The organism is Sphingomonas sp. MM-1 (assembly GCF_000347675.2).
Classification (GTDB): domain Bacteria; phylum Pseudomonadota; class Alphaproteobacteria; order Sphingomonadales; family Sphingomonadaceae; genus Sphingomonas_E; species Sphingomonas_E fennica.
Genome location: NC_020561.1, coordinates 2998001 through 3112008 on the forward strand (window position 1 = coordinate 2998001; position 114008 = coordinate 3112008).

Genomic DNA, 114008 nt, shown 5'->3' on the forward strand with positions numbered 1-114008 from the left:
CCCGAAGCCGATATCGGCCAGCCGATTCCCGGCGGCTGGAAGATCCAGCCGCAGGTGACCGCGCTGGGCGAGGACGGGCAGTGGCTGCACAACAGCGTGCTGGTGCCGATCATCACCGCCATCTGCGTCTTCGTTCTGGCGCTGATGCTGTGGGTGATCGTGCGTTACCGCGCCAAGGCCAATCCGGTGCCGTCGCGGACGACGCACAACACCTTCATCGAGGTGGTGTGGACGCTGGTGCCGGTGCTCATCCTGCTGGTGATCGCGGTCCCCTCGATCCGCCTGCTCGCCGCGCAATATAACCAGCCCAAGGCCGATCTCACCATCAAGGTGATCGGCAACCAGTGGTATTGGACCTACCAATATCCCGACAATGGCGACTTCGAGCTGGTCTCCAACATGCTGAAGGAGAAGGACGAGGTTAAGCCGGGCGACCGCTTCCGCACCGACGCGGACGGCCCCCGCCTGCTGGCGGTCGACGAGCGCATCGTCGTTCCGGTCGGCGCGGTGGTGAAGCTGATCGTCACGTCGAATGACGTGATCCACAGCTTCGCCGTGCCCGCCTTCTGGACGAAGATGGACGCCGTGCCCGGCCGCCTGAACGAAACCTGGTTCAAGGCCGATCGCCCCGGCGTCTATTTCGGCCAGTGCTCCGAACTGTGCGGCGCGCGCCATGCCTACATGCCGATCGCCGTCGAGGTGGTGGAGCCGGCCCGTTTCGCGGAATGGGTGAAGTCGAAGGGCGGCACCATGCCGGGCGAGGCGGCCGAGGCCCCCGCCGACGAGGCCGCCCCCGCCGCCAACGAAGCTGCCCCCGCCGAAGCGCCGGCGGCAGCTCCCGCCGCCGCCGCGGCGACGACGAACTGAGGCTGACAGCAGATGACCGATACGACAGCCACCGGCGCCCATTTCCAGGCGCATGACGATCATGCGCACCATGATGCCGATCACAAGCCGGGCTTCTTCGCCCGCTGGTTCATGTCCACCAACCACAAGGACATCGGCACCCTCTATCTGATCTTCGCGATCGTCGCCGGCATCATCGGCGGCGGGATCTCCGGCCTGATGCGCGCCGAGCTGGCGGCGCCGGGCATCCAGTATCTGCCGACCTGGCTGGCGATGCTGCACGGACCCGGCACCTTCGACGAGGCGCTGCACCTGTGGAACGTGCTCGTCACCGCGCACGGCCTGATCATGGTGTTCTTCATGGTCATGCCCGCGATGATCGGCGGGTTCGGCAACTGGTTCGTGCCGATCATGATCGGCGCGCCGGACATGGCCTTTCCGCGCATGAACAACGTGTCCTTCTGGCTGCTGATCCCGGCCTTCACGCTGCTGCTCGCCTCGCCCTTCTTCGGCGGCGCCGGCACCGGCTGGACGGTCTATGCTCCGCTTTCCACCTATGGCGAGCCGGGGCCGTCGGTCGACATGGGCATCCTTTCGCTCCACATCGCGGGCGCGAGCTCGATCCTGGGCGCGATCAACTTCATCACCACCATCTTCAACATGCGCGCGCCGGGCATGACGCTGCACAAGATGCCGCTGTTCGTGTGGTCGGTGCTGGTCACCGCCTTCCTGCTGCTGCTGGCGCTGCCGGTGCTCGCCGCCGCGATCACCATGCTGCTGACCGACCGCAACTTCGGCACGACCTTCTACGATCCCGCCGGCGGCGGCGATCCGATCCTCTACCAGCATCTGTTCTGGTTCTTCGGCCACCCCGAAGTCTACATCATGATCCTGCCGGGCTTCGGCATCGTCAGCCACATCATCGCCACCTTCTCCCGGAAGCCGGTGTTCGGCTATCTCGGCATGGCCTACGCCATGGTCGCGATCGGCGTGGTCGGCTTCATCGTGTGGGCGCACCACATGTTCACGACCGGCCTGGACGTGAACACCAAGATGTATTTCACCGCGGCGACGATGGTGATTGCGGTGCCGACCGGCATCAAGATCTTCTCCTGGATCGCGACGATGTGGGGCGGGTCGCTCACCTTCAAAACGCCGATGGTGTGGGCGCTGGGCTTCATCTTCATGTTCACCGTCGGCGGCGTGACGGGCGTCGTGCTCGCCAATGGCGGCGTCGACAACTATATGCACGACACCTATTATGTGGTGGCGCACTTCCACTATGTGCTGTCGCTGGGTGCCGTGTTCGCCCTCTTCGCCGGCTTCTACTACTGGTTCGGCAAGATGTGGGGGAAGCAGTATAACGAGTTCCTCGGCCACCTCCATTTCTGGGTGTTCTTCATCGGCGTGAACCTGCTGTTCTTCCCGATGCACTTCCTGGGCCTGGATGGCATGCCGCGGCGCTACCCCGACTATCCGGATGCCTTCACGCAGTATAATCACCTCGCCACCCTGGGCTACAAGGTGATGGCGGCCGGCATGGTGGTGTTCTTCGTGAACGTCATCTGGTCGCTGATCGCCGGCAAGAAGGCGGAGGACAATCCGTGGGGCGAAGGCGCCACGACGCTGGAATGGACACTCTCCAGCCCGCCGCCGTTCCACCAGTTCGAGACGCTGCCCAAGATCGACTGAGATCGGCGGCGATCGAAAGGGGAATGATGGCCGCCGTTCCGGTTCGCGCCGGGGCGGCGGCCAGCCCATGAGCGGGTATCGACCCGCCGGAATTGGAATGAGATGAACACGACCGCGATGAACACCACAGCGATGGAGCCGGCAGGCGCGGCCACGGCCGAGTGGCGGGACTTCCTCGCGCTCTGCAAGCCGCGCGTGCTGACGCTGGTCGTCTTCACCGGGCTGTGCGGGATGCTGGCGGCGCCGGTGTCGATCCACCCCGTGCTGGGCTTCACCGCGATGCTGTGCATCACGCTGGGCGCGGGCGCGGCCGGCGCGCTCAACCAGTGGTATGAGGCCGATCTGGACGCCAAGATGCGGCGCACCGCCGGCCGGCCGCTGCCAGCCGGGCGGATGGACCGCCAGTCCGCCCTGCATTTCGGCGTGGGGCTGGGCGCTTTCTCCGTGCTGCTGATGGGGCTGGCGGTGAACCTGCTGGCCGCCGCGATCCTCACGGTTTCGATCCTGTTCTATGTGCTCGTCTACACTGTGTGGCTGAAGCGGCGGACGCCGCAGAACATCGTGATCGGCGGCGCGGCCGGCGCCTTCCCGCCGCTGATCGGCTGGGCGGCGGCGACCGGCCGGGTGGAATTGCTGCCGGTGCTGCTGTTCGCGATCGTGTTCCTGTGGACGCCGCCGCATTTCTGGGCGCTGTCGCTGTTCGTGCGCACCGACTACGCCAATGCCGGCGTGCCGATGCTGCCGGTGGTGGCAGGCACGCGGACGACGAGGGCGCAGATCCTGCTCTATACGCTGCCGATGGTGGCCGCCGCCGTCGCGCCGTGGCCGCTGGGGCTGACGGGCGCGATCTACGGCCTTGCCGCCGTGGCGCTTTCCGGCCTGTTCCTGCTGCTTTCCGCCCGCGTCGCCTTCAGCCAGGAGGCGGACCAGGCGAAGATGAAGCCGGAACGGCGGCTGTTCGCTTATTCGATCCTCTATCTCTTCATATTGTTCGGCGCGCTGGTCGCCGATCGGATGGTGCTGGCATGAATCCGCTTCCCGACGACGAGATCCGCCGCCGCCAGCGTTCCCGCGCGCTGGTGATGGCGCTGCTGCTGGGCGCGCTGGTGATCCTGTTCTACGCGATCTCGATCGCGAAGATGGCCTGACCATGGCGACCTTGGTCGAACGCAACCGCCGGGTGGGCCTGATGGCGACCGCGATCGTGGGCGCGATGATCGGCCTCGGCTTCGCCAGCGTGCCGCTCTACCGCATGTTCTGCCAGGTGACCGGCTTCAACGGCACGACGCAGAAGGCCGAAGGCGCGAAGGCGCCGGGCGCGGTGGTCGGCAAGATCGTGAACGTGCGCTTCGACGGCAATGTGAAGCCGGGCATGGCGTGGAGCTTCGCGCCCGAGGAGCATGTGCAGCGCGTGGCCATCGGCGCAAGGGACATGGCCTTCTACAACGCCACGAACAATTCGGACAAACCGGTAACGGGATCGGCGACGTTCAACGTTTCGCCCAGCCAGGCGGGGCAATATTTCACCAAGATCGAATGCTTCTGCTTCAAGGAGCAGACGCTGAAGCCCGGAGAATCGGTGCGGATGCCGGTCGTCTTCTATGTCGACCCGAGGATCCTCGACGATCCGGATGCCAGGGATATCAACGAAATCACGCTTTCCTACACCTTCTTCCCGGTGGATTCCGCCGGGAACGGCGGTTAAGGACGACGCACGGTAGAGCCAAAGGGGACGGAAAGAATGGCCGGCGCCAAGACCCACGATTATCACATTTTGCCACCGAGCATCTGGCCGCTGTCCGGGTCCATGGCCGCGCTGGTCATGGCTTCGGGCGGCATCATGTGGATGCACGAGGCGGCCCATGGCGGGGCGGTGTTCCTGGCGGGCGTCGCGCTGCTGCTGTTCACCTTCTACAGCTGGTGGTCGGACGTGATTCGCGAGGCGCATGCCGGCGATCACACGCCGGTCGTGCAGCTCCACCTGCGCTACGGCATGATCCTGTTCATCGCTTCGGAAGTGATGTTCTTCGTCGGCTGGTTCTGGGCGTGGTTCGATTTCGCGCTGTTCCCGGCGCCGGTGGAAGTGACCGACGGCGCGGTGAGCCTGGTCCAGACGGCGGGCGTGTGGCCGCCCAAGGGGCTGGAGGTGATCGATCCCTTCCACCTGCCGCTGCTCAACACGCTGATCCTGCTCTGCTCGGGCACCACCGTCACCTGGGCGCATCACGCGCTGCTGGAAGGCGACCGCAAGGGCCTGAAGACCGGCCTGTGGCTCACCATCCTGCTGGGCCTGCTGTTCAGCAGCATCCAGGCTTATGAATATGCCCATGCGCCCTTCGCCTTCAAAGGCCTGAACTATGGCGCCGCCTTCTACATGGCGACGGGCTTCCACGGCTTCCACGTGATCGTCGGCACGATCTTCCTGATCGTCTGCCTGATCCGCGCCTATCGCGGCGATTTCACGCCGAAGCAGCATTTCGGCTTCGAGGCGGCCGCCTGGTACTGGCACTTCGTGGACGTGGTGTGGCTGTTCCTGTTCGCCGCCGTCTATGTGTGGGGCGGCTGGGGCGCCCCGGTCCACGGCTGATGACGATCATCGCCGCCCTGGTGGATCGCGCCGGGGCGGCGCTGGCATGACCAGCCCGACACCCCTCGAATCCGGCCTTCGCGGCCTCTGCCCCCGCTGCGGCGCCAAGACGCTGTTCGCGGGGGCAGCCAGTTTTGCGCCTTCCTGCCGGGCATGCGGCCTTTCCTTCGCCAGCTTCAACGTGGGCGACGGGCCGGCGGCCTTCCTGACGCTGGGGGTGGGCGCCGCCGTCACCGCGATGGCGATCCTGTTCGAACTGGCCGTCCATCCGCCATTCTGGCTGCACCTGATCCTGTGGATACCGATCACCGCCGGCGCCGTGCTGGGATCGCTGCGCGTCGCCAAGGGCATGTTGCTGGCGCTGGAATATCGCAACGCCGCGCGCGAGGGCCGCATCGTCGAGGAAGCGGCACGGGACGAGCAGCCGTGAGGCGACTGCCCTTCTGGCCGACCCTGTTCGTGCTGGCGATGGTGGCGCTGATGGTGGGGCTGGGCATCTGGCAGCTCCGCCGCGCCGAATGGAAGGAAGCGCTGCTGGCGCGTTACGCCGCCGCCGACAGCCTGCCGCCGACAGCCTTTCCCGCCGTGCCGGTGCCGGACGAGAACCTCGTCTTCCGCAGGGCATCGGGCCATTGCCTGGAGGTGACGCGCTGGGATGCGCGGGCAGGTCGCAACCGCAAGGGCGAGCAGGGCTGGCGCCACATCGCCTCCTGCCGCACGGGCGGCGGCGAGGGGCCGGGCATGGCGGTCGATTATGGCTGGTCGCGCAGCTCCGAAGCCCCCAAGGCTCCGGCGCTCGGCGGGCCGGTGAGCGGCGTGATCGATTTCGACCGCGACCGCGTGTTCATCCTCGTCGCCGACACGGCCGCGCCGGGGCTGGAGCCGAGCGAGAAGCCTTCACCCCTGAACGTGCCCAACAATCATCGCGCCTATGCCGTGCAATGGTTCCTGTTCGCCCTGGTGGCGCTGGTGATCTACGCCATCGCCGTCTGGCGCCGCCCGCCGGCCGGGCCGGGGGCGAAGCCGGGCGCCTGACTGGGGTTGTAGTGTCGAGGATAGCACGCCACCGTACCGTAATGAGAGGGCTTGTTATCGCGGCGGCATTTGCCTGGGCGGCACTATTGTCCGGATGTGATCGAGTGCCAACGACCTACAGCGCCGCTTGTTCAACTCCGCTCAGCCATTGGGGGACCGAGAAGGACGGAGTGGGGCATCTCGTGCCGATAATGCCCGTATTTTTGGCATCGGACGGTTCGATTCTCTGGAACAAAGTGGCGATTTCCAATGCCCAGCTTCGGGCATACATGGTTCAAGCAAGCAGTCTCAATCCTACTCCGCAGGTTATCCTCGAAGTGTCTCCGTCGGCTTCCTGTCAGAGGGTTAACGAAGTGCGAGCCATCATGGATGCCGCCCCCCCTTGTGCAGGGGACCCCGCGCACGCTGCAGCGAGGGATGGAATTCAGGGGAATGGCCGATGCTCGGCGGACCCTAGATTTCGTTTTTGCGGCGCCATTCCCGGTGGCGCCGGCTCGCCCTAATCCCTCACCCAGCGCGCGAAGATGGCGGTGGGGAGCAGCAGGCCGCGCGCTTCTTCCCGCACGGTCATCTCGCCGGCTTCGATCCGGCCGCCGAGATGGGCGGTGGCCTGGCGGAGCAGCTCCGCGATGGCGATCGCGGACATGCGCACCGCATAGACGGTGAGCACGAGGAATTTGGAGCGTTCGTCCAGCAGGTTCACGCAATGGGCGATCAGGCCGGGCAGATGTTCCTCCAGCCGCCATACCTCGCCATCCGGCCCGCGCCCGAACTTGGGCGGATCGAGCATGATGCCGTCGTAACGGCGGCCGCGGCGCACCTCGCGCGCAGCGAATTTCACGGCATCGTCCACCATCCAGCGGATCGGGCGGTCGACCATGTCGGACAGCAGGGCATTGGCCTTGCCGGCCTCCACCGATTTCTTGGACGCATCGACATGGGTGACGCGCGCGCCCCTGGCCGCGAGCGCCAGCGTGCCGACGCCGGTATAGCCGAACAGGTTGAGCGCCTCGTCCCCCTCGGCGATGCGATCGCGCATCCATGCCCATTGCGGTGCCATGTCCGGGAAGAAGGCGAGGTGGCGGAAGGGGGTGTTCTGCGCGTTGAAGCGCACATCCTCCCATTTCAGGTGCCAGCCGCCGCGCGGCACTTCGCGATCGAGGTGCCACTTGCCGCCGCCATCCTCGTCCGACGCGGCGATGAAATCGCCGTCGGCGCTCCAGTTGGGATCGGCGGGCGCCCACATCGCCTGCGGTTCGGGGCGGATGAAGCGGAAACGGCCATAGCGTTCCAGCTTCCGGCCATGGCCGGAATCGACGAGGCCGTAATCGGCCCAGGGTTCGGTTACGAGGGTGATGAGATCGTTCATGCCGCCTTCGCCAGCTTGCCGCCCACGGTGGCGATCGCCCGTCCGCCGGAAAGCGCCCGTGCCCCGGCTTCGCGCGCCGCCGCCAGATTTACCGCGTCGAGCGCGGCCACGGTTTCCGCGACCGGCACGATGCGGCCGTGGACCTGGATCTGGCGGGCGAGATGATCGCAGCGCGCCGCCGGGCCTTCCAGCCCCATCAGCAGCCCGGCCTTGGCCTGGACGCGGGCGCGCTCCAGCTCCGCCTCGGTCAGCCCTTCGGCGGTGCGGGCCAGCACTTCCTCCGCCAGCGCCAGCGCTTCCGCGCCCTGATCGCGCTGGGCCGCGCAATAGACGCCGAACAGGCCGGTCTCGGCATAGCTCTGCGCCCAGGCATAGACGCTGTAGGCCAGCCCGCGCTGCTCGCGCAGTTCCTGGAACAGGCGGGACGACATGCCGCCGCCCGCCGCCGTGGTGAACAGGCTGAGCGCGTGGACGGCGGGATCGCGATAGCCGACCCCCCGCCAGCCGAGCGCCAGATGGATCTGGTCGAAGCGGCGCCGGTCATGCTTGGCGCCGGCCGCGAAGCTGGCGGCGGGCGGCGTGGCGAGCGCGCCGGGGGCCATGTCGCCGAAATACGCCTCGGCAAGGCGGAGCAGCTCCGCCTCGTCCACCTTGCCGGCGGCGGCGAGGACGAGGCCGTCTGGGCGATATTGCCCCGTCACCCAGGCCCGGAGCGCATCGGCGTCGATCGCGGCGATGCTGGCTTCGTCGCCCAGCACGGGCCGGCCGAGCGGCTGGCGCGGGAAGGCGGCGAGCTGGAGGTGATCGAAGACGATATCGTCCGGCGTATCCCGCGCCTCGCCCAGTTCGGACAGGACGACGCCTTTCTCGCGCTCCAGCTCGTCGGCATCGAAATGGGGCGCGCGGACGAGATCGGCGATCATGCCGACGCCCAGCGCCAGATCGCCCGCCAGCAGGCGGCCGTGGAACACGGTGTGATCGCGCGCCGTCCAGGCGTTCAGCGATCCGCCGACATCCTCGATATCCTCGGCGATGGCGCGGGCGTCGCGATTGCCGGCGCCCTTGAACACCATATGTTCGACCATGTGGGCGAGGCCGCTCAGCCCCTCCGGCTCGGACCGCGCGCCGACATCCGCATAGAGGCCGACCGCCAGCGTCTCCACCCCGTCCATCGGCTCGATGGCGACGGTGATCCCGTTCGCCAGCCGGTGGAGGCTGGCGCTCATGCGGGGACGGCCGCCGTCGCGCGTTCTGCGATATGCGCCTCGATCGCCTCGAGCGTGGCGGGAAGGGTGGCATAGCGCTCCTCCCGCTCGAACAGGCCGCCGACGCGGGCGGGCAGGTTGGGGCGCTGGCCGGTGGCGCGCTCCACCGCATCGCGGAACTTGGCCGGATGCGCGGTGGCGAGCGTGACGATCGGGACCTGCGGATCGAGATCGGCACCATGGGCGGCGGCAAGGCCGATCGCGGTGTGCGGATCGATCACCTGGCCGCTGCGCTCGGCGGCGTGGCGCATGGCCAGCGCCATGCCGTCCGCGTCGATGCGCGCGCTGGTGAACAGGCGGGCGGCCTCGTCCCGCATGGCTGCGGGGACGGCCAGCCGCTTCGTCGCCTCGAATCCCGCCATCGTCTGCGCCAGCGCGGCGCCGTCGCGCCCGTGCAGGTCGAACAGCAGCCGTTCGAAGTTGGAACTGACCTGGATGTCCATCGACGGGGCGGCGGTGGGCGTGACGGTGCCGACCGAATAATCGCCTTCCGCCAGCGCGCGGTGGAGGATGTCGTTCACGTTGGTCGCGACGATCAGCTTCGCCACCGGCAGGCCCATCCGCGCGGCGGCATAGCCGGCGAAGACGTCGCCGAAATTGCCCGTGGGCACCGAGAAGGCGACAGGCCGGTCCGGCGCGCCCAGCCGGACGGCGGCGTAGAAATAATAGACGATCTGGGCCATCAGCCTGGCCCAGTTGATCGAATTCACCGCGCTCAGGCGGAAGCGGCCGGCGAAATCGCGATCGGCGAACATCGCCTTCACCAGGGCCTGCGCATCATCGAAGCTGCCTTCGATGGCGATATTGTGGACGTTGGGGGCGAGCACCGTCGTCATCTGCCGGCGCTGGACGTCCGACACCCGGCCCAGCGGGTGGAGCATGAAGATATCCACCTTGGCGCGGCCGGCCAGCGCGTCGATCGCCGCCGATCCGGTATCGCCCGAGGTGGCGCCCACCACGGTGAGGTGGGTATCGCGCTGCGACAGGAAGCGTTCGAACAGCAGGCCGAGAAGCTGGAGCGCCACATCCTTGAAGGCGAGCGTGGGGCCGTGGAACAGCTCCAGCAGCCAGTTGCGCCCGTCGAGCTGGACCAGCGGCGTCACCGCCTCATGATCGAAGCGGCCATAGGCTTCGGCGCAGAGCGCGCGCAGCTCGTCCCGGCCCAGCGCGTCGCCGACGAAGGGGGCCATCACCTCGACCGCCGTATCCACGTAGGAAAGGCCGGCCAGCGCGCGGATCGCTTCGGGCGTGAAGCGCGGCCAGCTTTCCGGCACATAGAGGCCGCCATCGGCCGCCAGGCCGGTGAGGGTGACGTTTTCGAAGTCGAGCGCGGGCGCCGTGCCCCGGGTGCTGATATAGCGCATAGTGCGCCGCGCTTAGCGGCGTGCGCGGCCCGGAGCAACTTTTGACATGAAAGGGCGTTCCGAAACGGTCAATATGTGCGCGAAAAACATGAGCCCGGGGTGCGCTTGCGAACATCGTGAAGCCCAGCGGCGGCGCCCGGCCGACAGGATGCCTGCATGACGGATGCCGAGGGCGCGGACTGGTGGAACGAAAGCGGGGATCGCCTGCGCGCCTATATCGAACATGCCCCGCGCAAGATGTGGGCGACCGACACGGTCGGCCGGGTGCGCTTCTTCAACCGCGAATGGCGCGATTATGCCGGCCTTGCCCCGATGACGGACATCAGCAACTGGAAGGATATCGTCCATCCCGACGATCAGGCCGATCTGGTGCGCATCCGCAACGAAGGCTTCGCGCGGGGCGCCCGATACGACATGCACGTGCGGCTGCGGCGGGCGTGCGACCTCATGTATCGCTGGCATAGCGTGAGCGTATCGCCGGTGCCGATCGACGGCAGGGTCGTGGGATGGATCGGCGCCGCCGGCGATATTCATGACGAGCGCGAATTGCAGGAACGCCAGCGGCTGATGGCGCAGGAGATCAGCCATCGCGTGAAGAACAGCCTTTCGCTGGTGGCGGCGCTGCTGTCGATGCAGGCGCGCGATGCCGAGGATGAGGCGAGCCGGAAGGTGCTGATGGATGCCTATTCGCGCGTCCAGACCATCGCCGACGTGCACGCCCATCTGTGGCGGCAGAGCGATTCGAGCATCACCAATATCGGGGCCTTCCTGGAGGAATTGTGCCTGCGCCTGGCCGAGACCGCACCGGAACATGAGATCAGCTTCGCCGGCGGGCGGATCATGGTGCCGACCGACCGGGCGATCCCGCTGGGGTTGATGCTGAACGAGCTTGTCACCAACGCGCTGAAATATGCCTATCCGGACGGGAAGGGCGGGCCGATCGCGGTGGTGCTGCATGATCGGACGGAGGGCGGACCGGAGAGTGGCCGGGTGGTGCTGGAGGTGGCCGATCGCGGCGTGGGCCTGCCGGAGGGGTTCGACATCCACGCCCGTGGCCAGAGCCTGGGGATGCGGCTGATCGCCAATATCGCCCGCCAGCTGGATGCGACCGTGACCGTCGCGAGCGCCGATCCGGGCGCCCGCTTTTCCATCTCCATCCCCCGGCGCCCCGCCTGAAAGGGGCGTTTCCCGCGTCCCCGCCGCGCCTTGCCAGCGGACCGGCTTGGCTTATAATGAATCCTGTTCAGCGATGCGTGGCACGACCGGCGCCGACCGCCGGCGGGAAGCGACATCGCCTTTTGGGGGAGGCGAATAATGGCAAGCCACAGGCCGATCGGAACCGCTTTCATCACCGGCGCCAATGTCGGGCAGGGCAATCTGCTGGCCAAGCGGCTGGCCGACAGGGGCGTGCGCGTCTTTGCCGGCGTGCTGCCCGGCGCGCCCACCGATCTGGAAGGCGACAACCGCATCACGCTGGTCGAACAGGATGTTTCGGACGGCGAATCCGTGCGGAAGAGCGCGGAGATCGTCGATGCGGCCCTGAACGGGCAGGGCCTCGATCTGCTGCTGAACGTGGCGGGCGTGGCCAATATCGCCGTGGGCGTGATCGAGGGCGTGAAGATGGAGGAGGTGGAGCGCATCTTCCAGATCAATACCTTCGGCCAGCTCCGCGTCATCCAGGCCTTCCTGCCGATGTTGCGCCGGGCCAAGGCCGCGCGGATCGCCAATTACAGCTCCGGCGCGATCATCGCCAATCCAGTGGGCTCCGGCCCCTACAACATGACCAAGCACGCCATCCACGGCATGACGCTGACCTTGCGGCACGAACTGGCCGCCTTCGGCATCCAGGTGACGTCGATCCTGCCCGGCGGCGTGCTGACCGGCATGTCCGCTAATGCCCATGCCAACACGCTGAAGACCTGGCACGCCCAGCCGGATGCGGTGCTGGCCGTCTATGACAAGCCGCTGGGCAATACGGTGAAGCAGGTGCTGCCCGACATGCTGGAAAAGAGCGGCAGCACGCCCGACGAGGCGGTGGACCAGATGATGGCGATCCTGGACCAGCCGAAGTGGAAGCCGATCTCCTATGTCGGCAAGGACGTGAAGCCGATGGGGCTGATGCGCCGCCTGCTTTCGGACAGCCAGCTCGAAAAGGCGATCCGTTCGACCTTCAAGATCCCGACTGCGAAGATCCCCTCGCCGATCTGATCCCTTATTCCCGGCCGGCGCGCAGGGCCGCGCCGGCGGCGAAGGGGGCCAGCGCCACCAGGATCAGCGAGGCGGCGGCCAGCAGCTTGAGGCCGCCATTGTCCGCCGCGCCCAGCGATCCCGCGCCGAAGATCAGGATCGGCACGGCGAGCGGCAGCATGACGAGGCCGGCCAGCGCACCCGCGCCGCGCAGGCCCAGGGTGAGCGCGCTCGTCATCAGGGCGAGCGCGGCGAGGCCGGGCGTTCCGAGCGCAAGGCCCATTTCCAGCCGGGCGAGCGTGGCGCCGTCCAGCTTGAGGAGCGCGGCGGCGGGCAGGGCCGCGATCAGCAGCGGCGGGCCGAAGGCGAGCCAGTGGGCCGCGAGCTTGGCCAGGGCGACCGCTTCCTCGCTGATCCCGCGCAACGCGAGCTGATCGAGCACGCCGGCCTCCGCATCGGGCGCGAGCAGGCGATCCACCGGCAGCAGCGCCGCCAGCAGGGCGGCCATCCACAGCGCGCCGCCGCCGGTGGCGGCCAGCAGCCGGGCATCCGGCCCGACCGCGAAGGGGAAGAGCGTGGCGACCAGCAGGAAGAAGATCAGCGGCAGCAGCACGCCGCCGCCGGCATAGGCGCGGGCAAGGTCGCGGGCGGCGATGCGGGCGAGCGCGCTCATGGCGCCAGCCCGATCGCCTGCGCATCGGCGAGGCCCAGCGGCTGGTGGCTGGCGGCAAGGATGATGCCCCCGCCAGCGCGGTGCGCGGCCATCGCCCCCGCCAGCCGATCGAGCGAGGCGGCGTCGAGGCCGTTGCCGGGTTCGTCCAGCAGCCAGATCGCCGCGCCGCCCGCGATCAGGCGCGCCAGCCCGGCGCGCCGCGCCTGCCCGGCGGACAGCATCCGCACCGGCACTTCGGCGATGGCGGCAAGGCCGGTGGTATCGAGCGCCGCTGCGACGGCATCGCCTCTCCGCCCGTCGATCGCCGCCCAGAAAGCGAGCGCGCGGCCCAGCGGCAGGCGGGGATCGAGCGCGTGGCGCTCATCGGCCAGCGCGATCGCGCCCTCGCGCCGGATCGCACCGGCCGCGGGCGCGAGCAGGCCGGCGGCAAGCCGCAGCAGGCTGGACTTGCCGGTGCCGTTGGGGCCGGTGACGAGCGCCGCCTCGCCGGGGCCGAGCGCGAAGCTCAACCCCTCGAACAGCAGCCGGTGTCCGCGCAGGCAGGCCACGCGATCGAATTCCAGCCGGGCCGCGCCCCCCGCCGCTATCATCCGACGGCATCCTCCAGCGCGTGCATGTCATCATCCGAAAGGCCGAAATGATGGCCCACCTCGTGCACGACGACATGGGTGACCAGCGCTTCCAGGCTGACGCCGGTTTCGACCCATTCGTCCAGCAGCGGCCGGCGATAGAGGGTGATGCGATCGGGCATGGCGGCGACGTCGCTGATCGATTTCTGGCCGATCGGCGTGCCCTGGTAGAGGCCGGTCAGCTCGAACGGGTCCTCGAAGCCCATGGCATCGAGCGTCTCGTCGTCGGCGAAATCCTCCACGAACAGCGCGATGGTGCCCATATGGTCGCGGAACGGCTGCGGAATGCGCGCCAGCGCGCGGCGGGCGAGGGCCTCGATCTGTTCTGCCGTGGGGGCGAAGGTGCCGGTCATGTTCGTGGCATAGATGGGAAACGTGCGGCTTCCAATCGCCGGGCTGAACTTGTGCCCGCAAAAGCGCGCGCTAGGGTGCATCCCTGACAGTTTCTGGAGTGGACGATGATCGAGGCCCTGAACGAGACCGAGCGCGCCGATGCGCTGGAGGCGCTGGACGAGTGGGATTATGACGAGGGCCGCGACGCCATCACCCGCGCCATCACCTTCGCCGATTTTTCCGAAGCCTTCGCCTTCATGACGCGCGTGGCGTTGCTGGCGGAGAAGATGGATCACCACCCCGAATGGTCCAACGTGTGGAACCGGGTGGAGATATTGCTGACGACCCACGATGCCGGCGGACTTTCCACCCGCGATATCGTGCTGGCCGAGGCGATCGACGCGATGGTGGGCTGAAGCTGGGGCGGGTCGATCCCGGCTGGCTAATCCTTCCTTAACCATATCGGCGGCAGGAAGGCGCATCTGCCAGGGAAGGACCGTCCTTGACCGCGCCATATCTGAGAGGGACCGGATCGATCCGCGCCTCCGCCGACAAGGCGGCGGTGCGCGACGCGATCGGCCGCGCGGCGGAGCGGACGGGCGCGGACTTCACCTATCTGTTCAACCAGGCCAAGAGCGAGAGCGGGCTGGACCCCTATGCCAAGGCAAGCACGTCCTCGGCGGGCGGGCTTTACCAGTTCATCGACCAGAGCTGGCTCGGCGTGCTGAAGCAGCATGGCGGCACGCACGGCTATGGCTGGGCGGCGGATGCGATCTCGTGGAGCGGCGGACGCTGGCGGGTGGCGCCGGCCGCGCGCGAGGCGGTGTTCGCCCTGCGCAACGATCCGCAGGCATCGGCGCTGATGGCCGGCGAGTTCGCGCAGGACAATGCCGATGGCCTGCGCGCCGCGCTGGGCCGGGAACCGAGCGCGGGCGACCTTTATTTCGCGCATTTCCTGGGGCTGGCGGGCGCCCGCAAATTCCTGAAGGCGGCGCAGGACAATCCCGATGCGCCCGCCGCCGCGATGTTCCCGCGCGAGGCGGCGGTGAACCGCACGATCTTCTACACCCGATCCGGCACCGCGCGGAGCCTGGACGAGGTCTATCGGCTGATGGCGCGCAAGGTGGAAACGCCGGGCGGCGGATCTGCGATGGAGCGGCCGGTACGGATGGCGGCGCTGGAAGGGGCGGCGGACGTGGCCATGACGGCGACTCCGCTTACGGCCTCGCTGTCCGATGCGGTGCGGCTGGTGGACGTGCCGGCATCGACCGCGCGGCCCGCCGGAGACATGCCCGATACGATGCTGGCGCTGGCGGGGCGCACCGGCGGCGTCAACGTGCTGAAACCAAGCCCGCAATTCGCCACGCTCGCCTACCTGCTGGTGGCATCCCCCTTCGATCGCGACGAGGGCACGCGCGGCGATATCTGAGGCGCGCCGCGCCCGCCCGGAATACCCGCCCTGGCGATGTCGGGGCAGATACTTTTGCGCCAATTGACCCAAGGCCCCGTCCGGCGGCTTCCTGCGGCGTCGCCACACGGCGATACAGCTGGGGAAACTGTCATGCGTATGTTCAAGAGTTCAGTCGCGCTGCTGGCGCTGTCGCTGGCTTTGCCAGTGACGGCGAATGCGGCGATCGTCACGCTGACCTTCGAGGGGATCGGCAATCTCAACCCCGTCGGTGATTTCTATGCCGCGCAAGGCATCATATTTTCCGACGACACCTTGGCTGTGATCGATGCCGATGCCGGCGGGACCGGCAATATCGCCAACGAGCCATCGGCCAGCACCGTCATGTTCTTCCTCAATTCCAACAATGCGGTCCTGAACGTGGCGGCGGGCTTCGAAACTGGCTTCTCCTTCTTCTACAGCTCCTCGACGGCGGCCACGGTGAACGTGTGGTCCGAAGTCGGCGCCACCGGCACGTTGCTGGGATCGATCGACCTGACCGCCCAATTCTCCAACAATTGCACCGGCGATCCCAATGGCCAGTTCTGCAACTGGACGCCGATCGGCGTGGCCTTTGAAGGGCTGGCGAGATCGATCGATTTCGGCGGAACCGCGAACCAGACCGCCTTCGACAACATCACCTTCGGATCGGAACGGCCGACGCAGGGCGCCATTCCCGAGCCGGGAAGCTGGGCGATGATGATCGCGGGCTTCGGCCTGGTCGGGGCGACCGCGCGGCGGCGGCGCTATCGCGCGAGGATCGCCTTCGCCGATTGAAAAGGGGATGGGGGGGGCTGGCCCGAAAGCCGGCCCCCATAGCCGGGCGCCGCAGCGCCGCTTATCGGATGGTATAGAGGCGTCGTCCCCGATAAGCCGGTTCCATGCATATCAGGGCCACCGCGATCGTCTGCGCCGTCCTCGCCCATGGCGAGCATGGCGCGGTCGCGCGGCTGATGACGCCCGATGACGGCCTGCAGCCGGGCTATGTGCGCGGCGGCCGATCACGCGCGATCCGGCCGGTGCTGCTGCCGGGCAATCTGGTGGCGGCCGAGTTCCGCGCCCGCAGCGAGGAGCAGCTTGCCGGGCTGACCGTGGAGCTGGTGCGCAGCCGGGCGGGGCTGATGGGCGAGCCGCTGGCCGCCGCCGCGATCGGCTGGGCGACGGCGCTGACGGCCGCCGCCCTGCCCGAAGGCCAGCCCTTCCCGCAGCTCCATGCCGCGCTGGACGGCCTGCTGAACGCGATCGAGCTCGCGCCGTCGGCGCGGGGCTGGGGCGCGGCGCTGGCGCGATACGAGCTGCTGCTGCTGGGCGAGCTGGGCTTCGGCCTCGATCTTTCGGCTTGCGCGGCGACCGGCGACGCTGCGGGCCTCGCTTTCGTCAGCCCCCGCAGCGGGCGGGCGGTGAGCCTGGCGGGGGCGACCGGATATGAGGACCGGCTGCTGCCCTTGCCATCCTTCCTGATCGCCGGCGGACAGGGGGAGGGATGGGGTGACATATTGGCCGGGTTGCGCATCACCGGCCATTTCCTGGCCCGTGACGTGATGACCGAGCGCCGGGCGGCGGTGCTGGCCGCGCGCGAGCGGCTGATCGAGCGGATCGGGCGGCTGGGTTGACGGCCCGCTTTGCGAATTTCCGAACGCCCTTTCGAAAGATTGCGCCGGCCCGTGCCTGGCCTATGTTCGCGTCAGATATAGCTGGGAGAATGGCGATGCCGCGTGCCTGGAACCTGATTGCCCGCCCGACCGGCCTGCCCGGCCCCGAATGCTTCAGCCTGGTCGAAACGCCCCCGGCGCCGCTGGCGGACGGCGAGGTGCGGGTGCGCAACACCTGGCTTTCGGTCGATCCCTATATGCGCGGCCGGATGAACGACGTGAAAAGCTACGTCCCGCCCTTCGGCCTCAATGAAGCGATGACCGGCGGTGCGGTGGGCGTGGTGGTGGAATCGCGGGCCGACGACCTCAAGCCCGGCGACCGGGTGATGCACATGCTGGGCTGGCGCGACGAGGCGGTGGGCAAGCCGCCCGAATTCATGCCCCTGCCGGACCTGGGCGTGCCGGACCAGATGTTCCTCGGCCTGCTCGGCATCACCGGGCTGACCGCTTATTTCGGGCTGTTCGATGTGGCGGAAGCCAAGGCCGGCGACACGGTGTTCGTATCGGCGGCGGCGGGCGCCGTGGGATCGGCCGTCGTCCAGTTCGCCAAGCTGAAGGGCATGACGGTGATCGGATCGGCGGGCGGCGCGGAGAAATGCGCGCTGGTCCGCGATCTCGGCGCCGATGCGGTGATCGATTACAAGGCGGACCGACCGCTGGTGAAGCAGCTTGCCGAAGCCGCGCCGGACGGCATCGACGTCTATTTCGACAATGTCGGCGGCGAGCATCTGGATGCCGCGCTGGCGGTGGCGCGCAACCATGGCCGCTTCGCCATGTGCGGGATGATCGAAAGCTACAACACGGGCGCGCCGCTGTCGCTGCAATATGCCATACGGATCGTGGGGTTCCGCCTGCAGCTGCGCGGCTTCATCATCAGTGATTACATGCACCGGATGAGCGAGTTCTTCGCCGAGGTCGGGCCCTGGGCGGCGGCCGGCAAGCTCAAGAATATCGAGACGATCCGCGACGGGCTGGAAGGGGCGCCCGATGCGTTCCGCGAGCTGTTCAGCGGCGGCAACAAGGGCAAGATGGTGGTGCGGCTCTGATCCGCAGGCACGGTGCGATGATCCGGCGGATCGTGACGGGCAATGACGCGCAGGGGCGCTCCTATATCGTGAGCGACGAGAGGGTCGTGGCGGTGGAAGGAGCGCCCGACGGCGTGGTCTGGCGGGAAAGCGGGCGGCTGGAGCGCTGGCTGCCCTCCACCGCGCGGCATCTGGAGCCGGATGGGGGCGGCAGCCGCTGCTCCCGCGTGGTGCTGCCGCCATGGGCGGCGATGAAGGACGATGTGGCGCCGGGCCGTTTTCCCGGCCTGGATGCGGATGGTTTCCACCGCACCGAGACGATCGACTATATCCTGATGCTGGAGGGCGAGGTGGATCTCGTGCTCGATCGCGATCGCACCACGATCCGCGCCGGGGACGTCGTGATCCAGCGTAACGCCAGCCACGCCTGGCAGAACATGACCGACCGGGATGCGGTATTCTGGGGCGTGATGACCGCGCGGGCCGGCTGAGGGGAGGGGCTCAGGCGTCGTGCTTCGCGGGTGCCTCGGCCGCCGTGCGGAGCCGGCCCAGCATGTGCGCGGCATAGGCCGCATAGGGGCCGATCCAGCGTTCGTGGATGCCGTGGATCGGCAGCGCATCCAGATGATTCCAGCGCTCGCGGCCGCGCCGTTCGGCCACGATCAGCCCGGCGGCTTCCAGCACGTCCAGATGCTGCATCACCGTGCAGCGATCGAGATCGGGGAAGCGGGCGCAGAGCGCTCCTGTGGTGAGCGGTCCTTCCTTCAGCGCGTCCAGCATCCGGCGGCGGGTGCGATGGCCGAGCGCCTTGAACAGCGCATCATCCTGATCGTCGATTGACATGTTATAATCCTACAACATATCATGGCCCGCGCAACAGAGATTGGAGGCGCGCGATGGACTTGAGGTTCACGATCGCGGGGCGCATCGCCAAGCCGGTGAGCGAGGTTTTCGAGGCCGTCGTCGATCCCGGCCGGCTATCGGAATATTTCACGACCGGCGGCGCGAAGGGACGGCTGGAGCCGGGGGCGGTGGTATCCTGGGACTTCCACGATTTTCCCGGCGCCTTTCCCGTCCATGTGACGGAGGTGGAAAAGGACAGTCGCATCGTCCTGCGATGGGATGCGGTGGACGGCACCGCCCCGCCCGATGCCACGGGCGCGCGGCTGACCACCGTGACCATGACCTTCGAGCCGCTGGAGGACGGGCGCACGCTGGTGCGGATCACCGAGGAAGGATGGTCCGAAACGCCGGCGGGGCTTGCCGCATCCTACGGCAATTGCGAGGGCTGGACGGGGATGCTCTGCGCGTTGAAGGCGTGGCTGGAAGACGGCGTGAGGCTGCGGCAGGGCTTCTACAAATAGGGTCCCGGGATGGATGGGCGAAGCCGCGCCGATCAGCCGGCTTCGCTGCTCGCCTTGTCCGGCGCGGCATCGCGCAGGCGGCGGCCGCGCAGCGGCGGCACCCGGGTGGTCTGCGCCATTTCCATGATCTTGGCGCGTAGCTCCGCCCTTTTTTCGTGGATGGACGCGATCACCGGCCCCATGGCGACGCCGAGATCGACCAGCACGGCTTCCGACAATTGCAGCGAGGATTCGAGCGTTTCGGGAACCGCGTCGGTGGCGCCGGCGCGATAAAGCTCGGCCGCATGGTTGGGATCGCGCGCGCGGGCGATGATGGCGAGATCGGGAAAAGCCGCGCGCACCCGCGCCACCGTGCGGACGATCTGGACGGGTTCGTCCATGGTGAGCACCAGCGCGCTGGCATTGGCGAGATCGAGCTTGTCGATCATCCCCGGCCGGGTGATATCGCCGAAGACGATATTGTAGCCGCGCCGCCGGGCATGGGCGATCGTATCGATATCGGCATCCAGCGCGACATAGGGCCGCTTGTGCGCATCCAGCATCTGCGCCACCAGCCGCCCGACCCGGCCGAAGCCGATGATGACGGTGCGGCCGGGCTTGGTTTCGATCGTGTCCAGCGCATCCTTGCCTTCGCGCCGCTCGACCCGGCTGGCGATATCGCGGCCGATGCGGGCCAGCAGCGGGGTGATGGTGAGGCCGATCGCGGTGACGATCTGCCAGAAGGCGGCGGTGGACGGCATGATGAGCTTGGCCTGCGCGGCGGCGGCCAGCACGATCAGCGTTGTTTCCGAGGGCGAGGCCATCAGCAGGCCGGTCTGGGTGGCGATGCCGCGATCGGCCCCGCTTAGCCGCAGGAGGCCGGCGGTGACGATCGCCTTGGCGGCGACCACGCCCGCCACCGCCAGCACCAGCGCCTGCCAGTTGGCGAGGATGACGCGGACATCGAGGCTCATGCCGATGGTGATGAGGAACACGCCGAGCGCCAGCCCCTTGAAGGGGGCCATGATCACCTCGACCTCGGTATGATAGTCCGTCTCCGCGATCAGCAGGCCGGCGAGCAGCGCGCCGACGATCGGCGAAAGGCCGGCCGCCGTGGTGGCGATGCTCGACAGGATGACGACGAGCAGGCTGGCCGACAGGAACAGTTCGGGGCTCTTGGTGCGGGCGGCCTGCGCGAACAGCCTGGGCAGCAGGAAGCGGCCGAGCACCATCAGCCCGACGACGGTGAGCCCGCCGAGCATCACCGTGGAAAGCAGGCCTTCCCATCCTTCATCGGTGGCGGTGGGGGCGAGCGCGCCCAGGCCGAAGATGATCGGCACCAGGGCCAGATCCTCGAACAGCAGCATGGCGAAGGCGGCGCGGCCGACCCCCGATGTCGTGCCGACCATCGGCAGCACCAGCGCGGTCGAGGACAGGGCGAGCGCGAGGCCGAGGCCGATCGCGCCGGCCCAGCTCTGCCCGAGCAGGTGGAGCGCCAAACCGATGACGAGGCCCGACAGCACGAGTTCGGCGGCGCCCAGCCCGAACACCGCCCCGCGCATCGACCATAGCCGCTTGAACGACAGTTCGAGCCCGATCGAGAAGAGCAGCAGCACGATGCCGAATTCGGCGAAGGGCTCGATCGAATGCTTGTCGGTTATGGTGAAATGGTAGAGCCAGGGCACCCGATCGACCAGCGAGCCCAGGCCGGACGGGCCGACCAGCAGCCCGACCAGGATGAACCCGATCACCGGATTGACCCGGAAACGGGCGAAAGCCGGGATGATGAGGCCCGCGGCCCCGAGGATGACAAGCGAATCGCTGAAAGCGTCGGATTGGATCGGTAGCGGCATCGCCGCCGACTTTGGGGGCTGGAGTCACGAAATTCCAGCGCCGGCTTGCAATTTTACTTTTTGTTTCCGCCTCGCATAACGCATCATCCTTCCATAGCTTGGGGATCGACCGCCAACAGGGAGATCAGATCGCCGCATGCCCCATGTAACACCGCTCATCGGCACCATCGTCGCCGGCCTCGTGCTTGCCTTCATCCTTGGGCAGATCGCCTTCCGCCTGCGTCTGTCGCCGTTGATCGGTTATCTGCTGGCCGGGATCGCGGTGGGGCCCTTCACCCCCGGCTATGTCGCCGATCAGAGCCTGGCCAACGAACTGGCCGAGCTGGGCGTGATCCTGCTGATGTTCGGCGTCGGCCTGCATTTCTCGGTCAAGGACCTGATGGCCGTCCGCAAGATCGCGGTGCCCGGCGCCCTGGGGCAGATCGGCGTGGCGACGTTGCTGGGCATGGGGCTCGCCTGGCTGCTGGGCTGGAGCGTGGCCGGCGGCTTCGTGTTCGGCCTCGCGCTCTCGGTCGCTTCCACGGTGGTGCTGCTGCGCGCTCTGCAGGAACGCCGCATCCTCGACACCGAACGCGGGCAGATCGCCGTCGGCTGGCTGATCGTCGAGGATCTGGCGATGGTGCTGGCGCTGGTGCTGATCCCGGCGATAGCCGAGGGCGGGGGCGGCAGCGTCGCCACGGCGCTGGCGGTGACGGTGGGCAAGGTGGTGGCGTTCGTCGCCTTCATGCTGATCGTCGGCCGGCGCGCTGTGCCGTGGATGCTCCATTCCGTGGCGCATTCGGGATCGCGCGAGCTGTTCCGGCTGGCGGTGCTGGCGATCGCGCTGGGCGTGGCCTTCGGCGCGGCGCTGCTGTTCGGCGTGTCCTTCGCGCTCGGCGCCTTCTTCGCCGGCATGATCCTGGCGGAATCGCCGCTGAGCCAGCGCGCCGCCGAGGAGACGCTGCCGCTGCGCGACGCGTTCGCCGTGCTGTTCTTCGTATCGGTGGGCATGCTGTTCAACCCGGATATCCTGACGGACGAGCCGCTGGCCCTGCTGGCGACGGTGCTGATCATCATGTTCGGCAAGTCGATCGCCGCCTTCGGCATCGTCCGCGCCTTCGGCAAGTCCAACAAGACGGCGCTGACCATCGCGGCGAGCCTGGCCCAGATCGGCGAATTCTCCTTCATCCTGGCGACGCTGGGCTTTTCGCTGGAGCTGCTGCCGGCGGACGGGCGCGATCTTATCCTGGCGGGCGCTATCATCTCGATCATGCTGAACCCGCTGCTCTTCTCGCTGATCGACCGCTTCGCCGCGCGGGTGGCGGGCGGCGTGGAGCCCGAACATGCGATCGGCGGCCAGCCGCCGGCGCCGGTGCGCGGCCATGTCGTGATCGTGGGCCATGGCCGGGTGGGCAGCATCGTCGCCAAGGGGCTGACCGACGCGGGCGAGCGGGTGACGGTGATCGAGGCCCAGGCCGACAAGTCCGGCCTGCCCGCCCATGAGAAGGCCACCGTGCTGGCCGGCAACCCGGCGAGCGGGGCGCTGCTGCGCGAGGCGGGGATCGACAAGGCGCGCATGCTGTTCGTGGCCATCCCCGAAAGCTTCGAGGCGGGACAGATCGTGGAGCAGGCCCGCGCGCTCAATCCCGCGCTGCGCATCGTCGCCAGGGCGCACAGCGATGCCGAGTCCGCCTATCTGGAAACGCATGGCGCCGACCGCGCGATCATGGGCGAGCGCGAGATCGCGCGCCGGATGATCGACGAGGCGCTGATCGGCCGCTAGGCGAGGGAACGGCTGGAATCCCGGAGCGGCGGTTTCCAGCCGAATGGTTCTTCCGGGCCCGCCGACACAGGGCATTCCCTCCGCCTTTCCGGGGAGGGGAGGAAGAAGCGCCGAAGCGTGGAGGCGGCGCAAAGAATGCGTGGCGATCCGATCTATCCGGCTTGACCGGCGCCCCATAGTGGCGCCTTTTAAGGCAAGGTCAGCAGCGGGCGCAGGAATCACAAGGACATGGGCGGCGCCCATCATCACGATCATTCATCCCAGGACCACGCGTCGCATGACCATGTGTCTCAGGGGCACGCCGCGCATGCGGCCCACTCCCACTCCCACGCCCACGGCCATGGCGGGCACGGGCATTCGCACGCGCCGGCCAGCTTCGGCCGGGCCTTCGCGATCGGCATCGGCCTGAACCTGGCCTATACCGCCGTCGAGGCGTTCTATGGGCTGGCCACCGGATCGATGGCCCTGCTGGCCGATGCGGGCCACAATCTTTCCGACGTGGCGGGGCTGGCGATCGCCTGGGGGGCGTGGTTCGCCTCGCGCACCCGGCCGACGCCGCGCTTCACCTACGGCCTGCGCGGATCATCGATCCTGGCGGCGCTGGTGAATGCGGTGCTGCTGCTGATCGCCTGCGGGGCGATCGCGCTGGAGGCGATCCAGCGGTTCGCGGAGCCGGCGCCGGTGCCGGGCGGCACGATGATGATCGTGGCCGGGGTGGGCATCGTCATCAACCTGGGCACGGCGCTGCTGTTCGCGCGGGGCAGCGGGCACGACATCAATATCCGGGGTGCCTTCCTCCACATGGCGGCGGATGCCGCGGTTTCGGCGGGCGTGGTGATCGCCGGCCTGCTGACGCTGAAGACGGGGGCCGAATGGATCGATCCCGCCACCAGCCTGGTGATCGTGCTGGTGATCGTCGCCGGCACCTGGGGGCTGCTCCGGGAATCGCTCGCCATGGCGATGCAGGCGGTGCCGGGGCGGATCGATCCCGCCGCCGTCCAGCAGGCGCTGGCCGAGGTGAAGGGGGTCACGCGGGTCCACCATCTCCACATCTGGCCGACGAGCACGACGGAGACGGCGCTGACCGCGCATCTGGTGGTGCCGGGCGGGCATCCGGGCGACGCCTTCCTGGAACGGACGGCGGCGATGCTCCACGATCGCTTCGGCATCGGCCACGCCACCCTGCAGATCGAGCAGGGGGAAGGCGTGGGCGAGGGGCGGTGCGACATCGGCGGCTGCGCCTTCCACGGCGGTTAGGCCATCGGGAGGGGGTTCCCCGGCGGCCGGGCTGGACGCGCAATCCTTCCTCCTCCATCATCCGCGAACGCGCCATGAGATGCGCGGGCGGTAGCGGAATGGAGAGAGATGGAGAAGATAATCTACGCATTGTGGCGATCCGACGCCGTGGATGCGGCCGCCTTCAAGCAGCAGCTTCTGGGCGAGGTGGCCGAGGCGCTGGGACCGCATGTGCTGGCGCTGCGTATCAATGTGGCGGACGAGGATGTCGTCGGCGGCACGGTGCCGCGCATCGCCAATATCCGGCCGCAGATGGATGCGGTGATCCAGCTTTGGGTGCATTGCTCGCACGATCCCTATCGCGCTGCGATCGACGAGATCGTCGGCCGCGCGGCGCCGCGCTTCGCCGCCTGGCTGGTGTGCGAATCCGTGCCGCTGCCGAATGAGCTTCACCCGCCGGTGAAGGGAAAGCGCACCGAGGGTTTCTCCCAGCTCGCCTTCATTGGCCAGCCGCCCAAGATGAGCCATGAGGAATTCGCCTATCAGTGGCGGCGGGTGCAGACGGCGGTGGCGATCGAGACGCAGAGCAATTTCGAATATCGCCAGAATCTGGTGGTGCGGCCGCTGACCTACGGCGCCCCGCCCTTCGTTGCGATCGTGGAGGAATGCTTCCCCGCCGCCGCCTTCCATGACGAGGCGGCTTATTATGACGGCCCCGGCGATCCGGCGAAGTGGCAGGAGAATAAGCGGCTGATGTTCGAAGCCTGCGCCCAGTTCATGGATTTCGAGCGGATCGACGTGATCCAGACCAGCCAGTTCGATCTCAGGCCGATAGGCGGATGAGCCAATAAGCTTGCATTGACGGTGCTTGCGTGAAAATATGTGCCGAAATGCGTTGCGATAATGCGTTTTGACCAACGCAATTCGGCAAGATGGCCGGGCGGCCCCGTGGGCGGGAGCGGTTCCAGCGGAACCGCAGGTCCAAATGGACGGGTCGGCCATGGCGCCGCTTATGGTAGTTTCATCCCACGATAAGAGTCGCGGGTGCCCGGCCACGGGCGGAATATGCGGAGAGTGAAGATGGCGACGACGGCTGAATATGGCCTTGGCGAACAGACCTTCCCCAGGGGATGGTTCATGGTTGCCGACGCGGACGAGCTGGAGGGCACCAAGCCGCTGGCGGTGCGCTATTTCGGCCGCGACATGGTGCTGTATCGCGGCGAATCCGGCGCGCTTCACATGGTGGATGCCTATTGCCCGCACATGGGCGCGCATCTGGCCCGCAACACCACATCCTATGTGATCCGCGACGGCAAGCAGGTGGAAGGGGATTCGATCCGCTGTCCCTATCATGGCTGGCGCTTCGGCCCGGACGGCCGCTGCAACCAGATCCCCTATTCGCCCCAGAAGGTGCCGGGCGCGGCCAAGCTGGAAAGCTGGCTGGTCAAGGAACGCGCCGGTTGCATCTGGATGTGGTGGGACCCGGAAGGCGGCGAGCCCGAATATGACCTGCCGGAATTCGCCGAATATGGCGCGCCGCACTGGGTGAACTGGAAGATGGACCGGCTGGGGCTGCTGAACAGCCACCCCGTCGAGATCGTCGACAACATGGCCGACCGCGCCCATTTCGAGCCGATCCACGGCACGCAGGACGTGATCCTGTTCGAAAATGATTTCGAGGATCACAAGGTCGTGCAGCGCATGTCCTCCGGCCACCGCACGCTTTCGGCCGAAGGGGGCGAGCCGCTCTTCACCGACACCTGGTATACCGGGCCGGGCATCCTGATTTCGCAGATGGCGGGGCAGTTCCCGTCGATCATCCTCATCACCCACACGCCGGTGGACGACGGCGTCGTGAAGGTGTGGCACGGTCTGCTCGTGAAGGTGGCGGGCGCGGTGCCGAGCGAGGAGGAGATCGGCATGGCGCGGGCCTATCAGCAGGCCTCGTGCGATGCGTTCAGCCAGGATTTCGAGGTGTGGGCCAACAAGCGCCCCTGCTTCAACCCGATGGCGGTGCTGGGCGACGGCCCGATCGGCAAGCTGCGCATCTGGTATCGCCAATTCTACAACCCCCGCGCCCGCGCCCAGGAATTCCGGGCGCGCGTGAACGGGACGATCATCACGCGGGGCACGCTGAACGCGCCCTGGGACGACCAGCAGGTCGCCTGACGCCGCCGCCTCCCAAAAGAGGCGGATCGACATGGAAGGGGGCGGGGCCGTGGGCTCCGCCCCTTTTGCTTGGCGACGGATTTTCGGCGCCTTTGCCGAAGAAATGACGGGGCCGGATGGCGGTCGGCCGGCGCGGCCCTGTCGTTCGTCGAAGCCTCTTGTCGATTTGTCGAAAGATGGCGCGGCCGCCGGCGGCGCGTTGCATGCACCCGGAGGGTGCGAGATCCAGCGATGAACCGTGCGGATCGCGCGACATATCAATATTGAAATATTCCAGGCGCATGGCCGTGGCATAAGCCACCATGGCCGCCGGCAAGCCCATGAACGGCGGGGCGGCGCGCAAATTGCGTATGGACCCGGGCGACTAGCGGAGCATGTTCTGAAGCTGATGCGACATATTCTTTTGCCAGCCTTGATGATTTCGCTCGCGTCCTGTGGCGCCGGCAAGAAAGAGGGCGACGCCCGCCAGGCCCCGCTGGTGACGGCGGCGACCGTCGCGTCCGCGCGCTTCATCGACCGGATCGAGGCCGTCGGCAGCGCGCGCGCCAATGAGCAGGTGACGCTTTCCGCGCCGGTGACGCAGCGGATCGACCGCATCAATTTCGAGGATGGCGGCTTCGTCGCGCAGGGGCAGGTGATCGCCGTGCTCGCCGCCGGGCAGCAGAACGCCCAGCTGGCCGATGCCCGCGCCCGCGCCCGCGAGGCGGAGCAGCAGCTCGCCCGCCTTTCGGCGCTGAAGGATCGGGGCTTCGCCACCAATGCCAGCGTGGATGCCCAGATCGCCGCCGCCGCCTCGGCCCGCGCGCAGGCGGCCGAGGCGATCGCGTCGATCGGCGACCGGGTGATCCGCGCGCCCTTTGCCGGCTATGCCTCGTTGCGCACGGTTTCGGCGGGCGCGGTGGTTTCGGCGGGAACCGAGATCGCGACGATCAGCGACATTTCCCGCATCAAGCTGGATTTCCCGGTGCCGGAGACGATGCTGTCGGCGGTGAAGCCCGGCCAGACGATCGAGGCGCGCGCCGCCGCTTATCCCGACCAGCCGTTTCGCGGCACGATCGCCACGATCGATCCCGTGGTCGATCCCGCGACGCGATCGGTGATGGTGCGCGCGGTGCTGCCCAATGGCGACCTCCGGCTGAAACCGGGGATGTTGCTGACCGTGGCGATCGAATCCGGCGCGCGCGTGGCGCCGGCCGTGCCCGAGCCCGCGATCATCGGCCAGGGGGCGGATCGCTTCGTCTTTCTGATCGGCGAGGACGACGTGGTCAAGCGGACGCCGGTGAAGGTGGGCGTGCGCCGCGACGGCATGATCGAGATCACCGAAGGGCTGAAGCCGGGGCAGAAGATCGTCGGCGAAGGCGTGGTGAAGGTGGCAGACGGCGCCAAGGTGCGCACCGCCGGCCCCGCCGCCGCCAAGCCCACGCAGCAGGCATCGGCGGAGTAAGGCGATGCTGCTTTCCGACGTTTCGGTGAAGCGCCCGGTCTTCGCGGCGGTGATGTCCATCCTGCTGACGATCATCGGCGCGGTCGCCTTCTTCGCGCTTTCGGTGCGTGAATATCCTGATGTCGATCCGCCGATCGTGTCGGTGGAGACGACCTATACGGGCGCCGCCGCCAACGTCGTCGAAAGCCGCGTCACCCAGTTGATCGAGGAACGGCTGGCCGGCATCGAGGGCATCCAGACGATCACCTCGCGATCGCGCGACGGCACCTCCGACATCTCCGTGGAGTTCAGCCCCGGTCGCAACATCGACGATGCCGCCAACGACGTGCGCGATCGCGTGGGCGGCGTGGCCGAGGATCTGCCCGACGACGCGCTGCCGCCCGAGATCCGCAAGGTGGACGCCGATGCGCAGCCGGTGCTGTGGTTCACCTTCTCCGCGCCGCCGGGATGGTCGCGCGTCCAGCTTTCCGATTATGTCGACCGCACGCTGGTCGATCGCTTTTCCGCCATCGACGGCGTGGCGCGCGTGCAGATCGGCGGCGAGGCGCGGCCGGCGATGCGCGTGTGGTTGCAGCCCGAGCGGCTCGCCGCCTTCAGCCTGACGCCCGGCGATGTCGAGACCGCCCTGCGCACGCAGAATGTGGAGCTGCCGGCCGGCCGCATCGAGGCGCAGCGCCAGAATGTCACGGTGCGGGTGAACCGCCCCTTCGCGACGGCGGCGGAGTTCGCCCAGCTCGTCGTCGGGCGCGGGCAGGGCGGCTATCTGGTGCGGCTGGGCGACGTCGCCCGCGTGGAGGAAGCGCCGGAGAATCTCTATTCCTCCTTCCGCGCCAACGGCCAGACGGGCGTGGGCATCGGCATTGTCCGCCAATCGGGCGCGAATACGCTGGCGGTGGCGGAAGCGGCCAAGAAGGTGGCCGACGAGGTGCGCCCCAACCTGCCCAAGGGCATGACGATGGAGATCGGCAGCGACAGCTCGCTGTTCATCTCCCGCGCGATCGATGCCGTCTATCACACGATGGGCGAGGCGGCGGTGCTGGTGGTGGCGGTGATCTTCCTGTTCCTGGGAAGCTGGCGCGCGACGCTGATCCCGGCCGTGACGGTGCCGATCTGCCTGCTGGCGACCTTCGCGGTGCTGTGGGTGTTCGGATTCTCCATCAACCTTTTGACCCTGCTGGCGCTGGTGCTGGCGATCGGCCTGGTGGTGGACGATGCGATCGTGGTGCTGGAGAATGTCTATCACCGCATAGAGCAGGGCGAGGACCCGCTGGCGGCGGCCTATCTCGGCACCCGGCAGGTCGGCTTCGCCGTCATCTCGACGACCGTGGTGGTGTGCGCGGTGTTCCTGCCGGTGATGTTCATCGCCGGCCAATCGGGCCTGCTGTTCCGCGAGCTGGCCGCCGCGATGATCGGCGCGGTCGCCTTTTCGGGCTTCCTCGCGCTCACGCTGGCGCCGATGCTCTGTTCCAAGCTGCTCAGGCACGAGGAACGCGGCCGGCTGGCGCAATGGGTGGACGATCGCTTCCGCCGGATCGAAAGCGCCTATTCGCGGACCCTGGCGAAGGCGATCGACCGGCCGGTGCTGGTGCTGGGCGCGGTGGCGCTGGTGCTGGCGGGCGCGGGCGCCCTCTACACCACGCTGCAATCCGAACTGGCGCCGACCGAGGATACGGGCATCGTCCTCCTCCAGCTCAACACCGCGGAAGGCACGGGCTTCGACGAGCTCAACCGCCAGATGCAGGAAGTGGAGAAGCTGGTGCTGCCGCTGGTCGGCCAGGACGGCGGCGAAAGCGGCGGCGCGGTGCGCCGGGCCGTGACCCGCGTGCCCGGCAGCTTCGGCGCGACCGAGGATTTCAACAGCGGCGCGATGACCCTGTTCCTGCGCCCCTGGGAGGATCGCACCGTCACCACCCAGGACGTGATCAACGTGGTGAACGGCAAGCTGAGCGAACTGCCGGCGATGCGCGGCAATGCCAGCACGCCTTCGGCGCTGGGCCGCGGGCGCGGCCAGCCGCTGAACTTCGTGATCGCGGGCACGACCTATGAGGAGCTGGCCCGCGCGCGCGACCGGATATTGGCGGCGGCGGCGAACAACCCCGGCATCATCAACCTCGATTCCGATTATAAGGAAACCAAGCCGCAGCTGCTGATCGACGTGGATACCGCGCGCGCCGGCGACCTCGGCGTCTCGGTGGACGCGGTGAGCCAGGCATTGCAGACGCTGATGGGTTCGCGCCGCGTTTCCACCTATGTCGATCGCGGCGAGGAATATCGCGTGATCGTGCAGGCCGATCCTTCCGGCCGCAGCGTGGAGCAGGATCTGGGCCGGGTGCATGTGCGGTCCATGTCGGGCCAGCTCGTGCCGCTCGCCAACCTCGTCACCGTGCGCGACAGCGCCGATGCGCGCGAGCTGGGGCGGTTCAACAAGATGCGCGCCATCACCCTTTCGGGCGGGCTCGCCCCCGGCTATTCGCTGGGCGAGGCGCTCAGCTTCCTGGAGGAGCAGGCGGCCGCATCCCCCGAGGTGACGGCGGTCGGCTATCGCGGCGAAAGCCAGGCCTTCAAGGAAAGCGGCGGATCGATCCTGATCGTGTTCCTGATGACGATCGTGCTCGTCTACCTCGTGCTGGCCGCGCAGTTCGAAAGCTTCGTGCATCCGGGCGTGATCATCACAACCGTGCCGCTGGCGGTGGCGGGCGGCATCGTCGGGCTGGCGGTGATGGGCCAGACGCTCAATCTCTACAGCCAGGTCGGCATCGTCATGCTGGTGGGCCTGGCGGCGAAGAACGGCATCCTGATCGTGGAGTTCGCCAACCAGCTGCGCGACGAGGGCGTCGCCTTCCTGGATGCGATCCGGCAGGCGGCGGTGCGCCGGCTGCGGCCGATCCTGATGACGTCGATCGCCACCGTTGCCGGCGCGGTGCCGCTGATGCTGGCGGGCGGCGCGGGCGCGGCGGCGCGGCGTTCCATCGGCGTGGTCGTCGTCTGGGGCGTCAGCATCGCGACGATCATCACCCTGTTCATGATCCCGGTGCTCTACGTGCTGATGGCGCGCCGCACCGGATCGCCGCTGGCGGTGACGCGCAAGCTGGAGGCGGCATTGGGCGGTGGGCAGGCGCATCCGGCCGAATAAGGTCGGGACGGCGCAAGTGACGGATTTCCAATTGCATGGCGCCGCGCGGGCGACTTTAATGCCGCGATTTCTGTAGCGCCCGTGATTCCCGCGGGCGCGGATCGCTCTGGGGGGAGCAGGGGACGGCATGGGGCAGATCGCGTCGCAAGGGCAGCTTCGCATGGCGTTCGTCCGCTGGGCGCTGGTGATGGTGCCGCTGGTGCTGCTGCTGGGCATCGCATCGGGCTGGCTGGCCAATTCCGGTTACGGCAATCCGTGGTTCGATGCGCTGCGCAAGCCGGCAATCATGCCGCCGGGCCGGGTGTTCGCCGTCGCCTGGACGATCCTCTACGTGCTGATGGGTTTCGCGCTGGCGCTGATCCTGTCCGCCCGCGGCGCGCGGGGCCGGGGCGCGGCGATCGCGCTTTTCGTGCTGCAGCTCGCGCTCAATCTCGCCTGGTCGCCCCTGTTTTTCGGGGCGCATCAGGTGACGGCGGCGCTGGGTCTGATCCTGGTCCTCATCCTTGTCGTTGCCGTAACGATGTGGCGTTTCTGGGGAATTCGGAAGCTGGCGGGGCTGCTGCTGCTGCCCTATCTGGCCTGGCTGCTGTTCGCCGCGTTGCTGAACTTCCAGATCCTCCAGGCCAACCCGGACGCGGAATCGCTTGCGCCGGGGCGCGTTCGGACCCAGATCAGTCTATAATAATCCATTAAGCACACAGGAAACGCAGGGTCATGCAATCGGAAAACCGCATTTTCGACGATCTCGTGAAGATGCTGAACGGCGCGGCGGGCACGCTGGCGGGCATGGGCCGCGAGGCGGAAGCGGGCGCGCGCGCGCGCGCCAAGGAATGGATCGGCGGCCTCGATTTCGTGAGCCGTGACGAGTTCGAGGCGGTGAAGGCGATGGCCGCCGCCGCGCGCGACGAGGTGGACGCGCTGAAGGCCCGGCTGGACGCATTGGAGGGGGCGACCGGCAAGGCCAGGAGCGCAAAGGCGAAGTCCGGTGGCGAGCCGCCCGCAGCCTGAGGCCATCATCCACAATTTAATCGTGGTTAAGCGACCTGGTTGCCCACCCGGACGCTTGCGACGTTCCGCCGCCTTGTTCACCATGAGCGGCCAGCGCCCGTGGGGAGGGGCTTATGACCGTCGATGATTTCGAAAGCGGCCGGGATGCCAGCGCGCCGATCGAGATGCTCGAGCAATATTTCGCGGCCCATGGCTGGAATCACGAGCGCAACGGCGATGAGGAGATCGTCGCCACCTTCCAGGGAAGCTGGACGCAATATGAGCTGCGCGCGGTGTGGCGCGAGGAGGATCGCGTTCTCCAGTTCCTGGCCCTGCCCGACATCCGCGTGCCCACCGACAAGCGCGCGACGATCTACGAGACGATCGGCCTGATCAACGAGCAGCTGTGGATCGGCCATTTCGAAATGTGGGCGACGTCCGGCATGCTGCTGTTCCGCCATGCCGCGCTTCTGGAAAGCAACCAGGAATCGGTGCTGACGATCGAGCAGGCGGAAACGCTGGTGGAAGCCGCGATCGACGAGTGCGAGCGCTTCTACCCCGTCTTCCAGTTCGTGCTCTGGGCCGACAAGACCCCGCAGGAGGCGATTTCCGCCGCCCTGATCGAAACGCAGGGCGAAGCCTGAGAGACGGGTAGGCAAGGACCGCCGCACCCATTATCCGCGCATCGGACGATCAAGGGAGATGCGTGTGTCGAAGCTTCTCGAAGGGCCGCTATGGCTGGTGGGCGCCGGCAATATGGGCGGCGCGATGCTGCGCGGCTGGCTGGCGGCCGGCATAGACCCGGATCAGGTGATTGTGATCGATCCCGGCGCGAAGGACCTGCCCGAAGGCGTGATCGCCTGGCCCGCGCCCCCGCCCGATGGCGCGGCCCCGGCGGTGGTGGTGCTGGCGGTGAAGCCGCAATTGCTCGATACCGTGGCGCCCGCCATCGCACCCGCGCTGGAGCGGGAGACGCTGCTGATATCGATCCTGGCCGGCGTGGAGGTCGCCTCGCTCCGCCAGCGTTTCCCCGCGCCGGAAGGCGTGGTGCGGGTGATGCCGAACACGCCTGTCGCGATCGGCAAGGGCGTCATGGCGCTGCACGGTGCCGGCCTTTCGGACGGCGCCGCCGACCTCGCCGGGCGGCTGACTGCGCCGCTGGGGCTGGTGGAATGGATCGCGCGCGAGGACCAGTTCGATGCCGTGACCGCGCTTTCGGGCTGCGGGCCGGCCTTCCTGTTCCGTTTCATCGATGCGATGGCCGATGCCGGCACGGCGCTGGGCCTGCCCGCCGACCAGGCGGCGCGGCTCGCGCTGGCGACGGTGGAGGGCGCGGCGCTGCTCGCCGCCGGATCGGACGAGACGCCGGGCCAGCTTGCCGATCGCGTCGCCAGCCCCGGCGGCAGCACGCGCGAGGGCATGAACGTGCTCGATCATGACGGCGCGCTGAAGGAACTGATGGCGCGGACGCTGTCGGCTTCGGCGCGGCGCAATGCGGAGATGGCGGCCGCCGCGCGCGGATAGGACCGCGCCGTCCTTGACCTCCCGCCGGCCCATGATCGCCGCGAGGGGCCGGGAGGGCGGCATGGCGGACGACGCGGTGGGCAAGGCGGGCAGGGCGGCGGCCGGCTTCGGCTGCCTGCTCGGGCTGGCCGCGCTCGCCCTGCAGGCCGGGCTCACCATTCCGGCGGGGATGGCGAACGGCCGGAGCCTCGGCGGCGCCATCCTCTTCTATCTCAGCTTCTTCACCATCCTGAGCAACGGCGTGCTGGCGGCGGTGCATCTCGCCACCGCGAGCCGCGCGCCGGCGCTTGCCGTCCTGCGGCGGCCGGCGGTGCGGGCGGGCATGATGGCGGCGATGCTGTTCGTGATGGCCTTCTACCATTTCGTGCTGGCGGCAAGCTGGGCGCCGGCCGGCTGGTTCAAGGTGGCGGACGTGGCGCTCCATTATGCCACGCCGCTTCATTATGCCGGCTGGTGGCTCATCTTCGCCCCGCATGGCCGGACGAGCTGGCGCTCGGCGGGCGCGATGGCGGCGTGGCCGTTCGCTTATGCGCTCTACGCGATCGCGCGCGGGGCCGTGGTGGGCGAATATCCCTATCCGGTGCTGGACGCTGCCGCGCTCGGCTATGGCCGGGTGGCGGCCAATGTGGCGGGGCTGCTCGTGGCATTTGTTGCATTATTCGCAATAATACTTATTTTAGATAATATTGTATTACAGTGCGGCGAGAGGGTGAAGTCATGGCAGAGAAATTAGGAATCTCGTCGGTGGCTGATATTCCACCAGAAATCCGTGAAGCTGCGCTGGATTTATCAAAATCTCTTGCGGTGCCCATTGATATATATAAGTCATACGCGACTGCTGGCGGAAATGATTTTATCAATATCTATATTGGCTGGGAGGAAGCTCGCCAATTGCTTCCTTGGGTGCTTGCGGCTGGTCCCGGTTACGTAGGAACGAAGATTTTAAAGAATCTTATCGAAAGGCATATCATCAATCCAATCTCTGAAGAAGGTGGACTGATAGATCGCCGCTTTAATAAACTCTTATCTCTTATTCGTAAAAGCAAAGTTTGGGATAGTTGGCCTTGGCGATTAGCTATTGGCTTGCGAGGCTATAACAGGCGAGATGATCCATTTTACGGAGATTGGAATATAATTGGCAATGGAGATGAATTGCAAGATATTCATCTTTCTATAATTGGCGTTGCTGTATTTGGGAAAAGCTTAGAAAAGCTAAGGGATGAATTTATATCGTCATCACAGCTCGGCGAAGAAAAGACTGTGTATGGAAGATTTTCCATCAAGGATGGAGATATTTGCGCTCAAGTGTATATTGGGAATAATATTGTAGATATGACTATTGCGACCGATGGGAAGATTTTGTGTCAAGTAAGGCCGCGCTGACTTCTTCTTGATAGGAGGGGCCGGCGCGCGGCCCCTCCCGCCGCCGATCAGTTCTTGGTCTTGTCGACCAGCTTGTTCTTGCCGATCCACGGCATCATCGCGCGCAGCTCGCTGCCGACCTTCTCGATCGGATGCTCGGCGGCGAGCTTGCGGCTGGCCTTCAGCTCCGGCTGGCCGGCGCGGTTGTCGAGGATGAAGTTCTTGACGAAGCGGCCCTGCTGGATGTCGGCCAGCACGCGCTTCATCTCGGCCTTGGTCTCATCGGTGATGATGCGCGGGCCGGTGGTGATGTCGCCATATTCGGCGGTGTTGGAGATCGAATAGCGCATGTTGGCGATGCCGCCCTCATACATCAGATCGACGATCAGCTTCACCTCGTGGAGGCATTCGAAATAGGCCATTTCCGGGGCGTAGCCGGCCTCGACCAGCGTTTCGAAGCCCGCCTGGATCAGGTGGGAAAGGCCGCCGCACAGCACGGCCTGCTCGCCGAACAGGTCGGTCTCGCACTCTTCCTTGAAGGTCGTCTCGATCACGCCCGAACGGCCGCCGCCCACGGCGGAGGCGTAGGAGAGCGCCACGTCATGCGCGTTGCCGCTCGCATCCTGCGCGATCGCGATCAGGCAGGGCACGCCGCCGCCGCGCTGATATTCGGAACGCACGGTGTGGCCGGGGCCCTTGGGCGCGATCATGAACACGTCGAGGTCGGCGCGCGGCTCGATCAGGCCGAAATGGACGTTCAGGCCGTGGGCGAAGGCGATGGCCGCGCCCTGCTTCAGATTGTCCTTCAGGTCGTTCTCGTAGATCGCGGCCTGATGCTCGTCGGGCGCGAGGATCATCACAATATCCGCCCACTTGGCGGCCTCGGCGTTGCTCAGCACCTTGAAGCCGGCATCTTCCGCCTTCTTCGCGGTGGCCGAACCGGGGCGCAGCGCGATCGCCACCTCGGTAACGCCGGAATCGCGCAGGTTCTGGGCATGGGCGTGGCCCTGGCTGCCATAGCCGACGATGGCGACCTTCTTGGTCTTGATCAGGCCGATATCGGCGTCCCGGTCGTAATAAACGCGCATCATATGCTCCTGTGGAGATGCTCCCGGCTCATGCCCGGAGGGATGGGATGAATGTGAATGGGGTTCAGGCGGGCTCGGCACCCCTGGCGATGGCGGCGACGCCGGTGCGGGCGACTTCGACCAGGCCGACCTCGCGCATCAGCTCGAGGAACTTGTCGATCTTCTCAGACCCGCCCGTCACCTCGAACACGAAGCTGGAGATGGTCGCATCGACCACGCGGGCGCGATAGACCTCGGCCAGGCGCAGCGCCTCGATGCGATGATCGCCCGTGCCCTTCACCTTCACCAGCGCCAGCTCGCGCTCGACATGGGGGCCAAGCTCGGTCAGGTCGGTCACCTTGTGGACGTTCACCAGCCGGTCGAGCTGGGCGATGATCTGGTCGATCACCGCGCGCGGGCCGGAGGTGACGATGGTGATGCGGCTGATCGTCTCGTCCTCCGTCACCTCGGCGACGGTCAGGCTCTGGATATTGTAGCCGCGCGAGGAGAACAGGCCCGCGATCCGCGCGAGGATGCCCGCCTCGTTGTCGACGATGACGGAGAGCGTATGGCGCTCGACGGTTTCTTCCCTGATATGCATTCGTCTCTTCTCTCGTCATCCCGGCGCAGGCCGGGATCTCGTGCGGCAAATGTGCGGTTTGCGGAGTGAGGCTCCGGCCTTCGCCGGGGCTGCGGCGCCGGTTCCGCCTTCGGCTACACCAGCGCCTTGGCCTCGTCGTCCATCTCGCCCGATACCTCGTCCGCCTGCAGCAGCATGTCGGTATGGGCGGCGCCGCTGGGAATCATGGGGAAGCAGTTGGCGAGCTTCGCCACCCGGCAGTCCACCATCACCGGACCCGGCGTGCTCAACATCTGCTCGATGCCGGCATCCAGTTCCTGCGTGCCCTCGATGCGCAGGCCGGTCCAGCCATAAGCCTCGGCCAGCTTCACGAAATCGGGAAGGGCGGCCGAATAGCTTTCCGAATAACGGCCGCCATAGGTGAGGTCCTGCCACTGGCGGACCATCCCCATATATTCGTTGTTCAGGATGAACACCTTCACCGGCAGGCGATATTGCGCGGCGGTGGACATTTCCTGGATGTTCATCAGGATCGATGCCTCGCCGGCGATGTCGATCACCAGCGCGTTGGGATTGCCGACCTGCGCGCCGATCGCGGCCGGCAGGCCATAGCCCATCGTGCCCAGGCCGCCGCTGGTGAGCCACTTGTTCGGCCCTTCGAAGTGGAAATGCTGGGCGGCCCACATCTGGTGCTGGCCCACCTCCGTGGTGATGATCGGGTTCCGGTCGCGCGTGGCTTCCCACAGCCGCCGGATGGCGTGCTGGGGCATGATCTCCTTGATCGATTCCGGATAGGCCAGGCACTGCTTCGCCCGCCACTGATCGATCCGCGCGAACCAGGGCTTCAGGTCCTGCGGCTGGTGCTGGCGCACCTTCCACAGCTTGACCATATCCTCCATCGCCCGGCCGACATCGCCGACGATGCCCAGGTCGACGCGGACGATCTTGTTGATCGACGATCGATCGATATCGACGTGGATCTTCCGGGAATGGGGGGCGAAGGCATCCAGCCGGCCGGTGACGCGATCGTCGAACCGCGCGCCCAGCGCCACGATCAGGTCCGCCTCGTTCATCGCCAGATTGGCTTCATAGGTGCCGTGCATGCCCAGCATGCCCAGCCATTGCGGGCTGGATGCCGGGAAGGCGCCGAGGCCCATCAGCGTGGATGTCACGGGCGCGCCGGTGATGCGGGCCAGCTCGCGCAGCACCTGCGCGGCGCCGGGGCCGGAATTGATGATGCCGCCGCCGGTGTAGAGTATCGGGCGCTCGGCTGCTGCCAGCATCTCCACCGCGGCCTCGATCGCGACCGGATCGGCCTTCACCTGCGGGCGATAGCCCTTGTGCAGCACCGCGCCGGGGGCGGGCTTGCGATAGGGTGCAGTCGCGACCTGCACGTCCTTCGGCAGATCGATGACGACCGGGCCGGGCCGGCCGGACGTGGCGATGTGGAACGCCTCGTGCACGATGTCGCCCAGCTTCGCGGGGTCCTTCACCAGATAATTATGCTTGGTGCAGTGCCGCGTGATGCCGACGGTATCGCATTCCTGGAAGGCATCGGTGCCGATCAGCGGCGTGCCGACCTGGCCGGTGATGACGACCATCGGGATGGAATCGAGCAGGGCATCGGCAATGCCGGTGACGGCATTGGTGGCGCCGGGGCCGGACGTGACGAGGACGACGCCGGGCTTGCCGGTGGAGCGGGCATAGCCTTCCGCCGCGTGCGCCGCGCCGCCTTCCTGGCGGACGAGGATGTGACGGATCTTCTTCTGCTTGAAGAGCGCATCGTAAATGGGAAGCACCGCTCCGCCCGGATAGCCGAACACGATCTCGACGCCGAGATCGGTCAGCGCCTCGATCAGGATGTCCGCGCCGGAACGTTCGGCAGTCATCGCATTCGTCCTTTCGTCCATCAAACAAGCAGGCGGCATAACGCCATCGGCACCATGCCGAAACACCCGTTTCCCTTCGCGGCGCACAATGGCGCCAAAGATCGGGTTGCCTAGTGGCAAGAAACTAACCTGTCAACGCCTCATCATGTAATAATCTTGCTAGATTCGCGATCATCGCGTTGTCGAGTTGCGCATCCGCCTTTCGCCATTGCGCGGGGGGCTGCTGGCGGAACCAGGTATATTGGCGCTTGGCATATTGGCGGGTGGCGGCGGTCGCGCGTTCGACCATGGCGGCGCGGTCGATTCGCCCGGCCAGGAAATCCGCGATTTCCGGCACGCCGATCGCCCGCATCACCGGCAGGCCGGGATCGAGCCGGCGGGCCAGCAGCGCCTCCACCTCGGCGACCGCGCCTTCATCCAGCATCGTTTCGAAGCGCGCGTCGCAGCGGGCGCGGAGCCAGTCGCGCGGCGGCAGCAGGATGGCGGGGACGATGCGCACCGCATCGCCGATCCCGCCTTCGCGCGCGGCCTGCCAGGCGGCGATCGGCCGGCCCGTGGAGCGGATCACCTCCAGCGCGCGGGCGACGCGCGTGGTGTCGGCGGGGTGCAGGCGGGCGGCGGCGGCCGGGTCCTCGTTAATGAGCGCGGCATGAGCCTCGGCCACGGGCAGCGCGCGGACGGCGGCGCGGATGCCGGGATCGATATCGGGCACCGGGGCGATGCCGTCCAGCAGCGTGCGGATATAGAGCCCGGTGCCGCCGACGAGGATCGGCAGGCGGCCGGCGCCGTGCGCGGCGGCGATCTGCGCCTTCGCCTCATCGGCCCAGCGCGCGGCGGAGCAGCTTTCCGCGCCGTCGACATGGCCGAACAGGCGGTGGGGCGCGCGGGCTTCCTCTGCCGGGGAAGGGCGGGCGGAAAGGATGCGGAGGTCGCGATAGACCTGCGAGGCATCGGCGTTGATCACCACCCCGCCGGAAATTTCCGCCAGCGCCAGCGCCAATGCCGACTTGCCGCTGGCCGTCGGCCCTGCGATGAGCGCCACCGCCGGCCTTGCGGAGTCCGGCGATCCTCCGGCCTCGATTCCCAGGGAGTCCTTCGTGTTCATCGCCACGCTGATAGCAACGGACGGCAGCCTCGTGCCCGAAATTTCCGATCGCGCGCGCCTCGCGCTGGCGGAGGCGGGCTGCGCGCCCGTGGTGGGGCGCTGGATCGACGAGGGTTATGCGCTGGACCTCGCCTTCGCCGCCGATCCCGGGACGGCGCGGGCCGTGCTGGAGCCGATGGCCGATGTGGTGGTGCAGCCGGAGGCGGGCCGGGCCAAGCGGCTGCTGGTGGCGGACATGGATTCGACCATGATCACCATCGAATGCATCGACGAGCTGGCCGATTATGCTGGGATCAAGGCCGAGATCGCCGAAGTCACCGAGCGCGCGATGCGCGGCGAGCTGGATTTCGAGGCGGCGCTGGATGCCCGCGTGGCTCTGCTCAAGGATCTCGACGCCGCCGCGATCGACCGCTGCCATGTCGAGCGCGTGCGGATCATGGCCGGAGCCAAGCCGCTGATCCGGACGATGAAGGCCCATGGCGCGCGCTGCGTGCTGGTGTCCGGCGGCTTCACCGTGTTCGCCGATCGGGTGGCGGCGGACATCGGCTTCGATCGCGCGCTTTCCAACATGCTGGGCGTGGCCGATGGAAAACTCACCGGCACTGTCGCCCGGCCGATCGTGGGCGCCGCCACCAAGCGCGAGACGCTGGTCGCCGAAGCCGCGGCGATGGGGATCGACCTTTCGGAGACGCTGGCGGTGGGCGACGGCGCCAACGACATTCCGATGATCCAGGCGGCGGGGCTGGGCGTCGCTTATCATGCCAAGCCCAGGACGGCCGCCGCAGCGGGCGCGCGGATCGATCGCGGCGACCTGACGGCGCTGCTTTATGCGCAGGGCTATGCGCGCAAGGATTGGGTGGAATAAGGCTGGCCCCCCTGCGGATGCGCCGGGGGCAGCTTACCCGACCAGCAAGGCGCCGTGATCCTGTCTTGGTTCGGGAGCGGCCTGTTCCCGACCGCTGCCTAGAGACTTTCACGCCCGTCGCCCGCCGCACGGCCCCGGTTCCAGCCCCGAGTGCGATGGAAAAGGAACGGCCGATCCCCGGCAGGCCCCGCAGGGCCACCTCCCGGAAAGGTCAATGGGGGCTGGCGTCGCCGCCAACCCCCATTGCGCCGGTTCATGGCTTGTCCGCGCCTTGCGGGCGGGTTCGCCTCCCTGGCGTTTGGCGGCGCCTGGCCGGACCGGATGGCCCGTAACCGCTTCCGCCTGGCTCTGCCTTCGTGGTCCGGGCCGGGCGGTGGATGCCATATGGCATTCCGCTGGCTGGTGCCGTTCGGGCGTAAGCCCGCCTCGCCTTCTGCTTCCGTGATCCTCAGGCTTGGGGCCGGGATCTGGTCACGCGGCTTGGCATTGCGATCTAGTTGAAAAGACTGCCGTTTCCGGAGGGTCTATCTCTTTCGACCACGCATTGAGGCTCTCATGAACCGGCGAGTCGGCCAAGCGGAAATCGGGTGATACCCCCTGTGGATAACGGGGAAATCGGGGATGTATGCGATCCGAAATGAATGCGGGGCCGCGGCCGGCGTGGATAGGCTATCCTTGGCTGTTTCCATCCGCCCCGGATTCGCTCTAAAGCCGCCGACATGACCGAACTCGCCAAGACATTCGACCCCGCCGCCATCGAAGCCCGCTGGTATGCCCATTGGGAAGGGGAGGGGCGCTTCCGCCCCGAGCGGCCGGATGCGGAGCCCTATACCATCGTGATGCCGCCGCCCAACGTGACGGGCAGCCTGCATATCGGCCATGCGCTGGACAACAGCCTGCAGGACATCCTGATCCGCCATGCCCGCCTGCAGGGCAAGGATGCGCTGTGGGTGGCCGGCACCGATCATGCCGGCATCGCCACCCAGATGGTGGTCGAACGGCAGATGAACGCCAGGGGCGAAAAGCGCACCGATTACAGCCGCGAGGATTTCGTGGCGAAGGTGTGGGAGTGGAAGGCCGAGAGCGGCGGTCAGATCACCCGCCAGCTCCGCCGGCTGGGCGCATCGTGCGACTGGGCGAACGAGCGCTTCACGATGGACGAGGGCTTCAGTCGCGCCGTCATCAAGGTGTTCGTCGATCTCTACAATCAGGGCCTGCTCTATCGCGACAAAAGGCTGGTGAACTGGGATCCGGGCCTGAAGACGGCGATTTCGGACCTGGAGGTCGAGACCAGGGAGGTCAGCGGCAGGTTCTGGCACTTCGCCTATCCGCTGGAGGACGGTTCCGGCACCATCACGGTCGCCACCACCCGGCCGGAAACGATGCTGGCCGACATGGCCGTCGCCGTGAACCCGGAGGATGAGCGCTATATCGCGCTGATCGGCAAAAATGTGCGCCTGCCGATCACCGGCCGGCTGATCCCGATCGTCGCCGATGCCCATGCCGATCCCGAGCTGGGATCGGGCGCGGTGAAGATCACGCCTGGCCACGACTTCAACGATTTCGAGGTGGGCAAGCGCGCCGGCTTCCGCCCGGCGGACATGCTCAACATGCTCGATGCCGATGCGAAGGTGGTGCAGACGGCCGACGGGCTGATCCCGGACGAATTCCTCGGCCTGGACCGCTTCGATGCGCGCAAGCTGGTGATCGAGCGGCTGAAGCAGGACGGCGTCCTCATCCCCCATGTGGACAAGGACGGCAACGCGCATGACGGCGAGCCCCGGACGATCCAGACGCCTTATGGCGACCGTTCGGGCGTCGTCATCGAACCGTGGCTGACCGACCAATGGTATGTCGATGCCGAGACGCTGGCCAAGCCCGCGATCGCGGCGGTGCGCGGCGGCGACATCCGCGTCGTGCCGGAAACCTGGAAGAAGACCTGGTTCAACTGGCTGGAGAATATCCAGCCCTGGTGCGTCAGCCGCCAGCTCTGGTGGGGCCACCAGATCCCGGCCTGGTATGACGAGGACGGCCAGGTCTATGTGGCCGAGGACGAGGCAGCGGCGCAGGCGCTGGCCGGCAACAAGGCGATCACGCGCGACAGCGACGTGCTCGATACCTGGTTCTCCTCCGCGCTGTGGCCGTTCGGCACGCTGGGCTGGCCGGAAGATACCGTGAAGCTCGCCAAGCATTATCCCAACGACGTGCTGATCTCCGGCTTCGACATCCTGTTCTTCTGGGATGCGCGCATGGCGATGCAGGGGCTGCACTTCATGAAGGAAGTGCCGTGGAAGACGCTCTACCTCCATGGCCTCGTCCGCGATGCCCAGGGGCAGAAGATGTCCAAGTCCAAGGGCAACACGGTCGATCCGCTGGGCCTGATCGACAAATATGGCGCGGATGCGCTGCGCTTCACGCTGGCGGCGATGGAGAGCCAGGGGCGCGACATCAAGCTGGATGAGAAGCGGGTCGAAGGCTATCGCAACTTCGCGACCAAGCTGTGGAACGCCGCACGCTTCTGCCAGTCGAACGGGATCGGCGCATCGGCCACGCTGGAGCCGCCGGCGGCCGACCTCGCCGTCAACCGCTGGATCATCGCCGAGACGGTGAAGACGGTGCAGGCGCTGGATATCGCGCTGGCCGACCTGCGCTTCGACGAAAGCGCCAACAGCATCTACCAGTTCGTCTGGGCGACCTTCTGCGACTGGTATCTGGAGCTGATCAAGCCGCTGTTCGCCGAGGAGGGCGTGGCCGCTGCCGAGACCCGTGCGGTCGCCGGCTGGGTGCTGGACCAGATATTGGTGATGCTCCACCCGTTCATGCCCTTCATCACCGAGGAGCTGTGGCACGCGCTGGGCGATCGGCCCTATGACCTGATCGTCGCTCGCTGGCCGATGGCGGATGCGCGCGCGCTCGATCCGGCGGCACAGAAGGAGATCGACTGGCTGATCCGGCTGGTGGGCGAGGTGCGCGCGGCGCGATCCGAGCTGAACGTGCCGCCGGGCGCGCGGCTGGAAGCCCATGTCCACGATGCCGGCGCGGAAACGCTGGCCCGGATCGATCGGCAGGCGGCGGCGATCGCGCGGCTGGCGCGCATCACCGTGAGCAACGATCCCGCACCCGCCGGCGGCGCCGCGCAGGTGGTGGTGGACGAGGCCACCTTCGTGCTGCCGCTGGAAGGGGTGATCGATATCGCCGCCGAGAAGGCCCGCCTCGCCAAGGCGATCGCGGCGGCGGAGAAGGAGCGCGATTCGCTGGCCAAGCGGCTGGAATCGCCGGGCTTCGCCGAGAAGGCCAAACCCGAGGCCGTCGCCAAGGCGCGGACGGACCATGCCGAACGTTCCGCCGAGGTGGAACGGCTGGGCGCGGCGCTCAAGCGGCTGGGATAAGGGAGGCGCAACGCCTCCCTCCTCCCGCATCGTCAGCATGACGGGTGTGGAGTCAGCTTCGCCGAAACACGACCGTCAGGTTGTTCGCCGGCATTTCGGCCACCGCCTCACGGGCGAAGCCCGCATCCGCAGCCACGGCGCCGATTTCGGCAAGGTCGCGCAGCCCCCATTCGGGGTTGCGGGCCTTGAGGTCGGCATCGAAGGCGCGGTTGCCGGGCGCGGTCTGGACCTCGGCGCGGAAATAGGGGCCGTAAAGGACCAGCGGCGCGCCCGGCGGCAGGATGCGGGCGGCGCCTGCGAACAGGCCCAGCGTCGCGGCCCATGGGCTGATGTGGACCATGTTGATGCAGACGAGCGCGTCGGCACGGTCGATCGGCCAGTCCGTTGCCGTCGCATCGAGCGCCATCGGCGGACGGAGATTGGCGAGGCCGGCCTCCGCCGCCCAGCCGGCGATCGAGGCGCGGGCCTGCGGATCGGGATCGCTCGGTTGCCAGACAAGGCCGGGCAGGGCCGTGGCGAAATGGACGGCATGTTCGCCCGTGCCGCTCGCCACCTCCAGCACCAGCCCGGCGGAGGGCAGGACATCGCGGAGCACCGCGAGGATCGGATCGCGATTGCGGGCGGTGGCAGGCGCGTGGCGGCGGGCGGGATCGGTCATGGCCTGCTTATTCGGCATGATCGGGCGGGCCGCAAGCGGAGGACGCCAAGCGCTCTTCCGCCATTCGGGTCCATGCAATAGGCTCGTCCCCATGCCCGATCCGATGTCGCCGCCTTCCGATTATCCCGCCGTGGCCGATGCCACCATTCCGCCGCTGGGGCGGTTCCTGGCCGAAGGATCGGCGCTGGTGACATGGCCCTTCACCGCCCGGACCGCGCGGCGGATCGCCGCGGCCCGGCGCGGCGACGGGCGCGCGGTGATGGTGATCCCCGGCTTCCTGGCCGGCGATCCGATGACCAGCCGGTTGCGGCGAATGCTGCGTATCGCCGGCTATGCGCCGCATGGCTGGGGGCTGGGCTTCAATCGGGGGGTGACGGCAGATCTGCTGGCCAGGATGCAGGGGCGGCTGGAACATGTCGCACGCGCAGATGCCGGACCGATATCGCTGGTGGGCTGGAGCCTGGGCGGCCTCTATGCGCGCGAAATGGCAAAGCTCCGGCCCGATCTGATCGATCGGGTGATCACGCTCGGCAGCCCCTTTTCCGGCGATCCCCGCGCCAATCGGGCGTGGCGGCGCTACGAGGCGCTGAACGGCCACCCGGTCGATCGGCTACCGATTCCGGTCGATCTGCCGGCTAAGCCGCCCGTGCGGACCTTTGCCTTATGGTCGGCCCAAGATGGGATCGTGGCGCCGGCGACCACACACGGCCAGCCCGGTGAGGCCGATCATGTGATGCGGGTGGCGTGTCGGCACATCGATTTCGTCACCGCCCCGGCTGCGCTTGCCGCGATCCTCGACGCGCTCGAAGCCTGAGCCTGAATCCTCCTCCGCCCCTCAGCCGATGAAGGGTGCGGCCACCTCCGCCGGCACGCGGATGGGCCGGCCGCTCGCCTTGTCGATGATCGCCCAGGTGGTGCGGGCGCGGACATGGGGCTTGCCGTCCGCGTCGACGAACTCGACCATCCGGTCGAACCGCGCGCCCTTGGGGCCGTCCGGTATCCAGGTGCGTGCCGTCACCGTCCCGCCGGGGCCGAGCGCGCGCAGATAATCGATCTCGTGCCGGGTCACGACCCAGATATAGGCGGCGACATGGGCGGGATCGGCCACCGCCTGCCAGTGCGCGGTGGCGACATCCTGTATCCACCGCACCCAGACGGCATTGTTGACGTGGCCCAGCTCGTCAATGTCCTCCGGCCGGGCGGTGAAGGCGAGGGTGAAGGCCGGGGCGGAAGACATGGTTCCGATCCTATCCGTTCAGGCCCGGCATAGTCGAGCGGTGTGACGCGGCTGTTGCAGCCTGCCGGCCTTCCCCGTTCGCGCCGGGAACGAGGGGGGAAGGCGACGTTCTCACGCCATCTGCGTCAGGATGAAGGCATAGGCCTCCGCATCCTCGCGCAGGGAATCGAAACGGCCGGACTTGCCGCCATGGCCCGCGCCCATATTGGTCTTGAGCAGCAGGACGTTGGCGTCCGTCTTGGTTGCCCGCAGGCGGGCCGCCCATTTGGCTGGCTCCCAATAAGTGACGCGGGGATCGTTGAGCCCGCCGGTGATCAGCATCGGCGGATAGGGCTGCGCCGACACATTGTCGTAGGGGCTGTAGCTCCGGATCAGATCGAACGCCGCCGGATCGGTGATCGGATTGCCCCATTCGGGCCACTCGCCGGGGGTGAGGGGCAGGCTGTCGTCCAGCATGGTGTTGAGCACGTCGACGAAGGGCACGTCCGCCACCACCGCGCCCCACAGGCCGGGATCGGTGTTGGCCACCACGCCCATCAGCTCGCCGCCCGCCGATCCGCCGTTGATGGCGATGCGGCCGGCGCGGGTGAAGCCCGCGGCGATCAGCCCCTTCGCGGCATCGACGAAATCGTGGAAGGTGTTCCAGCGCTTCTCGGCCTTGCCGTCCAGATACCAGCGATAGCCGAGATCGTCGCCGCCCCGGATATGGGCGATGGCGACCGCGAAGCCGCGATCGAGCAGGCTGAGCCGCAGGGTGGAGAAGGCCGGCGGATAGGCGAAGCCGTAGGCGCCATAGGCATAGAGGAACAGCTTGCCCTGCCCGTCCTTCACGAAATCGCGACGGTAGACGACCGACACCGGCACGCGGGTGCCGTCCCGCGCCTCGATCATCAGCCGTTCGGTCGCGTAGAGCGCGGGATCGTAGCCGGACGGGATTTCCTGCACCTTGAGCGTGGTGAGGCCGCCTTCCACCGGATCGAAATCGAACACGGTGTTGGGCGTCACCATCGATGTGTAGGCCAGCCGGTAGGCCGGCGGATCATATTCCGGGTTGGAGCCGAGCGAGGCGGTGTAGCTCGCCTCGGGGAAGGGGATGCGGCTTTCGTGGCCGCCATAGGCGCGCAGGCGGATCTGATCCAGCCCGTCCACCCGCTCGCTGATGACGAGATGCTTCGCGAAGCTCGTCACCCCGCGCAGATAATGGCGGTCGGACCCGGCGATCACCGTCGTCCATTCCGCCGGCCGGGCGGGATCGGCCTCCGCCAGGCGGAAGTTCACATGATCGTCGTTGGTGAGGATCCACAGCCGGCCCTGCGCCGAATCCACCGAATATTGCCGCTTGGGCTGGCGGGGCGAGACGAGGAGGGGGGCGGCCGACGGATCGGCGGTGGGAAGCAGGCGCACCTCGCTGGTTTCATGATCGCCGGTGGCGAGCACGATCCATTGCCGGTCCTGCGTGCGGCCGAGCGCGACGCGGAAGCCCTCGTCCGCTTCCTCATAGAGGGTGACGTCGCCGGCCGGATCGGTGCCGAGGCGGTGGAGGCGCGCGCGATAGGTGCGCCAATTGTCGTTGACCTCGGTATAGGCGACGGCGGCGGAATCGGCGCTCCACACCACCGCCCCGTTGGCGACGGTGGTGATCGTCTCGATATCCTTGCCGGTGGCGAGATCGCGGATGCGCAGTGTGAAGCGTTCCGATCCGTTGTCGTCCGCCGACCAGGCGGCGAGGCGCCCGTCGGGGCTCACCTCCAGCACCTGCAGGCGGAAATATTCCTTGCCCTCGGCCTCGGCCGGCTCGTCGAGCAGGAGCCGGGCCTCGCCGCCCGCCACGGGCTTGCGATACCAGAGCCGATATTGCCCGCCCGGCTGGAAGGCCCACCAGTAGAGCCAGTCGCCGTCCTTCTGCGGCACGCCGGCATCGTCCTCCTTGATGCGGCCCTTCATCTCCTGGAACAAGGTTTCGACCAGATCGGCCTGCGGCGCCATCTGCGCTTCGAAATAGGCGTTCTCCGCCTTCAGATAGTCCAGGATCTCCGGATCGTTGACCGTGGGGTAGGACGGGTCCTTCAGCCAGGCATAGGGATCCTCGACTGTCCGGCCGTGGCGGGTGTAGCTGTGCGGTTTCCTCGCGGCGGCCGGGGGCGTGGCGGTCATCGACATCCTCTTAACTGGCAATAGGCCCGGCAAGGGCTTATCTAGGCGCAGCGAAAATAGAAGGCCGGGTTTTGATGTCCACCTACGAAGATCGGTTGAAGGCACTGCGCGAGGAATTGGCGAAGCGGAAGCTGGACGGCTTCGTCGTGCCGCTGACCGATGAGCATATGAGCGAATATGTCGGCGCCTATGCCCAGCGGCTGGCCTGGCTCACGGGTTTCCAGGGATCGGCCGGGTCGGCCGTGGTGCTGCCGGCGGAAGCCGCGATCTTCGTCGATGGCCGCTACACCCTGCAGGTGCGCGAGCAGGTGGACGGCACGCACTGGAGCTATCAGTCGGTTCCCCAGACCAGCATCGCCGAATGGCTGAAGGCGCATGCGCCGGAAGGTGGGCGGATCGGCTATGATCCCTGGCTGCACACGCGCGGCTGGGTGAAGGCGGCGCGCGCCGCGCTGCGGGAAAAGGGCGCGGAACTGGTGGCGGTGGACACCAACCCGGTGGACGCCGTGTGGCCCGACCGGCCGGAGCCTTCCAAGGCGCGCCTGATCGCCCATGGCGACGACCTGGCCGGCAAGTCTTCGGCCGAGAAGCGGCAGGACGTGGCGGACTGGCTGGCGGCGCGCAAGGCCGACGCCGTCGTCGTTTCCGCGCTCGATTCGATCGCCTGGCTGCTCAACGTGCGGGGGCAGGATGTGGAGCGGACGCCCGTGGCGCTCGCTTATGCCGTCGTGCAGGCGGACGGGACGGCCGACCTGTTCGTGGCGCCCGAGAAGCTGGGCGAGGACGTGCGCAAGCATCTGGGCAACGCCGTGCGCATCCATCCGCGCGATGCCTTTGCCGGCTATCTGGCGGAGCAGGGCGGGCGCGTGATCGCCGTCGATCCGGAGCGCGCCGTGGCCGCGATCTTCGAGGCGCTGGAAGCCGCCGGCGCGAAGACGGTGGAAGCGCGCGATCCCACCGTGCTCGCCAAGGCGATCAAGAATCCGGCGGAGATTGCGGGGCACAAGGCGGCGCAGGCGCGCGACGGCGCGGCGCTGACCCGCTTCCTCCACTGGCTTTCGGTGGAAGCGCCCAAGGGCGGGCTGACCGAGCTCGATGCCTCGGACAAGCTGGAGGAGTTCCGCCGCGGCACCGGCAAGCTGCGCGACCTTTCCTTCGATACGATCTCGGGCGCCGGCCCCAACGGCGCCGTCGTCCATTATCGGGTGACGGAGACGACCAACCGGCCGATCGAGCCGGGCTCGCTGTTCCTGATCGATTCGGGCGGCCAGTATGAGGACGGCACGACCGACGTGACCCGCACCGTCGCCATCGGCACGCCGACGGCGGAGATGAAGGATCGCTTCACCCGCGTGCTCAAGGGGCATATCGCGCTGGCCCGCGCCATTTTCCCGGCGGGCACGCGCGGCGGCCAGCTTGACGTGCTGGCGCGGCAATATCTGTGGGAGGCAGGGCTGGATTATGCCCATGGCACCGGCCATGGCGTGGGCGCCTATCTTTCCGTCCACGAAGGGCCGCAGCGCATCGCCACCTTCGGCGGCGGGGACGAGCCGCTCCAGGCCGGCATGTTCCTCTCGAACGAGCCGGGCTATTACAAGTCCGGCGAATATGGCATCCGTATCGAGAATCTTGTTCTGGTAGAGACGCGTGAGATAGCGGGCGCGGAACGCGAGATGCTGGGCTTCGAAACGCTCACCTTCGCTCCGATCGACCGCGAGCTGATCGACGCGGGCGCGCTTTCGCCCGCGGAGCGCGCATGGCTGGATGCTTATCATGCCCGCGTGCGCGACCTGATTGGCCCGCAGCTCGATGGCGAGGCGAAGGCCTGGCTCGACGACGTGACCCGCCCGCTGTGAGGAAGGGGCTTGGCGTGATGCACAAGAAATGGACCTTGGGTGGGGCGGCGGTGATCGCGATCGGCGCCATGGCGGCGGTGGGCTATGCCCAGTTCCCCAGCGTGCCCGATACGCCGCCGATGGCGGCGGCCGAGGCGCAGAAGCACACCGCTTGGGATTTCGACCTGACGGCGATCGATGGCGCGCCGCTGCCGATGAAGAAGTTCAAGGGCGAGGTGGTGCTGCTGGTGAACACCGCCAGCATGTGCGGCTTCACCCCGCAATATGAAGGCCTGCAGAAGGTGCAGGATACCTATGCCAGGCGCGGCTTCACCATCGTCGGCGTGCCTTCCGGCAACTTCAAGAATCAGGAATATGGCTCCAACAGCGAAATCGCCGCCTTCTGCAAGACCAAGGCGGTGAAGTTCCCGCTGGCCGAGAAATCCGACGTGGTCGGCCCCAATGCGCTGCCCATCTATCGCTGGGCGGCCGCCAAGCTCGGGCCGCAGAACACGCCCAAATGGAACTTCCACAAATATCTGATCGGGCGCGACGGCAAGCTGATCGCCGCCTTCGGCACCCGCACCGATCCCACCGATCCCAAGGTGACGGGCGCGATCGAGGCCGCGCTCAAGGCCAAGGGCTGATCGCCGGTCCGCGCCGGCGCGGAATCAGCCGGCGTGCGATCCTTCATCTTCCGCGAAATCCCGGGGCACGGGCGGCGCATCGTCCCGCGCGCGGGCCTGCGCCTTCCGCTTGCGGAGGTTCTCGCGCAGCGCCTCCGCCAGCCTGCGGGCGCGTTCCGGATCGTCTTTCGCCATCTTTTTCCTGTGAAGGCGAATATCGCGCGCGGCAAGCCTTGACGCGGCCGCCAGCATTCTCCATAGGCGCGCCTCTAACGCGGTTCCGAACCGTAGTGCTGCCGTAGCTCAGTGGTAGAGCGCATCCTTGGTAAGGCTGAGGTCGGGAGTTCAATCCTCCCCGGCAGCACCATTTTCTCCCCGAGAATCTGGAAACTAAACCGGGCTCCCGCCGGCACGCGCATGGTCGCTCGGCGCCCGTGCGGAAGCGCCGGATCGGTGAGGTTCCACCGGCCCGGCGCCTTGTCGCTGCCATGCCGGGCGGGCCTTACAGCACCTCGAACAGGCCGGCCGCGCCCATGCCGCCGCCGACGCACATGGTGACGACGACATGCTTCACCCCGCGCCGCTTGCCCTCGATCAGCGCGTGGCCGACCATGCGGGCGCCCGACATGCCATAGGGGTGGCCGATCGAGATCGCGCCGCCGTTCACGTTCATGAGGTCGTTGGGGATGCCCAGCGTGTCGCGGCAGTAGATCACCTGCACGGCGAAGGCCTCGTTCAGCTCCCACAGGCCGATATCGGCCATGCGCAGGTCGAAGCGTTCGAGCAGCTTGGGGATGGCGAAGACGGGGCCGATGCCCATCTCGTCGGGCTTGGTGCCCGCCACCGCCATGCCGACGAAGCGGCCGAGCGGCGCGAGGTTGCGGGCTTCCGCCAGGCCGCGCTCCATCACCACGCAGGCCGATGCGCCATCGGATAGCTGGCTGGCATTGCCGGCGGTGATGAAGCCCTGCGGGCCGACCACGGGCTGGAGCGAGGCCAGCCCTTCCAGCGTGGTTTCCGGGCGGTTGCCTTCGTCCTTGGCCAGCGTGACCTGCCTTTGCGAAACCTCGCCCGTGGCCTTGTCCGTCACCGTCATCGTCGCGGTGACGGGGATGATCTCCGCGTCGAAGCGTCCGGCGGCCTGGGCGGCGGCGGTGCGCTGCTGCGACTGGAGGGCATATTCGTCCTGCGCCGCGCGGCTGATGCCGTAGCGGTTGGCGACGACCTCCGCCGTCTGCAGCATCGGCATGTAGACGTCGTCGTGCATGGCGATCAGTTCCGGATCGAAGCCGACGCGCATGTCCCTGGTCTGCACCAGCGAGATGGATTCGACGCCGCCGGCCACGACGACATCCTCCTTGTCGACGATCACCTTGCGCGCGGCGATGGCGATGGCTTCCAGCCCCGAGGCGCATTGCCGGTCCACCGACATGCCGGCGACGGTGACGGGCAGGCCCGCGCGCAGCGCCGCGGTGCGGCCGATGGTGGCCTGCACGCCCTGCTGGAGCGCCGCGCCCATCACCACATCGTCGACTTCCGCCGGATCGAGCCGGGCGCGCTCCACCGCCGCACGGATCGCGTGCGCGGCCAGCGTGGGGGAGGGGGTGGCGTTGAAGGCACCGCGATAGGCACGGCCGATCGGCGTGCGGGCGGTGGAAACGATCACGGCATCACGCATCGGATTATCCTTTCCGTTCCGGCAGGGCTGCGGGTGTCACACGAAGATCTGGGCGATCCATTCGGCGATGAGCGCCGGCTTGTCCTTGCCTTCGATCTCGACGGAAAGCTCGGCCGTCTCCTGGTAGCGGCCCGGCCCCTTCTCCGCGAATTCCAGCAGCTTGAAATGGCCGCGCACGCGTGATCCGGAAGGCACGGGGGTGAGGAAGCGCACCTTGTTGCCGCCGTAGTTGAGGCCCATCTTCAGCCCTTCGATCGTGGGCACGTCGCTCTTTTCCCGCATCACCGGCAGCAGCGAGAGGGTGAGGAAGCCGTGGGCGATGGTGCCGCCGAACGGCGTCTGCTTCGCGCGTTCGGGATCGACGTGGATGAACTGGTGGTCGCCCGTCGCATCGGCGAAGCGATCGATCATCGCCTGGTCGATCAATATCCATTCCGACGAGCCGACCGTCTCGCCGACCTTCGCCTGATAATCCGCCACGCTGATCGTGCCCATCATCCCCTCCATTCTTGTCGGGCGAAGTTTGTGGGCAGTGCTGACGTTAACGTCAAGTGGCGGCGGGCGAGGCGTCGTGTCCGGCCGGTTCGGGATAGGGCATCACCATGCGGCCGTCCGGGGCGGCGGTGAACGTCGTCTGGGTGGGATAGGCGAAATCCACGCCCTCGGCATTGAACTGGGTGAGGATGGCGATCAGCACGCGGTGGTTGGTGGCGAACACCTCCTCATAATCGGTCGATCGGATGTCATATTGCAGCTCGAAATCGAGGCTGGAGGCGCCGAGGCCGACCATGCCGCAGCGCAGGAATTCGGTCTTGGACTCCGCTTCCACGATGGCGCGGACCTTTGCGGGGATGGATGCCAGCACGTCGGGCGCCGTCTGGTAGATCACGCCGAAGCGGTGGATCATCCGCCGCCGCTTGAGGCGGGTGAAGTTCCGCAGCTCCTTGTTGAGGAGGTTGGCGTTGGAGATGACGATCTCCTCCCCCGTGGCCGAACGGATGCGCGTGGACTTGAGGCCGATCGCCTCCACCGATCCGCTGGTCGTATCGTAGCTGATCCCTTCGCCGCGCTGGAACGGCTTGTCGAACAGGATCGAAAGCGCCGCGAACAGATCCTGGAAGATGCCCTGCGCGGCGAGGCCGATGGCGATACCGCCGATGCCAAGGCCGGCGATCAGGCCGGTGACGTTGACGCCGAGATTGTCGAGGATGACGATCGCGGCGATCGCGAACACCGCGATGGTGACGAGCAGCCGGATGATCCCCATCGCGCTGCCGAGGCTGCTGGCATTGGCGGCCCCGCCCGCGCGGTGGGCGATCAGGCCGAGGATCAGCACCCGCGCCCACACCGCCACCTGCAATACCGATGCGACCGTGAAGAAGAAGGCGATCGTGCGGCCGAGATAGACGGGGGCGTCCGCATAGGTGGCCACGAGCTGCGCCGCGACGGCGACCATGAACCACAGCCGCGTCTTTCCGAGCGCCTGGCCGATGATGAACGGCCATTCGTTGCGGTTGGTGTGGTTGCGGCAGAGGCGGAGGCCGAAGCGCTTGAGCGCCACCAGCAGCAGCACGATGATGGCCGCGCCGATCCCCGCCGCGATGATCTGGAGGCCGTGCTGCGTCGTCCAGGCCAGCGAGTCCGTCCACAGCCGATGGATCTGGGCGTCGAAGGGTTCCCCGCCCGCCGGCCAGGGGGCGGTGCTGTTGCTGGCTGTCGTCATCAGGCTGCCTTCGATATGGTTTCGGGCGGATCGGCGAGATTGTCGAGAAAGGCTATCAGGCCGCGTTCCAGTGACGAGAGATATTTCGTGCGGCGGGGCAGCTTCAACCCCGCGAGGGGCGAATCTCCCCGATTTCCCGCCAGTTCGATCAGGGCGGGGTGGACATAGGATTTGCGCGCGATCGCGGGGGTGTTGCCCAGCGCCTCGGCCACGGGCGCCAGCATCGTCTTCAGCGATATGTGGCCGCCGGCCGCGATCAGCGCGCCGAAGGCGATGACGCTGGCGCCCCAGGTGCGGAAATGCTTGGCGGTGAAATCGCCGCCGCTCACCCGGCGCAGATAATCATTCACGTCGCCCGAGGTGACGGGGCAGGGCGTGCCATCGGCGTCGAGATATTGGAACAGATGCTGGCCGGGCAGGTCCTGGCAGCGCCGCACCAGCCGGCTGAGCCGTGCATCCCGGATGGAGAGCCGCCGAAGCTTCCCGGATTTCCCCATATATTCCAGGTGAATGCTGTGGCCGCGCACATTGGCGTGGCGATGGCGCAGGGTGGTGGCGCCGAAGCTGCGATTGGCTTTCGCATAGGCTTCGTTGCCGACGCGGACGCGGCCAAGGTCGAGCAGGCGGACGACGGCCGCGACCACGCGATCCCGGCCCAGCGTGGGCCGGGCGAGATCGCGTTCCACGGCGGCGCGGATCGCGGGAAGCGCGCGGCCGAAATCGGCGCAGCGATCATATTTGGCGGCATCGCGCGCCGCGCGGAAATCGGGGTGATAGCGATATTGCTTGCGCCCCCGTTCGTCCCAGCCGATCGCCTGGATATGGCCGTTCGGCCGGGGGCAGAACCAGGCATCGACATAGGCCGGCGGCAGCGCGATGGCGTTCAGCCGGTCGATTTCCGCCCGCCGGGTGATGCGGCGGCCCCTGGCGTCGAAATAGGCCCATCTAGTCTGCGCTCCATCCGGCCCGATCCGCTGGCGGGTAATGCCGGGATCGGCATCATCGACATAATGGAGCATAAGCGGCGGGATTCTCCCTGGCGAAGCGCGCCGGTCGAACGCGCGGCTTGCGCGCTTCGTTCCTGCGGGGCATGTCTGGCACAAAGGGGGCGTTAAGCATTGCCGTTTACGCGTTTCCCATCAACAGTTCGCAGGCGGACGCGGTGAGCGGATCAAGCTGGGTGGCCCGCGCGGGGGCGCGGATCGAAACATGGCCGGTGGCCGGGATGGCCGCATGGATGCTGGCGGGCGCGACGGCGTTCTTCTGCTGGGCGATCCCGGACATGACGGTATGGCTGTGGCTGAAGGGCCTCGGGCTGCCGGCGGGCTCGGATGCCCGCACCGCCTTCATCATTATCCCCGCGCTGGCGACCGGAGCGTCGACCTGGGCGATATTCCGCGGGCTCGACGCGCGCGCCGCGCGCCGCGCCAGGATCGAGGATGAGGGGGACGATCAGGAGGACTGGCTGACCCCGCCGGCCCGCCGGGTCAAGGAGCCGCTGATCGTGAAGCCCGAACCCGTGGTGGTGAGGCCGCTGATCCTGGATGCGATAGCCGATTTTCCGGTCGATACGGCCGCGCCGGTGGAAGGGCCGGCGGTGTTCCCGCCCACCCCCTGCTTCTCCCCGCCGGAATCGGATGAACTGCTGCTCGACGAGATGATCGACGACGAGCCGGAGCCCGCGCGATCCGGCATGGACGTGCCGATTGCCGAACTGATGGAAAAGCTTGCGGCCGAAATGGGCACGCTGGCGCCGCCCGCCTTGCGGCCGCGCGATGCGGAAGGCCATCGGCCGCTGCCCCGCCACGGGAATGCGCCCCCGGCGGCAGCGGCCCTGCCCGATGAGGATGCGTTGCGCGCCGCGATCCTGGACCTGCAGAGGCTGGCGGCGCGCCGGGGCTGAAAGGCGGGCGCGGCCTCCGCGCTTCAGGCATCAACGAGGGTGAGAGCCTCGATATCGAGCAGGACGGCGCCGTCGCCGGCGGTGATGCCCGCCAGCAGGATATCGGCGGCGACATGGCCGGCCATGGGCAGATCGGCCTCGGCCAGATCCTCCGCCAGCCCGGGCGGCAGCGGCGCGGCGGTGGCGATCCGCAGCCGGATATCGTGGCGCTGGCCGACGAAGGTGGCGCTCGCCCAGTCGGCCGTCCGATGATCGATCAGTTCCACCGGCCCGATGGGGCCGAGCCATGCCGCCAGCGCGGCGGCGAGCTGCTTCGTCGCGGCCACGGTCATGCGCCGGCCTGTTCCCGGTGCATGGCGATATAGGCCAGCACCCGATCCCGCGTGACCGCTCGCGGCTCCCGCCCCCGGCGCAGATCTAGCACGAAGCGCGGATCGTTCACCGCCTCGCGCCCGAAGCGCGTCGGGGGCACTCCGTTGCGGCGGAGGTGCCGTTCGATCGTGGACAAGAGGTGCATCGCCATCTCCATCTTCCGTCCCGCGAGTCGCGAGCGATGTTCGCTATATGTTCTCATAGGGAAAATCCTACTTGTCTAGGAATTTTCCTATCTGTAGGGTGCAGGCATGTCCGATGGCGATCCCCGCGCGGTGCTGGATGCGCTCATACGCGAGCGCGGGGAGGATTATACCTCGCTTTCCCGGCTGATCGGCCGCAACCCCGCTTATATCCAGCAGTTCATCAAGCGCGGCGTGCCCCGCAAGCTGGACGAGGAAGATCGCGCGACGCTGGCGCGATATCTGGGCGTGGAGGAGGCGCTGCTTGGCGGGCCGGAACGGCAGCCCGCGCCGCGCATCGCGCCGGCGGCGAAGGGGGCGGCGCGGCGCGATGCCGATTTCGTGGCGGTGCCCCGGCTGGCGGTGCGGGCGTCGGCGGGGCCGGGGGCGGTCTCCGCGGAAGGGGAGATCGGTCAGCCCTTCCTGTTCGACGCCGCCTGGCTGCGGGCCGTGGCGACGGCGGGCACGGCGGGCCTCTCGCTGATCCGCGCATCGGGCGATTCCATGCTGCCGACCCTGGCCGATGGCGATGACATATTGGTCGATCGCGGCGACGGGCCGGATCGGCTGCGCGACGGCATCTATGTGCTGCGGATGGACGAGGTGCTGCTGGTCAAGCGGCTGCTGGTGGACCCGGCCGCGCGGCGGGTGACGATCGCCAGCGACAATCCGGCCTATCCGCCGATCCCCGATTGCGCGCTGGATGATATCGGGGTGGTCGGCCGGGTGATCTGGGGCGGCCGGCGGTTCCGCTGAAGCGGGCTCCGTGGCCGGAAAGCTACTTTCCTCTCCCTTGAAGCAGGACCGTCATTCCCGTCGCTTCGGCATCCATGGGGCTGCTCGGGCCGTGCGCGCGATCTGGAGAAATGGTCCCTGAAGCAGGCTCGGAGGCGATGAAGGCCGAAATCGGGCTTCGGATCGTGCGGAAGGACCGCCTTCGCGGAGTGGCGGACAAAGCGCCCCAGGGCGCCGTGGCCCTCCACTCAAACGAAAAGGGCGGACCCCCACAGGCCGCCCCTTTCTCGTCCGGCCCGAGGGAGGGCCGGTATCGCAGTGCCGCGCTTACTTGTTGTGCGTGGCGGCCGCAGCGCGGAGGATATCGAGGATCTTGTCCTGCGCGGCGGGTTCGTCGGTCTGTTCCATTGCCGCCAGCTCGCGGGCGAGGCGGCTGGTGGCCGCTTCGAAGATCTGGCGTTCGGAATAGCTCTGTTCCGGCTGGTCGTCGGCCCGGAACAGATCGCGCACCACCTCGGCGATCGAGACGAGATCGCCCGAATTGATCTTCGCCTCATATTCCTGGGCGCGGCGCGACCACATGGTGCGCTTGATCTTGGGCTTGCCCTTCAGCGTCTGCAGCGCTTCCTGCAGCGTCACGCTGGACGACAGCTTGCGCATGCCGACGGCTTCCGCCTTGTTGGTGGGCACGCGGAGCGTCATCCGCTCCTTCTCGAAACGGAGAACGTAGAGTTCGAGCTTGGCGCCAGCAATCTCCTGGCTCTGAAGTTCGATCACACGACCCACGCCGTGCTTGGGGTACACAACATAATCGCCGACAACGAAGCTCAGCGCCTTGGCAGCCATCAATTTCGACCCTTCCTTGGAATTGTCGCCGCGCCCTGCGCGGTCAGGCCATCCATATGGGTAGCCTTGCCGGCAGCAGCAAGCGACGACGAATCAATGCGTCCCGAACGGTGCGATCAACGTTACTTATGTTACGCACGCACCCAACCCGCGAACTGTAACAGATTCGCAGGAAAAAGGCCAGCACCGTGGACAACGGTGTCAGCAGCCTTTTGTTCCAAGGGGTTGCGCGGGGTAAAAAGCCGTCAGCCGGCTATAGCGCTATCAGTCGCCCTGGCCGGGTTCGGGCGAGAAATATTTCTCATACTTGCCTTCCTCGCCCTTATGCTCGTCGGCATCGGCCGGCTGCTCGCCCTTGCGGGTGAGGTTGGGCCACTGGGCGGAGAAGGTGGCGTTGACCTCCAGCCACTTTTCCAGGCCGCTTTCGGTATCGGGAAGGATCGCCTCGGCGGGGCATTCGGGCTCGCACACGCCGCAATCGATGCACTCGTTCGGGTTGATGACAAGCATGTTCTCGCCTTCATAGAAGCAGTCGACCGGGCAAACTTCGACGCAATCCATATACTTGCAGCGGATGCAGGCATCGGTGACGACGTATGTCATGGTCGCTTCTCTCTCCTCGAACGCCGCTCTGCTATGGTGCCACGGCAGGCGCGTCAATATTTGCCTTATTTCTGCGAGACGTTCGCAGGGACGGTGTTGGCGCGGTGCCACGCCGGGCGGGGGCGGCGGGCCGGGGTCTCATGCCCGTCCGCCGGGATCGGCGTCGCGGCGATCCCCTTCCGGCACGGGCGCCGGCGACAGGTCGGTATAGCAGGCGCGCGCTTCCATGGCGGGGCCGCGGCGGGTCGGGATCATCTCCACCCGGATCACCCTTACCCGACCGTGCAGCGGAAAGGTGAGGACGTCGCCCACCCGGACGGCGGCATGCGCCCGTTCCACGATGCGGCCGGTGACGCGCATCCGGCCGGCGGCGACGATATCCTGCGCCAGGCCGCGGGTCCGCGCGAGCCGGATGAACCACAGGAATTTGTCGATCCTGATCGTCTCACTCATGGGGCCGCATGGTGGCGAGCACGGCGAAGGCGTTGCCGGGCCGCGTGCGCTCCGCGCGGCGCGGGCGGCGGGCGCCATGCCATTTCCAATGGGGCCGCGCGCCGTCCTCCGCCTCGGTCGGGCGGAAGCCGAGCGCGAGCATGAGCTGGGCGAAGCTTGGCGGCCTCAGTCCCAGCGACGTGGCGAGTGCCGGGTCCGGCGCGAAGGCCGCGCGGCCCGATCGGCCCTCGCTCAGCCGCCGGTCGTGGGCGATGCGGGCAAGCCGCTCGGCAAGGTCGATCCGCAGCATCTGCGCGCCGAGCGGGCGATAGCCGGCGCGGGCGAAGGCGGCGAATATCTCGCCGTCCGCCGGCGTCTGCAGCGCGGCCGCGCCGGGGGCGGGAAGCGGCGGCATGACGCCATTGTCGAACGCGGCGGCGAGCGCGAGGCGCCAGCGCATCGGTTCGGGCTTCAGCAGGGCGGGGATGTAGACGTCGAGCGTGCCGAGCTTGATGCCGGCCTTGGCCGCCGCCTGGCGCATGTCGCGATCGATGCCGGCGATCGCGGCTTCCAGCGGCTGGCGGGAGGTGATGCCGCCGGCTTCGGCGAGCGGTGCGTAGAGACCGCGCAGCGCCGGTGGCACATCCCTGTCTCGCGCGGCCGCGCTGATCGTGGCCAGCGGCTTCAGCACGCGATCGACCTCGAACCCGATCCAGCGGGCGAGCCTGTCGCTCACGGCCTTGCGCTCGTCGGGGGCGAGCGCGTCGAGCGCCTTGTAGAGCGTGATGCGCGGGGTGAGGAGGTCGCGGCCGCGCTCCAGCCGGGCGACGATATCGCCGCGCCAGAAGATGGCGACCGGCCGGCCCGCATCGGTATCGAGGCTGAAGGCGGGATCGCCATCGGCGACCAGCGCGCGCGCGCGCCGCGAAAGCTCGCCCCCCAGCCGCCGCTCCGCCGCCGCCATCAGCCGCTTCATGTCGTGATGGCGGGCGAGGTGATCGGCCTTGAAGCGGAATCCCTCCAGCCGGCCGATGGTTTCGCCGTCCACCGCGACCTGTCCGTCCTCGGCGACGGTGACGGGCAGGGCATCCACGCCCCGCGCGCCGAGATCGCGCATCAGCACCGCCGTGCGCCGATCGACGAAGCGCTGGGTGAGCCTCTGGTGAAGCGCGTCCGACAGCTTCTCCTCCAGCGCGCGGGTGCGCTCCGCCCATTTGGCGGGATCGTCCAGCCAATCGGCGCGGTGGGCGATATAGGCCCAGGTCCGCGCCGCCGCGATCCGGTCCGACAGCGTTTCGACGTCGCCCTGCACGCTGTCCAGCCGGGCGATCTCCTCGGCGAACCATTGCGAGGGGATATGGCCCATGCCCTCGCTCAGGTGGCGATAGATGCGGGCGACGAGGCGGCTGTGCGGCTCCACGCCGGTCTTGCGGAAATCGGGCAGGCCGCAGGCGGCCCATAGCCGCTGCACCAGCCGGGTTCCGCGCGTGCGATCACGCACCCAGTCCTCGTCCGCCAGCCGCTTGAGCACGGCAAGGTCGATCGCCTGGGGGGCCATCCGCAGCACGGCTGCCTGGGGGCGTCTTTCCAGCGAGGCGATGAGGGCATCGACGCTCGAGAAATCGGGCGCGCCCTCCCGCCAGTAGAGATGGTCGAGCGGCGGGAAATGGTGCTGCTCGATCGCCTCGACTTCTTCTTCCTCGAAGCCGCCGCGCCCGCCTTCCACCGCCAGCGTGCCGAAGGTGCCGTCGCGCTGGTGGCGGCCCGCCCGCCCGGCGATCTGCGCCATTTCCGAAACGGTGAGCCGCCGGCTGCGCTTGCCGTCGAACTTGCGCAGCGATGCGAAGGCGACATGGGCGACATCCATGTTGAGGCCCATGCCGATCGCGTCGGTGGCGACGAGATAATCGACCTCCCCCGCCTGGAACATCGCCACCTGGGCGTTGCGGGTGCGCGGGCTGAGCGCCCCCATCACCACCGCCGCGCCGCCGCGCAGGCGCCGCAGCATCTCCGCCACGGCATAGACCTCCTCGGCGGAGAAGGCGACGATCGCGGATCGCGGCGGCAGGCGCGAAAGCTTGGCCGGGCCGGCATAAGTGAGGGTAGAGAAGCGGGGGCGGTTGATGATCTCCGCATCGGGGATGAGCTGGCGGAGCATCGGCCGCAGCGTTTCCGATCCCAGGATCATCGTCTCGTCCCGGCCCCGCGCGCGCAGCAGCCGATCGGTGAAGACGTGGCCGCGCTCCGGGTCCGCGCCCAGTTGCGCCTCGTCCAGCGCGACGAAGGCGAATTCGCGGTCCATCGGCATGGATTCGGCGGTGCAGCAGAACCAGCGGGCATGGGGCGGCAGGATCTTCTCCTCGCCGGTGATCAGCGCCACCCGTTCCGCGCCCTTGATCGCGACGACGCGCTCATAGACCTCGCGCGCCAGCAGCCGCAGCGGGAAGCCGATCATGCCGGACGAGTGGCCGCACATCCGCTCGATCGCGAGATGCGTCTTCCCCGTATTGGTCGGGCCGAGCACGGCGGCGATCGGCGAAGCGGCGAAGCGCGACATGCGCCCAAGATTGTCCGTGGCTTCGACAAACACAAGAGGCGGCCGAACGGGACCGTTTCGTTCCGGGCGTGCGATTCGGCTTGTCGTGGCCGGCCCCCGGCTCGTCGCAAGAAAATCCCCGGATTCCGCCCTTTAATTTGACTTTAACCCCTTTTCGCAAGAGTCCTATGCACCGGCCGCGCGACCATTGTGAACGCGGGCGGGGGTTTCAACAGGATCGGGGGCAGCCAGCCTTGTATCAGCGGGACGAAGCCGGATTCGGCCAGGGCGGAGGCGCGGTGGCGCTGGCGCTGGATGGCGGTCCGCGATCGTCGCTGGGCATTGCCGCTCCCGTCCTTCCCGAACTTACCGGCTGGCGCGCCGCGATCCACGATCTCGACCTGGTCGTCGATCTGGGCGCGCGCATCGGCAGCCTGCACTGGTTCCGCGGGCTTGCCACGTGCCTTGCGCTCTGCGCGGCGCCGATCGCCTTCTTCCCGAAATTCGCCGCGCTGCCGGCGCCCTCGCCTGCGCCGATGGCGGAGCCGCAATGGCAGGAGGCGCGCGCCATCGCCATCGCGCCGCTGGGCCTGGGCGCGGACACCGGCCGACGCATGGCGCCGACCGACGCCGCCCAGCCGCTGGCCGACACGCCCGAGCGCCCGTCGATCGATCTGGTCGCCACCATCGGCCAGGGCGACGGTTTCGCCCGCGTGCTGGAACGCGCCGGCGTCGCCAAGGCGGAGGCGCAGGCAGTCGCGAAGATGGTGTCCGGCGCGGCTTCGCTCGCCGATATCAAGGCGGGCACGCGGATCGACCTCACCCTCGGCCGCCGCGCCCGCAAATCCGATCCGCGCCCGCTGGATCACCTGCTGTTCCGCGCCCGCTTCGATCTCAAGCTCGGCGTCGAACGGGTCAACGGCGCGCTGGCGCTGAAGCGCATCCCGATCGCGGTCGACGATACGCCGCTGCGCATCCAGGGCTTCGCCGGCTCCAGCCTGTATCGCGCGGCCCGGGCGGCGGGCGCGCCGGCCAAGGCGGTCGAAGCCTATATCCGCGCGATCGGCAGCCGCATGTCGGTGGGACGCGACGTCCGCTCCACCGACCGCTTCGACATCATCGTCGAGCATCGCCGCGCCGAAACGGGCGAGGTGGAGGTCGGCAAGCTGCTTTTCGCCGGGCTGGACCAGGGCAAGCGCCAGACGCGGCTGATGCAATGGACGGCCGCCGGCAGCACCCAATGGTATGAAGCGTCCGGCATCGGCGAGCGCAAGGGGCTGATGCGGATGCCCGTGGTCGGGCGGATGACGTCGAGCTTCGGCATGCGCCGGCACCCGCTGCTGGGCTATGGCCGGCTGCACAAGGGCATGGATATCGGCGCGGCCTATGGATCGCCGATCCTCGCCGCGATCGACGGCACCGTCGCCTTCGCCGGCTGGCATGGCGGCCACGGCAATTATGTGAAGCTGAACCACGGCAGCGGCATGGCCACCGGCTATGCGCATATGAGCCGCATCGTCGCCCGGCCGGGCCAGCGCGTGGCCCAGGGACAGGTGATCGGCTATGTCGGATCGACCGGCCTGTCGACCGGCCCGCACCTCCATTACGAGGTCTATAAGAACAACGTCGCGGTCAACCCGGCGACGATGAGCTTCACGACCACCTCGCAGCTCGCCGGCGGCGATCTCGCCCGCTTCAAGGCGCAGCTCGGCCGGCTGCTGGCGGTGCGCCCGGCGGGCGCGGCCGCGCCGGAGCCGCAGAAGTCGGCGGAAGCCCGGAAACCCGCGACACGCGGCTGAGCGCCCCTCCTTCGTCGAGCCGGCGCCCGGATGGGATCATAAGGGGAGGGGAAAAATGAACATGCCGAAGATCATGACCGGCGCCATGCTGATCGGCTGCGCGCTGGCGGTCGCCATGCCCGCGGCGGCGCGGGACGATGGCAAGGATGGCGCCGGCCATTCGTCCAGGAAGGGCAAGGCGCAGGCGGGGCCGGCCAAGGCCGAGGACGTCACCGCCGGCAGCACCGTGCGCGACAAGGATGGCGAGGTGATCGGCACGATCGAAAGCGTGGAGGCGGCGGGCGCGGTGCTGGCGACGAGCGCGGGCAAGACGCGGGTGCCGCTGGCCGCCTTCGGCAAGAATGAAGACGGGCTGCTGCTGAACCTCGCCAAGGCGGATCTCGAAGCGCGGATCGCCAAGGCCGTCGCCGAGGCCAATCCGGGGGATTGAAGCCCCGCGGCCGGTGCCGTCCGCCGCCCGGCATATCATTTTCACGCGGGGCCGGCCGGCCTCCGGATCGAATGGCCGCAAGCCTTTGCGATGCCGTCCCATCGCGAAACGTCGCCACCGCCTTTACCTTCTCGCCCCGCCCGTGCCATGGGACGGAAGCGGGGGCGTATCCGCGCATAGTGGGGAGCAGGCGGGGCAGGCATGGGCGGAATCGTCCAGTTCGATAATGTCGGTCTGCGCTATGGCACGGGCGCGGAAACCCTGTCGGACATCAGCTTCACCCTGGCGGCGGGCGCCTTCTACGTGCTGACCGGCCCGTCGGGGGCGGGCAAGACGTCGCTGCTCAAGCTGCTCTACCTCGCCCAGCGGCCGAGCCGGGGGCTGATCCAGCTTTTTGGCGAGGATATCGTCACCATGCCGCGCAGCCGCCTGCCGGGCTTCCGCCGCCGCATCGGCGTGGTGTTCCAGGATTTCCGGCTGGTCCCCTATCTTTCCGCTTATGACAATGTGGCGCTGCCGCTGCGCGTGGCCGGCGTCTCCGAACGCGAGCTGGACGAGCCGGTGCGCGAGATGCTGGCCTGGGTGGGCCTCGCCAACCGCGCCGCCGCCCGGCCGGCGACGCTTTCGGGCGGCGAGCAGCAGCGCGTCGCCATCGCCCGCGCGGTGATCGGCCGGCCGGAGCTGCTGGTGGCGGACGAGCCCACCGGCAATGTCGATCCCGAAATGGCGGGGCGGCTGATCCATCTTTTCGATGCGCTCAACAAGCTGGGCACCACGATCGTCGTCGCCACGCACGACGCGCATCTCATCAACCGCATCGGCCATGCGCGGATGATGCGGCTCGATCGCGGGCGGCTGGAAGATCCCACCGGCGCGCTGCGCCATCCGCCGACGCGTCCGGCATGAGGAGGCGGCCGTGAAGCTACCCGCCTTCATCGCCGGCCAGGGGCGGCTGCTGCCCGATGCGCGGCTGGCGGGGCCGATGCCCTGGGTGATCGCGATCATGATGTTCCTGATGGTGCTGGCGGCGGCCGGCGGCCTCGCCATGGCGGGGGCCGCGCGGGCCATGGGCGGCGACCTGGTCGATCGCGTCACCGTGCAGATCGTGGAGGCGAACGCCGACCTGCGCGAAGCGCAGGCCGGCCGGGCGATGGCGGTGCTCGGCCGCCACCCCGCCATCGCGTCCGTCCACCGCGTGACCGATGCGGAGATGCAGGCGCTGCTGGCGCCGTGGCTGGGCAAGGAAACCTTGTCTGGCGATCTGCCGGTGCCGGTGCTGATCGATGCCACGTTGAAGCCGGGGCGCCATGCCGGGGGTATCGCGGCCGCCATCGCCCCCGTCGCCCCGGCGGCGCGGGTGGACGATCATGCCCGCGCGCTGGCGCCGCTGGCCGGCGTGATCGGCACGCTCAAATGGCTGGCCGGGGTGCTGGTGCTGCTGATGGCCGGGGCCACCGCCGCCGTGGTGGTGCTGACGGCGCGCGGCGCGCTCAACAACCACCGCCCGACCATCGACGTGATGCACCTTCTGGGCGCGACGGACGTCCAGATCGCGCGCCTTTTCCAGCGCCGCATCGCCATCGATGCGCTGGCGGGCGGGTTGCTCGGCCTGGCCGCCGCGGTCGCCGTGCTCGCCCTGCTGGGGACGCGGCTGGCGGCGCTCGGTTCGGAACTGGTGGGGGCCTTCGCGCTTTCTCCGATGCATTGGGCTTTGCTGGCCGCGTTGCCGCTGGCGGGCATGGTGATGGCGATGCTCGCCGCCCGTTGGACGGTCGTGGCGGCATTGAGGCGGATGTTATGAAGGGGCGGCGGCCATGATCTCGCGCATCGTCGCCGGCGCGCTGCTCCTCTGGATGCTGGGCTTCGCCTGGTTCGCCATCGCGATGCCCGGCCCGGCGGACGATCGCACGACCGACGCGATCGTCGTACTGACCGGCGGGCCGGGCCGCATCCAGCGCGGGCTGCACCTGCTCGAACGCAACAAGGCGAAACGGATGCTGGTATCGGGCGCCGACCGCCGCGTCCGCCCGGCCGAGTTCGCGGAGGCCTATGGCGCGCCGCTGAAGCTGGTCGATTGCTGCGTCGATCTGGGCAATGAGGCGGTCGATACCCGATCCAACGCCGACGAGACGGTGGAATGGGTGACGCGCCACCATTATCGCTCGGTCCGGCTCGTCACCACCGACTGGCATATGCGCCGCGCCCGTTTCGAGCTGTCGCGCGTGCTGGGCGGCAATGTGCTGCTGCTGGCCGATGCGGTGCCGAGCGAGCCGGGCCTCGGCGTCCTCTTCACCGAATATCACAAATATCTGCTGCGCCGGGTGGCGGCGCCGCTGGGAATATGAAGCCGATGGCGTTTCTCCGTTCGTTGCTGTTCGCACTGGTCTTCTATCCCGGATCGGTCGTGGCCGTGCTGGTCGCCTTTCCGGTGGCGCTGGCCGGCCCGGCGGCGTTGCGCCGCCATGCGGTGGGGTGGACGCGCTTCCACGGCTGGTGCGCGCGCAACCTGCTCGGCATCCGCAGCCGGATCGAGGGGCCGGTGCCCGAGGGCTGTGTGCTGATCGCCGCCAAGCACCAGTCGATGTATGAGACGCTGGAGCTGCTCCGCATCCTTCACGAGCCCGCCGTGGTGCTGAAGCGCGAGCTGGCGGACATGCCCGGCTGGGGCGCGATCGCGCGGCGTTACGGCGCCATCCCGGTGGATCGCACCGGATCGGCGGCGGCGCTCCGCCGGATGCTGGTCGCGGGCAGGGCGGCGATCGCCGAAGGGCGGTCGATCCTGATCTTTCCGGAAGGGACGCGCGTTCCGCCGGGCCAGCAGCCGCCGCTGCGGGCGGGATTCGCCGGCCTCTACAAGTCGCTGAGCCTGCCGGTCGCGGCGGTCGCGATCGACAGCGGCAGGCTCTATCCCCGGCACGGCTTCGTGCGCCATGCCGGCATCGTCACCTTCCGGTTCGCCGATCTGCTTCCGCCGGGGCTGCCCCGCGCCGAGATCGAGGCGGCGGTGCACCAACGGATCAATGCGCTCGATACGCTCGCCGAAGAAGGATGATGCGGTGCTCTACCTTGTCGGTCTGCTGTTCCTGCTCATCGCCGTCATGCTCGGCTGGGAGGTCAACCGGCGCCTGAGCCAGCAAGAAAATCGCCACGACGCGACGCCCGAGGCGATCGAGGAATTTGACGAGGCGATGGACCGGATCGAGGAACGGGACGAGCGGGAAGGACGGTAGGCCCCGCGCCCGGCCGAAAAGAAAGCCCGCCCGGATCGCTCCGGACGGGCCAGCATTCTTCAGGAAATTCAGCCCGCGTGGGCGAGCGCCGCCAGCAGCAGCAGCGCCACGATGTTGGTGATCTTGATCATCGGGTTCACCGCCGGGCCGGCGGTATCCTTATAGGGATCGCCCACCGTGTCGCCGGTCACGGCCGCCTTGTGGGCGTCGCTGCCCTTGCCGCCATGATGGCCGTCCTCGATATATTTCTTGGCATTGTCCCACGCGCCGCCGCCCGACGTCATCGAGATGGCGACGAACAGGCCGGACACGATCACGCCCAGCAGCAGCGCGCCCAGCGCCGCGAAGCCGTTGGCCTCGCCCGCCACCGCGCGGATGGCGAAGAACACGACGATCGGCGCCAGCACCGGCAGCAGCGAGGGGATGATCATCTCCTTGATCGCGGCCTTGGTAACGAGATCGACCGTGCGGGCATAATTCGGCCGGCTGGTGCCCGCCATGATCCCCGGATTGTCGCGGAACTGGGCGCGGACCTCTTCCACTACCGATCCGGCGGCGCGGCCCACGGCGGTCATGCCGAAGGCGCCGAACAGATAGGGCAGCAGCGCCCCCAGCAGCAGCCCGACGATGACGTAGGGATTGCCGAGCGAGAAGTTGACGTTCAGTTCCGGGAAGAAGATGCCGAGATCGGTGGTGTAGGCACCGAACAGCACCAGCGCCGCCAGCCCCGCCGAACCGATGGCATAGCCCTTGGTAACGGCCTTGGTGGTGTTGCCCACCGCGTCGAGCGCGTCGGTCTTGACCCGGACGCTATCGTCCAGCCCCGCCATTTCGGCGATGCCGCCGGCATTGTCCGTTACCGGGCCGTAGGCGTCGAGGGCCACGACCATGCCGGCCAGCGCCAGCATGGCGGTGGCGCCGAAGGCGAGGCCGACGATGCCGGCGAGCTGATAGGCCAGCACCACCGCGACGACGATCACCAGCGTCGGCAGCGCCGTCGCCTCCAGGCTGATCGCCAGGCCCTGAATCACGTTGGTGCCGTGGCCGGTTTCCGATGCGCGGGCGATCGATCGCACCGGGCGGAAGTTGGTGCCCGTATAATATTCGGTGATCCACACGATCGCGCCGGTCACGGCAAGGCCCGTCAGCATGCACCAGAACAGGTCCAGCGCCGTGAAGACGATCGGGCTGCCGCTGAAATCGTTGATCGTGAAGGTGGCCGCCATGCCGCCATAGCCGGCGAGCGCCCAGTTGGTGACGAACCAGAAGGCCGGCACCGCCAGGATCGCCGACGTCCAGAAGCCCTTGTAGAGCGCGCCCATGATCGACTGGCTCTTGCCCAGCCGCACCATGTAGGTGCCGATGATCGAGGTGATGATGCACACGCCGCCGATCGCCAGCGGCAACGACATCAGCGCGCCCAGTTCGGCGGGCGCTGCGGTGATGAGCAGGGCGATCGAAACCATCGTCACGCCGAGCGTCACGACATAGGTTTCGAACAGGTCGGCCGCCATGCCGGCGCAGTCGCCGACATTGTCGCCGACATTGTCCGCGATCACGGCGGGGTTGCGGGGATCGTCCTCGGGGATGCCGGCCTCGACCTTGCCGACGAGGTCGGCGCCGACGTCCGCCGCCTTGGTGAAGATGCCGCCGCCGAGGCGCGCGAAGATGGAGATCAGCGAGGCGCCGAAGGCCAGCGCCACCAGCGCGTCGATCACCACGCGCTTCTGTTCGGGGATGTCGAGCGACATGCCGCCCGGCCCGGTCAGATACCAGAAGAAGATCGCGATCGCGAGCAGGCCCAGCCCCGCCACGAGCATGCCGGTGACGGCGCCCGCGCGGAAGGCGAGGGTGAGCCCGCCCTGCAGGCTGCCGCGCGCGGCTTCCGCGGTGCGGACATTGGCGCGAACCGAGATGTTCATGCCGATATAGCCGGTGACGCCGGAAAGCACGGCGCCGATGACGAAGCCGACCGCCGATATGCGCCCCAGGAAATACAGGACCAGCGCCGCCACCACGACGCCGACGATGGCGATGGTGCGATATTGCCGCCCCAGATAGGCCTGCGCGCCTTCCTGGATGGCGGCAGCGATATCCTGCATCTTCTCATTGCCGGGCGATGCGGCGAGAACCTGTCGACTGGTAAGCAAACCGTATAATATGGCGATGACGCCGCAGGCTATGGCCAGATAGACGATAGGCATCCGATCTCCTTCCCCTGTTGGGGCGCGAAGGTTCGGGCCGGCGTTCTCGTGCGTTCGTGCCGCCCCTTCACGCTGGACGGGCAGAATAGGGGGGGAATCGACTTTGGCAATCCCGTGACGGACAAGGAAAAACGGCTGTCCGCATCATGTCGCCAATTCGAATTATTGGCTGTTCGGCAATGCTCGGAAGGTGCCGGCGCAACAGATCGATATGGCGGCTGGCGGGATGCGGCCCGATCGACGGCGCACCCCGCCTCCCCCTTCAGTTCAGCAGCTTGAAGCGGATCGCGGTGCCGCCGCCCGGCGCGAGGTTGAAGGTCAGCACGTCCTTGCTGGTCACGATCCTGCGTTCGGTGACGAGCGCGGTCGGATTGGTGCGGTAATCGGCATCCGGCCCGTCGCGATAGATCTGCGCCTCGTAACGCTTGCCGGGGGTTAGGAATGTCAGCGGCTGGCCGATGGTGCGGGCTTCCTCGTCGGTCAGCGCACCGAGGAACCAGTCCTTGCCGCCGCGCGGCTGGCGGGCGACGACGATATAGTCGCCGATCTCGCCCGCGAGCGTCCTGGACGTCTCCCAGTCGGTCGGCACGTCGCGGATGAACTGGAAGGCATCGGGCCGCGCCTCGTAATTCTCCGGCAGGTCGGCCGCCATCTGCACGGGGCTGTATAGCACTACATAGAGGGCAAGCTGGGTGGCCAGCGTGGACTGGACCCGCTCGGTCACCTCCGTCTTGCCGTGGGTGATGTCGAAGATGCCGGGCGTATAATCCATCGGCCCCGCGAGCATGCGGGTGAAGGGCAGGATCACCGTATGTTCGGGCGGATTGGTCGGCGTGCCCCAGGCGTTGAATTCCTGCCCGCGCGCGCCTTCGCGGCTGATCATGTTGGGCCAGGTGCGGCGCAGCCCGGTATCCTTCACCGGTTCGTGAGCGTCGATGGCGATCCGGTGCGCGGCCGCGACCTCCACGGCCTGCAGGTGATGGCGGACCATATATTGGCCGGCGAACCACTGCTTGCCGCCATTCTCGTCCAGGATGTCGCCGCTATGCTTCACATAGCCGGTCTTGACGACCGAGACGCCGACATCCTGATAGAGCTTCATCGCGTCCTCAAGCTGGGCCGCGTAGTTCACCACCGCCCCGCCGGTTTCATGATGGCCGATCAGCTCGACGCCCTTGGCCTTGCCATAAGCGGTGATCGCCCGGATATCGAAATCGGGATAGGGCTCGGTGAAGCTGAACTGGTCGCCATGCTCCGTCCATTCGCCGTCCCAGCCCTTGTTCCAGCCCTCCACCAGCACCCCGCCGAAACCATATTTGGCGGCGAAATCCATGTAGCGTTCGACATTGGCGGTGTTGGCGCCATGCGTGGGGCCGCTGCCCCATGTCGTCTTCTTGAGGTGCATCTCCCACCACACGCCGACATATTTGGTCGGCTTGAACCAGGATATGTCGGCGATGCGGCTGGGCTCGTTCAGGTTGAGCTCGATCCGGCTGTCCGCCAGCGCCCCGGCGCTCTCCCCGATCAGGACGGTGCGCCAGGGGGTGGTGAAGGGGCCGGTCTTGCGGGCCAGCACGCCATCCGGCCAGGGCATCGGCCGCGCGCTGAGCGTGCCCGCGCCATCGCCGGCCAGCAGCATGCTCGGGAAATCGACCAGGGCGGCTTCGTGGAAGGAAAGGTAAAGGCCGTTCTCGCCCTTCATCGTCAGCGGCGTTTCGGCCAGCGTGATGCGGCGGGCGTCGGTCTGCGTGTAGAGATATTCGTCGCGCTCCTGCCCCAGCGCCTCATACCACCATGCCTGATAGGCGCCGACCGTGCGGAACTGGCTATGGTCGGCGGTGACGGACACGGCCTGGCCAGCGGGTATCGCGCCATAATCGTAGCGGAAGCCGATGCCGTCATCGAACAGGCGGAAGGTGACGCCGACGCTGCTGTTGAGCGGGGTATCGCCGGTAAGCGTCACGGCCAGCTCGTTATGATTGTCGCGGATCAGCCGCTGTTCGCCCCAGGGCTGTTCCCACTGGGTGTCCACCGCGGCGCGGCGCGCATTGCCGAGCGCGGTGTAGCGCGCCCGCGGTTCGCCGGCGAAGCCGAGGCCGAGCGTGGAAGGGGCCAGCACCGGCACGCCGCGCCGGCTGACTTGGTAGAAGGCCTGGCCCTGATCCACGAACACGCACAGCTCGATCACCTTGCCAGGCGACTGCGCGCATTCGCGGTTGGCCGCCTGTGCTGCGACAGGCAGGCCGAGCGCGGCGATAAGGGCAAGCGGACGGAGGATCATCAGGGCGGATCTCTTTCGTGGGGAGGAAAAGGGGAAGGTTCGACCGGGCATCATGGCGATCGGGCGAGCGCGGCCAGCAACTGCTGCTTCAGGGCGGCGCGCTGGCCGGGGCGCATCGGGCCAAGGGGGCCGCGCAGATCGGGCGGGATGTGCGCGACGGCATCGTCCTCCGCGCGGAAGACATGGGCGTCGAACATCGCGCGCCAATAGGCCCGCTCGCTGTCGGGCAGCTCCTTGATGGCAAGCAGCGCCGCCTGGAAGATGTCGTTGGGATTCTCGATCCCGGCGGGTGCGCCGCCCCACCAATAGTTCACCATCGCATTATAGGGATCGAGCGAGGTGACGTGGTGCCACCAGTAACGGGGCAGGAACAGCGCGTCGCCGGGATCGAGCCGGGCGACGCGGGCGGCCGCCATCGCCGCGCGGAAACGCGGGAAGCGATCGAGGTCCGGCGCTTCGGGATCGACCAGCGACAAGGGCGGCGGCCGATCGGGCGGGCCGATATAGAGATTGCCGACCTGATCGGGCGGAAAGAGCAGGAAGCGCCGCCGCCCGGCGATGACGCAGGCCAGATTATGATCGCGGTCATTATGGGTCTGCGACCGGACGGGGCCGCCGATCCACAGCAGGGGCATCACCCCCGGCAGCAGCGGCATCGGGTTGGCCGCCGCGAAATCTGGCAGATGGCTGGCGAGCGGCAGCATCTGGATCGCCACGAACGGCGCATTGGGCTGGCCGATCAGGCGTTCCATCCGGTCCAGCGTCTCGCCGATCCGGGCCTGGCGCCTGGTGAAGCTGAATTCGCGCATGTCCGGCCCGTAGCCGAACCGTCCGCCGCCGCGCGCCGGGGCCTCCATCACCGGGCCGGGCGCGCCGCGATCCATGGCCTTGAGATAGGCGTTGAGCTGTTGCGGCGATCGCCGGCCGATCGCCGCCGCCGGCCAGGCATCGACGAGGCCCTTGACGACAACGGGCGTTTCCGCCGCGACCAGTGCCGCGATATCCGCCGGGCGCGCGATCGCCGCCACCTCGGGCAGGGCATCGATATCGAATATCGCCGCCATGGGATCGAGGCGCGCGGCTTCAGCCACGGGAAGCCCCGCCGATGCCGTCCAGATACTGGTCGTGCGTGGGCTGGCGCATCACCTGATCGCGCACGAAGCCCAGCATCCGCCGGAAATGTTCCTTCACCATATCGGCCGCCACGGTATCGACCGCCGGGATATAGCTTTCCGGCACGATGCCATGGCCGACGAACAGGGCGCGCCAGCTGTCGGGGGAGAAGCTTTCATCCTCGCGCGGCGCGACGAGGCCGCGCGCGCGGAAGGTGGCGATATCCTGCGCGAGCTCCGCCGGCAGCGCCGCTTCGCGCGCCGTCGTCCAGAAAGGGGCGTCTCCATAGCGGTTGAGCGCATAATGAGCGGACTGGAAATCGCGCAGCCGGCAGAGGCTCGACCGCATGATCCGGTTATATTCCGCGCGCTCGGCCGCATGGCCGGTTCCGGCGGGGAAAAAGGACAGCAGGTGCACCAGCCCGAGCTGGGCGGCGTGCAGATCGACGCCATGGACCGGATCGAAGGTGCAGGCGGCCGCCCCGATCGCCACGCAATTGCCGGCCCACGCGCTTTCGCGGCGACCGGGCTCCGGCGATCGTATCGCGATGTCGGCGATCGGCATGCCCGCCGCGCGGGCGGCCGCCACCGCCGCTTCCTCGTCGCTGGCGGAAGCGCTGGCATAGGCATGGACGACATGGGTCGCGGCCTGGGTCGGGTGAAGCGCCGTCCAGCCGCCTTCGGACGCGCGCACCTCGGCATAGATGGGGATCGAGGCGAAGCGCGGGCCGGTGGCGGCGAGAACCCGGTCGACGGGGAAGTGATCGCGCCAGCTTTCCACGCGCACGCCGAGCGCGCGGCCGATCAGCCGGGCGTCGGCGGTGGCGTCGATGAACAATTGGCCCTCGATGCGCCGGCCGCCTTCCAGTTCCACCGCCTTGATCGTGCCTCTGTCGGGATCGAGGGCGATGCCGAGCGCGCTGGTCTCGTGCGCCCGCACGCCATCGCGGATCGCCAGCATCTTCAGGCTGCGGGCATAAGCGAGGGCGGGCAGGTGATAGCCATAGTCCGCGCGGCCATAGCGATCGGTCTCGTCATCCGGGATCATCAGCCGGCCGTGGCGGGCGGCCGATGCGGTGAGCGAGAAATCGTCCAGCGGCACCGCCAGGCCGTGGCGCCGGGCCTTCAGCCAGTAAGCGAAGAATTCGCGATCCTCGATCGGCGCGCCGCACGAGCCATAGGCATGCAGGAAGGCGGGCGCCGCGCCGCTGGTATCGGTGAAGTTCTGGCCGAGCGAGAAGGCGCCGCCCGTGCTCCGCAACAGCGCCTTCTCGTCGATGCGGAGCTGCGCGTGCAGCGCCTCCAGCGGCGGCAGGGTGGCGTGGACGTCGGCGGGGCGGAGCGTGGCCGGCAGCTCGACCGCCTCGACCGCCAGCCCCGCCGGTCGCAACGCATTGCGCAGCACGGCCGCCGCCAGCCACAGCGTCGTGTCGCTGCCGACGATGACGACCGTCTCGATCGGGTGCGCGCTCATGCCGCGCTCTCCATCGGCGGGGCAGGGGGCGACGCCGGGCAGTAGCCGGCGATGAAATCCTCCTGCGCCGTCATCAGCCCGGCATTGGCGGCGATGCGGCTCCTGAGGTCGCGCATCCGCCTTTCCAGTTCTTCCAGGGGAAGATGATCGGCCAGCCGGTTATAGGCGCGGGGCCGCAGCCCCTGGCCGAACAGCACGGAAAGCCAGCTGTCGCGGGAAAAGAGGCCGTAAGCGTAATCGGGCGCGGCGGCGCTGGCCTCGAACAGCTCGATCTTGTGGGTCAGGCTGTCGGGCAGCCGCATGGCGCGGACATGATCCCACAGCGGCTCGCCCTCGCGGCGGTTGGCGGCATAATGCAGCACCAGGAAATCGCGCACCCGATCATATTGGATCTCGAACAGGCGATTGAATTCGGCGATCAGCCGCGGGTCCATGCGATTGCCGAAGCCGGGCGTGGGCATCAGGCTGGCGAGATCGATCACCGCCGCCTGGATCAGGAAGATGCTGGTCGATTCCAGCGGTTCCAGGAAGCCGCTGGCCAGGCCGATGCCGATGCAGTTGCGTTCCCAGGCAAGCGCGCGGCGGCCGGCGGCGAAGCGGAGCAGGCGTGGCTCGGCCAGCGGCTCGCCCTCGATCGCGGCGAGCAGGGTTTCGCGGGCCTGGTCCTCGTCGCAGTAACGGCTGGAGAAGACATAGCCGTTGCCCACCCGATGCTGGAGCGGGATGCGCCACGTCCAGCCCGCCCGCTGCGCGGTGGCGCGGGTATAGGGGGTGAGCGCGGTCGTCCGCCGGCACGGCACGGCGAGCGCGCGGTCGCAGGGCAGCCACTCGCTCCAGTCCTGCCATGCGACGCCCATGACCCCGCCGAGCAGCAGCGACCGGAAGCCGCTGCAATCGACGAAGATGTCGCCCGCCAGCGTCGCGCCCGATTTCAGGCGCAGCGTCTCGACATGGCCGGATATGGCGTTGTGGCCGACATCGATCACCTGCCCGTCGATCCGGCGCACGCCCCGCGCCGTCGCCCAGCGGCGCAGGAAGGCCGCATAGAGGCCGACGTCGAAATGATAGGCATAGGCATAGGTGGAGCGGATCGAGTTGCGATCGCCATCGGGGAATTCGAAGGCATCGGCGCGCGCGGCGGCGACGGCGAAGGAATAATCCTGGATCGGGCCGGGATCGAAGCCGGCTTGCGCCGCCCGCACCCAATGATGCTGGAAATCGACGCCCGCCCAGGGCTCGCCGAAGGCGCCGAAGGGGTGGATGTAGCGATCGCCCGGCCGGTCCCAGCCGACGAATTCGATGCCGAGCTTGAAGGTGCCCTGGGTTTCGCGCAGGAACTCCGCCTCGTCGATCCCGAGCATGTCGTTGAAGGTCTTGATGTGGGGGAGCGTCGCTTCGCCCACGCCCACCGTCCCGATCTCGTCGGATTCGATCAGGGTGATGTCATAGTCGGTCGCGGGCAGGAGCCGGGCAAGGCCGGCCGCGCACATCCAGCCGGCGGAACCCCCGCCGACGATGACGATCCTCAACCGGGATCTTGCCACCGCTTCATCTGCCTGCATGTGCCGCCCCCGATGTTCGGACCGGAAAAATCGGCGTCGCCGCGGGAGACCTGCGGCGACGCCAGTGGGGATCAGAGCTTGAAGCGGGCGCCGAACTGGAAGCGCCGGTCGACGCGGTTCCAGCCGGCATCGCGATAGACCGCCTTCGCACCCGGCGTGACGATCGAGTCACCGAAGATCTGCTGCTGATAGACCGTCTTGGTATCGAGCAGGTTGGAGGCTTCGACCGAAAGCTCGATGAACTGGTTCACCGAGAAGCGGATGGATCCGTCGAGGAAACCGGCCGACTTCTGGAACACCGGCAGGCCGATGCAGCAATCGAGGTTGTTGGTCAGGAAGCGCGACCGCCAGTTATAGGCGAGACGGAAGCCGACCGGACCCTTTTCATACAGCCCCACCACGTTGAACGAGTGCGTGGAGATGCCCGCCAGGCGATGGGAGTCGATCACCGCGCCGCGGTTGCCGGTCACGTCCAGGCCCGCGCCGAACCCGCCAGTGCCGCCGGCATCGAGCGCGCCCTGGGTCACGAGGTTCGAGTTGTTGATGCCCGACTGGTGGACATAGGTGTAGTTGGCCTGCATGCCGAGGCCGCTCAGCAGGCCGGGCAGGAAATCGAAGAAGGTCTGGTAGGCCGCTTCGACGCCGTAAAGCTCGCCGCCGCCCTTTTGGTTGCGGGGACCGCGCATCAGCACGGTCTGCTTCGATCCGGCGTCGTTGGTGAATTCGCGGCCGAATTCGCCATAGGAGAAGCTGCCATGCAGCTTCTTGTAGAAGGCGCCGACGCTGAGCGCGCTGTTATTGCCCATATAGCGTTCATAGGTGAGGTCGAACTGGTCGGCCCGCACCGGCTTGAGCGCCGCATAGCCCGATTCCGCCCGGAACAGGAAGTTGTAGCCCTTCACATTCTCCGGCGTGTGCGGCGCGTCGGGCGAGGTGTAGACCACATAAGGCGAATCCGGCGCCGTATCGATCACCGGCGTCTGGATCGAAACATAGTTCCGAAGCAGGCCGAAATCGGGGCGCGATATCGCCCGCGACGCCGCGAAGCGGATGAACTGCTTGTCGTCCAGGCCGAAGCGCACGTTCAGGCTGGGCAAGGCGTGCGTATAGGAGGTCTTGAACGTGTTGGGCAGGTTCGACGCATCGGCGAAAGCCAGGATGTCGTCGGTCAGGTAGCAGGCCGGATTCACCACCGAGTTCGGCCCGAGCGGATCGCCGCACGGCGATTCCAGCAATCGGGTGAGATCGGTATTGGTGGGGAAGCCCACCGAACCGGTGCTGGTGATTTCCGTGTGGACCACGCGGACGCCGACATTGCCCTGGACGGTGACGTCGTTGAAGATCGTCTTATCGTCCCCGCCGAACCGCATCATGATGTAGCCGGCGGTGGTCTTTTCCTTCACGTGCATCACTTCCTGCGGCAGGAAGCAGCTATTCTCCGGCAGCCCCGGCCGGTCGCAGATCGGCACCCAGCCCGGCGGGAGGGGCGAATTCGTGGCCGGGCCGCTCACGGCCTCCGGCAGCCCTTGCCGATCCTGCAACGTCTTGCGGTTCATGAAGACGAGGTTGGTGTTGGGGAAGACGTTGCCGTTGTAGAAATCCTTGCCGAGGCCGACCGACTCCCAGATGCCCGATCCATAGCCCTGGAAATCCGGGCGGCCGTTGGCGCAGGCGGTGGGGTAGGGGGCGGGCGAGGTGTTGTCGATGTTGAAGCCCGGGCCGTTGCAATTGTAATAAGGGGCCGCGATCGGCGTCCAGTTGAAGGTGGAATAGCGCACCGTCTGGCTGCGATCGGCATAGCGGACGCCGACCTTCAGCGAGTTGATCCAGCTATTGTCGTCGAATTCATATTCGACGTCGCCGCGCAGCGCGGTTTCCTTGGCGTTATTGTCCTCCAGATGGGCCTGGATGAACGGCATCCAGTAATTATGCGGGTTGGCGAGGCCGCCTTCGGCATAATTGACGTTGGAGCCGGGCAGCAGGTTGACCTGCGGCGTGCCGTCCTTGTTCACGCTATATTGCATGTTCGCCATCGATCCGGTGGCGACGAGGATGTCGTAATTGTCGGTCGAGGCGGTGATGCGCTGGACGTCGAAGCTGGCGTGCAGCCGGTCCGTCGGATCCCATTTGGCGTTGAAGGAGAAATCCTTCGTGTTTTCCTTATGGTCGAAATTGCGCGCCTCATTTTCCAGATAGAGGCCCTGGCGCTGGGTTTCGCAGTTCGATCCGGCGCCGCAATAATTGACGAAGGGAAGGCCGGGAACCGCGGAGCCGCGATTGATATTGTCCTCGGTGCTGCCGCCCCAGTCGCCGGTGCCGCCGGTCAGCGTGCCGGAGGTGAGCATGCCGTCCGCGCCGAAGATCAGGCTGCCGGTGCCGGGCGCCGGACCCAGGTTGCTGCTCGCGCGCGGGCGGAAGGCGGACGATCCGTAATAGCCACCTTCGAATTTCGTATGCGCGGCGCGTTCCAGCCAGGCGTTGTGATATTTCGACTAGGTATATTGCGCGGTGGCGCGGAAATTGCCGGTCGGATTCTCATATTGCGCCGCAAGCGCCACGCCGTGGCGGGTGCGATCATAATCGACCTGCGAGAAGCGGACGCCATCGGGAATGAAGGCCCAGTTGTTTCCGCCGAAGGGATTGGCCGTGCAGACGACGTTGCCGTCCGGCCCGATTATGCCGGTCTCGCCATCGGGGGCGAGCGCGCCGGCCGAGCAATAGGTGTCGATCTTGTCCATGATGACGCTTTCGGTGCGCGTCACCACGTGCGAGCGGGCGTAATTGGCCATCAGGCCGAAGCGGCCGGCGTCGGTTTCCTTCGAATAGCTGACGATGCCCGAATATTCGGTGGTCCATTTGTCGGACCGGTCGCCATAATTGCCCTTCAGGTTGCCCGAGACGAGCAGGCCGTCCTGATCGAAGGGCAGGCGGGTGCGGAGGTTGACCGTGCCGGCGATGCCGCCTTCGATCATCTCGGCCGTCTGGTTCTTGTAGACGTCGACGCCGGCCATCAGCTCGGGCGAGACGTCGTTGAAGTTCAGCCCGCGCGAGGCATCGGCCGAGAAGCTGTCGCGGCCGTTGAACTCGGTGCGGACCTGCGGCAGGCCGCGCACGAGGACGCTGGTCGGCTCGCCCGAGGGGTGCGTGCTGTCGTCGCTCGACTGCAGGCGGGAGACGGTGATGCCGGGAACGCGCTGGAGCGCCTCGGACACCGACTTGTCCGGGAAGGCGCCGATGTCGGTCGCGGTGATCGAATCGACGACGGTGTCGGCATTCTTCTTGATGTTCTGCGCGCTGGCGAGGGCGCCGCGCACGCCGACGACGACGATGTCGCTCGGATTTTCCCTGTCCGCGGCTTCCGCGGGCGCGGCATTGGCGGCCTCGGCGGCGGTGATCGCGACGTTGGCGGCGGTGATCTGATCCTCGGCGAATGCCTGCGTCGCTGTGCCGAAGCCGACCAGCGCAAGCACCGTCAGCGATGCGCCGCCTCTCAGAATGGCGCCGCAGGCGCGATTCGAACGCACGTCCCTCATGCTAAACTCCCCTTTTCCCCATCATGCCGTGTCCCCTCGCGGGGCGCGGCGTTGTTCACGCAATCGAAGCCGGGGCGCTGCCGCCCCGCTTTGTCATGCGGGATTCGCGTCGAAAGCCGGTTCCGGCCTGCTGGGCCGTCCCGGATGCTTCCCGATCAATTGGTGGTGGCCGGACCTGGCGCCCGGAGCGGCGATGCCTGGCCCCGGCCCGCGTGAGGCGCATGTTATGCGCGATTCCATCGGTCCCCCTCCTCTCCGGCCGGGGCGATCCATGCCGCCGCCGTGCCATCTCCTCGAATCGAATCGGCGCGCAAAGCCGCGTCGATGCTTCGATTTGCGCAACTTTGCGTAAGTTTGCGGAGAGTGCAAGAACTATTTGACCGGTGGAAAATGACGATATGTGACCATAGGACGATATTAAATTACGGATATTGATGGAAAAATGCCGGATATTGGGCTGCCGGCGCTGGGTGGCGTTGTTTGTCGGGAGAGAAAAATTGCCGGGCTCTTGCCCTGTCATTGCAAAATTTGCATAAACGGTTGCGCAGGATGAGGCGGTTCAGCCGTGCTGGCTCGCGGGGCGCGGTATGGCGAGTGCGCACAGGGCCGCCAGCATGAGGCAGCCGGCGGCCAGCGCGATCGCGAATATCGCCTGTCCGCCGAAGCCGTGGCCGACCAGCGGGCCGAGCACGGTGGCGGCGACCAATTGGGGCAGGACGAGGAACATGTTGTGAATGCCCATATAGACGCCGGTCTTGTGCACGGGCACCGCATCGGCAAGCAGCGCATAGGGGATGGAGAGGATCGACGCCCAGGCGCAGCCGATGCCGATGATGGGTATCCACAGCAGGCGCGGATCATCGATCAGCAGGAAGCCCGCCAGCCCGAGCGCGCCCAGAGCGAGGCAGGTCGCATGGGTGATCCGCTTGCCGATGCGCGCGCCGATGCGGGGCAGGGCCAGCGCCATGACGGCCGCGACGCCATTATACCCCGCGAACAGCACGCCCACCCAGTCGGCGCCGGCATTATAGGCGGCGGAGCCCGGATCGGTGGTGCCGTAGTGGCGCGCGGCCACGGCCGGGATGGTGTAGATCCACATGGCGAACAGGCCGAACCAGGTGAAGAATTGCACGATGGCGAGGCGCCGCAGCACATCGGGCATGTGGAGGATGTCCTCCACGATCTCCAGCATGCCGAGCGCGCTATGGCCGCGCCGCCGCCGCCACACGGTGGCGAGCTGGGCGAGGCCGAACGCCACGGCGATGGCCGCCACGACATAGACTTCCCGTTCGTAGCGCACCCAGGCCGCGACCAGCGCGACGGCGGCGCCCCCCGTCATCCAGAATATGCCGCCCCGGATCAGCGAGGCGGCGCCCTCCGCGCTCGGCACGGTGTGCGGCGGCGGCCCCCACGCATCGGCGGCAAGGCTGGCCGGCGGGCGTTCCGGCGTGGTGAACACGGTCCACGCCACGGCGGCGAGAACGAAGGCGCCGCCGATATAGAAAGCCAGCCGCACCGATTGCGCCAGCATGTGCGGCTCGCCCCGGCTGCTCATGCCGAACCAGTGGGTCAGTATCCATGGCAGGGCGCAGGCGAAGACCGCCCCGGCGCCGATGAAGAACACCTGCATCGCGAAGCCCTGGGCGCGCTGCTCCTCCGGCAGGGTATCCGCCACGAGCGCGCGGAACGGCTCCATCGCGATGTTGACCGAGGCGGTCAGCACCCACAGCATCACGCTGGCCGCCCAGAGCGTCGGCGCGTTGGGCATGGCGAACAGCGCGATCGCCGTCAGGATCGCGCCGCCGAGCAGATAGGGCCGCCGCCGGCCGAGCGGGGTCCAGGTGCGGTCGCTCAGATAGCCGATGATCGGCTGCACCAGCAGCCCGGTGATCGGCGCCGCGATCCACAGGATCGCCAGCTCGTCCACGTCGGCACCCAGCGTCTGGAAGATGCGGCTGGTGTTGGCGTTCTGGAGCCCCCACACGATCTGCACGCCGAACAGGCCGCAGCACATGTTCCATATCTGCATGAAGGAAAGGCGCGGCCGGATCACCGTGCAGCGGCCGGCATGTCTGTCCATCGCTTGCAAAGGCCCCCCTTTGATGCGCTAAGGTGCTCGCATTCGCCCCACGTTCAGCTTGAGCGCAATGACCAGCAGTAGCAACAGCAATACCACGCTGCAGGATCTGGCGCAGCTTGCCGGGGTATCGATATCCACGGTGTCGCGCGCGCTCAACGATCATCCGCTGATCAGCACGCGCACCAAGCAGCGCATCTGGGCGCTGGCGCGCGAGCATGATTATCCCTTCCGCCCCTATATGCCGGCCGGGCCGATCGGCGCGGAAGGATCGATCGCGATCGTGACGCCGCACATGCGCGGCCGGCCGCTGCCCCTGTCGCACCCCTTCTTCCTGGAACTTCTCGCCAGCATCGGCGAGGCGGCGCGCGCGCGGGATTGCGATTTCACCGTCAGCCACACCGCGCCCGCCAGCTATGAGGATCTCGTCTCCGCCGTCACCACCAGCCGGGCCAGCGGGGTGATCTTCCTCGGCCAGGCGATGCTGCACGATGCGCTCAATCGCCTGGTCGATACCAATGCGCGCTTCGTGGTCTGGGGCGCGCAGATGCTGGGGCAGCGTTATTGCTCGATCGGGTCGGATAATCTGCTGGGTGGCCGCCGGGCGACCGGCCATCTCGCCCGGCTGGGGCGCAAGCGGATCATGTTCCTGGGCGGCGCCGATCCCGAGGCGGTGCAGCGGCGGCGCGGCTATATGGAAGGATTGAAGGAAGCCGGGCTGGAGGCGGACCCCAAGCTGGACGTGCCGGTGGATTTCGAGCTGGAATCGGCGGAGGCCGCCGTCAGCCGGCTGCTCAGGCGCAACGTGGCCTTCGACGGCATCGTCGCGTCGAGCGACCTGATCGCGCTGGGGGCGATCCGCGCGCTGCGTCGCGCCGGTCTCGCCGTGCCGCGCGACGTTTCGGTCGTGGGCTATGACGATATGCTACTCAGCCGGCTCAGCACGCCCGCGCTGACGACCATCCGCCAGGATACCTATGATGCCGGCCGTCAGCTGGTCTCGCGCATCCTCGATCCGGTTCCGGACAATCTTCCCGGCCGGTTGCAGACCGACCTTATCGTCCGCGAATCCTGCGGGGCGTAAAGGGGGGCGTCAGGCCGCGCGCGCCGCCTCGGCGGCGATGCGGATCTGCCCGGCATCGGGCGTGACGCCGGTATAGAGCACGAACTGCTCCAGCGCCTGGAGGACGGCCACTTCGGCGCCGGTGATGCGCCGCTTGCCCAGCCTTTGCGCCAGCGCGAGGAAGCGGGTTTCCACGGGGAAGGCGACGACATCGAAGGCGATATCGGCGGCGGCGACCATCGCCTCGGGAAAGGGCAGGGCATCCTCGTCGCCGCCGGCCATGCCGATCGGGGTGACGTTGATGAGGAGCGGCGGGGTATCCGCGATGTCGGGAAGGTCGGCCGCCCAGTCATAGCCATATGTGGCCGCCAGCGCCGGCCCGGCATCCGCGTTGCGGGCGACGATCAGGCCGCGTTCGACACCCTCGTCGCGCAGCGCGGCGGCGACCGCCTTGGCCATGCCGCCGCTGCCGCGCAGAATGAAGCGGGTGTCGTGGCCGATGCCGGCCTGGGCGAGGAGGGCGCGAACCGCGCTGTAATCGGTGTTGTAGCCGGTGAGCCGGCCGTCGTCGTTCACGATCGTGTTCACGCTGTCGATCGCGCGGGCCGACCCCTCGAGCCCGTCGAGCAGCGGGATGACGGCTTCCTTGAAGGGCATGGAGATGGCGCAGCCGCGGATGCCGAGCGCCCTGATGCCGCCGATCGCGCCGGGAAGATCCTTCGTCGAGAAGGACTTGTAGACATAGTCCAGGCCGAGCTGATCGTAGAGGCTGTTGTGGAAGCGGGAGCCGAAATTGCTGGGCCGGGCGGAGAGCGACATGCACAGGCGCGTGTCGCGGCCGATGGGCGGGCGGGCGGGGTGGCGAAGGGCGGACATGGAGCGTTCCTAGACTGGCCGGGCCGAAATCGCCACGGTCCGGGGTGGCTTTTCGGGACGGGGCCGATATCCCTCTGCCGGAGAGCGGGACAGGCGGGAGGTGCGGGTGAAGGCATGGATGGGCTTGCTGGTGGCGCTGCCGGTGGTCGTGGCGCCTTCGGCATCCGCGGCGGACGATCCGCTGCTGCGGCCGATCGCATCCGATTATGCCGCGCGCTGGCTGCGGCCGCAGGCGCCGGCGCGCATCTTCGGCGACACCTATCTGGTGGGCTTCGCCGGTATGACCGTGGCGCTGATCCGCACCGAAGCCGGGCTGATCCTGATCGACGGCGCGCTGCCGCAGGGCGTGCCGGCGATCGAGGAGAATATCCGCCGGCTGGGTTTCGACGTGAAGGATGTCAGGCTGATCCTGAGCACGGAGCCGCATTACGACCATGCCGGCGGCCTCGCGGCGCTGGCGCGCGACAGCGGCGCCACGGTGATCGCCAGCGTGCCGGCGGCGGCGCTGTTGCGGCGGGGCGAGAGCGGGCCGGACGATCCGCAGGCGGGCACGCTGGCGGCCTTCCCGCCGGTGGCGAAGCTGCGCGCCGTGCGCGATGGCGAGCGGATCAGGCTGGGCGGCACGACGATCACCGCGCGGGCGACGCCGGGCCACACCACCGGCAGCATGAGCTGGGCCTGGCGGAGCTGCGAGGGCGCGCGATGCGCCGACATCCTGTTCGGATCGAGCCTGAACCCGGTTTCGGCCGACGGCTATCGCTTCTCCGATCCGGCCCACCGGGCGACGGTTGCCGCCTTCCGCCGCAGCTTCGCCACGGTGCGGGCGATGAAGTGCGACATATTGCTGACGGCGCATCCCGATCATTCGGGCGGTGATGGGAAGATCGCCCGGCTGGCGCAGGGAGCCGAACCCAATCCCTTCATCGATCCGGCGGCCTGCCGGGCCTATGCCGACAAATATGAGGCGGTGCTGGACGCCCGCCTCGCGAAGGAGGCGGCGGGCGGGCGCTGATTCAGATCAGGGCCAGCGCCGAAAGCTCGTCCACCATCGCCTTGGGCATGGCGGAAAGATCGGCGTCGTCGCTGTCGAAATCCTCGGGCGCATCCTTGCCGTCGAGGTAGCGCCAGCCCTGATGCGCGCGCTTGGGCCGGGCGCGGACGGGGACGAGGCGGGCATCGACCCGGATGATGCAGCGGCCGCCCTCGGCTTCCTCGAAGCCCAATATCGCCTGCCGCGCGACCAGCCGGTGGGCGATGATCCAGTAGAGCGAGCCGCCGGCCATCTCGGCCGCGCGGGTGGGGCGGTAGCGCGTGCGTATCGCGGCGGTGCCGTCCACCGCGTTCGCGGCGATGCGGTCCTGCAGGATTTCGAGGCTGGAGCAGCCGACGGCAACCTTGGTGAGGTGGAGTGTCACGGGCCTCTTACCTGAACGCATGCCGCCATCCGGCGGCCGGCCTGATGTGGGGAGCGCGCCTCAGCCCGCAAGGCCGGTGGCGGTGGCGAGGCCGAGGAAGGCGAGGAATCCCATAGAATCGGTAATCATCGTGACGAAGATGGAGGAGGATACGGCGGGGTCGACGTCCATCCTGTCGAGCGTGACGGGGACGAGCACGCCGGCAAGGCCGGCGATGACGATGTTGGTCATCATGGCGGCGGCGATCACGGCACCCAGCCCGGCATTGCCGAACACCAGCGCCACGCCGGTGCCGATCACCGCCGCCACGGTGGCCCCGTTCAGCAGCGCGATGCGGATTTCGCGGACGATGGCGCGCATCGTGTTCGATTGGGTGAGCTGGTTCGTGGCCAGAGCGCGCACCGTGACGGCCATCGTCTGCGTGCCGGCATTGCCGCCGACGCCGGCGACGATCGGCATCAGCGTGGCCAGCGCCACCATCTTCGCGATCGTGCCTTCGAAAACCCCGATGATGGTGGATGCGACGAGCGCCGTCAGCAGATTGGCGAGCAGCCAGCGGACGCGGGCCTTGTAGCTGTCCTTCACCGGCTCGTTGATGTCGCCGTCGCCGGCGCCGGAGAGCTTGAGGATATCCTCGCCCGCTTCCTCCTGGATGATGTGGACGATGTCGTCGACCGTGATCATGCCGACCAGGCGGCCGGCCTGATCGACCACGGCTGCCGAGATCAGCGCATATTTCTGGAAGCGGAGCGCCACTTCCTCCTGATCCATGTCCACCGGGATCAGCGTCTGCTCGCGCTTCATCACATCGGCGATGGCGATCGCGCGCGGCGTGCGGAGGATCCAGCTCAGATTGCAGGTGCCGACCGGGTGATGGCGGCCGTCCACCACGAAGATTTCCCAGAAATCGGTGGTGAGATCCTCGTTCGAACGAAGATAGTCGAGGACGTCGCCCACCGTCCAATGTTCTGGCACCGCGATCAGATCGCGCTGCATCAGGCGGCCGGCGGATTCCTCCGGGTAGGACAGCGCTTCCTCGATCGCGGCGCGATCGTCCGGCTCCATCGCGCGCAGCACGGCGCGCTGCTCGTCGTCGTCCAGTTCCTCGATGATGGCGACGGCGTCGTCCGTATCGAGCTGGGTGGCGATTTCCGCCACCTCGTGCGGGGCGAGCGCCTCGATCAGCTCGTCGCGCACCCATTCGTTCATTTCCGACAGCACGTCGCCGTCGAGCCGATCGGCGATGGCGGCGGCGAGCGGGCGGCGCATCTCGCCGGGCACCAGCTCGAACAGGTCGGCGATGTCGGCGGGGTGGAGGGGGGCGACCAGCGCGCGCGCGCCTTCGTCGTCGCCCGCCTCGACATGGGCGATGACGCTGGCGACGAATTCGGGCTTCAGCCGATCGTCCTCGTCGAGATTGGTTTCGGCAACGGGTTCGCCGTGCGCGGGATCGAATTCGGTTTCGCTCATCGGTCCCCACCTTGGCGCGTGCTGGATTCGGGCCGCCTTCTAGGCCGGGGCGCCGCCGATGTCAGCCACCCCGGACGCGATTTTGGGATGGAGGGCTATTCCATCATCGGCGGGGGCGGATCGCCCGCCTTGCGGCCGACGCCGCGCATCAGCACGACGAAGGGCAGCAGCACCGCGACCGCCCAGCCCATCAGCCAGTAATCGTCGATATAAGCGATCATCAGCGCCTGCCGGTTCACCTCCGCATCGACCATGCGGAGGATGTCGTGGCCCTGCTGGCCGAACCGTTCCAGCGTGCCGGGCGTCAGGAAGGGGAGGCTGGAGGCGCTGACATGGGCGGCGAGATCCGAATGGCTGACCTGGGTGTTGCGGGCGAGCAGCGCGGACAGGATCGAGATGGCGATCGACGAGCCCATGTTGCGCGACAGGCTGTAGAGCGCGGCCCCTTCGGTGCGCAGATAGGGGGCGAGCGTGGCGAAGGCGAGCAGGTTCAGCGGCAGGACGAACATGCCGAGGCCGAGGCCCTGGATCAGCGCCGCGAAGATGATCGGCCGCGATCCCATCTCCAGATCGAAGCCGCTCATCATCATCTGCGATACGGCGACGAGGACGAGGCCGATGGCGATCACCACCCGGCCGTCGACATATTTGGTGACGAAGCTGGTGGCGAGCATCGACACCATCATCGCCAGCCCGCGCGGGGCGACGAGGATGCCGGCGCCATAGGCGTCGTAGCCGAGCAGCGTCTGCAGCATCGGCGCGGTGAGCGCGGAGCCGGCGATGCTGACGCCGCTGGCGACGAACATGAACAGGTTGGCGATCAGGAAGTTGCGATCGCGGAACAGGGCGAGCGGGATCAGCGGCCGCGCCGTCGTCGCGCTGTGGATCACATACATCCACAGCGCCGCGACCGCGAGCGCCGCCTCGATCACGATCTCGCGGGAATCGAACCAGTCGAGATGGGTGCCGCGATCCAGCACGAGCTGGAGGCCGACCAGGAACAGCGAGATCAGGATGAAGCCGGTGATGTCGAGCCGGGTCTTTTCCAGCCGGCTGGAGGACAGCAGCAGCCAGCTTGCGATGGTGGTTACGATGCCGAAGGGCACGTTGATGAAGAACACCCAGCGCCAGTTCCACTGATCGGTGAGCCAGCCGCCCAGCACCGGCCCCATGATCGGCGCGATCATCACGCCCATGCCCCAGATGGTGAGCGCCTGGGCATGCTTTTCGCGGGGGTAGCTGTCCAGCATGATCGCCTGGGTGAGCGGGCCGATGAAGGCGCCGAACACGCCCTGGAGCACGCGGGCCGCGACCATGGTTTCGAGCGTGGGGGCCAGCCCGCACGCGGCGGAGGCGAGGGTGAAGCCGACCACCGAGGCCACGAACAGCTCCCGCCGGCCGAAGCGCGATTCCATCCAGCCGGTGACCGGCGTCGCGATGGCGACCGCGATGATGTAGGAGGTGAGCACCCAGGCGATCGATTCCTGCGTGGCGCCCAGCGAAGCCTGCATGTGCGGCAACGCGACGTTGGCGATGGTGGAATCGAGCACCTGCATCAGCGTGCCGGCCATCACCGTGATGGTGATCGCCAGCCGCTTTGCCGGGGAGGGCAGGGCGGGCGAGGCCGGGGCAGGCGGTGCGGAGGCGGACGCGGCGGCCGTGGACATGGATTCGGGCTAGACCCGCCATCCAAGGGTTTCAACCCGCAACGCAATGCCCATATGCAAGGCCATGACCCGAAATTATCGCCTGTCCGTTCTCGACCAGTCCCCCGTTGCCGAAGGGACCACATCCGCAGACGCGCTCGCCAACACGCTGGACCTGGCGCGAACCGCCGACAGGCTGGGCTATCACCGATATTGGCTGGCGGAGCATCACGCCTCCCCCGGCATCGCCGGCGTCGCGCCCGAGGCGCTGATCGGGCCGGTGGCGCTGGCGACGGCGCGCATCCGCGTGGGATCGGGCGGGATCATGCTGCCGCACTTCTCCCCCTTCAAGATCGCCGAGACCTTCCGCATGCTGGGCGCGCTGGCTCCGGGGCGGATCGACCTTGGCCTTGGCCGCGCGCCGGGGACGGACGGGCGCACGGCCTACGCCCTCCAGCGCGATCGTTCGCGGCGCATCCCCTCGGACGATTTCCCGCAGAACCTGGCGGAGCTGCTCGCCTATCTGGGCGATACCATGCCGGCCGACCATGCCTTCGCCCCGCTGGTGGCGACGCTGCCTTCGGGCACGCAGGGGTCGCCCGATCCGTGGCTTCTGGGATCGTCGATGGATTCGGCGATCTGGGCGGCGGAGACGGGCCTGCCTTATTGCTTCGCCGACTTCATCAACCCCGCGGGCGCCGAGATGGCGGAGCAGTATCGCCGGAACTTCCGGCCCTCGCGCTGGCTGGAACGGCCCTATGTGATGGCGGCGAGCTGGGCGATCGCGGCGCCCACGAGCGAGGAGGCGCAGGCGCTGGCGGCGCCGGCGGCGATGATGTTCGCCCATCTGTTCCGTGGCGAGCTGATCCCGGTGCCGCCAATGGAGAAGGCGCTCGCCTGGCTCGCTGGGAATCCCGATAGCCAGCGGCGCCAGCGGCGCACCCTGCTGGGCACGCCGGCCGAGGTGCGTGGCCTGATCGACGGCGTGGCCGCGGAATATGGCGCGGACGAGATCATGCTCGTCAACATCATGTCCGATCACCCCGCCCGGCGGCGCAGCTACGAGCTGATCGCCGCCGAATATGGGCTGGCGGATGTGGCCGACGCCGCCTAGTTAACCCGCACCTATTTCCAGGAGACCATCATGGCCGATCCCGAAAACACCCTGATCCTGTCCCTCGACAGCGGTGGCGACGTCGTCATCCAGCTCCGCCCCGATCTCGCGCCCGGCCATGTCGAGCGGATCAAGGAGCTGACCCGCGAGGGCTTCTATGACGGCGTGGTCTTCCACCGCGTGATCGACGGCTTCATGGCGCAGGGCGGCGACCCCACGGGCACCGGCATGGGCGGTTCCAAGAAGCCCGACCTCAAGGCCGAATTCAGCCGCGAGCCGCACGTGCGCGGCGTCGCCTCCATGGCCCGCGCGCAGAACCCGAACAGCGCGAACAGCCAGTTCTTCATCTGCTTCGACGACGCCACCTTCCTCGACGGCCAATATACCGTGTGGGGCGTGGTGACCGAGGGCATGGAATATGTCGACGCGCTCCCCAAGGGCGAGCCGCCGCGCACCCCCGGCAAGATCCTGAAGGCGAAGATCGCGGCCGACGCCTGATCGCCTGACCTTTGACCAGAAGGCGCCCCGCCCGGCCGCTGGCCGGCGGGGCGCCCTTTCGTTTCGGCTGCCTCAATCCCGCGCGATGGCTTCGAACAGCCAGTCGTGGAAGATGCGCACCGGCCGGCGGGACAGGGCCGAGCGCCGGCAAGCGAACCAGTAGCTATACTGGCTGTCCACCACGACATCGCCGAAGATTTCCACCAGGCGCGGATCGTGCGCGTCGTGGAGATGGCTGTCGAGCATGAAGGCCACACCCAGCCCCTGCGCCGCGGCATCGAGCATCAGGTGCCCGGAATCGAAATGGTCGACGGCGGCCGGCTCCAGATCCGGGCGGCCGATCGCCTCGCGCCAGCTATTGTAGGTTTCGGGCATGTCGCGGTGGAGGAAGATCGTCATCCGCCGCAGATCGTCCGGCGCGCGGATGGCGGAGCGGCCCTCCTGCATCCGCTGGGCGCCGATCGCCACCACCTTGTTGCGATCGAGCCGGCGCGAATAGAGGCCGGGATCGACATCGCGGGCCAGCACGATCGCCGCATCCACCCCCTCGCCGAGACGCGACAGGCCGTGCGCGCCGGTATCGATATCGATGTGCAGTTCCGGGTGGCGGGTGCGGAGTTCCGGCAGGCGCTGCATCAGCCGCTGCGAGGCGAAGAGTGGCAGCACGGCCAGGCGCAGGCGGAGCAGTTCGGCCTCGCCCGTCGTCATCTCGATCGCCTCGGCCAGCGATTCGAGCGCGGGGGCGAGCCGGGCGAGCAGGATTTCCCCATCGGTGTTGAGGAGCATCGCTTGGTGCCGCCGTTCGAAGAGGTTGCGCCCGACGAAGCGCTCCATCGCCTGCACCCGCCGGCTGAGCGCGGGCGACGACAAGGCCAGTTCCTCCGCCGCAGCCTTGACCGAGCCCAGGCGTGCGACCTGCACGAAGGCCTCGACAGCGGTGAGCGGTGGCAATCGGCGCAATCCTGCCTCCAGACAAGCCGGGTTATTGTGCACTGCAATCGGAGCATGCACCAGCCGAAAGGCTCTGCATCCACCAAAAGCACGATTTCTGATTGCACATTTTGCAAGCAGGGGCAATCTTTTCGCACTTGCACAATTTACCGCTGCAATGCACAAGGGACGGGCCTTTCAGGCATCCTCTCCTAAAAACTTTCAAGGCCGGTCCTTCGGGATCGGCCCTTTTTTGCCCGCGCGAGCCGGGGCCTTCGCCGGGCGGCATCGCGACCTTCCGAATTTTTTGTTGCTGGACCGGATCGAAATCACGCGCCGAGGGCTTATCTGTTTCGTTCGAGCGGACACAGATAGGCAGATCCATGGCTGACGAGGACAATCCCGGCACCCCCGACAACAACCGCAAGCTCCAGGTCGCCAATGCCCGCCCCGACGACAGCGGACGCGGCCTTGCTCGGATGTCCCGCGCGACGCTGGGGGCGCTGGGGCTGGCCGAGGGCGACGTGGTGGAGATCGTGGGCAAGCGCAGCACCGCGGCCCGCGCCGTGCTGCCCTACCCCGAGGATGAGGGGCTGGAGATCCTGCGCCTCGATGGCCTGCAGCGCGTGAACGCCGGCGTCGGATCGGGCGATTTCGTGGAGGTGCGCAAGGCGGAATCGAAGCCGGCGCAGCGCGTGGTATTCGCGCCCGCGCAGGAGAATCTGCGGTTGCAGGGATCGGGCGAGGCGCTGAAGCGCAGCTTCGGCATGCGGCCGCTGAGCGCGGGCGACATCGTCGCCACCGCCGGCCAGCAGCGGATCGACCAGTCCAACATGCCGCCGCAGCTTCGCCAGATGCTGAACGCGCCCGCCTTCGCGCTTCAGGAGATCCGGCTGGTGGTGGTTTCCACCGTGCCGGCCAAGGGCATCGTCCATATCGACGCCGAGACCGAGGTGGAGCTGCGCGCCGAGCATCAGGCCGTGCTGGGCGAGAATCGCCGCGCCGACGTTACCTATGACGATATCGGCGGGCTGGGATCGACGATCGATCAGGTGCGCGAGATGGTGGAGCTGCCGCTGCGCTATCCCGAGCTGTTCCAGCGCCTCGGCGTCGATCCGCCCAAGGGCGTGCTGCTGCACGGCCCGCCTGGAACCGGCAAGACCCGGCTGGCCCGTGCGGTCGCGAACGAAAGCGACGCCAGCTTCTTCCTGATCAACGGGCCGGAGATCATGGGATCGGCCTATGGCGAGAGCGAGAAGCGCCTGCGCGAGATATTCGAGGAGGCGGCCAAATCCTCCCCCTCGATCATCTTCATCGACGAGATCGATTCGATCGCGCCCAAGCGCGGGCAGGTGCAGGGCGAGGCGGAGAAGCGCCTTGTCGCCCAGTTGCTGACGCTGATGGACGGGCTGGAGGCGCGCCAGAACACGGTCATCATCGCGGCCACCAACCGGCCCGAGGCGATCGACGAGGCGCTGCGCCGGCCGGGCCGGTTCGACCGCGAGATCGTGATCGGCGTGCCGGACGAGCGCGGCCGGCGCGAGATATTGGGCATCCACACCCGCGGCATGCCGCTGGGCGATCGCGTCGACCTCGACGAGCTGGCCCGCCAGACCTACGGCTTTGTCGGCGCCGACATGGCGGCGCTGGCGCGCGAGGCGGCGATCGAGGCGGTGCGCCGGATCATGCCGAAGCTCAACCTAGAGGAGCGGACGATCCCGCCCGAGGTGCTCGACACCCTTTCGGTGACGCGCGAGGATTTCCAGGAGGCGATCAAGCGCGTCCAGCCATCGGCCATGCGCGAGGTGATGGTGCAGAAGCCCAATGTCCGCTGGGACGATGTGGGCGGGCTGGACGACGCGCGCGAGCGGCTGCGCGAAGGCGTGGAGATGCCGCTCAAGAACCCGGACGCCTTCCGCCGCATGGGCATCCGCCCGGCCAAGGGCTTCCTGCTCTACGGCCCGCCGGGGACGGGCAAGACGCTGCTGGCCAAGGCGGTGGCGCGCGAGGCGGAGGCGAATTTCATCGCCACCAAATCCAGCGACCTGCTGTCCAAATGGTATGGCGAGAGCGAGCAGCAGATCGCCCGCCTGTTCGCCCGCGCGCGGCAGGTGGCGCCGACCGTGATCTTCATCGACGAGCTGGACAGCCTGGTGCCGGCACGCGGCGGCGGACTGGGCGAGCCGCAGGTGACGGAGCGCGTGGTGAACACCATCCTTTCCGAGATGGACGGGCTGGAGGAGCTGCAATCCGTGGTGGTGATCGGTGCGACCAACCGGCCCAATCTGATCGATCCCGCCCTGTTGCGGCCGGGCCGGTTCGACGAGCTGGTCTATGTCTCCGTGCCCGATGCCGGCGGGCGGCGGCGCATCCTGGACATCCACACCGCCCGGATGCCGCTGGCGGCGGACGTGGACCTCGACGATCTGGCGAAGCGCACCGATCGCTTCACTGGCGCGGACCTCGAGGATCTGGTGCGCCGCGCGGGCCTGTTCGCGCTGCGCGAATCCCTCGACAACAAGGCGGTGACCGCCGCGCATTTCGAGCAGGCGTTGAAGGAGACGCGGGCGACCGTGACGCCCGAGATCGAGCGCGAATATGAACAGATCGCCGCGAAGATCAAACAGGACGCGCTGGCGCTTCAGCCGATCGGCTTCGTCTCGCCGGGCATGCTGAAACCGCGCGGGGAGAAAGGTGACAGCTGAGGAGGCGGGGGAGCGTCCGTCTCCCCCTTCTTTTTGACCCCGCTCCGGTTTCGGCCGGGCGGGGCGCCGTCGTCCGGCCCGCGGTGGCTTTCGGGTGCTACGCGCCCTGCGCGCCACGCTCCCATCGATGGTCGCGGATGATCCCGGCGACGATCAGATGGTAATGATCATACCAGTCGGCGCGGCCCTGTTCGCGGACCTTGCTGTGGCCGGCATGGGCGCGCCAGCGGGCGGCGGCTTCCTCGTCCGTCCAATAGCTTATGGTGATGCCCTCGCCATCGGCGGCGCGGACGCTGTGAATGCCCAGATAGCCGGGCTGGCGGGCGGCTTCGGCCTCCATCGCGGCGGCGGCCGCCTGATATCCGGCCTCGTCCGCCCCGGTGCGGCGGCTGACGAAGATGACGGCGATGGCGCCGGGCGGGAACATGTTCATTATGGCGCTGTAGACCCGTTCCGTCGCAGCAGGGAAGGGCGGCGCTTGCCTTTCCGCCCGGCATTTGCGAACGGAACTCTTCCTGTGTCGGCCTGTTGGAGTCCGCATGACTGTCTCTCCCGGCGAAACCGCGCTGGCGCGTGCCCGCAAGCGCCGCCTGCACCCCGCCAATCTCGGCCCGCTGGGAATGTTCTTCCTCGGCTTCCTCAAGCATCCGGTGATGGTGGGATCGATCATCCCGTCGTCCAGGCGGCTGATCGACAAGATGCTGGCCCGGGTGGACTGGAAGAATACCAAGGTCTTCGTGGAATATGGGCCGGGCGTGGGCACCTTCTGCGGCCATATCCTGGAACGGATGGCGCCCGATGCGACGCTGATCGCGATCGACACCAACCCCGACTTCATCGATTATCTGGGCGCGCGGATCACCGATTCCCGCTTCGTGCCGGTCAACGGATCGGCGGCGGACGTGCGGGCGATCCTGGCCGAACGCGGCTTCGCGCATGCCGATTACGTGCTGTCGGGCCTGCCCTTCTCTACGCTGCCGGCCGGCATCGCGCCGCGCATCGCCGGGGAAACGGCGGCCGCGCTGCGGCCGGGCGGGGCCTTCCTCGTCTATCAGTTCAGCCCCAAGGTGCATGACTTCATCGCCCCGCATTTCGAGCGGATCGATCATGCAATGGAATGGGTGAATATTCCCCCGGCCCAGCTTTACTGGGCGTGGAAGGATTAACCGCGACCTTCGATCCGGTTCACGGGCCATTCAATCGCCTTGTGCGTTATTATCGGGCAGATAAGGATTATTCCGATCCCGGAGTGCGCATCATGAGCATTGTTCGCAAACGTCTGGCCATGATCGGCCTGGTCGCCACGGCCGGGCTGGCGCTCGGTGCGTGCGCCTATGACGATTACGGCTACGGCTACGGCTACGGCTATAATACCGGCTACGGCTATCCCGGCGGTTATTACGACGATTATCCCGGCGGCTATTATGGCGGCGTCGGCTATGGCTGGTATGACGGCTTCTATTATCCGGGCAACGGCTATTACGTGTATGACCGCGGCGGCAAGCGCCACCGCTGGAGCGACAGCCAGCGCCGTTACTGGGAACAGCGGCGCCAGCATGCCGGCCGGCCGGACAGGCCCGGCGGCCCCGGCCGTCCCGGTGGCGGCTGGCATGGCCGGCCGGATCGCCCGGGCGACGGCGCGGGCAGGCCGGATCGGCCGGGCAATGGCGCGGGGCGTCCGGACAGGCCGGGGCGCCCCGGCGATGGCCGCCCTGGGCGCGGCGACTGGCGGGAACGCCGCGACGCGCAGCAGGGCAAGGGCGTGTGGGGCGCTGTGCCCCAGCAGCCCCGCCCGCAGGCTTCGCAGCCGCCCGCGCGCCCGCAAGCCTCGCAGCCTCGCGCGCCGGGCCGCGCGCCCAGCCTGAAGCCGCGTTCGGCGCCCCGGCCGCCGCAGCAATAACCGGGCGCCTGTCCGCCCGCCTCAGGGCTTGCGGCGGACGGGCGGCTGGAGGTTGCAGATGTCCGCCCCGCCGGCCGGCCGGATGAAGAAATCATCCTTGCGGTTGGCGCGGGCGTGAACCCAGGCGGCGAAGCTCGGCGATCCCTGCCGCAGCACCTGATAAGCGGGCCGATCGGCCGGCGGCAGATCCGCCGCGAGGCGGACGCTGGCGATCGGCAGGCGCTGATCCGGCCGGGCGTAGAAGCCTAGCGCCTCGGTGCCGCGCGGCAGGGCGGAAAGATGCTCGATCCCCTCCAGCACGCGGCCGGCGACGGCGATGTTGCGATCGAGATGCCGGGGAGCATGGCCGATCACCGCATAAAGCTCGGCTCCCGTGCCGGTATCGGGGCTCATGTCCCGGCCGACGCCGACCATGCCGTAGCAATGGACCAGCCAGGCGTCCCGGCCCTCGCTCGCGGCCGGCCAGCCGTCGGCATGGCCCACCTTGGCGGCATAGGCATCGCGATAGGGAAGCGCGGCGAAGCCCGATCCCTCGGCGGGGCGCTCATATTCGGCCGGTGGCTGGGCGACGATGCCGGCGGGCAGCGCCTTGCTCTCCGTGGCGTCGCCCCATTGCGCCACATAATTGTCCTGCACGCGGTTGATCGAGGTGCCGTCGAACCAGCCGGCCCGGGCGAGCTTGCGGATATTGGCGACATGGACGGGAGCAAAATCGGGCGCAAGCTCGATCGCCACGCGGCCGCCGCCCGCGAGGTCGAGCAGCAGGAGGTTCTCGGCCGGAACATCTGTCCAGTCGGCGGCGGGCGCCGAGGCGACGATCTGGGACGGCGTGGGGGCAGGGGAGGCGGCAGCGGCCGGCGCGGGCGCGGCGGCGAGGCCGGCAACGGCCAGGGCGATGGCGGCGAGGGACGTGGACTGTTTCATCCCCGTATCGTGTCATGCCGGCGCATTGGTTGGAAGCCCGGGGTTGAAAGCCTGGACGACACATCTTGCGCACGCCGCCCCGACCCATTAGGGGCGACGCTTCCAGAGCATGCGGAGCGGTGGCCGAGTGGTCGAAGGCGCTCGCCTGGAAAGTGAGTATACGGCAAAACCGTATCGAGGGTTCGAATCCCTCCCGCTCCGCCACTTTTGCTTCCACAAGCATCCGCATATGTCCGCAAAAGTCCCGGATTTCTGCGGATTTCTCGTCCAAAAGCCTCCTGTCGCATCCACATGCTGACGGTTGCAGCCGCACAAAAGTGTGGGCGAAAGTGTGGGCGTATGATAGGGGTGTGGGCGTAAACTCCAAAACGGTGTGGGCGTGACCCATGGGCAAGCTAACAGCGAACGAAGTGAAGGCCGCGTTGGGAAAGCCCGGATCGTATCAGGACGGCGACGGCCTTTTTCTGAAAGTCGACCAACGGGGCGGCGCGGCATGGCGACTGCGCATCCAACATGAGGGTAAGCGGCGCGACATAGGCCTCGGCAGCGCAAAACTCGTCACTCTCGCAGCTGCACGGGCGAAGGCAGCGGAGGCGCGTAAGGCGATTCGCGAGGACAAGCGCGATCTCATTGCCGAGAAGCGCGAAGCAAAGGCCGCGGCGGTCACGTTCCGAGAAGCCGCACTGGCGCTACATGAAGCTCACAAACATCAATGGGGCAACGCAAAGCACGGGGAGCAATGGCTAGCGACTCTCGAAAGCTACGCCTTCCCCTCGCTTGGTCGGAAGCAGGTCGGGTCCGTCGCCGCGGGCGATATCATCGCGGCGATCGCCGGGGTGTGGACGTCCAAGCCGGAAACCGGGCGAAGGGTACGCCAGCGGATTTGCGCGGTGCTCGACTACGCACATGCGCGCGGATGGAGAGCAAGCGAGGCACCGGTGCGGGCGCTTATGGCTGGCAAGGGGCTGCCCAAGCAGGCGGGCGGCAAGCATCACCCTGCAATGCCGTATCAAGACGTGCCTGCGTTCCTCACCCGACTTCGCGCAACCGGCGGCGTCTGGGGGCGGCTTGCGCTCGAGTTCGTGATTTTCACGGCCGCCAGAAGCCAAGAAGTGCGGCTGGCGACGTGGGACGAGTTCGACATACAGAACGGCCTCTGGACTGTTCCGGCAGAGCACATGAAGATGAGGCGCGAGCATATCGTGCCGCTTTCTGCGCAAGCGCTGGCGGTGCTGCGAAGCGCTCAGGCAGTGCGGGTCAGCGGAACCACGCTTGTGTTCCCTGGCGCGAACGGCACCACAATGTCCGACATGACGCTGCTCGCCGTTCTCCGGCGGATGAAAGAACCGACGACGGTGCACGGCTTTCGCTCCTCGTTTCGCACGTGGGTCGCCGAGAAAACCAACTTTCCGGGCGAGGTCGCCGAAGCTGCGCTAGCCCACCAAAACCGCAACGAGGTCGAACGGGCATACCAGCGTGGCGCCTTGCTGGAAAAGCGGCGCAAGCTGATGGAAGCGTGGGGTGCCTTCTGTGAGGCCGGTTCCGAAAAGGTGCTACCATTCAGACAGGCGGCGCAGGCCTAAGCCCGTGTCTGCCTGCGGCTGACGGCAATCAGGATCGCCAACGGCGAAGGACGTCACGCACGTACGCTGGCGTCTCGCCATTCAACGGAATCCCGCCGGCGCGTTCGACGGCCCCCGGACCGGCATTGTAGGCGGCAAGCGCCATGTGCACCGTCCCGAAGCGGTCCAGCATTTGCCGGAGATATCGGGCAGCGCCGGCAAGATTCGCCAGCGGGTCGAAACGATTGGAAACACCCAGATCCTTTGCCGTGCCCGGCATCAACTGCCCTAGCCCGGCAGCGCCCACCCTGCTGATAGCGAAGGGATTGTAGCGGGATTCTGTCCAGATCAGCGCGTCCAGCAGCCCCGCGGGCAAACCGTATTTGGCTTCAGCAGCATAGACATGGGGAAGGTATGCTGCGCGACGAAAGCCGTTCGGCCCGGAGAGCCCCGTTGTTTTTCCGCTGGCCAGCCGGTCGGTTCCTTTGGAGCCGACCGTGACTGGCGTTTGCCCCGATTCCTGCACGGCAACCGCGGAGGGCTCTTCCCAGACGCCATGCTCCACAAGCTGGAAGCCGTCGGCCGTCTGCGCCAAGCGATAACCTTGGTTTCTTTCATCAATGGCGGCATCCACGCGAACAGCGGGCGCGGATGCTTGGCCGTGCGCCGGCACCGGCGCCGCCGCCACCAAGCCGAGGGCGATCGATACAACTCGCAGGCTCATATCCCGATTCCTTGTCTGGTCGAATCGAGAGAGAACATATAGAGAACATGGGTTGTAGGAAAACGCATCAGCGCGGGTGCGGAGAGGAGACAGCGCTGAGAAGGCATGCCGAACGGAGAAACCATGCCCCAACGCCATCAACCGGAGCGTCTCGAGCGCCGCGCGCGGGAGATCATCGACAGTCTCGGCGGAACATGGCGTCGCAACCGCGGGATGTGCCGCTGCCCCGCCCATGATGATCGCACCCCGTCGCTGAGCGTGAGTCTCGGCCGGAGCGCCATTCTGTTCCACTGCTTTGCCGGCTGCTCGAACGGCGAGGTCATTGCGGCCCTCGGCCTCCGCGGTGTCCGCGCCCGCGAGCTGTTCGATGGCTCGGGCGAACCATTGTCCGAGGCGCCTCGCAAGGAAACGGCGGACCGCAATGCCTGCCGGCTCTGGCGCGGAGGTGATGTACTTAGGGGAAGCCCGGCCGAGGTTTACCTGCTGAAGCGGCGGCTGACGCAGTTTTCATCCGATTTGCGTTTCCACTCCAGGACCCCGCTCGGGCCGCGCGGCTCGGTCCGGTTCCTGCCCGCGATGCTGGCAGCCGTCCGCACCGACCTCGGCGTCATCGCAGTTCATCGGACATTTCTCGACCCGTTGACGGGCCGCCTCGCCGGTTTCGAGCGACCCAAGCGGGCGCTGGGAAGCCTGCAAAACGGGGCGGTGCGTCTTGCCGCGCCACGTCGAGGGCGCCTCGGTTTGGCTGAGGGAATCGAGACGGCACTGTCGGCGATGCAGCTCTTCGGGGTCCCGTGCTGGGCAACACTCGGGAACGAGCGCTTCGGGCTGGTCACCATCCCGGAGAGCGTGCGCGAGCTTCATCTCTTCGTCGATAACGACCCGGGCGGGGACCTAGCCGAGGAGCGCGCCCGCGAAGCCTACGCCTGCGACGGTCGTCGGATCGTCGCCACGCGGCCGACCAACCTCAACGAGGACTGGAATGACGTCCTGATGAGGATGGCACTGGCCGCAAGCTGATTGGGCCAGAGGAGAGGACGCCCGGGCTCCGGCGAGGCTGCAGGTTCGTGAGCAGCCTCGTCAGGAGGTCCCATGTCCCTTGCATCACCGGCATTCGCCTTTCCCTGTCTCAGCGAGCCCTTGGTTCTCACAGCGGCGCGCGACATCGCCGAGCTCATCGAAGCAGGCCAGGCGCTCTCGCGTGCCGGCCTGAATGCGATCCTCAACCGTCTGTTCGGCGGCAGCGATGCCGAGGGCCGATGGTCGGTGCGCGATGCCCATGCAGCGATCGAGCTCGCCCAAGTGCTCTGGTTACGCGCCCATGCCGGACTCACCCCCGCATCGCCAGCCGACAGCGCTCACGAGGCATTCACGCTGATCGAAACCTTGCTGCCAAGCCAGACCGTCCGAAGCGAGGAGCAGATAGAACTCCAGCAGTTCTCGACGCCGCCACGCATCGCCTGGCTTCTCGCGCGAGCCTGCGCGCTCCGCGCGGGCGAGGCGGTACTCGAGCCATCTGCTGGCACCGGCATGCTGGCGACCTGGGCGGCGAAAGCAAACGCCCGTCTGATCCTCAACGAGATATCTCCGCTCCGCCGGGATTGCCTCGCCTGCCTGTTCCCGCAGGCCACCGTGAGCGGACATGACGGCGAGCTCATCGACGAGCTTCTTGACCCACGTCAGGTGCCGACGGCTATTCTCGTCAATCCACCCTTTTCGCACGGGATCGAACGCGGACACGACGGGCATACGGGGAGCCGTCACCTGCGCTCGGCCTGGAAGCGGCTCGCCCCCGGCGGGCGACTGGCCGCGGTCATGCCCGAGTGGTTCGATGTCGGTGGGTTCCTCTGCGCGGTGCGAGAACCAGTCACGGTGCAGCTCAATGTTGCGGTGGAGCGCGGCTTCTCGAGGAACGGCACCTCGATCACAACGCGCCTGCTGGTGCTCGACAAGATCGAAGCCGGCGCAGATCCGGCGGTGGCTCGCACCAACGACTTCGCCGCCTTGTGTGAGCTGATCGATGCGATCCCGGCCCGACCCTTCGCGACGGCGCCTCAGTCCTCCGCCTCATTGGTCCTTGCTCCGTTTCGGCTCGCGAGTTTGGCGGCCCGGCCGCGGCCAGTGCCGCCCCGGCACGCGGCGCCGCCAGCTCCAAGCGAACCCTGTGCGTACGAGGCGCTCGAAGCGCCGGCTCCGATCGCCGACCAGGTTGGGCACTACCTCCCTTATCGGCCGAGCCGCATAGCGATTGCGGGTGCGACCGAGCATCCGACGCCGCTGGTTGAATCGGTCGCGATGGGCTCAATCACCGCTCCGGTCCCGACCGAAGTCCCGCTGCTTCCCGCCGGGGTCATTGCGCGAGGTCTGCTCTCGGCTGCCCAGGCCGAGACCCTGATCTACGCCGTTAGCGCCCATGGGCGCGACCTGCCCGGCCGCTTCGTCCCGCAGGACAAGGGCTGTTCGCTCGCAACGAGCGCCGAAGGCGCCGTCTACCGCATGGGCTACTTCCTCGGCGACGGGACAGGAGCGGGGAAAGGACGGCAGGTTGCCAGCGTGATCCTCGATCGCTGGCTGCGCGGCGAGCGGCGTCACATCTGGATTTCGAAGAACGAGGCGCTGCTCGAGGACGCCCGCCGCGACTGGACCGCGCTCGGTGGTCTCCCCATCGACATTCAGCCGCTCCGGCAATGGAAGCTCGGTCTGCCGGTGACGATGGGGGACGGCATCTTGTTCGTCACCTATCCGACGCTGCGCTCGGGGAGGTCCGACGCCACCCGCCTCGACCAGCTCCTTGAATGGGCTGGGGACGATTTCGAAGGCGTGATCGTATTCGACGAGGCGCATGCGATGGCCAATGCCGCGGGCGGCGAAGGCTCGCGCGGCAAGGTCAAGGGCTCGGAGCAGGGAGTGGCCGGCGTGCGGTTGCAGAACCTGCTGCCGCGGGCGCGAGTGCTCTACGCTTCCGCGACGGGCGCATCCGACGTCAACAATCTCGCCTATGCAACGCGTCTTGGGCTCTGGGGTCCGGAGACGGCCTTCGCCAACCGAGAGGCCTTCGTGAGTGACATCCGTGACGGCGGCATTGCCGCGATGGAGCTCGTCGCCAGGGACCTGAAGTCGCTCGGGCTCTACACGGCCCGCGCTCTGTCGTTCGCCGGCGTCGAGTATGAGATCCTGGAGCACCAGCTCACGCCTCCGCAGATTGCGGTCTATGACGCTTACGCCGAAGCTTGGGCCATCTTATGCGCAGCTCGCCATAAGATCGCTTATCGCGAGGAAGCGGTAATGCGGAGGAACGCGGCGTAGTCCTGCAAAGCTGCGGAACATTTCGCCACGTCCTTCACATTATTCTATAGGGTGTCGAGCCATCCCATCAGATTGGCATCTCGCTTCCACGAAGGTGGCACGTTGCTCGCCGCCGGGGCGCCAACCTGTTCCAGCGCCTTTCGTTTGGTCTCCAGATTGGCCTGAGCATAGTGATTGGTCGTATCGAGACTGACGTGCCCGAGCCAACTGCGGATGACGGTGATATCGACTCCGGCGGCAACGAGGTGGACGGCGGTCGCGTGCCGGAAGCTGTGAGGCGTAACGTGTTTTGACTGGAGGGTCAGCGTCGATTTCGCGGCTTGTTCCACGTAGGCGTTGAGCTTGAACCGCACCCCTGACGCCCCTAGCGGTTCACCGTATCGATTGACGAAGATCCGCTCATCGGGCGCACGCGGCTGTCGCTCCAGTAGCTTCCTGAGCAATGCCACGGTTTCTGGCCAGAGCGGGCAGATGCGTTCCTTGCGCCCCTTGCCGTAAAGACGCACGAAGTTCGGTGCATCGAACCGGATTGCTTCGGGACAGAGGTCAAGCGCCTCTTGGATTCGCGCGCCACTGTTATAGAGGAACGAGAGCAGTACATGGTCGCGCAGCCCTTCGAGTGTCGATCGGTTGGGCTGGGCGAGGATGGCCTCGACCTCCTCGGGCTCGAGGTAGCACGGCGCGGAGGTGGGCTCCCGCTTCAACGGAACAGCCAGGACCTCTGAGCACTGCGCGATGTATTCCGGATTCTTGTCCGCCACGAAGCTGAAGAAGCTGCGGATGGCGGCCAGTCGGCAGTTCCGCGTGCCGATCGTGGTCTTGCGGCCATGCTCGGTATGATGAAGGAACGCGCGCACCTCGCCGGCCGAGACGTCGGTGAGCGTCAGCCGCGCGACCCCGCAGCCTTTTCGCTCCGCGACGAACCGAAGCAGCAGCCGCCAGGTGTCGCGATAAGAGCGGATCGTGTGGATTGACGCGCTGCGCTGCTCGGCCAGCCACTCCTGGAAGAACGCCCGCAACAACGCGGGCAATGGATTGCCTTTCCTCATGGCCGCGCCTCCGTGACAAGGCACGGGGCGCCGAGCGCGCGGAACCGTTCACTGGCTTCCTGCAACAGATCCTGCGTGACGGTGATGTAGACCAGCGTGGAGTGGAGATCCCGGTGCCCCATGTAGGTCGAGAGGAAGTGCAGTTTTTCCTGAGGGTTAATGCCGGACCGGTACCACTGGAGGATGCGGTTCACCACCATCGAGTGACGAAGGTCATGGACCCGCGGCCCGGTCCGGCCCGAAGCGGGCTTGAGCCCAGCACGGCGCATGACGTTGGTAATCATTGTCGTAACCGCCTCGGGCCTGTAGCGGTCATTTAAGTGGGCATGCCAGAACAGCCCTGATTTCGGGTTCTGTGGGCCGCCAGCGCGCCGCCTCGCATCGATGTACGCGCGCAGTTCGACCGCGACACTGTCGGATAGAGGCAAGATCCTGGTCTTGTAGAACTTCGTTTCCCGGATCGTGATCGTGCTTGATTGCAGGTCCACGTCACCAAGATCGAGCCATGCCAGCTCGCTTCGCCGTAGCCCGGCACAATAGGCCAGCATGATCATGGTGTAGAGGGTCAACGGCCGCAGCGGAGCGTCCGGCGACGGATAAGTCCGTGCGGTATCGAGCATACGCCGAACGTCAGCCGGGCTGAAGATATGCGGTTGCCGATGCTCCCGCGCTACTTCCCGCTCTGGCCGGGGATTGAAGCGCTTTGGCGGGATAGTCGGATCGAGGCGGAACCGCGCCTTGGTCAGGATGCGCGCCAGCTTCTGGCATTCAGCCGCGTGGTTGCGGGTCGGCTTGGCAGCCGCCCAGCTCGCAATCATTGCCTCAAGTGGTTGCTCCGCGAGGTCGGGACGGGCCTGAAGGAACCGATCGAACCGCAGCAGCCAGTGAGCCTGCGCTTCATATTGATATCCCCGGCTGCGCATCAGCATGACATGGTCTTGCATGAAGTCACCCAGCACGCTGCCGAAGGGCGCAGGCCGTCGTAACGCGGCCAAGGATTCGTCGGGATTCGGGGAAGCCAAGGCCCGCCAGATCGGCTTGCTTTGCTTGACGTTGTACCGACGGCGAAGTGCAGCAACAGGGTTGTCGGCGATCAGCCCGATTTCGACGAGGTGGTCGAGGAAGCGGTCGACAATGCAGACCTGATTGAGCAGCGTCGACAATCGCCAACGTTTTTGCATCTCCTTCAGCCAGGCGTCGAGCATCTGCCGGTCCACCGCCGGATGCCGGCGGGCAACATCTTCGAAGGTGCAAAGGAACCAGCGATATGTCGGTACGCTTCCCGGCCGGAACTGCGATTTTACCAGGAAGGCGTCGACGACGGTGCGATCGGGATCGTGCCAGGCGCTCATGACAGCACCTCCATTCCAGGCACCTCGAGTGCCACGGCTCGGAGATCATCTGTTGCCAGTTTGAGATAAGTATTGGTGGATTCGGTGGATCGATGCCCGAGCACGTCGCCGATGATCTTTTGCGGGACCGATGCCCGCAGCATTTCGACCGCACGTGCGTGGCGGAAGACATGCGGCCCCCGCTTTCCTGCTGGCACTACGCCTGCGGCGGCCAACCGACCGCGGATCATGCCGTACAGGTTCGTCATTGCGATATAGGGTGCGCAGGATCGGACGAAGATTTCCCGCACTTCAACCTGGGGCCGCCCAAGGCGCAGATAATCCAGCAGCGCTTCACCAACAGTCACCATTAGCGGCATGTACGAGTACGCGTTGGTCTTGGTGTGGCAGATCCGGAGGGATTCTGCGCGCCAGTCCACGTCATCGAGCCGAAGGCGGCATATCTCACCTTCGCGCAGCCCATACGTGGCAAGCAGCTGAAGTATCGCATAATCGCGTAGTCCGCGTGGCGATCTGTCCTCCTGCGTTGTCGCCAGAACCGCGGCGATTTGGCTCCTTTCCAGCGTCGACGGCACATCTTCGTAGGCATAGAGCATGGGGCCGATGATGTGTGGCGTCAGATCGGTCGGGATGCAACCCGTCCGATGCAGATGGCGAACCACCGAACGGAGACGCTCAGCGACATCGGCCAATGATTTGCGCCGTAAACCAGGCGCGCGCATGTCCATGTAGAGATCGATGTCCACGATGCTCAACGTTTCGAGGCTGGCGGCACCGGCCCGGTCGAACTGCCATCGCAGGAAGTTTCGCGCCTCCCACATCAGCGCCGCAATGGACGCGCTTGCCAAACCGCGCTCCTCGCGCAGCCATGCCTCGTATTCGCGGCAAATTTCATGTCGATGCTCGTCATCGGGACCGATCATTTCTGCGTCCGGGGGCCAATTGCCTTGAGCAAGCCGGAGGAGCTTGGCGATCGCGGTGCGGGGCAACATGTGCCAACGCGCACTGGGAGGCCGACCGTACTGGATCTCAAAATCCTGAACCGCATAGCCAAAATACTGATCGACCTGCTGCGGCGTCACAGTCTCGACCTGTATATCGCACTCGGCCAGATAATCGAGAAACGCGCGGGCGTAGAGACGGTGGTTCGCCACGACCACGGGATTGTAATTCTGTGTGGTGAGCGAATTCGAGAGTTCGGTGATCAACTCGTCATGCAACTTCAACATGATTGCCTCCTCAGCTGGTCCAGGGACCGCCGAGGTTCGCAACCAATATAATGCGCAGCAACTGCGCACACTATCATGGGAATTCGCCGGTTACGCCGCGCTCCTCCGCATTACCGCTTCCTCGCGATAAGCGATCATTCACGCGAACCTGCGCGAGGCGCTCGAGGCGACCCGTATTGTCGATGCCGACAGTGGCGACACGCTCAACAGCGGAGCCAAGTCCGCAGCGCTATCGATATTCGAGGGCACCAAGCAGCGCTTCTTCGCCCAGCTCCTCCTGTCGATGAAGCTGCCCAGCCTGCTGCCCGCGATCGAAACCGCACTCGCCGACGGGAATTCCGTGGTCGTCCAGCTGGTTTCGACCGCCGAGGCCATGCTCGACCGGCGCTTGGCGGAACTTTCGGACGAGGAGCGCGAGGCGCTGGAGATCGACCTCTCCCCGCGCGAATACGTGATCGACTACCTGGCGAAGAGCTTTCCGGTTCGCCTGATGGCCGTGTTCACGGACGAAAACGGCACTGCGCGTTCCGAGCCGATGGTCGATGATGAAGGCCGCCCGGTGCTGTGCCGTTCGGCACTCGCCGCGCGTGACCGGATGATCGAGCAACTCTGCGCGCTACCGCCGATCGCCACCGCGCTCGATGCGATCATCGAGCGGTTCGGGGTCGATCAGGTCGCCGAGGTGACCGGCCGCCGCCGCCGGCTGATCGTCGGGCCGGACGGGCGGCAGAAGCTCCAGGCCCGCAGCCCGCGCGCCAATGTCGCTGAAACGCAGGCCTTTATGGACGGCGTCAAGCGCATCCTGGTGTTCTCCGACGCGGGCGGCACGGGGCGAAGCTACCACGCCGATCTTGCAGCGAAGAACCAGGCCCGCCGCGTGCATTTCCTGCTCGAGCCGGGCTGGCGCGCCGATGCGGCGATCCAAGGGCTCGGGCGCACCAACCGCACCAACCAGGCCTCGGCGCCGCTGTTCCGTCCGGTGACCACCGATGTTCGCGGCGAGCGGCGGTTCATCTCGACAATCGCCCGCCGCCTCGACAGCCTTGGCGCGCTCACCCGCGGACAGCGCCAGACGGGCGGGCAGAATCTCTTCGATCCGGCCGACAACCTCGAAAGCGTTTACGCCAAGGAGGCGCTCAATCGCTGGTTCGGGCTGCTGTTCACTGGCAAGCTCGAGGCGATCGGGCTGGCCAGGTTCCAGGAGTTAACCGGGCTCCGGATCGAAGGGCCCGACGGCGGCATGGTCGACGATCTGCCGACGATCCAGCGCTGGCTTAACCGCATCCTCGCGCTCTCGATCGCCTTGCAGAACGCCATTTTCGACGAGTTCATTGCCCTCGTCGAAGCGCGCGTCGATGCGGCACGGCAGGCCGGCACGCTCGATCTCGGCGTCGAGACGATCGCCGTCGAAAGCTTCGAGATCCTCTCGGACACTCTGCTTCGCACCGATGCCCTGTCGGGCGCGACGACGCACCTGCTCGAGTTGGAGATTGCCCGCGCCCTGAAGCCTCTGACACTGGCGAGGCTGCACGAACAATACGGAATCGACGATCCACAACACCGCCCCCTGCGCAACAGCCGCTCCGGCCGCGTCGGACTTCTCGTGCCGGCCCGAAGCATGTTGACCGACGAGGGTGCGCGGATCGCGCAGTTCGAACTGCATCGTCCGCTGAAGCGGGGATATCTCACCGCTGACCAGCTGGACGAGAGCAGTTGGGAGCCTGTCGACCAGAACGAATTCCGGCGCCTGTGGCAGGCGGAGGTCGACGAAGCGGCATCGAGCCGCAAGCATGAGCGGCTCCATCTCGCGACCGGCCTGCTGCTGCCGGTCTGGGACAAGTTGCCGACCGACCATGTGCGGGTCAGCCGGATTTGCGCGGGTGACGGCCGTTCGCTTCTCGGCCGCGAAGTTCCGATCAACTGCCTGTCCGAGCTTTGCCGGGCTCTCGGAATGGATCAAGGACCTACTATCTCCGCCGATGAACTGGTGGCGTCGGTCCTGGCGACCGGCCGTCCGCTCGAGATCGGAGGAAGGGAGCCACTGACGCTCAAGCGGAGCCTCGTGAACGGGAGGCAGCGACTTGAACTGACGGGATGGAGCGCCGCCCGCCTCGACTGGTACAAAGCGCAAGGCTGCTTCACGGAGATCATCCGTTACCAGACCCGCCTGTTCGTTCCGCTCGGTGAAAGCGCTTCGATCATTACGTCGCTGCGCTCGGCCTGAGCGCGCCACGCTCGGGCGTTTTGGCGTTGTGGACGCTGCGTGGACCGGCGATGGCGGGCTGCGCGTGAACTACGTTCCGAGGCGGTGCGGATCGTTGGCAAACGGCGGTTTGCCATAGGCCTGCCGGAACGACGCGATTAGCTCGGCCTCCACCTCGACGGGCACTTGCCCCGGGGTCTGCTTCCACGCGACGAGAAGCTGGTCAACGCGTGGCAACTGCCAGATCAGACGTCCACCCCAGTGACCTACAGGCTTCCCCGCGCCGAAGTCGGCGAACTGTGTGAGGCGGCGATTCAGCTGATCTGCTTTGCCGATATAGACCACCTCGGCATCATCGACCCAGTTAGCGGCGAGCGCTTCGTGCGAGACGGTCGGGTCTTTGCCCTTGAACCATCCCCCGCAGCTTTGCTCGGCAAACGTGAGGGGTTTGCTGCCGCCGTAGGTTATTACATACACCCCGCCCGACGAAGGACAGGCACTTGCCCGGACCTCCCCGAAGGGAACCCAACCGGCGAATCCACCCGCTTCCAATGCGGGGCGCGTAAACTCCACGAGTGCCATACAGGACTAACCCCAGGTGAGGTTTTCGATTTTCTTGTTGAGCAGGTCATTGGGAAACGCACGAATCAATAGAGACTCGATGTCGCCGATCATCCCTTCGGAAACCTGATAGGCGCTCACATACTCTGCCAGCTCATGAAGCCGAACATTGATCGGTCTGATCTGACGCCGCATTTCGTCCGAGGTACGAAAATCCTGGCGCCGTTCTGGGTGCTGCACGCGCAAGATCCGTTGAAGGTTTGGATCGCGGTCCCGGTTATAGGCCAGATTTATCTCCTTCCAGAGCGACTGGGCCTTCGTCTTGCCAGTGTATAGTGCTCGGCCACGACTGTCGTAGAAGATGTAGACGCCGCGATGGCGTTCTAGCTCGCGCTTCAGACCCGTAAGGTAAGGATGCTCGTTTTCGCCTTTCCCGGGGTCGAAGATGCGACAATTAGAACCATTGCCCACCGTCGTTCTCTGAATTTGGAAAAATTCGACGATCGGTTTGATGGCCTCTGACTCAGTCCGGCGCTTCGATGCCTTCACTACGGCGGTAAGAAGGCCAACCATTTGGCGCGTTGTGACCATCTCTCGCGAGCGCCAATTCGCAAGTCCGGTTATGCTGATGCCAAGATACTCGGCAACGGCACGATCCGTTGGTGCGGGCGAGCCCGCAACCGCGATCGAGCGGCGCACCTGATCGATTAGTTCTTTTCCGTTCACCCCAACCCCCAGCCGTCACCTTAGCTTCAAAGGCCGCGAATGAAAGAAGCGCTTGTGCGCCTTCCGCGCAAAACCGGTTCCTCTTGACCGCGCCTTCGGGTCAAAGGGCTAACAGCGGCTCGCGTGAACTCTGAGCGAGCAGCTCAACGATGAACGTCCGCGCAGGTGGCGTTTCGAGCAGGTCCGTCTCGGCGGCCGTGTGGTTGAGCCATTGCATGACCTGGCGCCGGTGAATGATCGCGCCATGCCGCTCCTGGTAGCGCGCGACCTCGGGATTGGCGGCGACGGTCACGATCCGGTAGCAGACCGGCCAGTCTCCCATTGCCGGTTCCCAGATGCCGGCGAGATAGAAGAAGTTTCCGCCATCGAGCGTGACCCGGTATGTCTTGTCGCCGACGGACATCCGGAATTCGGATGCCGGGATCAGGCAGCGGTGGCTCGGGAAGGTTTTGCCTTCGGACCGCACGAAGCGAAAGGACACGCCATCGCTGAAGCGGGGGTTGGAACCCCAGACCGCCTCGATCATCTCGATCTCCTGGGGATCCTCCGGATTTCGCCGGATGATCGGGCGGCGGCTGTCGAGCGGCGCGTCCGAATCGAAGGGTGTCGGAGTCGGATGCATGGCGAGAACATACAAGGAACACGATCTTCGGACAAGACCGACGGAGGCTGGGGGAGCAGATGTGCAATGACTATAAGCTCGAGGTCGACATCGCCTCGATTGCCGAGGACTTCGACAACCTCAGCATCAAGATCAGGATGCCGGAAGGCGCGCCCAACGTGCCCGCGCGCGAGGACATCAAGATCTCCGACACCGCGCCTATCGTGCGCGGCGTCGAAGGGGAAAGAGGCGTCGGCGAGCTGGTCAACCGGCGCTGGAGCTGGCCGGGACCGGGCGGCAAACCGGTCTATAATTTCCGCTCGGAAGGGCGCGAGTTTACCTCGAACCGGTGCCTGATCCTTGCCGACGGCTTCTACGAGTTCACCAAGCCGGACGACCCCAAGCAGAAGCGGCAGAACAAGTGGCTGTTCACGCTGCGTGACCACCCCTGGTTCTGCATCGCCGGCATCTGGCGGCCGCATGCGGAGGTCGGGGAAGTGTTCACGATGCTCACGACCGATCCGGGCGAGGACGTCGCGCCGTATCACTCTCGCCAGATCATTCCCCTGCCGCGCGAGCGATGGGCCGACTGGCTCGATCCGTCGGTGCCGGCGGAGGAGGTCCTGCAGGTGCTTCCCAAGGGCAGCCTTGCGGTGCGACGCGTCTACCCGCCCGAAGCGGCGCAGGCGGCCCTCCTCTAAAGCTAGTGGAAGTTCCGCGACCTGATCTTGATTCCCTCGGTCGGCTGGTCCGGGACGATGCCCGAGCCAAGGCGTAGATCGGGTATGTAGATGTCGCGCGGCGAACGGCCGAGCGACCGTCCGGCCGGGTCGCGCGGATCGGGGCCCATGCCGTGCTTGGCCACGTCAGCCCGGCTCACCCGGTAGACCGTCGCCACATCCTCCCGCTCGCCGACGCCCGCCAGCAGGCCCGACATGTCTTCGAGCCGCTGCGCCACGACATGGATTACGTCGCCTTCGCGCTGGACGCGACCGCGCACGCCCATCATCGAGCTTCCGAGCACGACCCGGCGATGCTTCTCGAACAGGTCGGGCCAGACCACCAGGTTGACGACATCGGTCTCGTCCTCGAGCGTGATGAACATCACCCCCTTGGCCGATCCGGGCTTCTGCCGGACAAGGACAAGCCCGGCGATATTGACCATGCGCCCGTCCTTCATGTCGCGCAGCGCCGAGCACGGCGTCATTGCGCGCCTGGCGAGTTCGTCGCGCAGGAACGCCAGCGGATGCGCGCGAAGCGACAGCCCGATGGCGCGGTAGTCTTCGACGACCTCCTGGCCTTCGGTCATCGCGGCGAGCGGCACCGCCGGTTCCGTCGCCTCGGGGCGCAGCCGCCGCTCGCGTTCGTCCGCCGCGGCAAAGAGCGGCAGCGGCGCGTTGCCGAGACCCTTGACCTCCCACAGACCGGCACGCCGCGAGGGTGCGATCGATCCGAACCCGTTTGCCTGGCCTATCCGGTCGAGCGCGCCCGCACCGACGCCGGCTCGGCGCTGGATCTCCTCGACCGAAGCGTAAGGCCGGTCGCCGCGCGCGAGCACGATCGCGGCGCCGTCCTCGTTGCGCAGGCCGCGCACCTGCGACAGCCCGAGGCGCACCGCCATGAACCGGCCCTTGGAGGGCTCGAGCGTGCAGTCCCAGCGGCTCGCGTTGACATCGACCGGCCGCACTTCGACCCCGTGCGCGCGGGCATCGCGGACGATCTGCGCGGGCGCGTAGAAGCCCATCGGCTGCGCGTTGAGCAAGGCTGCGCAGAACACGTCCGGATGGTGGCACTTCATCCAGGACGAGGCGTAGGCGATCAGGGCAAAGCTCGCTGCGTGGCTCTCGGGGAAACCGTAGCTGCCAAAACCCTCGATCTGCTTGAAGGTCTGCTCGGCGAAGGCGCGATCATAGCCGCGCGCGATCATGCCATCGATGAGCTTGTCGCGGAAATGGCTGATTCCGCCGGTCAGCTTGAACGTCGCCATCGCCCGCCGCAGCAGGTCGGCCTCGCCGGGGGTGAACCCGGCGCACTCGATCGCGACGCGCATCGCCTGTTCCTGGAACAGCGGCACGCCAAGCGTCTTCTCGAGCACGCGGCGCAGCTCCTCCTTCGGGTAGGTGACCGGCTCCCTGCCCTCACGGCGCCGGAGATAGGGATGGACCATGTCACCCTGGATCGGACCAGGGCGGACGATCGCGACCTGGACGACAAGATCGTAGAACGTCCTTGGCTTGATCCGCGGCAGCATCGCCATCTGCGCGCGGCTTTCGATCTGGAACACGCCGAGCGTGTCGGCCTTGCGGATCATGGCGTACGTTGCCGAATCCTCGGGCGGGATCGTGGCGAGGTCGAGCTCCAGCCCCTTGTCCTCCTCGAGCATCGCGAACGCCCGGCGCATGCAGCCGAGCATCCCGAGGCCAAGCACGTCGACCTTCATGAAGCCGAGCGCGTCGATATCGTCCTTGTCCCACTCAATGATCTGCCGGTCGGGCATTGCCGCCGGCTCGATCGGCACCAGCTCGTCGAGCCGGCCGAGCGTCAGCACGAACCCGCCCGGATGCTGCGAGGTATGCCGCGGCGTGTCGATCAGCTCCCGCGCCAGCTCGAGCGTGAGAAGCAGCCGCCGGTCGGCGAGGTCGAGGTTGAGCTCCTCGGCGTGGCGCTCGTCGACGCCTTCGCGGCTCCAGCCCCAGACCTGGCTGGCGAGGCCCGCGGTCACATCCTCGCTGAGCCCTAGCGCCTTGCCGACCTCGCGCACGGCGCCGCGGGCGCGGAAGCGCGAGACGACCGCGGTCAGCGCGGCGCGCTCGCGGCCGTAGGTCTCGTAGATCCACTGGATCACTTCCTCGCGCCGCTCGTGCTCGAAATCGACGTCGATGTCGGGCGGCTCGCGCCGCTCGGCCGAGACGAAGCGCTCGAACAGCAACTCGGATTTGACCGGATCGATCGAGGTGATGCCGAGCACGAAGCACACCGCCGAGTTCGCCGCGCTGCCGCGTCCCTGGCACAGGATATTCTTCGAGCGCGCGAACGCGACGATCGAATGGACCGTCAGGAAATACGGCGCATAACGCAGCTCGGCGATCAGCTTGAGCTCGTGCTCCAGCTGCACGCGCACCTTGTCGGGCAGCCCGCCGGGATAGCGCTCCGGCGCCTTCTCCCAGGTGAGCCGCTCGAGTTCCTGCTGTGGCGAGAGCCCGCTCGGACCCACCTCGTCGGGATAGGTGTATTCGAGGTCCGAGAGCGCGAATTGGCACGCCCGCGCGATTTCGACGCTGCGGTGCACCGGGCCGACATCCCCGAGGTAGCGCTGGAACAGCCGCTCCATCTCCTCGGCGCTTTTGAGGTGGCGGTCGGCAAAGCGCTCGCGCCGCCGGCCGAGCCGGTCGATCGTGCACTTCTCGCGGATGCACGAGACAACGTCCTGCAGCATCCGCCGCTCGGGCGAATGATAGAGCACGTCGCCGGTGGCGACGGTAGGCACCCCGGCGGCCGCAGCCTGCGCAGCCAGATCGCGCAGCCGGATCGCGTCGCGCGGACGCCGGCGCAGCGTCAGCGCCATGTACGCCCGTGGGCCGAACAGCCGCCGGCAGCGCGCGAGCGCCGCCTCGTTTGCGGCGTCCGCCCGGTCGGGAACGAGGATCGCGATCAGCCCCGCCGCCCAGTCCTCGAGATCCGACCAGTCGAGGTCGCAGCCGCCCTTGCCGGCGCGGCCCTTGCCGATCGAAAGCAGCCGGCAGAGACGCCCGTAGGCGTCGCGGTCGGTGGGATAGACGAGCAACGATGTGCGGCAGACGAGATCGAGCCGGCAGCCGACGATCGAGCGCACGCCGGTCACCTTCTCCGCGTCCATCGCCCGGACGAGGCCGCCGAGCGTATTGCGGTCGGTGACCCCGAGCGCCGGCAGGCCGAGCAGCGCCGCCGCGGCGAACAGCTCTTCCGGGCTCGACGCACCGCGCAGGAAGCTGAAGTGCGTGGTCACCTGCAGCTCGACGTAGCGCGCACCGTCCAGGGGATAGGCGCCGGTCACGCGAAGGCTCCGTGGATGAACCACTGCATCGGCCCGGTCGCGGGCTTCTCGCCGTCGCCGAGCCGGAACAGCCAGTAGCGCCCGCCGCCGAGCGTCTCGACCTGGAAATAGTCGCGCACGGTATAGGGCGCATCGGCCTCGGTGCCGCCGTCACGCCACCACTCGCCGTGAAGCCGCTCGGGCCCGTCGGCACGCACCACCCGGTGGCGCTGGCCGCGCCACACGAACAGCCGCGGCGGATGATCGGGGAGCAGCGCCATCACCTCGATCCGCTCGGGCGGATCGAGCATCCGCGCCGGCCGCGGCAGGTCGTCCTCCCACACAATTGCTGCGGGCGGGGCCAATGCCGGGATCGAGCCCACCTCGCGCTCGGGCATGGCGCTTTCGCGCGGCGACGCGCGATATAGGCAGCGCTGCCCGAAACGGTTCGCCAGCGCGTCGACCAGCGCGGGCAGGTCCGGGCCACGAGCGGCGGGGCTGGCAAGCCCGTCGGCCTGCGACGGCGCGAGCGGCTCGGAAAGCGGACAGGCGAGCGTCATCCCCTCGATGCCGAGGCCCGGCTCGATCTCGCCGATGCGCGCGTTCAGCAGCCGCGCAAGGTGCGGCTCGTCGCGCGTCGGCTTGGCGGTCCCGACGCGAACCGCCTGGACATGGCCGTCGACGCGCTCGAACAGCAGGTCGAGCCGGCGTGCCCCGCGGCCTTTGGCAAGGAGCTGGGCCGCCAGATCGCGCACCAGGTCGCCGATGACCTGCTCGAACGCCTCCGGAGTGCCGATCGGCTCAAGCAGGCGCCGCGTTGCGCGCGGCACTTCGCTGGCGACCACCGGATCGATCGGCTCGGGCAGAGTGCCGAGCGCCTGGTCAAGACGGCGGTAGAGCTGGCGCCCGAAGCGCTTGGCGAGCGGCGCGCGCGGCGCGGCGATCAACTGCTCGATGCGCGAGAACCCCATGCGCACGAGCTCGGCCGCGACGCCGGGCTCGATCCGCAGCGCCGAGACCGGCAGCAGCTCGAGCGCCTGCACAGTCCGGCGAGGTTCGACATGGATGGGCCGCGCGCCGCGGACATGGCGCGCCACCGCATGAGCGC

Annotated in this window: 105 protein-coding genes and 2 tRNA genes (2 of these 107 running past the window's edge); 57 read left to right on the plus strand and 50 right to left on the minus strand. The window is 67.4% G+C overall.

Going from position 1 to position 114008, the window contains the following annotated elements:
• From coxB to G432_RS14405, 8 genes are all read left to right on the plus strand, one after another.
• Nucleotides 1-867: the 3' portion of a cytochrome c oxidase subunit II gene (gene coxB, locus G432_RS14375; protein ID WP_015459545.1), read on the plus strand. It extends 168 nt beyond the left edge of the window; 867 of the gene's 1035 nt are visible here — the last part of the coding sequence; the start codon falls outside the window, past its left edge; the stop codon is at nucleotides 865-867.
• 12 nt (nucleotides 868-879) lie between these two features.
• A complete protein-coding gene (gene ctaD / locus G432_RS14380) occupies nucleotides 880-2538 on the plus strand; it encodes a cytochrome c oxidase subunit I (RefSeq protein WP_015459546.1) in 1659 nt (552 codons plus the stop codon).
• A gap of 102 nt (nucleotides 2539-2640) precedes the next feature.
• Nucleotides 2641-3567: a heme o synthase gene (locus G432_RS14385; protein ID WP_015459547.1), complete on the plus strand. Its 927-nt coding sequence runs from the start codon at nucleotides 2641-2643 to the stop codon at nucleotides 3565-3567.
• The gene (locus tag G432_RS24285; RefSeq protein ID WP_015459548.1) at nucleotides 3564-3686 is read left to right on the plus strand and encodes a hypothetical protein; all 123 of its coding nucleotides are present in this window, start codon (nucleotides 3564-3566) and stop codon (nucleotides 3684-3686) included. Before G432_RS14385 ends, G432_RS24285 begins: the two co-directional genes overlap by 4 nt.
• 2 nt (nucleotides 3687-3688) lie before the next feature.
• Nucleotides 3689-4243, plus strand: a complete 555-nt coding sequence (locus G432_RS14390) for a cytochrome c oxidase assembly protein (protein WP_015459549.1) — start codon at nucleotides 3689-3691, stop codon at nucleotides 4241-4243.
• Between the two features lie 36 nt (nucleotides 4244-4279).
• Nucleotides 4280-5125: a cytochrome c oxidase subunit 3 gene (locus G432_RS14395; protein ID WP_015459550.1), complete on the plus strand. Its 846-nt coding sequence runs from the start codon at nucleotides 4280-4282 to the stop codon at nucleotides 5123-5125.
• 46 nt (nucleotides 5126-5171) lie between these two features.
• A complete protein-coding gene (locus tag G432_RS14400; RefSeq protein ID WP_015459551.1) occupies nucleotides 5172-5555 on the plus strand; it encodes a DUF983 domain-containing protein in 384 nt (127 codons plus the stop codon).
• Nucleotides 5552-6160 carry an SURF1 family protein gene (locus G432_RS14405; RefSeq protein ID WP_015459552.1) on the plus strand — a complete coding sequence of 203 codons (609 nt, stop codon included), beginning with the start codon at nucleotides 5552-5554 and terminating at the stop codon, nucleotides 6158-6160. Before G432_RS14400 ends, G432_RS14405 begins: the two co-directional genes overlap by 4 nt.
• A 499-nt stretch (nucleotides 6161-6659) precedes the next feature.
• Here the strand turns inward: G432_RS14405 and G432_RS14410 are convergent, their stop codons facing one another.
• From G432_RS14410 to thrC, 3 genes are read right to left on the minus strand one after another with little or no spacing between them, the layout of a single operon-like run.
• Complete coding sequence (locus G432_RS14410) at nucleotides 6660-7529, minus strand: class I SAM-dependent methyltransferase (protein ID WP_015459553.1); 870 nt, start codon at nucleotides 7527-7529, stop codon at nucleotides 6660-6662.
• Complete coding sequence (locus G432_RS14415; protein ID WP_015459554.1) at nucleotides 7526-8755, minus strand: M16 family metallopeptidase; 1230 nt, start codon at nucleotides 8753-8755, stop codon at nucleotides 7526-7528. The genes G432_RS14410 and G432_RS14415 overlap by 4 nt, the downstream gene beginning before the upstream one ends.
• On the minus strand, nucleotides 8752-10158 hold the full coding sequence (thrC, locus tag G432_RS14420; RefSeq protein ID WP_015459555.1) for a threonine synthase: 1407 nt from the start codon (nucleotides 10156-10158) through the stop codon (nucleotides 8752-8754). Before thrC ends, G432_RS14415 begins: the two co-directional genes overlap by 4 nt.
• A gap of 156 nt (nucleotides 10159-10314) precedes the next feature.
• On the opposite strand from thrC, the gene G432_RS14425 reads away from it, so the two are divergent.
• Nucleotides 10315-11334: a sensor histidine kinase gene (locus G432_RS14425; protein ID WP_015459556.1), complete on the plus strand. Its 1020-nt coding sequence runs from the start codon at nucleotides 10315-10317 to the stop codon at nucleotides 11332-11334.
• A 138-nt stretch (nucleotides 11335-11472) separates the two neighbouring features.
• Entirely contained in the window at nucleotides 11473-12366 is an 894-nt protein-coding gene (locus G432_RS14430) for an SDR family NAD(P)-dependent oxidoreductase (RefSeq protein ID WP_015459557.1), read from the plus strand.
• A gap of 4 nt (nucleotides 12367-12370) precedes the next feature.
• Here the strand turns inward: G432_RS14430 and G432_RS14435 are convergent, their stop codons facing one another.
• Genes G432_RS14435 through G432_RS14445 form a run of 3 tightly spaced genes read right to left on the minus strand, consistent with a single transcriptional unit; the run spans nucleotide 12371 to nucleotide 14000 of the window.
• Complete coding sequence (locus tag G432_RS14435; protein WP_015459558.1) at nucleotides 12371-13018, minus strand: heme exporter protein CcmB; 648 nt, start codon at nucleotides 13016-13018, stop codon at nucleotides 12371-12373.
• Nucleotides 13015-13608, minus strand: coding sequence for a heme ABC exporter ATP-binding protein CcmA (gene ccmA / locus G432_RS14440; protein ID WP_015459559.1), 594 nt, complete (start codon nucleotides 13606-13608; stop codon nucleotides 13015-13017). The genes G432_RS14435 and ccmA overlap by 4 nt, the downstream gene beginning before the upstream one ends.
• Nucleotides 13605-14000, minus strand: coding sequence for a metallopeptidase family protein (locus G432_RS14445; RefSeq protein ID WP_041864936.1), 396 nt, complete (start codon nucleotides 13998-14000; stop codon nucleotides 13605-13607). The genes ccmA and G432_RS14445 overlap by 4 nt, the downstream gene beginning before the upstream one ends.
• A gap of 105 nt (nucleotides 14001-14105) precedes the next feature.
• Between G432_RS14445 and G432_RS14450 the strand changes: the two genes are divergently transcribed.
• The 6 genes from G432_RS14450 (at nucleotide 14106) to G432_RS14475 (ending at nucleotide 18595) form a co-directional block, all read left to right on the plus strand.
• The gene (locus tag G432_RS14450) at nucleotides 14106-14396 is read left to right on the plus strand and encodes a 4a-hydroxytetrahydrobiopterin dehydratase (RefSeq protein ID WP_015459561.1); all 291 of its coding nucleotides are present in this window, start codon (nucleotides 14106-14108) and stop codon (nucleotides 14394-14396) included.
• A gap of 86 nt (nucleotides 14397-14482) precedes the next feature.
• The gene (locus tag G432_RS14455; protein WP_015459562.1) at nucleotides 14483-15409 is read left to right on the plus strand and encodes a hypothetical protein; all 927 of its coding nucleotides are present in this window, start codon (nucleotides 14483-14485) and stop codon (nucleotides 15407-15409) included.
• Nucleotides 15410-15547: 138 nt separating this feature from the next.
• Nucleotides 15548-16204 carry a PEPxxWA-CTERM sorting domain-containing protein gene (locus tag G432_RS14460; RefSeq protein ID WP_015459563.1) on the plus strand — a complete coding sequence of 219 codons (657 nt, stop codon included), beginning with the start codon at nucleotides 15548-15550 and terminating at the stop codon, nucleotides 16202-16204.
• Between the two features lie 104 nt (nucleotides 16205-16308).
• A complete protein-coding gene (gene recO, locus G432_RS14465) occupies nucleotides 16309-17040 on the plus strand; it encodes a DNA repair protein RecO (RefSeq protein WP_015459564.1) in 732 nt (243 codons plus the stop codon).
• Between the two features lie 95 nt (nucleotides 17041-17135).
• Nucleotides 17136-18125 (plus strand): NADP-dependent oxidoreductase, encoded by a 990-nt coding sequence (locus tag G432_RS14470; protein ID WP_015459565.1) that lies wholly within the window; start codon nucleotides 17136-17138, stop codon nucleotides 18123-18125.
• 17 nt (nucleotides 18126-18142) lie between these two features.
• Complete coding sequence (locus G432_RS14475) at nucleotides 18143-18595, plus strand: cupin domain-containing protein (RefSeq protein WP_015459566.1); 453 nt, start codon at nucleotides 18143-18145, stop codon at nucleotides 18593-18595.
• Between the two features lie 10 nt (nucleotides 18596-18605).
• On the opposite strand, the gene G432_RS14480 is transcribed toward G432_RS14475, so the two are convergent.
• Entirely contained in the window at nucleotides 18606-18947 is a 342-nt protein-coding gene (locus tag G432_RS14480) for an ArsR/SmtB family transcription factor (protein ID WP_015459567.1), read from the minus strand.
• A 53-nt stretch (nucleotides 18948-19000) separates the two neighbouring features.
• Between G432_RS14480 and G432_RS14485 the strand changes: the two genes are divergently transcribed.
• The gene (locus G432_RS14485) at nucleotides 19001-19468 is read left to right on the plus strand and encodes an SRPBCC family protein (RefSeq protein ID WP_015459568.1); all 468 of its coding nucleotides are present in this window, start codon (nucleotides 19001-19003) and stop codon (nucleotides 19466-19468) included.
• A gap of 32 nt (nucleotides 19469-19500) precedes the next feature.
• Here G432_RS14485 and G432_RS14490 read toward each other — a convergent pair whose 3' ends face one another.
• Nucleotides 19501-21300, minus strand: a complete 1800-nt coding sequence (locus tag G432_RS14490) for a cation:proton antiporter domain-containing protein (protein ID WP_015459569.1) — start codon at nucleotides 21298-21300, stop codon at nucleotides 19501-19503.
• A 136-nt stretch (nucleotides 21301-21436) separates the two neighbouring features.
• Here G432_RS14490 and ybaL point away from each other — a divergent pair, with 136 nt between their 5' ends.
• From ybaL to G432_RS23340, 12 genes are all read left to right on the plus strand, one after another.
• On the plus strand, nucleotides 21437-23062 hold the full coding sequence (ybaL, locus tag G432_RS14495; protein WP_015459570.1) for a YbaL family putative K(+) efflux transporter: 1626 nt from the start codon (nucleotides 21437-21439) through the stop codon (nucleotides 23060-23062).
• 228 nt (nucleotides 23063-23290) lie between these two features.
• Nucleotides 23291-24319, plus strand: a complete 1029-nt coding sequence (locus G432_RS14500) for a cation diffusion facilitator family transporter (protein ID WP_015459571.1) — start codon at nucleotides 23291-23293, stop codon at nucleotides 24317-24319.
• A 108-nt stretch (nucleotides 24320-24427) separates the two neighbouring features.
• Nucleotides 24428-25141: an EthD domain-containing protein gene (locus G432_RS14505; RefSeq protein WP_041864937.1), complete on the plus strand. Its 714-nt coding sequence runs from the start codon at nucleotides 24428-24430 to the stop codon at nucleotides 25139-25141.
• A gap of 237 nt (nucleotides 25142-25378) precedes the next feature.
• The gene (locus G432_RS14510) at nucleotides 25379-26467 is read left to right on the plus strand and encodes a Rieske 2Fe-2S domain-containing protein (protein WP_015459573.1); all 1089 of its coding nucleotides are present in this window, start codon (nucleotides 25379-25381) and stop codon (nucleotides 26465-26467) included.
• Nucleotides 26468-26882: 415 nt separating this feature from the next.
• On the plus strand, nucleotides 26883-27911 hold the full coding sequence (locus tag G432_RS14515; protein ID WP_015459574.1) for an efflux RND transporter periplasmic adaptor subunit: 1029 nt from the start codon (nucleotides 26883-26885) through the stop codon (nucleotides 27909-27911).
• Between the two features lie 4 nt (nucleotides 27912-27915).
• A complete protein-coding gene (locus G432_RS14520; RefSeq protein ID WP_015459575.1) occupies nucleotides 27916-31044 on the plus strand; it encodes an efflux RND transporter permease subunit in 3129 nt (1042 codons plus the stop codon).
• A gap of 127 nt (nucleotides 31045-31171) precedes the next feature.
• Nucleotides 31172-31726, plus strand: coding sequence for a TspO/MBR family protein (locus G432_RS14525; protein ID WP_015459576.1), 555 nt, complete (start codon nucleotides 31172-31174; stop codon nucleotides 31724-31726).
• A 32-nt stretch (nucleotides 31727-31758) separates the two neighbouring features.
• Nucleotides 31759-32052 carry an accessory factor UbiK family protein gene (locus G432_RS14530; protein ID WP_015459577.1) on the plus strand — a complete coding sequence of 98 codons (294 nt, stop codon included), beginning with the start codon at nucleotides 31759-31761 and terminating at the stop codon, nucleotides 32050-32052.
• 113 nt (nucleotides 32053-32165) lie between these two features.
• Nucleotides 32166-32675: a YbjN domain-containing protein gene (locus tag G432_RS14535; RefSeq protein ID WP_015459578.1), complete on the plus strand. Its 510-nt coding sequence runs from the start codon at nucleotides 32166-32168 to the stop codon at nucleotides 32673-32675.
• A 58-nt stretch (nucleotides 32676-32733) separates the two neighbouring features.
• Nucleotides 32734-33555 carry a pyrroline-5-carboxylate reductase gene (proC, locus tag G432_RS14540; protein ID WP_015459579.1) on the plus strand — a complete coding sequence of 274 codons (822 nt, stop codon included), beginning with the start codon at nucleotides 32734-32736 and terminating at the stop codon, nucleotides 33553-33555.
• Nucleotides 33556-33616: 61 nt separating this feature from the next.
• Nucleotides 33617-34288, plus strand: coding sequence for a Pr6Pr family membrane protein (locus tag G432_RS14545; RefSeq protein ID WP_051128844.1), 672 nt, complete (start codon nucleotides 33617-33619; stop codon nucleotides 34286-34288).
• A gap of 11 nt (nucleotides 34289-34299) precedes the next feature.
• Nucleotides 34300-34938 (plus strand): hypothetical protein, encoded by a 639-nt coding sequence (locus tag G432_RS23340; protein WP_144062060.1) that lies wholly within the window; start codon nucleotides 34300-34302, stop codon nucleotides 34936-34938.
• 47 nt (nucleotides 34939-34985) lie between these two features.
• On the opposite strand, the gene ilvC is transcribed toward G432_RS23340, so the two are convergent.
• From ilvC to miaA, 4 genes are all read right to left on the minus strand, one after another.
• Entirely contained in the window at nucleotides 34986-36005 is a 1020-nt protein-coding gene (ilvC, locus tag G432_RS14550; RefSeq protein WP_015459581.1) for a ketol-acid reductoisomerase, read from the minus strand.
• A gap of 64 nt (nucleotides 36006-36069) precedes the next feature.
• Complete coding sequence (gene ilvN, locus G432_RS14555; RefSeq protein WP_015459582.1) at nucleotides 36070-36585, minus strand: acetolactate synthase small subunit; 516 nt, start codon at nucleotides 36583-36585, stop codon at nucleotides 36070-36072.
• 113 nt (nucleotides 36586-36698) lie between these two features.
• A complete protein-coding gene (locus G432_RS14560; RefSeq protein WP_015459583.1) occupies nucleotides 36699-38453 on the minus strand; it encodes an acetolactate synthase 3 large subunit in 1755 nt (584 codons plus the stop codon).
• Between the two features lie 124 nt (nucleotides 38454-38577).
• Nucleotides 38578-39558: a tRNA (adenosine(37)-N6)-dimethylallyltransferase MiaA gene (gene miaA, locus G432_RS14565; RefSeq protein WP_051128749.1), complete on the minus strand. Its 981-nt coding sequence runs from the start codon at nucleotides 39556-39558 to the stop codon at nucleotides 38578-38580.
• Between miaA and serB the strand changes: the two genes are divergently transcribed.
• Both serB and G432_RS14575 read left to right on the plus strand, forming a co-directional pair.
• Nucleotides 39551-40423, plus strand: coding sequence for a phosphoserine phosphatase SerB (gene serB / locus G432_RS14570; protein ID WP_015459585.1), 873 nt, complete (start codon nucleotides 39551-39553; stop codon nucleotides 40421-40423). The two genes, miaA and serB, sit on opposite strands and share 8 nt — an antisense overlap.
• Before the next feature lie 719 nt (nucleotides 40424-41142).
• Nucleotides 41143-43812 carry a valine--tRNA ligase gene (locus tag G432_RS14575; RefSeq protein ID WP_015459586.1) on the plus strand — a complete coding sequence of 890 codons (2670 nt, stop codon included), beginning with the start codon at nucleotides 41143-41145 and terminating at the stop codon, nucleotides 43810-43812.
• A gap of 52 nt (nucleotides 43813-43864) precedes the next feature.
• On the opposite strand, the gene G432_RS14580 is transcribed toward G432_RS14575, so the two are convergent.
• Nucleotides 43865-44470 (minus strand): DUF938 domain-containing protein, encoded by a 606-nt coding sequence (locus G432_RS14580; RefSeq protein ID WP_015459587.1) that lies wholly within the window; start codon nucleotides 44468-44470, stop codon nucleotides 43865-43867.
• 91 nt (nucleotides 44471-44561) lie between these two features.
• Here G432_RS14580 and G432_RS14585 point away from each other — a divergent pair, with 91 nt between their 5' ends.
• Entirely contained in the window at nucleotides 44562-45284 is a 723-nt protein-coding gene (locus G432_RS14585; RefSeq protein WP_015459588.1) for an alpha/beta fold hydrolase, read from the plus strand.
• Nucleotides 45285-45305: 21 nt separating this feature from the next.
• Here the strand turns inward: G432_RS14585 and G432_RS14590 are convergent, their stop codons facing one another.
• Complete coding sequence (locus G432_RS14590; protein WP_015459589.1) at nucleotides 45306-45707, minus strand: acyl-CoA thioesterase; 402 nt, start codon at nucleotides 45705-45707, stop codon at nucleotides 45306-45308.
• 111 nt (nucleotides 45708-45818) lie between these two features.
• The gene (locus G432_RS14595; RefSeq protein WP_041864940.1) at nucleotides 45819-47867 is read right to left on the minus strand and encodes a S9 family peptidase; all 2049 of its coding nucleotides are present in this window, start codon (nucleotides 47865-47867) and stop codon (nucleotides 45819-45821) included.
• Between the two features lie 68 nt (nucleotides 47868-47935).
• Between G432_RS14595 and G432_RS14600 the strand changes: the two genes are divergently transcribed.
• Entirely contained in the window at nucleotides 47936-49717 is a 1782-nt protein-coding gene (locus tag G432_RS14600; protein ID WP_015459591.1) for an aminopeptidase P family protein, read from the plus strand.
• Between the two features lie 17 nt (nucleotides 49718-49734).
• Nucleotides 49735-50343, plus strand: coding sequence for a glutathione peroxidase (locus G432_RS14605; RefSeq protein WP_015459592.1), 609 nt, complete (start codon nucleotides 49735-49737; stop codon nucleotides 50341-50343).
• 24 nt (nucleotides 50344-50367) lie between these two features.
• On the opposite strand, the gene G432_RS23765 is transcribed toward G432_RS14605, so the two are convergent.
• Complete coding sequence (locus G432_RS23765; protein ID WP_170112590.1) at nucleotides 50368-50517, minus strand: hypothetical protein; 150 nt, start codon at nucleotides 50515-50517, stop codon at nucleotides 50368-50370.
• Between the two features lie 97 nt (nucleotides 50518-50614).
• Here G432_RS23765 and G432_RS14615 point away from each other — a divergent pair.
• A tRNA-Thr gene (locus G432_RS14615) sits at nucleotides 50615-50689 on the plus strand.
• Nucleotides 50690-50824: 135 nt separating this feature from the next.
• Here G432_RS14615 and G432_RS14620 read toward each other — a convergent pair.
• From G432_RS14620 to G432_RS14635, 4 genes are read right to left on the minus strand one after another with little or no spacing between them, the layout of a single operon-like run.
• Nucleotides 50825-52000, minus strand: a complete 1176-nt coding sequence (locus tag G432_RS14620) for an acetyl-CoA C-acyltransferase (RefSeq protein WP_015459593.1) — start codon at nucleotides 51998-52000, stop codon at nucleotides 50825-50827.
• 36 nt (nucleotides 52001-52036) lie between these two features.
• Entirely contained in the window at nucleotides 52037-52495 is a 459-nt protein-coding gene (locus tag G432_RS14625; RefSeq protein ID WP_015459594.1) for a MaoC family dehydratase, read from the minus strand.
• 52 nt (nucleotides 52496-52547) lie between these two features.
• Nucleotides 52548-53723 carry a mechanosensitive ion channel family protein gene (locus G432_RS14630; protein WP_015459595.1) on the minus strand — a complete coding sequence of 392 codons (1176 nt, stop codon included), beginning with the start codon at nucleotides 53721-53723 and terminating at the stop codon, nucleotides 52548-52550.
• Nucleotides 53723-54742, minus strand: coding sequence for a DNA topoisomerase IB (locus tag G432_RS14635; RefSeq protein ID WP_015459596.1), 1020 nt, complete (start codon nucleotides 54740-54742; stop codon nucleotides 53723-53725). The genes G432_RS14630 and G432_RS14635 overlap by 1 nt, the downstream gene beginning before the upstream one ends.
• A 143-nt stretch (nucleotides 54743-54885) precedes the next feature.
• Here G432_RS14635 and G432_RS14640 point away from each other — a divergent pair, with 143 nt between their 5' ends.
• Nucleotides 54886-55626 carry a hypothetical protein gene (locus tag G432_RS14640; protein ID WP_015459597.1) on the plus strand — a complete coding sequence of 247 codons (741 nt, stop codon included), beginning with the start codon at nucleotides 54886-54888 and terminating at the stop codon, nucleotides 55624-55626.
• A 23-nt stretch (nucleotides 55627-55649) separates the two neighbouring features.
• On the opposite strand, the gene G432_RS14645 is transcribed toward G432_RS14640, so the two are convergent.
• Together G432_RS14645 and G432_RS14650 are read right to left on the minus strand one after the other, a co-directional pair.
• Nucleotides 55650-55958: a hypothetical protein gene (locus tag G432_RS14645; RefSeq protein ID WP_015459598.1), complete on the minus strand. Its 309-nt coding sequence runs from the start codon at nucleotides 55956-55958 to the stop codon at nucleotides 55650-55652.
• Entirely contained in the window at nucleotides 55955-56143 is a 189-nt protein-coding gene (locus G432_RS14650) for a hypothetical protein (protein WP_041865445.1), read from the minus strand. Before G432_RS14650 ends, G432_RS14645 begins: the two co-directional genes overlap by 4 nt.
• 106 nt (nucleotides 56144-56249) lie before the next feature.
• Here G432_RS14650 and G432_RS14655 point away from each other — a divergent pair, with 106 nt between their 5' ends.
• A complete protein-coding gene (locus G432_RS14655) occupies nucleotides 56250-56936 on the plus strand; it encodes a S24 family peptidase (RefSeq protein ID WP_015459600.1) in 687 nt (228 codons plus the stop codon).
• 306 nt (nucleotides 56937-57242) lie between these two features.
• Here G432_RS14655 and G432_RS14660 read toward each other — a convergent pair whose 3' ends face one another.
• From G432_RS14660 to G432_RS14675, 4 genes are all read right to left on the minus strand, one after another.
• Complete coding sequence (locus tag G432_RS14660) at nucleotides 57243-57761, minus strand: CarD family transcriptional regulator (protein WP_015459601.1); 519 nt, start codon at nucleotides 57759-57761, stop codon at nucleotides 57243-57245.
• Nucleotides 57762-58025: 264 nt separating this feature from the next.
• Nucleotides 58026-58364 carry a ferredoxin FdxA gene (fdxA, locus tag G432_RS14665; protein WP_015459602.1) on the minus strand — a complete coding sequence of 113 codons (339 nt, stop codon included), beginning with the start codon at nucleotides 58362-58364 and terminating at the stop codon, nucleotides 58026-58028.
• Between the two features lie 138 nt (nucleotides 58365-58502).
• Nucleotides 58503-58817, minus strand: a complete 315-nt coding sequence (locus G432_RS14670; protein WP_015459603.1) for an RNA-binding S4 domain-containing protein — start codon at nucleotides 58815-58817, stop codon at nucleotides 58503-58505.
• Entirely contained in the window at nucleotides 58810-61353 is a 2544-nt protein-coding gene (locus G432_RS14675; protein WP_015459604.1) for a helicase-related protein, read from the minus strand. Before G432_RS14675 ends, G432_RS14670 begins: the two co-directional genes overlap by 8 nt.
• 233 nt (nucleotides 61354-61586) lie before the next feature.
• On the opposite strand from G432_RS14675, the gene G432_RS14680 reads away from it, so the two are divergent.
• The 7 genes from G432_RS14680 (at nucleotide 61587) to G432_RS23770 (ending at nucleotide 66791) form a co-directional block, all read left to right on the plus strand.
• Entirely contained in the window at nucleotides 61587-63131 is a 1545-nt protein-coding gene (locus G432_RS14680) for a M23 family metallopeptidase (protein ID WP_015459605.1), read from the plus strand.
• Between the two features lie 55 nt (nucleotides 63132-63186).
• Nucleotides 63187-63561 (plus strand): hypothetical protein, encoded by a 375-nt coding sequence (locus G432_RS14685; protein ID WP_051128750.1) that lies wholly within the window; start codon nucleotides 63187-63189, stop codon nucleotides 63559-63561.
• Between the two features lie 201 nt (nucleotides 63562-63762).
• The gene (ftsE, locus tag G432_RS14690) at nucleotides 63763-64467 is read left to right on the plus strand and encodes a cell division ATP-binding protein FtsE (RefSeq protein WP_015459607.1); all 705 of its coding nucleotides are present in this window, start codon (nucleotides 63763-63765) and stop codon (nucleotides 64465-64467) included.
• A 10-nt stretch (nucleotides 64468-64477) separates the two neighbouring features.
• Nucleotides 64478-65362, plus strand: a complete 885-nt coding sequence (locus G432_RS14695) for a cell division protein FtsX (protein ID WP_015459608.1) — start codon at nucleotides 64478-64480, stop codon at nucleotides 65360-65362.
• A 13-nt stretch (nucleotides 65363-65375) separates the two neighbouring features.
• Nucleotides 65376-65906 carry a YdcF family protein gene (locus tag G432_RS14700; protein WP_015459609.1) on the plus strand — a complete coding sequence of 177 codons (531 nt, stop codon included), beginning with the start codon at nucleotides 65376-65378 and terminating at the stop codon, nucleotides 65904-65906.
• Nucleotides 65907-65911: 5 nt separating this feature from the next.
• A complete protein-coding gene (locus G432_RS14705; RefSeq protein ID WP_015459610.1) occupies nucleotides 65912-66613 on the plus strand; it encodes a lysophospholipid acyltransferase family protein in 702 nt (233 codons plus the stop codon).
• 4 nt (nucleotides 66614-66617) lie between these two features.
• Nucleotides 66618-66791 carry a hypothetical protein gene (locus tag G432_RS23770; protein WP_187294002.1) on the plus strand — a complete coding sequence of 58 codons (174 nt, stop codon included), beginning with the start codon at nucleotides 66618-66620 and terminating at the stop codon, nucleotides 66789-66791.
• A gap of 68 nt (nucleotides 66792-66859) precedes the next feature.
• Here the strand turns inward: G432_RS23770 and G432_RS14715 are convergent, their stop codons facing one another.
• From G432_RS14715 to G432_RS14745, 8 genes are all read right to left on the minus strand, one after another.
• Nucleotides 66860-68995, minus strand: a complete 2136-nt coding sequence (locus G432_RS14715) for a sodium-translocating pyrophosphatase (RefSeq protein ID WP_015459612.1) — start codon at nucleotides 68993-68995, stop codon at nucleotides 66860-66862.
• 262 nt (nucleotides 68996-69257) lie between these two features.
• Entirely contained in the window at nucleotides 69258-71276 is a 2019-nt protein-coding gene (locus tag G432_RS14720) for a glycoside hydrolase family 97 protein (protein ID WP_015459613.1), read from the minus strand.
• 50 nt (nucleotides 71277-71326) lie between these two features.
• Nucleotides 71327-72367 (minus strand): cupin-like domain-containing protein, encoded by a 1041-nt coding sequence (locus G432_RS14725; RefSeq protein ID WP_202192012.1) that lies wholly within the window; start codon nucleotides 72365-72367, stop codon nucleotides 71327-71329.
• Nucleotides 72360-73862 (minus strand): tryptophan 7-halogenase, encoded by a 1503-nt coding sequence (locus tag G432_RS14730; RefSeq protein WP_015459615.1) that lies wholly within the window; start codon nucleotides 73860-73862, stop codon nucleotides 72360-72362. The genes G432_RS14725 and G432_RS14730 overlap by 8 nt, the downstream gene beginning before the upstream one ends.
• Nucleotides 73859-75391, minus strand: a complete 1533-nt coding sequence (locus G432_RS14735; protein ID WP_015459616.1) for a tryptophan halogenase family protein — start codon at nucleotides 75389-75391, stop codon at nucleotides 73859-73861. The genes G432_RS14730 and G432_RS14735 overlap by 4 nt, the downstream gene beginning before the upstream one ends.
• A 104-nt stretch (nucleotides 75392-75495) precedes the next feature.
• Nucleotides 75496-77769, minus strand: coding sequence for a TonB-dependent receptor (locus tag G432_RS14740; protein ID WP_202192013.1), 2274 nt, complete (start codon nucleotides 77767-77769; stop codon nucleotides 75496-75498).
• A 147-nt stretch (nucleotides 77770-77916) separates the two neighbouring features.
• Nucleotides 77917-78957 (minus strand): TonB-dependent receptor plug domain-containing protein, encoded by a 1041-nt coding sequence (locus G432_RS23965; protein ID WP_202192014.1) that lies wholly within the window; start codon nucleotides 78955-78957, stop codon nucleotides 77917-77919.
• A gap of 559 nt (nucleotides 78958-79516) precedes the next feature.
• Nucleotides 79517-81037, minus strand: coding sequence for an MFS transporter (locus tag G432_RS14745; protein WP_041864944.1), 1521 nt, complete (start codon nucleotides 81035-81037; stop codon nucleotides 79517-79519).
• Nucleotides 81038-81104: 67 nt separating this feature from the next.
• Here G432_RS14745 and G432_RS14750 point away from each other — a divergent pair, with 67 nt between their 5' ends.
• The gene (locus G432_RS14750; protein WP_015459618.1) at nucleotides 81105-82118 is read left to right on the plus strand and encodes a LacI family DNA-binding transcriptional regulator; all 1014 of its coding nucleotides are present in this window, start codon (nucleotides 81105-81107) and stop codon (nucleotides 82116-82118) included.
• A 9-nt stretch (nucleotides 82119-82127) separates the two neighbouring features.
• Here the strand turns inward: G432_RS14750 and G432_RS14755 are convergent, their stop codons facing one another.
• Nucleotides 82128-82973 carry a shikimate 5-dehydrogenase gene (locus tag G432_RS14755; RefSeq protein ID WP_015459619.1) on the minus strand — a complete coding sequence of 282 codons (846 nt, stop codon included), beginning with the start codon at nucleotides 82971-82973 and terminating at the stop codon, nucleotides 82128-82130.
• Between the two features lie 106 nt (nucleotides 82974-83079).
• Between G432_RS14755 and bla the strand changes: the two genes are divergently transcribed.
• A complete protein-coding gene (gene bla / locus G432_RS14760; RefSeq protein WP_015459620.1) occupies nucleotides 83080-83985 on the plus strand; it encodes a subclass B3 metallo-beta-lactamase in 906 nt (301 codons plus the stop codon).
• A 1-nt stretch (nucleotide 83986) separates the two neighbouring features.
• Here the strand turns inward: bla and G432_RS14765 are convergent, their stop codons facing one another.
• The 3 genes from G432_RS14765 to G432_RS14775 all read right to left on the minus strand — a co-directional run bounded on the left by G432_RS14765 (nucleotide 83987) and on the right by G432_RS14775 (nucleotide 87525).
• The gene (locus G432_RS14765) at nucleotides 83987-84409 is read right to left on the minus strand and encodes a DUF1489 domain-containing protein (protein WP_084652946.1); all 423 of its coding nucleotides are present in this window, start codon (nucleotides 84407-84409) and stop codon (nucleotides 83987-83989) included.
• Nucleotides 84410-84448: 39 nt separating this feature from the next.
• Nucleotides 84449-85858 carry a magnesium transporter gene (gene mgtE, locus G432_RS14770; RefSeq protein WP_015459622.1) on the minus strand — a complete coding sequence of 470 codons (1410 nt, stop codon included), beginning with the start codon at nucleotides 85856-85858 and terminating at the stop codon, nucleotides 84449-84451.
• Between the two features lie 95 nt (nucleotides 85859-85953).
• Nucleotides 85954-87525, minus strand: coding sequence for a DHA2 family efflux MFS transporter permease subunit (locus G432_RS14775; protein WP_015459623.1), 1572 nt, complete (start codon nucleotides 87523-87525; stop codon nucleotides 85954-85956).
• A gap of 64 nt (nucleotides 87526-87589) precedes the next feature.
• Here G432_RS14775 and G432_RS14780 point away from each other — a divergent pair, with 64 nt between their 5' ends.
• A complete protein-coding gene (locus G432_RS14780; protein ID WP_015459624.1) occupies nucleotides 87590-88618 on the plus strand; it encodes an LLM class flavin-dependent oxidoreductase in 1029 nt (342 codons plus the stop codon).
• 30 nt (nucleotides 88619-88648) lie between these two features.
• Complete coding sequence (locus tag G432_RS14785) at nucleotides 88649-89116, plus strand: peptidylprolyl isomerase (protein WP_015459625.1); 468 nt, start codon at nucleotides 88649-88651, stop codon at nucleotides 89114-89116.
• A gap of 72 nt (nucleotides 89117-89188) precedes the next feature.
• Here the strand turns inward: G432_RS14785 and G432_RS14790 are convergent, their stop codons facing one another.
• The gene (locus G432_RS14790; protein WP_187294003.1) at nucleotides 89189-90076 is read right to left on the minus strand and encodes a LysR substrate-binding domain-containing protein; all 888 of its coding nucleotides are present in this window, start codon (nucleotides 90074-90076) and stop codon (nucleotides 89189-89191) included.
• Between the two features lie 353 nt (nucleotides 90077-90429).
• Between G432_RS14790 and G432_RS14795 the strand changes: the two genes are divergently transcribed.
• Nucleotides 90430-92751, plus strand: coding sequence for a CDC48 family AAA ATPase (locus G432_RS14795; RefSeq protein ID WP_015459627.1), 2322 nt, complete (start codon nucleotides 90430-90432; stop codon nucleotides 92749-92751).
• 97 nt (nucleotides 92752-92848) lie between these two features.
• Here the strand turns inward: G432_RS14795 and G432_RS14800 are convergent, their stop codons facing one another.
• Nucleotides 92849-93184 carry an antibiotic biosynthesis monooxygenase family protein gene (locus G432_RS14800; protein ID WP_015459628.1) on the minus strand — a complete coding sequence of 112 codons (336 nt, stop codon included), beginning with the start codon at nucleotides 93182-93184 and terminating at the stop codon, nucleotides 92849-92851.
• Nucleotides 93185-93290: 106 nt separating this feature from the next.
• Between G432_RS14800 and G432_RS14805 the strand changes: the two genes are divergently transcribed.
• Nucleotides 93291-93917 (plus strand): class I SAM-dependent methyltransferase, encoded by a 627-nt coding sequence (locus tag G432_RS14805; RefSeq protein WP_015459629.1) that lies wholly within the window; start codon nucleotides 93291-93293, stop codon nucleotides 93915-93917.
• A 92-nt stretch (nucleotides 93918-94009) separates the two neighbouring features.
• A complete protein-coding gene (locus tag G432_RS14810; protein WP_015459630.1) occupies nucleotides 94010-94651 on the plus strand; it encodes a hypothetical protein in 642 nt (213 codons plus the stop codon).
• Nucleotides 94652-94672: 21 nt separating this feature from the next.
• Here the strand turns inward: G432_RS14810 and G432_RS14815 are convergent, their stop codons facing one another.
• Nucleotides 94673-95575, minus strand: a complete 903-nt coding sequence (locus tag G432_RS14815; protein ID WP_015459631.1) for a peptidylprolyl isomerase — start codon at nucleotides 95573-95575, stop codon at nucleotides 94673-94675.
• A 113-nt stretch (nucleotides 95576-95688) separates the two neighbouring features.
• On the opposite strand from G432_RS14815, the gene G432_RS14820 reads away from it, so the two are divergent.
• Nucleotides 95689-95779, plus strand: a tRNA-Ser gene (locus tag G432_RS14820).
• Between the two features lie 182 nt (nucleotides 95780-95961).
• Entirely contained in the window at nucleotides 95962-97158 is a 1197-nt protein-coding gene (locus tag G432_RS14825; RefSeq protein WP_015459632.1) for a tyrosine-type recombinase/integrase, read from the plus strand.
• Between the two features lie 28 nt (nucleotides 97159-97186).
• Here the strand turns inward: G432_RS14825 and G432_RS14830 are convergent, their stop codons facing one another.
• The gene (locus G432_RS14830; RefSeq protein ID WP_015459633.1) at nucleotides 97187-97861 is read right to left on the minus strand and encodes a lytic transglycosylase domain-containing protein; all 675 of its coding nucleotides are present in this window, start codon (nucleotides 97859-97861) and stop codon (nucleotides 97187-97189) included.
• Nucleotides 97862-97984: 123 nt separating this feature from the next.
• Here G432_RS14830 and G432_RS14835 point away from each other — a divergent pair, with 123 nt between their 5' ends.
• Complete coding sequence (locus tag G432_RS14835) at nucleotides 97985-98881, plus strand: DUF7146 domain-containing protein (RefSeq protein WP_015459634.1); 897 nt, start codon at nucleotides 97985-97987, stop codon at nucleotides 98879-98881.
• Between the two features lie 72 nt (nucleotides 98882-98953).
• The gene (locus tag G432_RS14840; RefSeq protein ID WP_015459635.1) at nucleotides 98954-101167 is read left to right on the plus strand and encodes a strawberry notch-like NTP hydrolase domain-containing protein; all 2214 of its coding nucleotides are present in this window, start codon (nucleotides 98954-98956) and stop codon (nucleotides 101165-101167) included.
• Between the two features lie 44 nt (nucleotides 101168-101211).
• Here the strand turns inward: G432_RS14840 and G432_RS14845 are convergent, their stop codons facing one another.
• From G432_RS14845 to G432_RS14855, 3 genes are read right to left on the minus strand one after another with little or no spacing between them, the layout of a single operon-like run.
• Nucleotides 101212-102216, minus strand: a complete 1005-nt coding sequence (locus G432_RS14845; RefSeq protein ID WP_009823939.1) for a site-specific integrase — start codon at nucleotides 102214-102216, stop codon at nucleotides 101212-101214.
• The gene (locus G432_RS14850; RefSeq protein ID WP_009823940.1) at nucleotides 102213-103568 is read right to left on the minus strand and encodes a tyrosine-type recombinase/integrase; all 1356 of its coding nucleotides are present in this window, start codon (nucleotides 103566-103568) and stop codon (nucleotides 102213-102215) included. Before G432_RS14850 ends, G432_RS14845 begins: the two co-directional genes overlap by 4 nt.
• Nucleotides 103565-104797 carry a site-specific integrase gene (locus G432_RS14855; protein ID WP_015449381.1) on the minus strand — a complete coding sequence of 411 codons (1233 nt, stop codon included), beginning with the start codon at nucleotides 104795-104797 and terminating at the stop codon, nucleotides 103565-103567. Before G432_RS14855 ends, G432_RS14850 begins: the two co-directional genes overlap by 4 nt.
• Before the next feature lie 283 nt (nucleotides 104798-105080).
• On the opposite strand from G432_RS14855, the gene G432_RS14860 reads away from it, so the two are divergent.
• Nucleotides 105081-107021, plus strand: a complete 1941-nt coding sequence (locus G432_RS14860; protein ID WP_015459636.1) for a strawberry notch C-terminal domain-containing protein — start codon at nucleotides 105081-105083, stop codon at nucleotides 107019-107021.
• Nucleotides 107022-107090: 69 nt separating this feature from the next.
• On the opposite strand, the gene G432_RS14865 is transcribed toward G432_RS14860, so the two are convergent.
• The 3 genes from G432_RS14865 to G432_RS14875 form a co-directional block, all read right to left on the minus strand.
• A complete protein-coding gene (locus tag G432_RS14865) occupies nucleotides 107091-107582 on the minus strand; it encodes a hypothetical protein (RefSeq protein ID WP_015459637.1) in 492 nt (163 codons plus the stop codon).
• A gap of 6 nt (nucleotides 107583-107588) precedes the next feature.
• Nucleotides 107589-108287, minus strand: a complete 699-nt coding sequence (locus G432_RS14870) for a hypothetical protein (RefSeq protein ID WP_144062062.1) — start codon at nucleotides 108285-108287, stop codon at nucleotides 107589-107591.
• A 100-nt stretch (nucleotides 108288-108387) separates the two neighbouring features.
• Nucleotides 108388-108924 carry an SOS response-associated peptidase family protein gene (locus G432_RS14875; protein WP_015459639.1) on the minus strand — a complete coding sequence of 179 codons (537 nt, stop codon included), beginning with the start codon at nucleotides 108922-108924 and terminating at the stop codon, nucleotides 108388-108390.
• A gap of 44 nt (nucleotides 108925-108968) precedes the next feature.
• Here G432_RS14875 and G432_RS14880 point away from each other — a divergent pair, with 44 nt between their 5' ends.
• Entirely contained in the window at nucleotides 108969-109589 is a 621-nt protein-coding gene (locus G432_RS14880) for an SOS response-associated peptidase (protein ID WP_015459640.1), read from the plus strand.
• 2 nt (nucleotides 109590-109591) lie between these two features.
• On the opposite strand, the gene G432_RS14885 is transcribed toward G432_RS14880, so the two are convergent.
• Nucleotides 109592-112921 (minus strand): error-prone DNA polymerase, encoded by a 3330-nt coding sequence (locus G432_RS14885; RefSeq protein ID WP_015459641.1) that lies wholly within the window; start codon nucleotides 112919-112921, stop codon nucleotides 109592-109594.
• Nucleotides 112918-114008 carry the 3' portion of a Y-family DNA polymerase gene (locus G432_RS14890; RefSeq protein ID WP_015459642.1) on the minus strand. 451 nt of this gene lie beyond the right edge of the window, so 1091 of the gene's 1542 nt are visible here — the last part of the coding sequence; the start codon falls outside the window, past its right edge; its stop codon occupies nucleotides 112918-112920. Before G432_RS14890 ends, G432_RS14885 begins: the two co-directional genes overlap by 4 nt.

Bases quoted from the DNA above. Each gene is read 5' to 3' on its own strand.
- ctaD (WP_015459546.1), top strand. From the start codon at position 880: ATGACCGATACGACAGCCACCGGCGCCCATTTCCAGGCGCATGACGAT.
- G432_RS14385 (WP_015459547.1), top strand. From the start codon at position 2,641: ATGAACACGACCGCGATGAACACCACAGCGATGGAGCCGGCAGGCGCG.
- G432_RS24285 (WP_015459548.1), top strand. From the start codon at position 3,564: ATGAATCCGCTTCCCGACGACGAGATCCGCCGCCGCCAGCGTTCCCGC.
- G432_RS14390 (WP_015459549.1), top strand. From the start codon at position 3,689: ATGGCGACCTTGGTCGAACGCAACCGCCGGGTGGGCCTGATGGCGACC.
- G432_RS14395 (WP_015459550.1), top strand. From the start codon at position 4,280: ATGGCCGGCGCCAAGACCCACGATTATCACATTTTGCCACCGAGCATC.
- G432_RS14400 (WP_015459551.1), top strand. From the start codon at position 5,172: ATGACCAGCCCGACACCCCTCGAATCCGGCCTTCGCGGCCTCTGCCCC.
- G432_RS14410 (WP_015459553.1), bottom strand. From the start codon at position 7,529: ATGAACGATCTCATCACCCTCGTAACCGAACCCTGGGCCGATTACGGC.
- G432_RS14415 (WP_015459554.1), bottom strand. From the start codon at position 8,755: ATGAGCGCCAGCCTCCACCGGCTGGCGAACGGGATCACCGTCGCCATC.
- thrC (WP_015459555.1), bottom strand. From the start codon at position 10,158: ATGCGCTATATCAGCACCCGGGGCACGGCGCCCGCGCTCGACTTCGAA.
- G432_RS14425 (WP_015459556.1), top strand. From the start codon at position 10,315: ATGACGGATGCCGAGGGCGCGGACTGGTGGAACGAAAGCGGGGATCGC.
- G432_RS14430 (WP_015459557.1), top strand. From the start codon at position 11,473: ATGGCAAGCCACAGGCCGATCGGAACCGCTTTCATCACCGGCGCCAAT.
- G432_RS14435 (WP_015459558.1), bottom strand. From the start codon at position 13,018: ATGAGCGCGCTCGCCCGCATCGCCGCCCGCGACCTTGCCCGCGCCTAT.
- ccmA (WP_015459559.1), bottom strand. From the start codon at position 13,608: ATGATAGCGGCGGGGGGCGCGGCCCGGCTGGAATTCGATCGCGTGGCC.
- G432_RS14445 (WP_041864936.1), bottom strand. From the start codon at position 14,000: ATGACCGGCACCTTCGCCCCCACGGCAGAACAGATCGAGGCCCTCGCC.
- G432_RS14450 (WP_015459561.1), top strand. From the start codon at position 14,106: ATGATCGAGGCCCTGAACGAGACCGAGCGCGCCGATGCGCTGGAGGCG.
- G432_RS14460 (WP_015459563.1), top strand. From the start codon at position 15,548: ATGTTCAAGAGTTCAGTCGCGCTGCTGGCGCTGTCGCTGGCTTTGCCA.
- recO (WP_015459564.1), top strand. From the start codon at position 16,309: ATGCATATCAGGGCCACCGCGATCGTCTGCGCCGTCCTCGCCCATGGC.
- G432_RS14470 (WP_015459565.1), top strand. From the start codon at position 17,136: ATGCCGCGTGCCTGGAACCTGATTGCCCGCCCGACCGGCCTGCCCGGC.
- G432_RS14475 (WP_015459566.1), top strand. From the start codon at position 18,143: ATGATCCGGCGGATCGTGACGGGCAATGACGCGCAGGGGCGCTCCTAT.
- G432_RS14480 (WP_015459567.1), bottom strand. From the start codon at position 18,947: ATGTCAATCGACGATCAGGATGATGCGCTGTTCAAGGCGCTCGGCCAT.
- G432_RS14485 (WP_015459568.1), top strand. From the start codon at position 19,001: ATGGACTTGAGGTTCACGATCGCGGGGCGCATCGCCAAGCCGGTGAGC.
- G432_RS14490 (WP_015459569.1), bottom strand. From the start codon at position 21,300: ATGCCGCTACCGATCCAATCCGACGCTTTCAGCGATTCGCTTGTCATC.
- ybaL (WP_015459570.1), top strand. From the start codon at position 21,437: ATGCCCCATGTAACACCGCTCATCGGCACCATCGTCGCCGGCCTCGTG.
- G432_RS14500 (WP_015459571.1), top strand. From the start codon at position 23,291: ATGGGCGGCGCCCATCATCACGATCATTCATCCCAGGACCACGCGTCG.
- G432_RS14505 (WP_041864937.1), top strand. From the start codon at position 24,428: ATGGAGAAGATAATCTACGCATTGTGGCGATCCGACGCCGTGGATGCG.
- G432_RS14510 (WP_015459573.1), top strand. From the start codon at position 25,379: ATGGCGACGACGGCTGAATATGGCCTTGGCGAACAGACCTTCCCCAGG.
- G432_RS14515 (WP_015459574.1), top strand. From the start codon at position 26,883: ATGATTTCGCTCGCGTCCTGTGGCGCCGGCAAGAAAGAGGGCGACGCC.
- G432_RS14520 (WP_015459575.1), top strand. From the start codon at position 27,916: ATGCTGCTTTCCGACGTTTCGGTGAAGCGCCCGGTCTTCGCGGCGGTG.
- G432_RS14525 (WP_015459576.1), top strand. From the start codon at position 31,172: ATGGGGCAGATCGCGTCGCAAGGGCAGCTTCGCATGGCGTTCGTCCGC.
- G432_RS14530 (WP_015459577.1), top strand. From the start codon at position 31,759: ATGCAATCGGAAAACCGCATTTTCGACGATCTCGTGAAGATGCTGAAC.
- G432_RS14535 (WP_015459578.1), top strand. From the start codon at position 32,166: ATGACCGTCGATGATTTCGAAAGCGGCCGGGATGCCAGCGCGCCGATC.
- proC (WP_015459579.1), top strand. From the start codon at position 32,734: ATGCGTGTGTCGAAGCTTCTCGAAGGGCCGCTATGGCTGGTGGGCGCC.
- G432_RS14545 (WP_051128844.1), top strand. From the start codon at position 33,617: ATGGCGGACGACGCGGTGGGCAAGGCGGGCAGGGCGGCGGCCGGCTTC.
- ilvC (WP_015459581.1), bottom strand. From the start codon at position 36,005: ATGCGCGTTTATTACGACCGGGACGCCGATATCGGCCTGATCAAGACC.
- ilvN (WP_015459582.1), bottom strand. From the start codon at position 36,585: ATGCATATCAGGGAAGAAACCGTCGAGCGCCATACGCTCTCCGTCATC.
- G432_RS14560 (WP_015459583.1), bottom strand. From the start codon at position 38,453: ATGACTGCCGAACGTTCCGGCGCGGACATCCTGATCGAGGCGCTGACC.
- miaA (WP_051128749.1), bottom strand. From the start codon at position 39,558: ATGAACACGAAGGACTCCCTGGGAATCGAGGCCGGAGGATCGCCGGAC.
- G432_RS14575 (WP_015459586.1), top strand. From the start codon at position 41,143: ATGACCGAACTCGCCAAGACATTCGACCCCGCCGCCATCGAAGCCCGC.
- G432_RS14580 (WP_015459587.1), bottom strand. From the start codon at position 44,470: ATGACCGATCCCGCCCGCCGCCACGCGCCTGCCACCGCCCGCAATCGC.
- G432_RS14585 (WP_015459588.1), top strand. From the start codon at position 44,562: ATGCCCGATCCGATGTCGCCGCCTTCCGATTATCCCGCCGTGGCCGAT.
- G432_RS14590 (WP_015459589.1), bottom strand. From the start codon at position 45,707: ATGTCTTCCGCCCCGGCCTTCACCCTCGCCTTCACCGCCCGGCCGGAG.
- G432_RS14595 (WP_041864940.1), bottom strand. From the start codon at position 47,867: ATGTCGATGACCGCCACGCCCCCGGCCGCCGCGAGGAAACCGCACAGC.
- G432_RS14600 (WP_015459591.1), top strand. From the start codon at position 47,936: ATGTCCACCTACGAAGATCGGTTGAAGGCACTGCGCGAGGAATTGGCG.
- G432_RS14605 (WP_015459592.1), top strand. From the start codon at position 49,735: ATGCACAAGAAATGGACCTTGGGTGGGGCGGCGGTGATCGCGATCGGC.
- G432_RS23765 (WP_170112590.1), bottom strand. From the start codon at position 50,517: ATGGCGAAAGACGATCCGGAACGCGCCCGCAGGCTGGCGGAGGCGCTG.
- G432_RS14620 (WP_015459593.1), bottom strand. From the start codon at position 52,000: ATGCGTGATGCCGTGATCGTTTCCACCGCCCGCACGCCGATCGGCCGT.
- G432_RS14625 (WP_015459594.1), bottom strand. From the start codon at position 52,495: ATGGGCACGATCAGCGTGGCGGATTATCAGGCGAAGGTCGGCGAGACG.
- G432_RS14630 (WP_015459595.1), bottom strand. From the start codon at position 53,723: ATGACGACAGCCAGCAACAGCACCGCCCCCTGGCCGGCGGGCGGGGAA.
- G432_RS14635 (WP_015459596.1), bottom strand. From the start codon at position 54,742: ATGCTCCATTATGTCGATGATGCCGATCCCGGCATTACCCGCCAGCGG.
- G432_RS14645 (WP_015459598.1), bottom strand. From the start codon at position 55,958: ATGACCGTGGCCGCGACGAAGCAGCTCGCCGCCGCGCTGGCGGCATGG.
- G432_RS14650 (WP_041865445.1), bottom strand. From the start codon at position 56,143: ATGCACCTCTTGTCCACGATCGAACGGCACCTCCGCCGCAACGGAGTG.
- G432_RS14655 (WP_015459600.1), top strand. From the start codon at position 56,250: ATGTCCGATGGCGATCCCCGCGCGGTGCTGGATGCGCTCATACGCGAG.
- G432_RS14660 (WP_015459601.1), bottom strand. From the start codon at position 57,761: ATGGCTGCCAAGGCGCTGAGCTTCGTTGTCGGCGATTATGTTGTGTAC.
- fdxA (WP_015459602.1), bottom strand. From the start codon at position 58,364: ATGACATACGTCGTCACCGATGCCTGCATCCGCTGCAAGTATATGGAT.
- G432_RS14670 (WP_015459603.1), bottom strand. From the start codon at position 58,817: ATGAGTGAGACGATCAGGATCGACAAATTCCTGTGGTTCATCCGGCTC.
- G432_RS14675 (WP_015459604.1), bottom strand. From the start codon at position 61,353: ATGTCGCGCTTCGCCGCTTCGCCGATCGCCGCCGTGCTCGGCCCGACC.
- G432_RS14685 (WP_051128750.1), top strand. From the start codon at position 63,187: ATGAACATGCCGAAGATCATGACCGGCGCCATGCTGATCGGCTGCGCG.
- ftsE (WP_015459607.1), top strand. From the start codon at position 63,763: ATGGGCGGAATCGTCCAGTTCGATAATGTCGGTCTGCGCTATGGCACG.
- G432_RS14700 (WP_015459609.1), top strand. From the start codon at position 65,376: ATGATCTCGCGCATCGTCGCCGGCGCGCTGCTCCTCTGGATGCTGGGC.
- G432_RS14705 (WP_015459610.1), top strand. From the start codon at position 65,912: ATGGCGTTTCTCCGTTCGTTGCTGTTCGCACTGGTCTTCTATCCCGGA.
- G432_RS14715 (WP_015459612.1), bottom strand. From the start codon at position 68,995: ATGCCTATCGTCTATCTGGCCATAGCCTGCGGCGTCATCGCCATATTA.
- G432_RS14720 (WP_015459613.1), bottom strand. From the start codon at position 71,276: ATGATCCTCCGTCCGCTTGCCCTTATCGCCGCGCTCGGCCTGCCTGTC.
- G432_RS14730 (WP_015459615.1), bottom strand. From the start codon at position 73,862: ATGAGCGCGCACCCGATCGAGACGGTCGTCATCGTCGGCAGCGACACG.
- G432_RS14740 (WP_202192013.1), bottom strand. From the start codon at position 77,769: ATGCTCACCTCCGGCACGCTGACCGGCGGCACCGGCGACTGGGGCGGC.
- G432_RS23965 (WP_202192014.1), bottom strand. From the start codon at position 78,957: ATGAGGGACGTGCGTTCGAATCGCGCCTGCGGCGCCATTCTGAGAGGC.
- G432_RS14745 (WP_041864944.1), bottom strand. From the start codon at position 81,037: ATGGACAGACATGCCGGCCGCTGCACGGTGATCCGGCCGCGCCTTTCC.
- G432_RS14750 (WP_015459618.1), top strand. From the start codon at position 81,105: ATGACCAGCAGTAGCAACAGCAATACCACGCTGCAGGATCTGGCGCAG.
- G432_RS14755 (WP_015459619.1), bottom strand. From the start codon at position 82,973: ATGTCCGCCCTTCGCCACCCCGCCCGCCCGCCCATCGGCCGCGACACG.
- G432_RS14765 (WP_084652946.1), bottom strand. From the start codon at position 84,409: ATGCGTTCAGGTAAGAGGCCCGTGACACTCCACCTCACCAAGGTTGCC.
- mgtE (WP_015459622.1), bottom strand. From the start codon at position 85,858: ATGAGCGAAACCGAATTCGATCCCGCGCACGGCGAACCCGTTGCCGAA.
- G432_RS14775 (WP_015459623.1), bottom strand. From the start codon at position 87,525: ATGTCCACGGCCGCCGCGTCCGCCTCCGCACCGCCTGCCCCGGCCTCG.
- G432_RS14780 (WP_015459624.1), top strand. From the start codon at position 87,590: ATGACCCGAAATTATCGCCTGTCCGTTCTCGACCAGTCCCCCGTTGCC.
- G432_RS14785 (WP_015459625.1), top strand. From the start codon at position 88,649: ATGGCCGATCCCGAAAACACCCTGATCCTGTCCCTCGACAGCGGTGGC.
- G432_RS14795 (WP_015459627.1), top strand. From the start codon at position 90,430: ATGGCTGACGAGGACAATCCCGGCACCCCCGACAACAACCGCAAGCTC.
- G432_RS14800 (WP_015459628.1), bottom strand. From the start codon at position 93,184: ATGAACATGTTCCCGCCCGGCGCCATCGCCGTCATCTTCGTCAGCCGC.
- G432_RS14805 (WP_015459629.1), top strand. From the start codon at position 93,291: ATGACTGTCTCTCCCGGCGAAACCGCGCTGGCGCGTGCCCGCAAGCGC.
- G432_RS14810 (WP_015459630.1), top strand. From the start codon at position 94,010: ATGAGCATTGTTCGCAAACGTCTGGCCATGATCGGCCTGGTCGCCACG.
- G432_RS14815 (WP_015459631.1), bottom strand. From the start codon at position 95,575: ATGAAACAGTCCACGTCCCTCGCCGCCATCGCCCTGGCCGTTGCCGGC.
- G432_RS14825 (WP_015459632.1), top strand. From the start codon at position 95,962: ATGGGCAAGCTAACAGCGAACGAAGTGAAGGCCGCGTTGGGAAAGCCC.
- G432_RS14830 (WP_015459633.1), bottom strand. From the start codon at position 97,861: ATGAGCCTGCGAGTTGTATCGATCGCCCTCGGCTTGGTGGCGGCGGCG.
- G432_RS14835 (WP_015459634.1), top strand. From the start codon at position 97,985: ATGCCCCAACGCCATCAACCGGAGCGTCTCGAGCGCCGCGCGCGGGAG.
- G432_RS14840 (WP_015459635.1), top strand. From the start codon at position 98,954: ATGTCCCTTGCATCACCGGCATTCGCCTTTCCCTGTCTCAGCGAGCCC.
- G432_RS14845 (WP_009823939.1), bottom strand. From the start codon at position 102,216: ATGAGGAAAGGCAATCCATTGCCCGCGTTGTTGCGGGCGTTCTTCCAG.
- G432_RS14850 (WP_009823940.1), bottom strand. From the start codon at position 103,568: ATGAGCGCCTGGCACGATCCCGATCGCACCGTCGTCGACGCCTTCCTG.
- G432_RS14855 (WP_015449381.1), bottom strand. From the start codon at position 104,797: ATGTTGAAGTTGCATGACGAGTTGATCACCGAACTCTCGAATTCGCTC.
- G432_RS14860 (WP_015459636.1), top strand. From the start codon at position 105,081: ATGAAGCTGCCCAGCCTGCTGCCCGCGATCGAAACCGCACTCGCCGAC.
- G432_RS14865 (WP_015459637.1), bottom strand. From the start codon at position 107,582: ATGGCACTCGTGGAGTTTACGCGCCCCGCATTGGAAGCGGGTGGATTC.
- G432_RS14880 (WP_015459640.1), top strand. From the start codon at position 108,969: ATGTGCAATGACTATAAGCTCGAGGTCGACATCGCCTCGATTGCCGAG.